The following is a 115,343-nucleotide window of genomic DNA, read 5'->3' as shown; positions in this document are numbered from 1 at the left end:
CCCTGGATGATCAATCTTGTAACCAACCAGACTTTAATATAATATGCAGCCGTGATAGTGATTAGCTAGACTATGCTTCTACTAGAAAAATATCATTTTCACTATTCTTTTATTGACAGATTCAATAAACCACTGATTCTTTTTCTGCACGGTTTTATGGGTAATATCAATGAATTTGATGAAGCCATAAAATTGTTATTTGACGAATTTTCTTATTTAACACTTGATCTTCCTGGACATGGCAAAACTCAAGTTTTGGGTGGAGATGAGTACTACACAATGGCAAACATTGCTCATGCTTTAATCAGTTTCTTAGATGAGTTAAAAATTTCCAAATGTTTTTTAGTTGGTTATTCAATGGGTGGGAGATTGGCTTTATACCTCACCCTTCATTTTCCAGAACGTTTTCATAAAGTGGTGCTAGAGTCAGTTTCTCCTGGTTTGTCAACAGAAGTAGAACGATTAGAACGCATTAAACTTGATACACAAATAGGCAGAAAGTTAACAAGAAGTGTTGAAAAAAGCGATTTGGCAACTTTTTTATCAAATTGGTATAATCAAGCAATTTTTGGTTATATAAAAAATCAGCCAGAATACGATCGCATGATAGAAAATCGCTTGCAGAATAATCCACATGAATTAGATAAATCGTTACGCTTCATGGGTACTGGATGTCAACCTTCTTTGTGGGAAAAACTAAAAGAGAATAAAATTCCTGTGCTCTTACTAGTTGGTGAATATGATGAAAAATTTATATCTATTAATACAGAAATGGCTAAACTATGTGAATTTGCCCAGCTAAAAATAATTAAGAACGCTGGACATAATATTCATTTTGAAAATTCCTTGATATTTGTGGAGAATATCAAAGATTTTTTATCCGCAGCAAGTTAAAAATTAGGATAACATTACTGCTTCTTTAGCAACTTCTTTACTGCATTGCTAGAAGGAGTTGGTGATAGTGACAAATTCGGGGCTGTTGGTTGATTAGCTGGGGTTAATTCCTCTTGCAACATTTTCTGATAAATTTTAGGTAAAGAGCTACTAACAGAATTAGTTTCTATACCATATCCTAGACTTGTCCAGGTGGGAGAAAGTCGCCGCAAAACATCATTTAACTTTCCCTGACGCAACAGTTGAGAAATATCAACTCCCCAAACTTTAGGATCATTTAACCATCGGTAAACTACTACATCTTGATATTCTGCTTCAAAACTATAACCAGTCCAAAACATCATCTGCATTGGATTTGGATGATAACGAGGGGCTAAACGATACCAAGTAATGTTGATAATTTGATATCTGCCAGCAGCGGTAGAACAATTACCTGTGTTGGGACCTGTGACAATTGTGACGCATATCTCAGGATGTCGGCTGAGGTCGTTGACTTGCTGTCCACCATACAACAGTGAATAAGGACGGTTCCCACTAGCCTCACTCGCCGAGATAGTTCGCATTAAAGCGCGGATATAGGGGTCGCCCTGTTTCATGACCAAAGGCGGCTGTTTAACTGCAAAGATGGGATCAGAAGGCGATCGCAAGTCTCCAATATACCATTGCAACAAATACACAAAGCCGAGAAGCGCGGCTATTGGACCAATAAGTTTTTCGACACCTTTGAATTCAAAGCCTTTCAGAGTCCGACTCCTTCAAATTTGCTCTCTTTGCTAACAACAATGATTGACGAACTCATTCTGGCAAAGTTCACTTCCATCCAATACAGTCTATTCGTAGGGACACAGCAATGCTATGCCCAAAGCGCATGTGTATCCAAGTAAGACACGCTATAAGAGTTTTAACCCCTAACTCGTCACTGGTTGATTAAGCGACGTTAGCAAATAATTCACCAAAAGTTTTGGAGGTAGCTTCAGGTTTGGCAACAATCTCGACAATTTTATTGCGTGCATCTACTTCAAACAGTGCCTCAACAGCAACTTGGGCGACTTTTTGCCTGGGTATGCTACCGTCGAAAAGTGTATCAGCACTTTGCATCACGATCGCGTCGGAATTATCTTCATTCTTCAACCCACCAGGGCGCACAATGGTATAGGTAAGACCACTTTTCTGGATGTACTCTTCAGCTTGCTTTTTCCACACTAAAATCAGCCAAAACAAGTTCAGTGGATGGAATAACTGCGAAGTACACAAAGAAGACACTAAGACAAAATGCTCAATTCCCTTTGCCTTGGCAGCATCTACTAAATTTTTAGTCCCTTCAAAATCCACTTTATAGGGGCCAGTAGGGTCAAAGCTAGGTTTTGCCCCAGTAGCAACTAACAAAACTGTGCTATCTCCCAACGCAGCATTTAAACTTTCTGGTTGTAACACGTCGCCTACTACCAATTCGGCTTCAGGAGACAGAATACCCCTAGCTTTCTCTATATTCCGCACCAAGGCTCGGACGGGAATATTCCGCGCTATCAACTCTTGCACAATCCGGCGACCTGTTTCACCCGTTGCCCCTGCTACAAATGCTTTCATGAGAAATGCTATCCTGGGAAACTATTGTGTGCTTGTTCAGTTCTTTATTTTAGTAATTCTATGGAGCTGATGGCAGATTAATGAGGTTTCAGTCAAAATAGGATCTTAGTGCGAAATGACCCAGGCATATGGGGAATCATTAATATAGACGAACGCCAAAGTATACATTAATGCATTTATGCTTTCAACAAACGGCGAATATAAATCCTGGGAAATAACAGAAGCAGTTTTACCTGTAGCCTCCAGCCAAGAAGAAGCTGAGGACACATTAATAGAAGCAAATGTAGCGACGCTCACAAAGTTTTCCGGTCGTTATCAAGATTTTATGGAAATGCCTGCCCCAGTAGAAAAGGTTGCTGAGTATCTTAATGCTCACGCCTCATGGTTTTCGCGTTGCGCTGAACCTATGAAGGTGCAACCATTGGGGGAAAATGGCTACGCTTTAGTAATTGGCCGTTTTGGTGCTTTTGGTTATGATGTAGAACCAAAAATTGGTTTGGAATTGTTGCCTCCAGAGGAGAGTATTTACCGCATCCGTACAATCCCCATTCCTGATTACCAACCGCCTGGTTATGACGTAGACTATCGGGCATCGCTACAGTTAATAGAAAACGATGCTTGCACTAGCGTTGGTGAGGTTACCAGGGTTGAATGGGAATTGGATTTAATGGTTTATTTGCACTTTCCCCGGTTTATTCAGCGATTACCCAAGTCTATAATTCAATCTACAGGCGATCGCTTACTTAACCAAATTGTCCGCCAAGTCTCCCGCCGCTTAACTCGCAAAGTTCAAGAAGATTTTCATAAATCTTTAGAAATACCCTTTCCAGGGAATTCCAAGCAAAAGCAGTGATTCAACAGTCATTTGTCATTTGTCAAAATTTCATGACAAATGACAAAGTACCCCTTACTATGCTTTAGTGAGAATTCTTTGGACAATTTGCACGCCGGTGACAGCCTGCCAAGCAAAAAGTCCCAAAAGGGTAAAATTCAACAGAATGTGAGTTGCACGCGCCCAATTTGCTCCTTTCTGCATATAAGGAGACAAAGCAGCAGAAAATGCAATCAGACCCGTCATACCGAGTCCTGCCAGCAGGTGAGGCCCGACAAATAACTTGCCATTATTGATGTAAGTGACACCCATCCCTCCAATTGCACCTACCACCATCAAAGCTAGGAGTATAGACCCGATTTGGTAGTGTCTGACGTTATATCTACCTTTAATCAGTTCTTTCTTTTCTTCCCCCTGAGCATTTCTGGTACGCTGTAGTTGCAGCCCCAAGTAGGCAGCATAAATTGAAAGTACTAATAGCGCCCACATGATCACCGGATGAAAGAAGTTCAGCCAATATTTCACCGACGCAGAAAGTTCCAGACTCATGGTGTTCTCGCCCAATTATTAAATCTTCATAAAAATTAGCATAACTCTATTTCCTGTGCTGCAAGTTGCACAAACTAAAAGAGGCTAAGAAAGAGAAGAGTGAAGCCTCCCTCGCTTTACTTTTCATCAAGCCAATAGCCAGAATGTTTGCCAAGACTGCTTTGATGAAATTTTAATATTTAATTTTGAATTTTGAATTGCATAACCCTCTTGCCAAAGTGGATAAACAATCTCAGACTAAATTTTGAGGGTAGACGAACAAAACCCCCTGTGTGGGATCTCATCCATGATTGAAAACAACGATACTTTGCTGCTAAAAGCTGCTAAAAGTGGCGATATTAAGCATCTGTGTGCGCTACTGGCTGCTGGTGCGAGGGTGGACGCGTGCGATCGCCAAGGCACGACGGCGTTAATGTTTGCTGCCAATCTAGGCTATACCGAAATTGTGCGATCGCTGTTGGATGCTGGGGCAAATATTAACTTGCCCAGAAAACTCTATGGTTTGACGGCTTTAATGTTGGCAGCTAGTGCCAAACAGCTTGACATTGTGCAGCTTTTACTATCCAAAGGTGCTGATGTAAATGCCACTAATGAAGATGGCAGCACAGCTTTAATGGCAGCTGTACTCAAAGGTCATATCGATGTAGTGCGAGTTTTATTGGCTGCTGGTGCGAAGGTGAATATCGCAGATAAAGATGATGATACTGCGTTGAAACTAGCAGTTAAGCAGGGAAAAATAGAAGTTTTACAAGCACTTCTCCAAAATGGTGTCGATATCAATATCCGAGATGAGGAGGGTGAGACACTCTTAACATTAGCGGCAGATTTGGGACATCTGGGTGTTGTGGAAGCACTGCTAGCGGCAGGAGCTGATGTGAATGTGAAAAACGCTGATGGTGGAACTGCGCTATCGGCAGCAGCGGCGGCTGGACACAGTGCGATCGCAGCAGTTTTACTGGATCGAGGAGCTGAAATTAATCTCCAAGACCAAGATGGTGAAACTGCTTTACACCTTGCCGTTGTGGAAGGCTACATTGATGTCGTACAACTGTTACTTAACAGGGGTGCAGATGTCCAAATTAGGAACCATCTGGGTGATACGCCACTGCTTGTAGCTGCATTGCAGGGACATAACCAAATTGTCGAGACACTACTACGTTCTGGGGCAGATATTACTGGGAAAAATCTTGGTGAAGCACCTTTGACGCTGGCTGTATCACAAGGACACACCCAAACAGTGAAAGTGCTGCTAGAGTACGGTGCTGATGCCAATACTCCGGGCGATGATGGCAAAACTGCTTTGATCAAGGCAACCGAACGCAAGTACATAGAGATAATACATTTGCTGCTAGCAAAGGGAGCAAATGTGAATTTTCAAGACTCGGCGAGGGCAACAGCATTGATGTGGGCTGCCTCAGCAGGTTACGGCGAAATTGTGCAGTTGTTACTGCAAGCTGGGGCAGATATGAATTTGAAAAACCGGGGTGGTTATACTGCTTTGATGATTGCAGAATTTAATGGTTATAAGAATGTGGTGCGGAGTCTGCAAAAAGCTGGGGCGCAAGAATAGCTATCTGAATTCTTAAAATATTTTCAGAAATATGTTGACAAATCATTAAATGAAGGTTATCTACTTAAATACTGAGGAGATTTAAAAAACCAAGTCTAGGCGTAAGAAATAAAGAAAGCAAAACTCCGTCGTAGCTGTTGTGAACTTACTACGGCGGAGAAAGAAAAAATTAAAACGACAAGAGGGAGCAGGCTAAATGCTTGCATCACAAGGATAGAAAGAAAGCAAAAATGAAGAAGTAAATTTACCTTTTACTTTTTACCTTGTACTTTTACCTTTTACCTAGTCTCCCCCTTGGCGTTTCCTACTGTGCTAGATGTGCAAAATATATAGTTTTTACTTTAACAGAAAAGTATTCTAACGATCATTTTTTATGTATCCTCCCTAAGGCTGAATAAAAATGAATCTGAAAAAAGGTTGATGTGCGAACATTTGAGCGATCGCTACGGCAAGCCAAGGAAAAAATAAATAAAAAATTAAATTTAGTATAATCACTATGGTGAATCCCCAGTCACCATCGGGTTAATCATGACTTGACCAAGAAAAAATGGTTAATGACTATAAAATTTGCAGAACAACTAGTGTCATATCATCAGTGTTTTGCTTATCAGCACCAATGAATTGCTCAACTTGGTCAAATAGGTAATCCACAATCTCCTCTGGCCCATTGCAGTACTTGCAAGCCGTATTGAAGCCAGCGACAAAGTTATCTTCATCGAAGCGATCGCCACCAGCAGCAGCGGCATCGGTCAAGCCATCTGTATAGTAAATAATTGTATCCCCAGGCTCTAACTGTGCCTGTGCATCTTCATATTGGCTGTTGGCATCCAAACCGATTAACATTCCTAGAGTATCTAAACGGCTGACAGTTTTCGTGGCTGCGTGCCACCACAAGGGAGGATTGTGTGCCGCATTGCTATAAGACAAAATTCGATTATGGGGATTATATTCTGAGTAAAATAGCGTTACAAAGCGGTGGGAATTTTCCAAATCCGCATACATAACTCTATTTAAGTTTTGCAGAATTCCGGCTGGGGAATTGCCATGTAGCACTTCTCCTCTTAGCATTCCTCGCATCATCGTCATAATCAGCCCTGCGGGAACACCCTTGCCCATGACATCTCCAATAACCAAGCCCCAGCGACCAGTTTCTGTGCTGCCTTTAGATTTGGACTGAATTTTATTGTGATTGGTAGCAATAAAGTCGTAGTAGTCTCCGCCGACGCGATTGGCAGGTTTACAGCGTGCCGCAAGGACTGCACCAGGGATTGTGGGGCATTGACGTGGTAGAAGTCGCCGTTGAATTTCTGCGCCAATTTCTAGTTCTTGGTCTAGGCGTTCTTTTTTTCTTAGTTCTACGGCTAGTTCATCGTTTTCGATTGCTACCGCTGTTTGGTCTGCTACTAACCTAACTAACTTTTGCCTAGTTTCTGTCCAACTATATTCTGGATCACGGCTCAAGACATAGAGCCATCCTCGTTCTGTATGCTTCACTAGAATTGCCGTACCAAAGATTTGCACATCAGGCCCCAGATAGCGATGCATCTGGTCATCCAAAATCCCCGTGGCATTCGCTAGAGGGGCATTATTGGGTAGAAGCGTGATTTGACTACTAGCTATTTCTAGCGCTTTACGGATATTCTTTCGCTGACCACTATCTTGCCAATGTAACTGCTCTAACCTGACTTGACCATTAGGTTTGTAGAGAAACAGAGCGCTGCCGTCTGCATCTGTCACTCTTGTTGCCATCAGCGGTATCAGTTCCAAAAACTGATTCAAATTATTGAAACTTCTCAGGGCAAAGCCTAAAGAACTTAGCAAATCTTGAATTTTGTTCTGTTCCCGGTGCAACCTTGCCACGAGTTCTTTGAGTGCCACGACTGGTGTGACATCTGTCGCGGCACTAGTATTGTTGTCAGTGGGTTGAGAGGGCAGTTGAGACACAGGCACAGGTACTATTGCACTTTATATTGGTAAATTTCAGATTACTTATAAATCTTTTGGCTTTGGCATTGCTAAACCATATTTAGACAAGACTTGTCACTTTAGCAAGAGTATAAAGACGTAACAGGCAAGTTTTATAAGTATTTTATTTGTTTTTTGTCTTTTTGATTGAATCTTAAAAATTTAAATTCATGTATTTTTATTCAAAACACAACCCGTAAAAATTACTAGCTTCGGTGATAGTTCAGAAAGGTTTTCATTTTTTCATAACCTAATTACCAAAGCATATCTCTAAAGTAATAAAAATACTTTATGAAAAGAATAATTCATAACGCTTTCAGAATAACTTTTTTGGCAGAGGCAACTAGGAGACTAGAAGTCTTTTAAGTGAAAAATTTTGTAGACGCTCACATCGTAGCTTAGTTTGGTAAAAAGCAGACTTATACCCATTACCCAACCTAAGAATATATAAATAAGTCTTCAAATACTTAATTTATATACCATAATTACCGGGATAATCACCAAGATTGAGGTTTTCCATTTTTAATTTATCGTTTTGCGAATTTTTAAGTTACTGAATATGCAAAATTTAAACCCCTTGAAACGGGATAAAAGTAAGACAACCTAATCTTTAGAGTCCGTGTCAAGAGATTTAAACCATTAGCCCGTCATTGATTTTAGGGCAATAAGCTTGGGTTAGGACTTAACTCTTTATCAAAGTCAATTTTTTATAACATAGACACAAAGAGGCTTTCCACAGGCTATAGCCTTTTTTCTACGGGACGCAAAGAAAAATAACGAAGAAATGCTTAACTGAACTGTATTGGATTTTAGGGGGGATTCATTTGGTAAGTGTAAGACTATGAATGGAAGAGATGACATTAAATCTAAAAAAATATCCTCCAATAACTTTAAGTCAAAAGCTAGAAAAAGTGTTGTTGTTTAAATATCAGACTTAAAACCTCTCAATTTACTACAGAAAATATTGTAGCTACTTCAGCAACTATGATATGAGAAAATGCCTGGGAGTGTTGAACCAGCTTACTTACACCAATTCATTTTTTGAGTCCACAGTGGACGATTTTCCGAAGTTATGATGATCGGAAGCTGTCCTTTTCCTGATGTCGCTGCTGGTAAAATAGCTGACGCTCATCCTCCTACTATTAAGTAAAATTACGTACATATCTCCCAACTGGGTACAAATCGCCATAGTCAACACTAAGAAACTGTGGAGGGAAACTCCTCCCCTAGTGCTGGACTCACCCGCGCTGGCTCCCCAACGCACTATTCACCGCTCAGACTGCTATCCATCCTACAGCTATAGTTATTTTTGTGGGGGTAGGTGTCTCGCTTGCCCTTTACATTACTGCAAGATGCAAGCTTCCTGGCTCTTGTGTGTCGCAACTAAATGCCATTTAGAGAGTAAAAAAAGGGCATTAGCTTGAAATTTTAGCAAAAGTCACTTATCTGTTGTGACAAACTCATGATTTTAGGACTTGATCTGTTTCTAGTATTTTGTTTCTAATTAGTTCAAGTGATAATAGCAGACCAGTCATCCCTAAACTTATCAGTAGTCAAGAAAAATTTATAACCCCAAATTTTTTCATTAGCTACTCAAGAGAGCTTCGACAAATTCATAGCTAGAAAAGGGGCGCAGGTCTTCAATTCCTTCGCCAGCACCAATAAAGCGAATAGGTAAACCTAGCTGTTGCACAACGGCAAGGGCAACACCGCCTTTGGCTGTGCCATCTAGCTTGGTTAAGACAACGCCACTCAGTTGGGCAGCTTGGGAAAAAACTTCGGCTTGCCGCAGTCCATTTTGTCCTAAAGTGGCATCTAGAACCAAAAGAGATTCTACTTTAGCATTTGGGGCTTTTTTGTCGATAATTCGCCGGATTTTGCTGAGTTCATCCATTAAATTTTTCTTGTTTTGCAGTCGTCCAGCTGTATCTACCAGAAGTAATTCTGTTTGCCGTGCTTGGGCGGCTGCGATCGCATCAAACACAACTGCTGCCGGATCTGTATTTTTTCCAGGATTGGCAATTACTTCTACACCACTTCTACTACCCCAAACCTTCACCTGTTCCACGGCGGCAGCGCGGAAGGTGTCTGCTGCCCCAATCAAGCATTTATAACCAGATTTTTGTCCCAAGTGGGCAATTTTGCCGATAGTGGTAGTTTTCCCGGCACCATTTACCCCAGTGATTAACCAAATATTCAAGGTTTCTTTTTCTGGGGTAAAGCTCATTTTGTGGGATGTTTTGCTCGGTGCATCCAGCATATCCCGAAGGATTTTTTTCAGGTAAGCGATCGCTTCTTCTGGTGCGGTGACTTCTTCTCGAAGTTTTGTCTGTAAGGCATTGATAATAAAGTCTGTCGCCTCTACACCCACATCAGCTTGCAGGAGCAATGCCTCAATTTCCGTTACAGCAGCTTGGTTAAGCGGTCCTTGACCAACGATCGCCTTTAGTTGGTTGAGAATACTACGGCGAGTTTTGTCTAACCCTTGCCGGAGCTTTTTCAGCCAAGTAATCTCCTCAATAGAAACGTCTTCTGGATTTCTACCTTGGGCTGCTAAAACTTTCGCTGACCAGACAAACCCATCATCAAATACCAGTCCGGGAATTTCCTCTCCTGCCTCTAAGGTTGTAGCTACTGGCTTTACTACCTCCGGTTCTGGGACATCAATAGCAGTGGCTATTAGTTGTTCTAGCTTGGCTTGCCGTTCTGCCGCCGCCCGTTCTAAGAAGGATAAGGTGGCTGGTGCTGTTGGCTGTGTTGCCTCTGGCGTAGCTATTGGTTCGGTGGGTGTTGGTTCAACTTCAATTCCCGTTAGTTCTGGGCTTTTTACATCTGGCTCTTCAGCAATTGCTGCCACTGAGGAATCTTCCATACTTTCTTCCTCAGTAGCTGCTTGAATAACTTCTTGCTGTGATGTTTCTACGGTCGTACTAGCAGGTTCCTCAGTTGTTTCTGGTTCGGTGATTTCCGCAATTGTTGTTTCTGCGGTTTCAGGTTGTGCTGATAGTGCTGAGGTATCAGCTACATCAGGTGGGGTTTCTACTACCTCGGCTTGTTGTTTTTGCTGAATATTTTTGTAAGCAGCTTTAGCAAACGCTAACAAGTCTGCCGTTGTGTCTGGTGCAGTTTCATCTATTGATGTTGGCGTTTCGGCTGGCTCTGCTTGGGGTTCTTGTGTAGGAGGAGTTTCTTCCTGTTTCTTATCAGAGGGAGTGTCAGAGGAATCGTTATATTGACGACGGAACCAATTAAAAACCATTGCAGCAGTTTTAGTTGTTATATGAGTTATGAGTTATAAGTTATGAGTTTAATTTAACTTTGCACTTTTTCCTGGAGTGAAAACTTCCGGGTTATCTTCACCTTTTCAACACCAGTTTGAAAAGAATCGGTACAACAGAAGCTTCCCTCCGTTCGCGCAGCGTCTCCCCTTCTCCCAAAAAGAGAGGCTAGCACCAAGGGAGAAATTCCGCTCGGAGAAAGCCGCAGAAGCGGCTACAGACTTTTCTCTACGGCAGTATAGGAATTACGAAGTGGTACTAAGTAAGTTGGCACAATAAAATCAAACTATGTGAAGAAAGAAAAATGAACAAGGGTTTTAACCCTTATAACTATTGCCTCTTGCCTTTTGCCTTATCCCAAGGACAATTATTTACGTCGACTTAATTATGCTGTTTTTTTCTGCTCAGTGACTCGGCGCAAAACACCGTTAATAAACCGATGACCGTCGTCTCCACTGTAGCGTTTGGCTAGCTCCACAGCTTCGTTGATGGCGATACTGTCTGGAACTCCTAAAAACTTCATTTCTGCCACAGCGATTTGCAAAATATCGCGGTCAATTTGGGCTAGGCGAGTTACTTGCCAATCTACTAAGGCAGTAGAAATGAGTTCATCTATAATGTGTCGATTTTCGTTAACGGTAATCACAAGCTCTTTAGCGTAATTCCGAACTCCCTTGTCCTGATTAGCTAACTGAATCAATACTGGGAAATCAACTGCGGTACCCAACTGATTAATTGCTGTCTGGGTGCAGGCGATCGCTTCTTGAAGCATTGTTCTGGCAGTATTGAGATCGGAGGCCCGAGTTTGGCTACTTAAGAGGCGATCATTGCTGCGTTGCAGTTCACCTGCGGCATTATCAAGGGTATCTTGCACTTCTGACGTCAGAGTGCGTACTGCTCCTAGCACCAACTTGGATACTAGTTGATCGTCTTCCAATTTATCTAATTTTTTTGGGTTGACTGGCAATTGGCTAAGGCTTAAAAGCGCCAATTCACGAGCAATTTGCTGGGGTTTACGAGGTTGCATAAAACTGAGGGGTGCTTGTGCGAGAACTGATTAACTAGGCGGGACAAACTTATAACTATATCAATTTTGGCACAGTCAAACAACAACATTACGCATTTGCTTGTGACTTTGCCAGATTGATTTTAACTAAAAACTATCCTCTGACTTTCTTTGCTTCTACAAGAGGATATGGAAGAAACGAACTCTTTTTCTGGTAGGATTATATATCTTGATCTTCAATGCCGTAAGCGAAAACCAAGCTAATAGGTACAGGTCGCAAGAGAAAGATTTGGGTCTTGGGAACCACTACTTCTGGTAAAAGGAGGGAATATAAGACCAATAAAACTACGGAGTTTTATTGCCTATTCCCGATGAATTGCGAGAGCTTACACCATACTTGGATAATTCACGTTTCTTCAACAGGAATAATCTGCTGCTTAATTTTGTCGTGTTTTACTTCTAGTGTGGATTCGGGGAAAAGCAAGGGCGTATTGGGGGCGACAATGCCACCTGATACAACTATTTTAAAGGCGTCTTCAATCGATATGGAGAGGTTCACCACCTCGTCTTCAGGAACTATTGCGTACCATCCGGTAGTCGGATTCGGGGTGGTAGGGATAAAAACACTTAGCACGGGGCGAGACATCTGGGCTTGGATATCACTGCTGATTGCACCAGTGACAAAGGCGATCGCCCAAATTCCTCGACGGGGATACTCTACCAAAATTACCCGGCGAAACTTGCCATTAGAATCCTTTAGTATGGTTTCTAAAAGCTGTTTGAGAGTTTTGTATACCTGTCCTGCTAAAGGAATTGCCTGTAATAACCGCTCACCAAAATCTAACAACCACCGCCCAGCAATATTGCGAGCCATCAAGCCCATTAACAAGATACTTAGTAGCGGCACAGCCAATCCTACTAATAAATTCAGCAAATTTACTAGAATTGGGTTTAAGCCATCAAAGGGATTCAGTTGTTTGGGTATTTGGGTGAGGAAGTTGATTACCCAATTAGCAATGGTAATTGTCAGCCAGATAGTGGTTGCTAGAGGAATTACTACCAACAAACCAGCAATCAGGTCGTTTTTTAAGTCCTGTTTTAGGCGATCGATTACCAAGCCCCGATTCTCCTGTTTTAAGCTAGAGGAACTTTTGTTATTGGTATCCATACCAGCAAATTCATCAAATAGCAAAGGCTTTACTTGAAGCAGCTTCTACCGCAAGTAACTTAACTGTCCAAGAAGCTAGCAGCTTGGCTGCTGCCGCAAAAACACGTACTTGTTGCTGGAAATCAGCTATTTTCCTACAAGCATACACATAGACATCAACCAATCCGATAGCGGCTGGTTATTTCCAGAAGATGTTACTTTTCTTTGTAAGACTTGTAAATGATTGTTGCAAGCCCTTAGGTATTACTAATCTACCGCGCTCAATCAAAAGCTGCTCATGATTGTGAAAGTACCAGCAGGTAAACTAAGGAATTATTTTATCTGTCAGTCACACACATTTGAGCAAGAGCGGCTTTTATGAAAATGTTCTGTTAAAAATATTAATTTATTATGCTGGTTCTCGTTTAGGTGGAAAACGCGATAAGGACGCATAGGTAGCTGTGCGTCCCTCTGAATTCTGATTTTGCGATCGCGTACCAGTCAGCAGTAACCAATCGCTGCTTCTAATCTCCAGTCGCCTTTACGCGATATCAACCTGTGTAGTTTCAGAATCCGCACACTGCAACTGTTGTGTACTCTCTTGCGCCAGAATTGCTGTTGCGTCTAAATTGGGTTTTGGTAGATACTTCATTTCCCAAACTTTGAGCAAAATCAGATATTCGTAGAATGCCTGCAATGTACACCAAGCAAGTCCAGCGTGTCCATCTAAACAGCCGCCTAAGATAAAATACATATATACAAACCGTAGCAACGGTCTGGCGGGTAAACGCAACGACAAATCTTTTAGGGCGCGGCGTTTTTCGACTTCCGATTTGCCAAAAAATAAATCTCGCCAGTTTACGTTCCCCTGTTCTAGTTGATACAGCGTTTCTTGAGCTTCATCTGTAGAATAACGGTTATGCTTGTCAATCCAGCGGCTCAAGCCTTTGCTACAAGTGTAGTGTGGGTATGTTTCTTTTATAAAGCTAGTTGCACCCTCACAAACTTCCCGTTCAGTATGACCGTAGTCTGTAAACCAGACTTTACCGTGGCGGAAGAGGCGCATTTGGTAACGGGGATACTGTGTGCTGTAACGAATCCAGCGATTCATAAACATGACACGTTCAGCCACATAGTAACCGATGTAGTCTGGATTCTGACTGGCCTTTTCGCATTCCGCGAACAGTTCTGGTGTCATGCGCTCGTCAGCTTCGAGAATGTAAACCCATTCATGCTTCCGGGGAATAGACTCTAACATCCAGGTGCGTTGGCGTCCGTGGCTTTCAAAAGCGTGTTGGACGACGCGAATGGGATAGCGACTGGCGATTTCCACAGTGCGATCGCTACTGCATGAATCCACAACAATGATGTCATCCGATAGCATCGCCGATTCGATACAAGCAGCAATATCTAACTCTTCGTTATATGTCAGTATGTAAATTGAGAACATTACCCAAGTTTTATAGCGATTTTAGTCAGTGATAATTGCCTTTTTATTGTTATTAGCTATTAGGCGTATGGCAGTATAAGCCGTCAATAATTATTGGATACGTCCTACTGCCATACCGATAGTGCATTAACGTGCGGTAGCTCTAGGTTTACCACCTTGTATAGCACCCCTACCTTTTAAGCCTGTCCAGCCGATGATAATGTAACCAATAGACAACAGCAAACTGCTAATCCCAATCCGCAGTCCAGATTTCCAAGCAGTATCTTTAGCTTGTTTCTCTGCTTCGTCTCTGCGCTGGCGAACTTGGCTCAGTTGTTGAGTTCGCAGCGTTTGAATATCTGTTTGTTGTTGGATAGCTTTGTCAAGTACTTGAGGATCTGTTTTAGCCTTCTTCAGTAACTCTTTTATATTTGCTGGAATTTGAGAGCTTTCAAGTGCTTGCTTATATCTCTGATCATCTTTGAGTATTTCACTAAACTGAGCTTTGGTTTGGTTTCGCAGTTGCTCTAATTGAGCTTTTCCTTGCTCAGTATTTAGTTGTGCTTGCAATTGCGATAACCGAGTATTCAGTTGAGTTTCTGCCTGATCTGCTTCTTGGGTAATTCGGTTGAGTGTTTGAGTCTTAGCTTGATTGACGTTATTGAGGTGCAGGGGAAAAATCAGCAAGAACATCAACCCTAAAATACTTGAGAGGATCACGGCGGGAAATCTTAAATCGATACCTTGGGGGCGATCGCTTCCTGCATCAGCACTATCAATCCAATAGGCAGCAAACAGCAGCCCCAAACCAACTAAAGGAACGATTCCTCGATCAACTAGCGCTGTTGCCAAGTTGATTTGCCATACCCGATCAGTCGGTTGAAAGGGTAACAATAGAATCAAAAAGTCAACAAGAAACGACAAAATGCAGATTATTCCAACTACCTTAAGTGTGAGGGCAGTACTTACGGAAGCAAAACGGTTGACCATAGTTTTTCAAACTGGCGGTGAATACGAGTGATTTTCATATTTCAAGCTACTTAAATATTGTGCCCATGACCGTAACTGTTGTGTACAAATATAAAGCAGATTCAATATTGGTAAAGGCTATCTGCCTCTAGGTTTTCAACTAGGCCACAGTAGCATTTGTTATGTACAGTGTCTTCAGGAAATTCCTAGTGTTTTAAAATACTGACCTAGTGCGGGGCTGTAGAAAAAGGCTTATTAAGTATCTCCAAATAAAAATACTCAACTACTTCTTGTGCGGTGGGCATCTTGCCATTCGTGTCAAATTAACCTAGACGTTAGGTTTAGCAAGCGTTCTACTGGAGTTTAGACTACATCTCGCTGATTATTCCATCTCCCCTGCAAAGGCTTGTTCCCAAATCGGCAGATCCTCCGGTCGGTCAACATCAGCTAGAGGCGACAAGTTCACATGTGATAAATTTAGTTTCTGGGAAATGTCCACGGTTTTTTGGAATACTTGAGCAGTTCCCCACTCGATGTTAACGAATAACTCCGGGATGAGTTGACGCAAACCAATTAAGTAATATCCACCATCGATCGCAGGGCCAAGTATGAGGTCAAAGGCGTGTAACCTCTCAAACGCTGTCGCTAGAATCTGGGCATTCACTCCAGGACAATCTGTACCGATGATAATTACTTTTTCTGCTCCAGATTCAAAAGCATCGAAAAGCGATCGCGCCATCCGCGAACCTAGATCCCCTTCACCTTGAGACTGGTAAACTAAATCCAACCCCAGCCAGTCTTGCATAAGTTGCAAATCGCCACCTGCAAACCGCACTTCCACAGATATGGCAATGGCTTTTTGCAATTCTTGAACCTGAAATATTGTATATTCAGTCATCTGGCGTTGAAGATTGGCAGCACCAACAGTTCCCAAAACAGGTATCAATCGGGTTTTTGTCTTACCTGGTTCTGGATAGCGGGTGAAAATAATCAAGTGCTGTTTTGGGTTTGCTGGTAAGTTCAGCACGCAATACCTTGTTTAATTAAACTACAAATATCTTAATAGCAATAATCACCCTCATTGTTTGCTGTAGAGTGCTCTTTTGCCATTCGCATTGCTCCTAAAATCGTAGAGACATAGACGCAACGCTTAACTTTACCACCATACTGACTGGAGATAGTTATACTTCGCGGTAGCGAAACAATATTACCTCTGTAATCAAATTTAATTTGCCTAACGCCATTTGAAATTTGTAAGGTAGTTTCCGCATCTAAACGCACATTGTTATCTAAGTTATTCCAGTTAGCGTTAGAGGGGTTTACTGTAGCAGGATGAACTGCCCATTGAAGGATGCCATTTTGCTCACGAAAACTAGTTTGCCAAGTCAATTTTTCCTTGGTGGCTTGCCTTTGGGCTTGGCGCATTGCATAGTAAACCTCGTTTTGTGCAGTGTTGAGGCGGCGAGTCTCCACAAAAGTGAGCCAGTTGGGTATTCCCAACTGGCTAATATACCAATTAATAGAACAACTATTAACAACTCTGGTAGAGAAAAACCACTGCTAGAGGGCTTATTCAAAAGATTTTTTGCATTAACTAGAGACTGTAAATGCACCCGGATATTCATTTTTGTCTTCTGGTGATTTTTCAGCTATCTAGCTGGTGAGCAATGTTTCAGTTTCTTGACTTCTGACTTTGCGCTCGTTAGTAATGCTATCAAGCAACGCAGGCATTAGCAGAATTATGATAATTTTCAATAATAGTTTGAAAGTGAAAGTTATACGCTTCAATCTTAAAGAGTCATTAAGGATATAATTCCACAAAAATTTAGCCGCAGCTAAACCCTTTTGTCTGTTAAATGGCTTTTGTAGGGATTTACAAGTCAGGTATTTATATAAATTTGTTAGACTTAAATTCCAAGTATGCTTTGCTAAAGGTCTTTCTTTATATGCTCTCTCAAGTACCTGCAAGCAAGCTTTTTCTTGTCTGACAAGATTGGAAGAAACTGAATTAGCACTTATACGGTATAAGATTTGTGCAGATGGTACACATATAAAATCAAATTTACAGGCTAATCGTAGCCACATATCCCAATCTTGAGCAGCACTTAGACATTCATCAAATCCGCTTAATTCGATTAAAGACTCTCTACGAATCAACGGATTGGAGCCATTCTCTAAAAAGTTTGTTACCAATAACTTTTCATAAACGTCTCCATTGGCGGTAAAGTGTGTACCAGAAAGGACAAATTCACTGTTTTCATCAATATAATTAGTCCAACTATAAGCAACTTTTGCAGTAACGTTTTCTTCCAGAGCCTTTAACTGAGACTGAAGCTTATCAGGTGTCCAAAGATCATCCGCATCTAAAAAACTAACAAATTCTCCAACAGCAAGGTTTAGCCCTCGGTTACGACTAATATTTCCGCCAGCATTAGGGTAAGAAAATACTTTTATTCGTGAGTCTTGAATTTCTGCAATAACATCTAAAGTGGAATCTTGTGAACCATCATTTATTATAATTAACTCCAAATTAGTAAAAGTTTGGTTTAAAACAGATTGAATTGTTTCTTTAATGGTTTTTTCGCTATTATAAGCTGGGATGATTACAGAAATCATTACTGTATTGAAATTTGAATTAATCATTTTGCATAGTTGTATTTTCTAAAATTTTGTCTAGCTTCCATTTTAAAGAATAAAAAGGACTCATCATACTAGCCCAATAAAAATTAATTTCAAAAAGTGCAATTAAATTACTTTTTAATTGCCCTCGATACTTAATAATATGTTGTAATACGCGATGTAAATTACCCAAGATAGTCTTAACCAAAACTATTGGTTTTTGCCAATTTTTAGCATTGATCAAGCGTAGCTGAAAAATACATAGACCACAACCACGTGCTAGTACTAGTAAGTAGTCTTTTTCTAGCCGCCAATGTGGAATTTGATGATCGATATGCATTGCAGGATTGTACCAAATTTCCCAACCTGCTTTGTGTAAGTATAAGAGAGCTTCTGTATCATCTCCGCTAACCATCAATTTACTAAGTCTCCCCTTAAAAACCAATTCTTCTGGAACACTTTCACACCAAGCTTGCTTACGGACTACTAACGCAGCACCCGGAGGAAGTCTTAAATTATCTGCATCAAATAAATATGGTTCTATTCCGTGTTCTCTAATAGCTAGAAATGCTTGAATTCTTGTAAAATCCTTTGGGGGACTTACTTCAAAATTACCGTGAATTTGACCACTCCAAGCACCAGCTTGAGGATGCTCTTTGCCGAAAGTATAAGACTGTAAAACCCAGTCATTTGCTGGTAGGTTATCATCATCTACAAATGCAATAAATTCGCCTCTAGCTTCATTTACTGCCCGCATTCTTGCAAAGGCAATTCCCTGTTGCTTTTCCAGAAAATATTTTAACAAGAAATTTCTATTACCTATTTTTTGATAAGCCTGGATTACCTCATATGTATTATCGTTACTATTATTATCAATAATAACTATTTCCCAATTTATATTTTTTAGCCCCGTTTGATTAAAGAGTAAATCTAAAACTTTAGGCAGCCGTTTTGCACCATTATATGTAGGAATAGCTACAGTAAAATCTATATTTTTAAATAGTTCATTCATATATTGATTTTTTAATTATATTTTTTAGTTAAATAGCCATTTTTCCACAGATAAAAAGGACTAATCAGGCTACTTACAAACAGTTGCATCTCACAAGCAGCGACTAAATCCGTTTTCAACATAGTCCGATATTTGAGCAAATGTAAAGCAATTTTACGCAAGTCATTTATCATATAAGCTAAAAGAGCAACTGGTCTATATACATGTTTGACATTTACCATTCTAGTTACATAACGGCTAAGTCCAATACCTCTAAAAAATGGAATTAAATAGTCTTTTTGTAAGCGGGAACTGGGTATTTTGTGATAAATTTCCATTTCTGGGTTATACCAAATTTTCCATCCTGCCTTTTGGATATAAGACAACATTTCTAAGTCTTCACTGGTGAGCATATTACCTTTAACTCTACCAGTTAAAATACACTGTTCTGGTACACTTTCTAACCAAGCTTGTCTACGGATAACAAGTCCAGCAGAAGGTGGCAGTATTTTTTTAGCTGCTTCATATAACAGCGGTAAATTACCCCGTTCTGTAATGGCTAAAAATGGAGCAATTCGCTGAAAGCTTTCTGGTGGTTCTACTTCCCAATCAGGGTGAATTTGGCTGCCATAAGCTCCCGCTTGAGGATATTTTTCACCAAAAGCATAAGCTGCGGATACCCAATTTGATAATGGGTAGTTGTCATCATCTAGAAAACCTATGAATCTACCTTTAGCTTCTGCAACTGCCCTTTTTCGAGCATAAGCTGCACCTTGTTTTGGTTCAAAGCAATATTTTAAAGGGTAAGGATATTGCCAATTTTTCTGATAGGTTTGAATAACTTTAGCTGTGTTGTCAGTGCTGTTATTGTCTACAACTATAATTTCCCAAGATAAGTTTTCGGTGTGAAGTTGGTTTTGTAGTCGCTCTAGTAGTTCAGGCAAACGACTTTCACCGTTGTAAGTTGGGATAGCTACAGTAAAGTCAAGGTTTTCAGTCATTTGTCAAAAGGTATATTTTGATTAGGATGCTTTTTATATATTAAGCCAATGGCTAATTTTTACTGGCATTAAAGAAATCTATCAAAACCATAAAACTGTGCCTGATGCTTCAATTTTGCTATCAATTTGCAGTTTTATGTTCAGTATTATTTCGTATTTCTATAAATTTACGCTATTAAAATTGCTTAATCACACTGGGAGTCTTTCGCTATGATAGTTGAGCCTAAAAGAGTTTTCACAATGACGCATCGCTTTACGCTACTCGCCAATGTAGAGTTTGCAGATATTGGTACAGCTACCACTATTTTTAAGCCAGGTGGCTCTGTCGATGGAGCTATAACTGTTCCAAAGTTTGCATTTGGTAAAGTCCCCATATAGTCAAAAGTAATTTTGGCTGATGCATTTAAAGGGTAGGATACAGGAGAATTAGTAGTAGTATTGCCAATACTACTACTAAGATTCCCGCCCAGCAGTAATTTATCAGCATTAACTCCGACATCCGCTCCTAAAGGTTTCCATATGCTGATTCCAACATCGGTACGATAAATAGCAACCTCTACATTTTGGGTTGTGGTATTTTTTTGAAAACTGACGCTGTAACTAAGTTTTTTGTTTTTAGCTTCGCGCTGTGCTTCTTGCAGTGCCGCGAAAACAGCGTCATTAGCCTTATTTAGCTGCTGTCGATTCACAAATGCAAGCCAACCAGGAGCTGCGATCGCTGCTAGAATTGCTACCATCAGCAGTACTACTGTTAATTCTATCAGGCTAAAACCAGCATCATGTCGATTGCAGCTATAGTGTCTATTTACTAAATATTGCTGCTTTTGTTTTGTTTTTTGGCTGTGTAACTGGAAATAATCGAATAATTTTAAACTAGGAATATTCAGCATACTATCCTGCTTTTAGTAATCTTTGTCAAAGATAGAAGCTATTTGCTAAATATAAAGCTGCTTCCTTGAACCTTAATGTTTGCACTCGGAAAATAACTAGATTTACTTTCGGCGTAACGTACTTTAGTTTCATCTTCTAATAAGCGAGCTTGTGCGTTACCTCTTAAATAAACTTCAACAGTACTTCTATTATTTGCGTCAACTGAAGCTACACAAGCATAAAAGCCTCTTCTCTCAATAGTTGCTGGAACTCTTCTAAAGACAAAGCTAGTAGGGGTAGGGCAAGTTACTGCTGCTGCTGTCATTGTTGGGGTTTCCTGTGCTATTGTTGTTTGATCTATAAAATCAACCAAAACCACAGGAACTTGATTGTAAGTCCCTCCTGCTCCTAAACTATTTGTCCAACTATTCATTTTTGCTTGTAATGTTATGCCTTTTTGTGACACGTCAAATGGTTTAAAACCTTTATCTGGACATGGAAGATATTTTTCGGTGGTAAATCCATCGCAAGCACCTTCTGTAGCAGCAGCATTTGGAACGCCATCCTTAATTTCCCATCTGGCGATGCGGGCAGCTTTAGACCAGTTAGTATTATTGTCTTTAATTAAATAGTAGGCAACTAATGAGTAAACAAAAGTATCATCTTTTTCAGTGCCTGTAATTGTAATTGCTTGATTAACTAATTCTCGTTTCCAAAAGACGAGCACAGGAACTCTATCTGTTGCACTAGGCAGTTGATTCCCAGTTGTACCTGCATTTGGGCAAGTACTAGTATCAACAGTACCGCTTAGACAACCAATTCCAGTAGCATCATATATATATAGTGCTTGTTGGAGATCACGAGCAATATAGTCAAGCGCTGCTTTAATTTCTTGCTCAGAGGTGGCTTTAGCTTGTTCCTGGCGGTCAGTGTTTAAAACACTGATCATAAAGCCTAGCAACGGCGTAATTACCAGGAATGCAATGATCATAGCCACTAATAATTCAATGAGCGTGAAGCCACTATTTTTGTTTTGCTTGTAAGGGAGTTTTAGCTGAGTACTTAACAGCCACCTCAATATATTCATTTTGCTACAGTTTCTCCTTGGTGACAAATACTGAGTCATCAAATCATTTATTTTTGCTGGGTTAATTATGGTTGACAACCACCAAGTCTTCCGCATAAAGCGCTATAAGAGCTTTGACCCCTGACAATTTCAGTTGTCATTTCTACTAGTGGTGCTTTGCGATCGCCTAATCCTCCTGTGAATGTTGCTGCTTTTTGTCCACTGCTACCCGCAGTTAAAGTACCAAATTCAGCATCTGAACGATATACCCGAACTCCCAAACGATAGCCTTGACCTTTATCAGCGTCGCTATCTGTGACAGCAACGCGAATAGCCTGAATGTAAAATAGATCGCTAGTACAGCTTGGACTAGCAAGGCTGCCATTTTTGTTAAAGCAATATAAACCAGTGCTAGCAGTAGGAACTAACGTACCATTCAGTAAATAGTCACTACTTGAACTAGATACATTTCTAGTTGTGCTAGCAGTCAATGTAACGGTGATTGTCGGGTCTGAGATTGTTTTAGACTTAATAGCATCAATGAAGGCTTTAGCCGCTCCTGTTGCCAATTCTATGCGTCTAGCTTGCACACGAGTTGCTGTTGACATGACTAGAACAGGTGCGATCGCTACCAGCAAAACGCTAACCACGAGGATTGCCACCAGCGACTCAATGATCGTAAAACCAGATTGGCTCGATTGGGAAGATGATTGTTGTAGTTGGTGTATGTTCATAGTTAGTCTTTCGATAGGGCTATGTTTTACAGCGATTGGTGATTAAGTGTAATACACTCGTAAGCTCTGTCCAAACCTCTCCCCTTTGTAAAAGAGAGGCTTGGAATTTCCTCCTTGCCTACTAGGAAAGAGGGCTAGAAATTAAGTCTCTTAACGTGGTTTATTCAATTAATAAGTGCTGTAAAAAAATTTCATTCAACACTTCAGGATGGTTGGAGTTTGCAGTCACTAGGACGTTCACTTGCAGGTAGTGCAAATTTGAAACCGCTGCCAAAGAAGGTGCTGTCCGCAGAAGGCATATCAAACCCATCTGCTGTCTGAGTTTGGACAGCACACAACAGAGTTTTCACCCAAAGGTCATCCCGACCTACTTCTCTGAAGTATTCATTTGGAGGATCAATAGCTGGAATTACAAAACGCTGGGCAAACAAGTCGGGATTTTGCGCCAGTAACGCCACATCAAAACCCCAGTTACGGTTAGGAGGCATATAATAAGGCGCTTCCCCAGCAGGACTATTACCTATAGAAGTACTATCTGATGTGTAACCAGGTCTATTAGAATTGAGAATTCTAATAAAGATACTGTTATTCTTTGCAAGGTTAGCAAGGGTAGTATCATTAGGGTTAGAAGAGGTTGCAGGAGCAGTTGTTGGTCCTGGTCTGACAAGAACTTGGAATGGTGCAGTAGCATAGATACTGCGTTTAAATTGGATGAATGAACCGTTGATATTGGCATTAACTCCATCCCAATTTTCTAAGAAGCGTACAAAGTTATGCAAACCCCCATTGATTTCGTAGCTAGTTGCACCCACACGAGCCGGAGTATCACCAGCTGCAATTACTAGATTAAAAGTTGTTTCACTTGCCTTAGACAACCATCTAGTATTTTTAACGACAGTGGATAATCCTCCTGCTAAACTGGCATAATCTTGATCTTGAGGCCCTGTAGTGGTTGTTACCTGTAATTGCAATACAGGTTCTAATAGCGGCTGGTACAACGCATTTCTGATGGGTGTAGTCGTGAATGGTGATGTGGCTCCGGGGAAATCCCTAGGCGAACCAGAAGCTGGTAGCTGAGGATACCTGTAGAATATACGATGAGTGTTATCGTATTTTATCTCACTAGTGTTGAACCCTGGTGCGGTAGTAGAAGTACTTGTTGTGGTTGCAAACCATAGCGCATTAGGCGCTATGTCAGGTATACTAGCCGGGTCTACTACACCAGATGTGATAACTAGCGGAAGTTCTTTTACTACACTTGATTTAATACCTAGCGGAATGGGAGTACCTTGATTAAAAGTAGTGAAAGCCACATTAGAAGCATCAACTAGCTTGGCAAAATTAAGAGCATAATTAGGATCGGTTGTGAGTATATCGTATTTACGTTTGAACGCAACCCTACGAGCAAATCGTTCAAAACCAGTCCTTGGCGATCGCGCAGTTGTACCAGCTAAGAGGTTGTTAGGATCTGCATCTATTACTTCACTAGACCTTTTGAAGATGTCTGCTATCTCCAAACCATTGGTTGGATCTTGATCATTGGTTTCATCATTATCATTATCTAAACCCACATGCCAGTCACCTGGTTCACATTGTGAAACTGGTATCTTGAAGCACATTTCCATTACATACTCTGGGAAATTTCCTCGGCGCTGAATGGGTGTGACAAAGTTGTTCAAATAAGAACTGTTATTGTCAGTACCAGTGGGAGTACCCTTGTAGTAGGCATCACCACCAGAATCAGTGAAGAATTTAGATGAAGTGACGAAGTTGTTATTCCAGAAACCCACCTTCAGGCGGCTGAGTACGATGTTAGGGTCACTTCCTTGGTTATTTCGCAAGTCGTAATCACCCTCATTGCGAAAACCTTCGCGGAAGTTACCAGAAAGCAAGGTAACAGCATCAGCAATCACTGATGCTGATCGCCAGGTTTCTCCAGTTGTGCAATTGGGAAGTCTAGAGTCTGCCGGCCGACAAGCAAAGTCAGGATCGCGATTTGCCGCAGCGCGAGTGTAAAATTTACTATCGTAAGTAGCATCACTGGGAGGAGGTAAAAGACCCGCATCTTTAAATTCTTGCTTGGTATGCAGATTAAAATTGCCTTTAACATAAGCTGGCAGGTCGGTTGCTAAAACTAAGCCTTTTTCTTCTGCTCTGTAATTGTTTTCGCGGCTCAAGTCACTGCCATTAATCAACATAATGGCGTTGGGTCGCCGCTCTGGATCAAGCCTGTAGTCAGTAGCACTGACATTTTCACTTGAGTTACTGGCATCTTTTTGAGCATCATCACGAGATGCATAGATAATGCCACTATTCGGTAACAGATATTCGTTAGACCAAGTACCAGCGATTGATTTTCTGCGAAGCTTATCTAAATCTATGACAGTGGCACGAATTTCTAAAGGTTGGCGCTGTTCAACTTCTAAATTGTAGTTTCCGGTTAACGTGCCACCTTTATCTATAGCTTTAATTTGTCTGGCATCAAGAAATGTAGTTTCCTTAATTGCATCATTAGGAACATAAGTTTCACTCGTTGAGAGAGTTCCATCGGCAATTTCTATTGCACAAATTGTGGAATCAATTGCTGATTGCTCAGATAAGGTCAGGTCTTTATCTGTTGCTTTGAGTAGTGCTTGCCGCAGTAGCGGATTTACAAAACGACCGTTGGGAAATGTCAAGTTGGCTTGATACTTTAAGCGATCTAGCAAAGCTACAGCAGTGTTCGTTACATCATCAGCATCCGCCGCAGTTGTAAACAACCCACTGGTTAACGTCTGTCCTCTAGTTATTTCATCAGATGTAGTATCGGAAATTTCGTAAACGACCCCATTATTAGAAGCTGCTGCTGTTGTTGAAACGAGAGGATCGTAGGTGTTTGTGGTTGCTGTTGTTTGATTAGTGGGATTGTAATAACTGCTGACACAGGCTATGGGTTCTTGATAATGATCTGGTGTAGTCGCATTAGGATCATACGAATTACGGTTGTAGTGATAAACTGCTGTGGCACGCATCACCAAATGCCCACGTGTTGGAGTACCGTCGATAGGATTAGCAGGATCAGGCACTAGCATGGGCATAGTGTCAGGCCAGACTACTAATGATGAAGTAGTAGGTAGTCCAGAACCTGTACTTCTATATATTCCTGCACCTGTAACTACTCGTAATCCACCAACTACATCAAGAGCATCAGCGCGGGGTGAAGCGGCTGCTATTTCCCAGAATCCGTCACGTCCAGTCACCCCTAAATCTGCCAATTGTTTGACGCTAGTAGTACGAGTACGATCTTTAGTAGTGCTACCTGTCCATTTCACACCAGTAATGGTTTCAGGTTCTTCCTCTCCGACAAAAATTCCTTTTGTGCTGTCCCATCTGAGTTCAGGTAAATTGTTACCTACTACAATGCGATCGCCTAACCGTGATTCTATGACAGGAGAAGTTTCTAAGGTTGCTGGGTCTGTAGCAGGTAACTCTGATGTAGTTAGCGTTAGTGTTGTATTGGTATTCGTGGGATATATCCAGCTATCTGGTGGACGTAGGGCATTACTTCTTGCTGAATCGTCATATCCTGCGAGAACATTTGCTGTAGTAAAACTACCAACGCCATCATTACCATAAGGTACTTCATTAAATGGTACGCGTCTGGTACGTTTTTTGAAGTAGATTTCCAGTTCTTCTCGACGTACCTTGTTAGAATCTAAACTTGGGTCGGCTGCAATCCGCTTGCTTTTATTATCTTCGACCTCTTGGGGGTCAGTAGTTGTAGCGTGAGCGAATTGTGCATTTACTAACAAGTCGATCCGTTGAGCATAAGCCTGACTGTTATAAGCAATTTGATTTGGGTTATTCGAGGTAGATTTATTTGTGCTTGCAAGTGATGTTTGTGTAGGGACATCATTTTCTCTAAATAAATCTACTTGAACTGCCCCAATATCTGAAGCACTTATCGGCCCATTACCTGCAACATTACCACCAACAACTATTCTGCCATTTTCTCGCTCGTAATAACAAGAATATCTACTGCTGACCTGGAATAGCGTAATATTTTGATTACTTTTACCAGTCAAAAAATTACTGTTGGTGAAAATACGCCCATTCAAACGAAATCTAGGACCAGGTGTAATATCTAAGTCATCTTCATAAACGACAGCATTATTAGTAATGGGAACTTGACTACGGTCTTGTTGCATTTCTAAAGCCGAGAAACCCTTGTTACCTTGATACTTCTCATATTTAGTTGTATCAAGAAGAGTAGCTTGAGTAATATCACTAATGGGAACCGTTGCTGTATATACGAAAAAGCTTTTTTTCAATTCACCAGTTGGTAACTTATACCAACCAGAAGCGCCTACCAAGCTGGCACTAGTCTCACCAGCTACATCACAAGCTCCACCTGCCTTAGCTGGTAGCATAGGAGGCGTTCTAGCATCCAGTGGACTTCTCTTTCTCTCTTGAGTTGTACCAGTTTGGGGGGGAGTGCGGAAGTAGATACCGTAGAGAATAAAGCTATCAAATTTACCGTTATTATCTGTATCGGCAGGAAATTTCCAGGCTGTTTGTAAGTTTTCTTTATTCTCTAAAATAATACTACTATCTGCTTCAATTGTAGTATCTTTGTCAAGATTATAAGCCAGGTTTATGGGAGTTTCATCACCAAATGTATAGACAGGAAGTTTATTGGTTAAGGTACTGTATAGTGTTACATTTGATGGAACAGAACGTGGCAGAGTCGGGTCGGCAAATAGTGCAGTTATTTTTGCTTTAGCTCTCTCCAAAGCAGGGGTGGCGGCTTGTATTGTCGCTTCATTCACCCGAACATTACTAGCATTTTTGGAGCGTTCAAAAGACCGAAATAAAATTGCAGTTGTTAACAGTACAACTACCAACGTTACCATCGCCACTGTTGGTAACACAAAGCCAGCATTCGCCGATCCGCGTCTTCTATTCGTGCCAAAAGAAGCTCGCAGAAGCCAAATAATTTGCTTGTTAATTGCAGATAAGAACTGCTTGCTAATTTGTTTGAAGGTTTTTTGAATTGCCTTGACTAGCTGACGTTTTCGAGACATAGCTGCTTCCCTGTCAAGTGACTTTTAGCGGTTTTTGTATTTTTTCGACATCTCTCATATTTAGCCTGCAAAGCTTTTTTACAGGCTAAATATGAGACTATATTTCTCTAACTAGTGCATCTGGTTTTAATAAGTTCCAAATGAAGTAACTACAACAAAAGACAATTTATTTAAAGTTATATCATTTATAAATTGTTTATTTATTCGGTAAACACTGATTTTTTCAGAATTATTTAATTCAAGTTGCATAAGGAATAAGAGCATAACTTCACAGTACAATTGCGGAAATGTATTTTATTTGAAGGCAAATTTATGAAGATGTTGTTAGCAAAGTAAACTTATAATACCCACCGTTAAAGGAAAGATATCAATTGGGTGAAAAATAATCAGATGTTCGACTCATATACCCGACTTTCTAAAGAAGTCGGGTATCTTGTTGTTCGACATCCCTTTCGTTAATTACTAATTATTTACTAGCTTGTATAGCAATTCTTGTTATCCTGTGGGGAACTGCTACGCATTTATGGATGCAGGGAGCAATGCTTGTGAAAACCATACATAAATCTACTTTCTAGACTTCAAGGTTTTTTGTAATGGCTTGCTACTAGCGCCTAACCCAGCACAACCATCGAATACTAGAATTTAAGTAAAGCGGTGCGTTAGCCAAAGGCTAACGCAGCCTACCAAAACTGCTGTATTCAGTGCAATTGGGAACCACCATAATTCCCCTCTTCCTAGAAGCGAGGAAGGGGGGATGGGGTTCTACGCGCTAAAGTATTTTGCTTGTGGATGGTAAGCAATAATCGCAGTGGTAGACTGTTCTGGATAAAGTTGTTCACTTTCATCCATATACAAGTTAATTCTGTCAGTCTGCAATAACTCTAGTTGCTTGTACTGATCCTGAATATTTGGGCAAGCAGGATAACCAAAACTATACCGTGAGCCACGATAGCGTTGTGCCAATATATCCCGAATGTTATCGGGTTCTTCAGCAGTAAAACCTAACTCTCGGCGAATTCTGGCGTGTGTCCACTCAGCTACAGCCTCTGCAACCTGCACCGCCATGCCGTGAAAATACAGATAATCTGTGTATTGATTATCTGCAAACAACTTTTGGGCGAACTCTGTTGCAATCTCCCCTACAGTCACCGCCTGCATCGGGAACACATCAATAATTCCTAACTCCTTCGGTGCAAAGAAATCTGCTATGCACAGCCGTCTTAAAGACTTTTGTCTGGGAAACTCGAAAGTTACAATCTGTTGTGATTGACTTTCTGAGTCATATATATGTAGAGAATTTCCCTCAGACTGACAAGGTAAATACCCATAAATCACCTGAGGATGCAACAGATTCTCCTCAAGAATCCGCTGTTTCCAACTTTCTAAAACTGGGTACACTTTCTCAGCTAAGAAAGCCTGATATTCTTCCTTAGATTGTTCCTTTGGTTTGCGGAATTGCCATTGTCCAGCAATTAAAGCTTGTAAATCTAAATGCCAGAATATTTCCTCAATGGGAATATCGCTAGGCTGCAACAATTGCGTTCCCCAGAAAGGCGGTGTAGGACGTTCAATATCTATCGCCACAGCATCAGAACGTCTCGTATCTACTACTTTTGGTTCAGCAGATGCTGTTTCCTCAGCAGTTGTAGTTACCAATTCTTTATGACCATTTGTCGAAACTTCAGCCGTTTCGACTTCGTTCAAAAATCCCTGCAAATCTTCCCAGTTACCAGCAGCCTTTGCTGGCATTAATTTATCCATGAAGTGCAAGTCAGAAAAGGCATCTTTGCCATAAACAACTTTACCTTTGTAGGTTTTTTGGCAATCTTCATGCACAAATTTGGGAGTCAGCGCCGCACCACCTAAAATCACGGGGACACTAATTCCCTTTTCGTTGAATACTTCCAAATTCTCTTTCATGAAGGCGGTGGATTTTACCAGCAAACCACTCATGGCTATACAATCAGCTTTATGCTGTTCGTAAGCGTTGATGATGTTTTCCACCGGCTGTTTAATTCCCAGGTTAATCACCTTGTAGCCGTTGTTAGATAAGATGATATCCACCAAGTTTTTACCAATGTCGTGGACATCGCCTTTGACTGTGGCAATGATAAAGGTTCCCTTGGCATTGTTGCCTGATTCTGATTTTTCCATGAACGGTTCTAGAAACGCTACCGCCGCTTTCATGGTTTCCGCAGATTGCAAAACGAAGGGTAACTGCATTTGTCCAGAACCGAATAATTCGCCGACAACTTTCATGCCATCTAGCAGGAAGGTGTTGATAATCTCCAAGGGGGGATGTTCTTCTAAGGCTTTTTTCAGATGTTCTTCTAAGCCAATGCGTTCGCCGTCGATGATGTGACGCTTGAGACGTTCTGGGATGGGGAGACTTTCATCTAAGGAGCGATCGCGTTTTGTCGTTACCCCAGCAAATACTGTGGTAAGCTCTCCCAAGGGATCGTAAACGCAAACATTACCTTCAAATTTTCGCTCATCATAAATCAACTGGCGACAGATTTCTTGATGGCGTGCCTCAATCTTAGAGAGCGGTAAAATTTTGTTAGCACTGACAATGGCTGCATCCATTCCCGCCGTTGTCGCTTCGTGTAAAAACACCGAGTTCAACACCATCCGCGAGGCTGGATTCAAACCAAAGGAAATATTGGAAACACCCAAAATTACATGACATCCAGGCAATTCTTCACGAATCCGCCGGATGGATTCAATGGTGGCTTTACCGTTTTCTCGGTCTTCTTCAATCCCAGTGGAAATGGGTAACGCGAGGGTATCAAAAAATATTTCTGTGGGTGGTATGCCGTATTCTACAGCTTGACGGTATGCGCGTTGTGCGATCGCAAACTTTTTGTCTGCTGTCCTCGCCATCCCATCTTCATCGATAGTACCAATGACTACACCAGCACCGTATTTTTTCGCTAAATCCAGCACTTTCAAAAAGCGGGGTTCTCCATCTTCGTAGTTGGTGGAGTTCAGCAAAGACTTACCACCGGCAACCTTTAAACCCGCCTCCATCTTTTCCCATTCGGTGGAGTCAAGCATTAAAGGTAATGTCACATTATTAACAATGCGCGAAACTAATTCGTGCATATCACGCACACCGTCACGTCCCACATAATCGACGTTGACATCGAGGATGTGTGCGCCTTCTTTTACTTGCGCCCTCGCCATTGAAACGAGTCCATCCCAATCTTCTGCATTTAGCAAATCGCGGCACTTCTTGGAACCACTGGCGTTGAGACGTTCACCAACAATCAAGAAAGAATTATCTTGGTCGTAGGGCTGAGTGGTGTAAATTGACGCTGCTGCTGGTTCTAAGCTAGGATGTCTAACTTTTGGCTTCAGACCTTTAGCTACTTCTGCCAATTGTTGAATGTGTTCTGGACGCGTCCCACAGCAACCCCCGATCACTTGGACACCCAAATCTTCAACAAAATGCATCAATGACATCCGTAATTCTAACGGTGTCAAGCGGTAGTGCGCTTGACCGCCAACGTTTTCAGGTAAACCCGCGTTGGGAATACAGGAAACGATGAAAGGTGAATGTTCTGCCAGATACTTGATATGTGGTTTCATCAAGTCTGGGCCAGTGGCACAGTTTAGACCGAGAATGTCAATTGGGTAAGGTTCCAGAATTGTCAGCACAGCACTGATTTCTGAACCAACCAACATTGTGCCCATGCTTTCCATTGTCACAGACACCATCAACGGTCTGCGATCGCCTTTTTTGGCAAATACTTCTTCAATACCATTCAGCGCCGCTTTAATTTGCAACACATCTTGGCAAGTTTCCACCAGGAATAAATCGACACCACCATCCCACAGCGCTTCTGCTTGTTCGGCAAAAGTAGCTTTCATGGTGTCAAAGTCAATATGTCCCAAAGTTGGTAGTTTCGTTGTGGGGCCAATAGAACCTGCCACAAACCGGGGTTTTTCTGGCGTGGAAAATTCCGCCGCGACACGCTTCGCCAATTCTGCGGCTGTCTTGCTGAGGTAATAAGCTTGGTCTGCCAAGTCATATTCTGCCAGCACCAGGGACGTACTGCCAAAGGTATCGGTTTCAATTACATCTGCACCAGCGGCGAGAAAGTCGCGGTGAACCTTAGCCACAGCTTCAGGTTTCGTGTGAACTAAGTATTCGTTACAACCTTCATACTGTGGGCCGCCGAAGTCTTCAGCCGTAAGGTTTTGGGTTTGGAGGTTGGTTCCCATCGCCCCGTCGAAGACGAGGACTGGTCTATCTGGACTACGCAGGCGTTCAAGGAAAGAATGAGTCATATTTTCCTAGAAGAAATGAGGAAATCAAGTGAGTCTTGTGATACTCGACTTACTTTATTATTTTCCAAAATTTTGGGAGTTTCGGCAGTATGTAATGGAAAAATTCTTATATACTGAAGCATTTGATGTGCTTATATTACCAATATGCATAGTGGACTAGTTTATACAGAGGTCGTTCTATGGAAAGAAGGAAAATTTTGATTGCGACTAAAATATACCCTTCAATTAGCACCAAATATCAAGAAACAGTCTGTCTCTACCAAATTCTTGAGATTGTCATCAATCAATCTGTTTAGCTGAAGAGGCGAGAAACATCAATGAAACCTCCATGAAGACTTACAATATTTGAAACTTCGGAATACATAGTTCCAACTTTACCCGATTGATTGGTAAATAAATTATGACAACCCACAATTATTAGTAGTTCCTGAGCGCGAGAAAATGCAACGTTAACCCGTTCTGGCTTCTTGGCAAATCCCACATCTCCTTTGCTATTGTTGCGAACCATACTAACAATTACAACAGGTCTTTCCATCCCTTGAAATCTGTCTACCGTACCAGTACGAATTTCTAGTGAAGGAAAAAGTTCAGATTGCAGACGTTCATCAATTTTTCTTAATTGAGCGCCATAAAACGTAATTACAGCAATTTCTTTTTTGGGTTCACCATTAGCAACTCTAGAAGCCCAAGTAGTCTCGAACTGGTGACACAAACTTTCAATCGCATCAATTTCTTGAGTATTAAAGTAAGAAGTTCCGTTCCGTTGCTCTAAAAACTGATTCTCTATGGGCGTTTTTACCCAAAGAAGATGATGAGATTGTTGGACAATTTCACCTGCTAAATTATGTGCACGTTTTGTATCTGGCTCCAAAATCCCAGATTCTAGTTTACCATCATAAAACTGATTGATTGCTCCCATAATAAATGGATGCATTCGATATTGTGTAGTTAGCATTTGTTTGATGCTGTCATCAGCAGACTCAAACTGACTTTTAAATAGAGATTCTTCTAAGAATTGTAGTTCGTCTCGTGTATTACCCATTGTTTGAGCAACTTCTTCTACAGTGCTAGTATCAAGCATGGGTGGTAATTGCCGATGATCGCCTACCATTACTAACTTTTTGCCTTTCAAAGCTGGGATTAGTAACTCTGGTGGAGTACACTTACTAACCTCATCAATAATAACAACATCGAAAGATTTGAATTCTTCAGAAAAACCTCTATTTGCAGCTTGAACACAAGTGATACCAACGACGTTGGCATTATCTAAATATATGCGCCTTAAATCATCGCGATCACCTTCAGTTGGCTGTCTTAATTTTCCTATCCAATCTTGTACAAAATTCTGATATTTATTGAGATAAATTTCATCTTTTTCTAGTTGCTGTTGCCAAGATTCAAAGCTAATATTTATGCTACGTAATAAGTCTATATTAAACAAGTCAGCAGCAGAATTTTCTGGCTTAAATTTATCCGGTATTTTTTGCCATTCTGTCAACCACCAATTCCTTTCTTCTATTAAATTGTCTGATGGCTGTGGTTGCGATTTCTGTTCTGTTTCGCGTAAATTAATTTGTAATTTTTGAAGCTGCTGTAGAGAAATTCCAGTTTCTTCTTGTAGCTTTGATAAATGTTCATGTAGAGAATTTTTAATTATCTCCAGCACAGCAAAAGGTTCTAATAATGAAATTAAGGTTTCAAGTTGACTGATACAAGTTACCCAAGAATTCACTTGATTTGAGAATTCTTGCGGCTGCTCCCAAATATTTGATTGTGTTGTAAGGTATTTTTCAATTAAAATGCGTAATTGAAAAGGTATATTTGGCTGTTGATTAAGTTCTTGTAAGATATTAATCACTCCTCCAAGTTGCAAATTAGCGTTTTGTTGTGCCTTTTCCGCCTCAGCTTGAGTAATGGATATTTGCTGTTGGCTAACTTCATTTTTCTGGAATTCATTTAATTGTCGTTGCAAATGCTGAAGCTGTTGCTCAGTTTCCGTTTTGACTTTTAAAACGCATTGACGCGCATTTGCAAGAATAATATCTAACAATTCTTGTGTAATGCGGGTGAGAGTAGAGTCAATGTTATTCCATTCCCATGATGCACCATAAGTCCGTTGCATTCTAATTAAAAAAACCTGGGTATTCTCAACCAGTAATTTTCGCTGTTTTGGGTTGAGTAGCTGATAATTGTTAAACTGTTGATAGGTTTCTTGCCATTGGGTGCGATCGCTCTTTGATAGCACCATTGGAATCTGACTAAAATTTTGTTGTAAAAAATAGCTAAAATTATGCTGTTTACCCCGCCTATCAGTAAAACCTCCGTCTATTTCATAAGCGATCGCCTTTGTCAATAGCTCCCATTCTGGTAGATTTATTTTATATATTTTTGGAACTATTGGTAATTTTAATGTATTCGCAAACATCAACAAACCTAGCGGCAAGTCCACTAAATTTTCTGTTAGTGGTAAACCTGATTGCTGACAATCTTTCAAAGTTTGATAAAGATGAGAAGGTGCTGTTGCTTTCCATTCTTTAACTGCTGAGATAATGTAATCGATTTCACGTTTACGGTTTTCCCATATCTGGATTGTTTGCTGTATATTTTGCAGTTTGGCAAGATATTTCTGATAATCTGGTTGTAACTGATTTAACGAGACAAAATTTTGTTTGACAACCTCTACTAATGCTGCAACTTCTAAGATGGCTTTACTTGCATCTTGAGCATAAATTAAAGCAGTTTTAAATTCAGAAATTTCTGTAACTACAGTTTCACGCAACCAAGCCGCTAAACCAAAAGCGCCAAGTGCCGGACGCACGAAACCAAGTTCATTAGTATATTTGATCGTTTGACGAACATTTGCTAAAAATTCTTCTACTAAACTGTTACCTTCTGTGTATGGCTTAAGAAGCGGCAAAAAATCTGTAACTTCTGGAGCTTCCCAGTTGATATTTGGTGCAGTATTTAGTATATTTTTAAGTCCTGCAATGAGTGATTCAACTTCATTCTGTTTCTCTACAGTTTCGTTATAAGATTTTTCTTGATTTTTAAAGTTTTCCTCTAGCTTTACCTTATTTTTAGTGAATTTAGTTTGTTGCTGATTAAATTCCTCCTCTGCTTCAAAGTAGGCTGTAAATCTTCGTGATGATGCCAGTAATTGGCTAAATATTTGGATATTTTCGAGCCTTTGAGTAAGATTATTTTCGCAGTCATTTGCTGTATTTTCCAGCCATCTACCAATCACTTGGTCTTCTAAAAATGGCTGTCCTTCTTCCCCAACTTTCTCGGCTCTCCCTTTGCGTACAGCCCGAATCACTGGGTTGTGGACTAATCGACTCAGGGCATTATCTACTGCTAAATTGGCTTGAGAAGCGATTAAGGTACGTCCACCGCGAAGGGCTATTTGATAGCAAATCTCGGCAATTACGGTAGTTTTACCTGTACCCGGTGGCCCTTGGATAAGAACAAGATCCTTCGCAGCAAGTACCTTTTCTACTGCTGCTTTCTGACCAGGATTAGCAGAAGATAACAATAAATCTTGTGGTTGAAGTTCAACAGTTGTTTTGATTTGTCTAGCCTGGAAAGCATCGAATAAAAAGTTACCTAAGTAAGGATTTTGAGTGTAACCATTATTCAAATCATCTAAAGCTTTTTTCTTGCGCTGAATCTGCTGAATATCACCAACTGCCTCAAAACACAAAAATCCTGTATCTGGCAACTTATAACGCTCTGCTGACATGAATTCAGCTAAGTCGCGTTCTAATCTGAGGCTGATAATACAACGGTTGGGGTCAACTTCCTCAACAGTCCCTAATTGACGACCGCTAATCCAATTTTTGCCGACGGGAGCAGTTTCAAAAAGTTTTAAATCTTCGCTTTTTGTGCGTCTTGCTCGTTCCCAGAAGTTTTCCATGTCGAGGGAATTTTGATAAAAGCCGTCAAGAGTGGCTGAAGCTACATCAATTTCAAAACTGATTCGCCTTTTGAAGTTATAGTTGTGACTTACATAACGCACACAAAACTGACGTGCTTTAGCGATTTTTTCCTCAATTTGCAAAAACGCTTTCCAAGCTTTAAGCTGATCTTCTGTAGGCACATGCTCACCACACATTGGCGCGGCTGCGATGCGTTTCAATGTTGCAGGTGGAATGTCGAGATGATGCTGATGATTAGGTAGCAAACGTAAGCGACAAGGTATAGCATAGCTATCGGCGTGTCCCCGTGAGGGTTGTAACAACTGAGCCGAAAGTATTTTTATACCATCGCGTCCATCTTTTGGTACAGCCGCTCTAAATCCTAATGTTTTTCTGAGCTTCTCAAGTCTTGCGGGTAATGGAAAATCGTCGGAGTCTGTTGCTATTGTCAAATCCCAAATTTCTTCCCTTGCTTCTTTCCCCGCACCTTTGCGACGCACATAAAATAGAGAAGGCTTTTTCCCGACACATTCCAACATTAACTGATTGGCGCGATCGCGCCTGTCCCTAAAATCGGGATATGATTTAAGGGAGGTTTCACCTTCAAGATGGCGGATAAAACTATCAATTGCTGAAGCTATAAACATATAGCCCCAATCTTCAGAGCTTGTTTTATTTTTCGAGGTTTTTGCTGTTAGTTTATTTACCGCTAGACGAATGCGTTCTGCGTCAGATTCTGAGATTGTACTCGTATGGCTTTTGACGACAATTTTGAGCTTTTCACAAATTATTAATAGCTTCTTGCTATCTAAATTTAATTCTTTTGCTAGTTCGTAAATTCTGAGTTTGCCGTTATTCATCCACTATTACCTTTGCCCGTATTAGCCCAATCTTCTTGAACGTTTTACAGATTTTAAAATACTTTTTGTAATCGTAAAAAGCATGATTATTCTGACACCGTAAAACAAGGCATCTAATAAAAATACATCAAGATTTATATTCTGAAAATCTTCAGCCCCAATTCTCTCCCAGCCATGTACAGGTGAGCCAGCATTATCATCATGCACTATTGGGAATGGAAATCCAGCCCTTAAGGAATTACCACCCATACATGCATTTGGAAGACATGGTTCACCGAAGCATAATCGCTCACAACCAGGAGGATTCTGATACCACAGCGATAATATAACGAACGGAATTCCTAAGAATGAACTCAATATTATTGCTGCTATTGCTTCTCTAAATTTGCTCATCTAAGGAACTTCAAAAGAATAAATTAATCAAAAAACTCAAGCGGCTGCATCAAAGTTTATACTGTCGGTAAACTTCACTAGCGGCACGATGCAGTAGCGAATGCCGCCAGACTAAAGATTTCATATCATCAGCATAACCGCCGCCAATAACGCAGGCGACAGGATAACCGCTACTCATACAGGTACTTAAAACCTGCATTTCTCGGCGAAAAATCCCAGCATCAGTTAGGGCTAATTTTCCCAAGCGATCGCCTATATGAGGGTCAACACCAGCATCATAAAATACTAAGTCTGGCTTGACTTTAGATAATAAATCTGCTAAATAACTCGCCAAAGTTTGTAAATAAGCGTCATCCTCCATTCCCACCGGTAAAGGAACATCCAAATTGCTGTTTTGTTTAGTACCGGGGAAATTGACTTCGCAGTGCATGGAGAAAGTAAAAACGCTGTCGTCGTCTTGGAAGATAAAAGCTGTGCCGTCTCCTTGATGGACATCTAAATCGACAATCAGGATTTTTTGGACGAGTCCGAGTTTTTGTAAAACGCGACAGGCGATCGCTAAATCATTGAAAATACAAAAACCAGATCCATAACTAGGAAAGGCATGATGAGTTCCACCAGCCGTATTACAAGCTAAACCCTGTCTTAGCGCCATTTTTGCAGTGAGTATCGTACCACCTACAGCTACACAGGTACGATTTGCTAATGCTGGACTCCAAGGCAAACCAATGCGTCGCTGTGCTTTGGGGTCTAGGGTTCCCTCACAGTAAGCTTTAACGTAGTTTGGAGTGTGGACTAATTCTATTAACTCTGGCGGGGGACGTTCGGGGGTGTAAAACTGTTCTTGATTAGCTACACCATCAGTTAACAGTAACTCGTAGAGTTGTCGGAACTTAGACATCGGGAAGCGATGTCCTTCAGGCAGGGGAGCAATGTAATCTGGGTGGTAAACAATTGGCAAGTCCATAATCCAGAAAATCTCAAACAGCTAATCCGACAACTAACAAGGTAAAATTTAGCCATAATCGCAGCAACTATGCTGTTATCCTAAATCTAAAATTACAAATTTAAAATTGATATGATGGAATGGATTACACCGATAGCATTTATTCTAGCTGGCTTACTGGCTGGATTAATTGGTGAAAAAGTTATCTTCAAAAAACTGGAAACATTCGTTAATAATAAACGAATTGCGGGGGGTAATATTATATTTCACTCTCTGCACCGCATGACTTTTATCTGGTTTGTCATTGGCGGTTTTTTTTGGGCAATTCTGAGTTCTCCCCTTAAGCCAGATATTGCGATCGTACTGCAAAAAGTTCTGACGATCGCACTACTGTATTCAGTAACCCTTTTCTTAGCCAGATTGACTGCTGGTTTTGTTAATTTATTTATTCGCAGAACAGAAGGAGTTCCCACATCACTAATTTCTAACCTTGCTAAGATTACTGTTTTAGTTTTGGGAACATTAATTATATTGCAAACAGTGGGTGTTCAAATTACACCGATAATCACAACTTTAGGGATTGGTGGTCTAGCAGTTGGTTTGGCACTTCAAGATACCTTAGCAAATTTGTTTTCTGGCTTTTATTTAATTATTTCTAAGCAAGTTAGAACCGGAGACTATGTAAAATTAGATGCTGGGCAAGAAGGATATGTCATAGATATTTCTTGGCGCAATACGACAATTAAAGAAATCTCAAATAATGTAGTAATTGTTCCCAATTCTAAATTGTCTTCTGCGATTTTCACAAACTATCATTTACCCGCAAAGGAAATTACTTTAACAATGGATGTGGGTGTCAGTTATGATAGCGATTTGGAACAAGTTGAAAAAGTAACTGTAGAAGTTGCCAAAGAAGTCATGCAAGAAATTGCACCTGAATTAAAAGAAAGTGAACCATATATCAGATTTCATACTTTTAATGATTTTAGTATAGATTTTACGCTTTATATGCGCGTAAGTGAATACTTTGATCAGCGTATTGGTAAACATTTATTCGTTAAAAAATTACACAAGCGCTATCAGCAAGCAGGAATTCAAATTCCTTTTCCGATTAGAGAAGTGTATAATATTCAAGATAATTCAGCTATGGAACAAAATTAGCCCTGGCGACTAGAAGTCGCACGCCAGTTGCTCATGGGGGAAACCCCCTTGGCGCTAGCCTCTCCCTTTGGGAGAAGACCGCACTGGCTTGGCTACATAGGCAAAACCCGCCTGCGCGGGTTGAAAACCTTGATTCTAATCGCTAGAGCTAGATGCAAGATGTGAGCTAACTTAGATTGCTAATGCTCGTTTTTCTAATGGTAATTCAAAACGATCGCCTGGTTTTGGCTCAAGCACTTGCGTCGAAAGATTGTTTTTCTCTAGTAACGAGCGAAATTCTTCAGCATTTCCTTTAGTCTGAATCAATTTCATCAGTAATCCCTCAAAGGACACATCCCCACCAGCCGCAGTAGGTAATATTACTTGAGGTTTTAACGACTTTACTACTTCTAAAGCACTATTTTTACCTTTAATAATCGGCCCAAGCAAAGGTAGGGTCATGTCAATAAACGGCGTAATCACTACATCAATAGGTGCAGCTTGCTGAAGTTGTGGAGAATGATACCCATGAGGCTCGTAGTATACAGTTAAACCACTCTCCAATTCTTTGAGGAGATAACTATTTTCGACCAGAGTGGGGCCAATAGGGGAGCCGGGGAAAGCCTTAATTTCAATTTGATTATTTAAAGTGAAAGTTTCACCATGAGCCAATACTGTTACCTGGGTGTAACCTAATTGCTGCACTACCTTGGCTGCATTGGGAGAAGCTACAACCTTGATGCTGTGATCCAGTAGCTTCAGCGTTGGTGGATGAGCGTGGTCTTCTAAACCTTGAGATAGCAGGATCAGATCAATGTTATCTGGTATTGGACGCTCTTGCGATCGCGAACCTTTAAATAACCATTCCAAATTACTAAAAATTAACGAGCCAACCAGCCAAGGGTCAATTAATATTCGTTTCCCGCCGATTTCCAGGAGCCAAGAATTACTGTCTAACCAAGTTAAAAACATAAATTTTGTGAAGATAACGCCTACCTTCATTATCAATCGTGTCAGCTTTCTTAGTAAGCACTAAGGCCAATACTTACATTTGTCCAGTCAAGTCTACACACGGAGTTTTTTTAATGTCTGATCTTGGTTTGACTCACATTGCACTTGCAGTCAGTGATGTTGATGCAAGTATCTCATTTTATGCAAAGTATGCTCAGATGACAGTTGTGCATCATCGCATTGATCAAGCGACTCAATCAGATGTTGCTTGGATTAGTGACCTGACTAGACCTTTTGTGATTGTCCTAATTAAAGTACCTAAAGTAGAAGGCGCACTTTTACCACAATCCCATCTTGGAGTAGCTTATCCGAATCATGAGGAAATTGATCGCCTATGCAATGAGGCACGCACTGAGGGAATACTGCTGGCTGGACCAAATGACTTGGGCCCTCCAGTTGGTTACTGGGCTTATCTTCGAGACCCAGATGGTCATACACTAGAAATTTCCTATGGTCAGGAAATTAGTTTTACAGTCGAGCAAGCTAGAGACGCGATTAATCGCGCCTCTTAAAAAAATAGTATTACCTGTTACCAGGAGTGCGTCCACCTTCATCGTTACTGCCACCGTGAGGACGGGAATTACCTGGGTCACAGCCCTCAGCACCATTACCAATTCCTTGGTTGCAATTGCGACGCGGTTTAACGCCCTCGGTCGAAGTTTCAGTCTGCTCCTCAACTGCAACTTGTTGTTGTCCAACTACGTACTGTGAGGAAATTTTTGCTACCTGTCCAGTGCTAGACAGGGCTTGGTATAGCAAAGCAGATACTTCAGACCTGGTTGCTACCCGTTCAACATTTAGCAAGTTCACATTGGGATAGTTGACGACTATACCGCGTTGTGTCAAAGCTGCAATCAGACTGCGATATTCACGACGAATAGTAGTTGCATCGCTGTAAACAGATAAGATTGTGTCCGTAGAACTGCTGCTTTGATAATTTAGTCCCCGCGCTAATGCTACCAAAATATCAAGGCGAGAAAGGCTTTGACTGGGGTTGAAATCTTTGCCAATAACAGCGTTTAAAAAGCCCATTTGATAAACTTCGCTGATGGCATTGTAAGCCCAATATTGAGTTGAGACATCTTTAAATGCGATCGCTTGGCGAATTTTCCCCTTGGCAAACGCTTTTCGCAACATTGCCGCAAATTGAGCGCGAGTTACTGGTGCATCAGGGCGGAAAGTCCCATCAGGAAAACCTTCGAGAATTTCCATTGAGGCCAATTCGGCAATAAAATCTTTAGCCCAATAGTCTGTGGAAACATCAGAAAACCCAACTTGGAGAGCGCGAGACATTCCAACTTGGCGATAATTCATCAGCATTTGGCTGATGTCGTAGCTAGAGTTATCGCTGACTTCAATCACCTGCACCAAGCTGCCAGGAGTAGCTTGTAAAGCCTCTGCCAAGTCGGAACTAAAGACACTAACGAACGACTGACGGACTAAAGCATACTCACCCTGAGTGAAAGAGACGGGATAAACGCTGGTTGCTGCAATTTTTGACAAGCCTTCTACTTGGAACTGACTACCTTGGAAGGTTTGGGAACTGCTCAGAAAACTAACACGTTGGTCGCTGACTTGGGTGAAGTAGTCGTAGGTAGTGGTACCTGCGTCAATAGTGCCGTTTTGGTCAGCATCAACACCGTAAACAGTGCGAACGACTTGATATTCTGTAGGCTTGGCTGACAAAACCAGGTTAACTGTAGTATTTGCCGATAAACATTCAAATTCGCTATAGCCAATAAAGCGGTTTTGAACATCATACAATCGCACGACGATGCGATCGCTAGCTTTTAACCCCTTAGCAAATTTTGCTTTTTGCTTAATCTTGTACTTGTAATCACCCAAAAACCGCTCTTTTAAATAGCCCTTGCCACCTTTACTCTTGACAGAAATGCGAGCAATCACCTCTGACAAGTTACCGGATGGTTCCCAAATAGCAAGGCTAAAACCTGTTTTTTTCCCTTTTGCAGAAACACTACTAGTGCGGCTTTCTGTGGTGATAGTTTGGCGCTCAATAGTAGTAGTACGACTCCTTGTTTCTACTTTTTTATCGGCTAAAAGTTGTTGATTTGTGGAATTATTAGATATTTGGGCGACGGTGGTAGAGAACCCTGAAGTTGCATAGGCAGAAGCTATTGGCGAAAATATTGCCACAGAGGTTGCAGCCAGAACAAACTTGCTCATTTGAGCAAAGTAATTTTGATTCATGTATTTCATCTCACACTACCATTCGTCTAAATAGTCACAGGGGTATTTGGTATCCCTTGACTTATTAATCCCTTGGGGTGGATGGAACTAACATCTAATCAGTGGGGAGAGACGCGATTAATCGCGTCTGTACGGAGTAGGGAGTTATGAGGTCAGAGAACATTACTATATTAAAGAAACACTTTATTAATCTTAATAATGACTGTAACGACACAGCAGCTTGCAACCCAAGACGCTTTTGAAAAATTCATTTGGACTTGGCAGGGTTACAAAATCCAGTACACTGTCATGGGTACAGGACGCCCTTTGGTACTGGTTCACGGCTTTGGTGCTTCTATTGGGCACTGGCGGAAAAATATCCCAGTTTTAGCTAATGCTGGCTACCAGGTATTTGCCATAGACCTTTTAGGTTTTGGTGGTTCCGATAAAGCGCCTATTGATTACAGCGTGGAAGTTTGGGTGGAACTGCTGAAAGATTTCTGCATAGCACATATACACGAACCTGCTGTATTTATTGGCAACTCCATCGGCGCACTTTTGAGCTTAATAGTACTGGTAGAACATCCAGAAATTTCTGCTGGTGGTATTTTAATTAACTCTGCGGGTGGGTTGAGTCATCGTCCCCACGAATTGAACCCGCCGCTACGTGTTGTCATGGCAGCTTTTAATCGGTTTGTGCGATCGCCAATTACAGGTAAATTTGTCTATAACCGCATCCGTCAAAAAGCCCAAATTCGCCGCACCCTCTACCAAGTTTACCGGAACCGTGAAGCCGTCACCGATGAATTAGTTGATTTGCTTTATACTCCCTCTTGCGACCCAGGAGCGCAAAAAGTCTTCGCCTCCATTCTCACAGCCCCTCCTGGTCCAAGTCCAGAGGAACTTTTGCCCAAAGTAGAACGTCCTCTATTAGTAATTTGGGGTGCTGATGATCCCTGGACACCAATTACTGGGGCCAAGATTTACGAAGAAGCGCGTGAGAATGGCAAAGACATCAAAATTGTTCCCATTCCCAATGCCGGTCATTGTCCCCACGATGAGGTTCCAGATGTAGTTAATGCTCAGATTGTCGATTGGCTAGCACAAAGTTAACAATTTTGCGCCAAGACGCAAATGCAAAGGAACTTTCTGCCGATGCGCCTTGGCCCATGCGGGGTAGGAATAGGGCTAACAATCTGGGTGAGTGGATCTTAATCTTTATAATTGCACCTTGACAGAATCAAACTCATGTGACGTGTAATGGAGCTTGATGTGCGTAATGGACATAAAGGGGCAATTCCCTTAAATCACCATCCAGATTTTTCCAAACAAGGCTATCAAGTTATCAGCGAACTAGGACGCAACCGAGAAGGGGGACGCATTACTTACTTAGCTAATGTCCTCAACTCTAAGCAACAGGTGGTGATTAAAGAGTTTTGTTTTGCTCGTGCGGATGCTGATTTGTCAGGTGTAAAAGCATATCAGCGCGAAATCGAAATTTTGCAGCAACTAAATCATTCTCGCATCCCCCGCTATATAGATTCTTTTGAAATGCCAGGGGCTTTTTATCTGGTGCAGGAATACAAAAATGCCCCATCTTTAGGCTTAACGAGCGGCTTTAATCCAGAAGAAATAAAGCAAATTGCTTTGTCAATTTTAGAGATTTTGGTTTATCTACAAAAGCAAATTCCGCCAATTATTCATCGGGATATCAAGCCAGAGAATATTTTGGTTGATGAGCAACTAAATGCTTATCTGGTTGATTTTGGTTTGGCTAGAATACAGGGTGCAAAAGTAGCTCTGAGCAGTTTTGTAGCAGGAACCCCAGGTTTTATGCCACCAGAGGAACAGTTTGGTCATTCCTTGACTGAGGCATCAGATTTATATAGTTTAGGAGCAACACTGATTTGCTTACTTACTAATACCCGTTCTGTTGAGATTGGGAAATTAATTGATGATAACTATCGCTTTAATTTCCAGCAATTAGTTCCTCAAATCAGTCCGCGTTTCCGGCGGTGGTTGATGAAAATGGTGGAACGCAACCGAAAACATCGCTATGCTAATGCAGCTATTGCTTTAAAAGCACTTGGGCCAATTGAAGTTGTTGGTAGTGCCACTGGGATAGATAATTTAATCAGGACAATCAAACCTAGAAAACGAGCTACTTTGTTGGGACTAGCTACTGTTGTTACACTGGCTACAATGGGGGCAACTTTGATGAGTTGTCACCCCGGTAATACGGTTAGGCAATTACTGGAAGCTACAGAATGTCAAAGTTTTGATTTAAACGCAAGTTGCCAAGAAAAAACCGGACATTAAGATTAATTAGGTTGTATCTGGCTAAGAATTACAGCGGTTTTCAATTGAATAAACTACACCTTTATCCCTCTTAGGAGAGGGATAGGGTCACAAAATATTGTGCCCCTAAAATTATGTGTATTTCACACTTGTGAAAAATGCTGACATTTTTATAACTATCAAAGATTCGCTAACAGAGTCAAAAAACTACACGCCTAATAGCCTATTTTGGTTAATAATTTAATTGTGATAAATTATTTCTTACTTTCTCCAGCATCTCTTTATATAGAGGATCTTGAAAACCACTTCCGAAAGACCCACTTAAATATTGTTGTAAAAGGTTTTCTGCTGCCTTGTAATCTGTCCTCGCACTTTCTTTATTCCCTAAATCCTTGTAAAGATTACCTCTTAATAAGTACTCGTCAACATTGGAACTACTATCACCAATTAATTGAGTCAAATCTAAAATCGCTTTCTGTTTTTCGCCTAATTTTTCATAAGCCCTAGCCCTATTCCAGTATGCAGGATTACTAAAACCAAGCCTACCTGTATTTTGCCTAATTACTTCGGTATAGTCTACTACTGCGGCTTTGTAATTTCCAAGTGCATGGTAAGCATTAGCACGATGATAGTAGGGTTCTTCAGCTTTAGGATTTAGCCTAATTGCTTGCGTGAAAGAAGAAACTGCGGCGAGTGAGTCTTTTTGGCAATCTTGTTGAAAGTGTCCCATGCCTATGAAGTCGTCTATTGTATTAAGATGTGGTGGCATAGGAGTTTGGCAGTCAGTAGAGGCATTAGAAGCTGGTATTTGTGCAAGTAATGGTAGCGAAAAAACTAGCAGCACAATAGGTGATGCATAAGCTAATAAAGAAGGTATAGAGAAAACAAATTTCATAATTTATATAATCCAGAAAGATTTTTAGTTAACGTAGAACTAGTGTTCACAGGTTGCACCTTTCTCTAGGGGAGCCGCATCATCTCAATAAAAACATTATATATATTGCCAAAAATAATTAAAGTAAGCTTATAAGATGCCTTATAGCCTTGGCTAACGCACCATCCCAATAAACAAGCCTAAAGCTTGGGCAATCTATTCTATAGGTAAGATGTCTGCGGCATGAATCTGAAACGATAACTAACTAAAACAGTACGATTGTTCTACTATAAACAGATTAAAGATAGTATTATTAAGGACTGTTTCATAAGAAACTCCTTCTTCGCCGCCCAATATGTCAGACCAACAGCTAGTAGCATCCTTGAATGGACATCTTCCGTACCCAAGCCACAACAGCCAGAATACCATTCGGATTCGGGGTGCTAGGCAGCATAATCTGAAAAATATTGACTTGGAATTGCCACGCGATCGCCTAATCGTATTCACTGGCGTTTCTGGTTCTGGTAAGTCTTCCCTAGCCTTTGACACCATTTTCGCTGAAGGGCAACGTCGCTACGTAGAATCCCTCAGCGCCTACGCACGACAATTTTTAGGACAACTGGATAAGCCGGATGTGGAAGCCATTGAAGGCTTAAGTCCAGCAATTTCCATTGACCAAAAGTCAACGTCTCATAACCCCCGTTCCACTGTGGGTACGGTGACGGAGATTTACGACTATTTGCGGCTGTTGTTTGGTCGGGCTGGTGAACCCCATTGTCCGATATGCGATCGCTGTATTGCACCCCAGACAATCGATGAGATGTGCGATCGCATCATGGAATTACCAGATCGCACCCGCTTCCAAATTCTCGCACCCGTTGTCAGGGGCAAAAAAGGCACACATCGTAAGCTTTTGTCAAGTCTGGCTTCTCAAGGTTTTGTCCGCGTGCGAATCAATGGCGAAATCCGCGAACTGTCAGATTCCATTGAATTGGATAAAAACTTTACCCACACCATCGAAGTGGTAATTGACCGCTTGGTAAAAAAGGCTGATATTCAGGAGCGTTTGGTTGATTCCCTGTCTACGTGTCTCAAGCAATCGGGTGGTATTGCAGCCATTCTGGTGAGTCTGCTTGGTGACGACGGACAAGAAAAAGAAGAAGAATTAGTATTTTCAGAAAACTTTGCCTGTCCAGAACATGGCGCGGTAATGGAGGAACTATCACCGCGATTGTTCTCCTTTAACTCGCCTTATGGTGCGTGTCCACACTGTCATGGAATCGGGACTTTAAGGAGATTTGCGCCAGATTTGATCGTACCCGACTGGGAAGCGCCAGTTTATGCTGCGATCGCGCCTTGGTCAGAAAAAGATAATTCTTATTATCTAGAATTACTCTATAGCGTCGGACAGATTTATGGGTTTGAGCTACAGACAAATTGGAAAAAGCTGACAGAAGAACAGCAGCAAATTATTCTCTATGGAGAGAAAGATGAACGAGCCGCAGAGGCACAAAGAAAGCAGAGTTTTAAAGGTGCTATTCCAATTTTGCAACGGCAGTATGAGGGTGGTTCGGAATTAATTAAACAAAAATTAGAACAGTATTTAATCGATCAACCGTGTGAAGTTTGTAAGGGAAAACGGTTAAAACCGGAAGCCTTGGCGGTGAAGTTAGGACAATATGGAATTTTAGAATTGACTACCGTATCAATTCGGGATTGTCGGGAGAGAATTGAGCAATTCCAGTTGAGCGATCGCCAGTTACAAATTGCTGATTTAGTCCTGCGAGAAATCAAAGCAAGATTGCAATTTTTGTTGGATGTAGGTTTAGATTATCTCACCCTTGACCGTCCAGCCATGACCCTTTCGGGTGGCGAAGCCCAACGAATTCGCCTAGCAACGCAAATTGGTTCTGGATTAACAGGAGTTCTCTACGTTTTAGATGAACCAAGTATTGGTTTGCATCAACGAGATAATGGCAGATTGCTGAAAACCTTAACTAAATTGCGTGATTTGGGTAATACATTAATTGTCGTTGAACACGATGAAGAAACAATTCGTGCAGCCAACCATATAGTTGATATTGGACCTGGTGCAGGAATCCACGGTGGAAATATTATCGCCCAAGGTGATTTTGAGGCGTTATTAGCAGCAGAAGATTCTTTGACAGGTGCATATTTATCAGGAAGGCGAGTAATTAACACACCAGCAGAACGCCGAGAAGGGAATGGGCGTAGTTTGGGAATTAAAAATGCCCATCGCAACAATTTACAAAATATAGATGTAGACATTCCATTAGGTAAACTCGTCTCCATCACTGGTGTGTCTGGTTCTGGCAAATCTACGCTGATTAACGAATTACTGTACCCATCTCTGCAACACCATTTAACTAAGAAAGTTCCCTTACCCAGACATTTAGATAAAATCCAGGGATTAAACGCGATTGATAAAGCGATCGTTATCGATCAATCCCCAATTGGACGCACACCACGTTCTAACCCTGCAACTTACACAGGAATTTTTGATGCCATTCGGGATGTCTTTTCCCAAACAGTAGAAGCCAAAGCTAGGGGTTACAAACCTGGACAATTTTCTTTTAACGTTAAAGGTGGACGTTGCGAAGCTTGTAGCGGACAGGGTGTGAATGTTATTGAAATGAACTTTCTCCCGGATGTTTACGTGCAATGCGAAATTTGTAAAGGTGCAAGATACAACCGCGAAACTTTGCAAGTGAAGTACAAAGATAAGTCAATTTCTGATGTTTTGAGAATGACAGTTGAGGAAAGTTTAGACTTTTTCCAGAATATTCCCAAAGCGATCGCGCGTTTGCAAACCTTATTTGATGTCGGGTTGGGTTATGTCCAACTAGGACAACCTGCGACTACCTTATCTGGTGGAGAAGCACAACGGGTAAAATTGGCAACAGAATTATCTCGACGCGCCACAGGAAAGACACTTTATTTAATAGATGAACCGACAACAGGGTTATCTTTTTACGATGTCCATAAATTATTGGATGTATTGCAAAGATTGGTGGATAAAGGCAATTCAATATTAGTAATTGAACACAACTTAGATGTAATTCGTTGTTCTGACTGGGTGATAGATTTGGGGCCAGAAGGTGGCGATAAAGGCGGAGAATTGATTGCTGTGGGTACACCGGAGGAAGTTGCAAAAAATCCCAGGTCTTATACTGGGCAATATTTGCAGCAAGTTTTGAAACAGTATCCAGCGATGAAGAAGTCGTAAGTAAGAATGCGTTAATTAAATCTAATAATTTTTGCATATATTACAGCATAATTCAGAATTCAAAAGTCAGAAGTAAAACAGGCTTTATACTTACCTTTGAGACTTATACCAATTTAATATGAAGCTGCATAGAAAAGGGCTTCTAAAATCAAGTTATTTGTATTGTTAATTACATTTTTAATTAACTTACTTCGTCTTTAAGTACAATGACAATTAACTATTTTGATTGATGTTTTCATATTAGATATATTCTTAACTAAAAATATGTGGGCTTTAGCGATCGCTAATGTAGCTTGTAGATAAGCAATGCACAGATACATCTATTAATCTGACTCATTAACACATAGCGTCTCCGACAGGAGAAGACATCGCTAACTCAAACGACAGAAACCGTCAGGACTGCGACTAACTCTATTCAAGTGTAACTCAACATTTAAAGGACATTTAAACATAGCTATTACTTCAGTTGAGCAGATCAACCCGCTCCACTGGTGTTGATATTGCATGGAGCAGGAGGTTATGTGGAGGGTGCGCTAAAAATCCTCTATCATCTGGCAATACACTTTGGGACTATTCTGTTGGCATTACTGATGCTCAAAACTGGCAATAAAAGAAAGCAAAAAAGCTACATTAGGAGTTAGAAAACCAACGAACGCATAATACCCTTTGGATTGTTCTTTTCTGATACAACAGTTATTAAATAAAAATTTTTATTGAGACAGTCATTAACAGTTATCAGTTGTGCTCCAGAGTTAAGTTACACAAAACAATTAGTGTAAAAATGGAAACATTATATTACGTAAAAGATGGTGGTGCTGGGACATGGTGAGAGTATTTGATAATTTCTTTGCTTCATCGCGTCTTATTTCAGGTTTTGTGCCTCACCCACTCTCCCAATCGACCTTTGCCAAATTGGTGTGAGATTATTGTATGTTTATTACTACAATTACTATTGATGCTAGATAATGGGAAAGCTTTGACATTTGCTTGCCAATCTAGCCCGGAAACAATAACTAAGACTTATGCGAACTCACTATTGCGGCGAACTCCGAAAAGAACATATTGGAGAAACTGTTACCTTTTACGGATGGATAGACCGTCGCCGCGATCATGGTGGTGTGATATTTTTAGATTTACGCGATCGCTCTGGAATTGTCCAAATCGTCAGCGATCCGCAACGCACCCCAGATTCTTACGAACATGCAAACGCCCTGCGAAATGAATATGTTGTCGAAATCACTGGTAGGGTAACACAACGTCCCGAAGAATCGTTGAATACCCGCATCCCAACAGGCGAGGTAGAAATCTACGCCGAAAAAATTAAACTCCTCAATGCTGTCCGTAAACAGTTACCTTTCCAAGTTTCCATAGCTGACACTGAGACAGTGCGGGAAGACTTGCGGCTGAAATATCGTTATTTGGATTTGCGACGCGAACGCATGGCGCAAAATTTGCAACTGCGTCATCAAATTGTCAAAGCTATGCGTCGTTATCTGGAAGATTTGGAAGGTTTTATCGAAGTCGAAACCCCAATACTTACCCGTTCTACCCCAGAAGGGGCGCGGGATTATGTTCTACCCAGTCGCGTCAATCCTGGTGAGTGGTATGCTTTGCCGCAATCACCCCAGCTATTTAAACAATTGCTGATGGTATCCGGCTTGGACAGATATTATCAGATTGCCCGTTGCTTTCGTGACGAAGACTTACGCGCCGACAGACAACCTGAATTCACCCAATTGGACATGGAAATGAGCTTCATGTCTCAAGAAGAAATTATCGAACTGAATGAAAATTTAGTTTGCCATATCTTTAAAACCGTTAAAGGCATTGAGTTACAGCGTCCTTTCCCCCGTCTTACTTACGCTGAGGGGATGGAACGCTACGGTAGTGATAAACCAGATACACGCTATGGTTTGGAATTAGTTGATGTCTCAGATATTGTCAAAGACTCTGGTTTCAAAGTCTTTCGGGACACTGTTACAAATGGTGGGATCGTCAAAATCTTACCCATTCCCAACGGTAACGATGTAATTTCTAATGTCCGTATTAAACCAGGCGGTGACTTATTTAAAGAAGCTAGCGAAGCCGGTGCTAAAGGTTTAGCTTATATCCGTGTTAGGGATGATGGCGAAATTGACACTATTGGCGCGATTAAAGACAACCTCAGCGAAGAACAAAAAGAAGAAATTTTACGCCGTACAGGTGCTAAAGCTGGACATCTGCTGTTGTTTGGGGCTAGTGATACTGCTACAGTTAATAAAACTTTAGATAGATTACGGCAAGCGATCGCTAAAGAGTTTGGTTTAATTGATCCAGAAAAAACCAACTTGCTGTGGATTACAGATTTCCCAATGTTCGAGTGGAATGCTGACGAAAAACGTCTAGAAGCACTACACCACCCATTTACAGCACCGCATCCTGATGATTTGAGCGACTTAAAAACTGCACGCGCCCAAGCTTACGACTTGGTACTTAACGGCGTGGAAGTTGGCGGCGGAAGTCTGCGGATTTATCAGCGAGAAATTCAACAGCAAGTGTTTGAAGCTATTGGTTTATCTCCTGAAGAAGCACAAAATAAATTTGGCTTTCTGTTAGAAGCATTTGAATATGGTACACCACCGCATGGTGGCATCGCCTACGGTTTAGATCGTTTGGTAATGTTGCTAGCTGGAGAAGAATCTATTCGAGATGTCATTGCTTTTCCGAAAACACAACAAGCGCGTTGTTTGTTAACAGATGCACCTTCGAGTGTAGATGCTAAACAGTTGAAAGAATTGCACGTTGCTTCAACTTATAAACCAAAGTCTTAACAAAGCGCAAGGGGAGCACAGAAAGTTAAAGTAAGTCTTTATAGCTCAGTTCCTCTCTAACTCTTCTGTTATGTTTATTATGCTCCCTTTGCTTTTCATCAATTGTTGAACTATATTCTAATAGAGGCTCTAAACACTCTAAATGTTCTTTTTCTCCATTTTCATAAATTATGATGTAATGATCATTGGTCATTCTATGGATAGCGTAATACTCAAGATACTCAGCATCATCTTTTATCCCAAAAATAAAATTTATCTTCCAACCAGCTTGAAAAATTGAACCTTTCTGACGCTTTTGTCTATTCTCTTCTGGCAAGGTAATTTTCCATTTAGAAAAATATTTATTAAATTCATTCGTAATTGCATCCATCTTTATATCCATTAGCCGAAGTCCTAGTGTAACTCCAGTACAAGTAGGGTGGGCAATGCTGATTAATTAATTGAATTGAGAAAGCAAATATTTTTCTTGGTTTCATCTACCATTTAGCTTAACAGAGCAGCATTGCATATAAATTATAAGGATAATCAATGGAAGTTTTTTTAGTTAATATTAATCATCTTGAAAGTGTTGCAGTACTATTTGATCGGTACCGTGTTTTTTACAATCAGGCATCAAACCTTGAAGCTGCCAAGGAGTTTCTTAAAGAACGTTTTAAAAATAATGACTCGGTAGTGTTTGCAGCCAGTGACAATGGGGAATTAGTTGGATTTACTCAGCTTTATCCCAGCTTTTCTTCAGTGTCGATGAAACGACTATGGATATTGAACGATTTGTATGTGGAAGAGTCGTATCGGCGAAAGGGAATTGCAAAGTTATTGATGAGTGTTGCAGAAGAATACGCAAAAGAGAGTGGAGCCATTCGAGTAATTTTAGCTACTCAAATTTCTAACATAACCGCGCAAAAACTCTATGAAGCGCGAGATTACATTAAGAATGAAGAGTTTAACCATTACGCTTTGCGCTTGCAATAATGGATGACATTAAATTGGGCGTGAGCAGAACGAGCTGAATAAGAGCAAAAAGTTAAAGAAGCTTCTCTGCAACGGGCTGAACGCTTGGCGACACAGTTACGAGCCTTGGGTGTTGAACCGGAAGTGTGAGGGTGTGGAATGGGGAGTAAGGAGTGGATTTCTTGATCTCCCGATTATTAGCCACGAAAGTTATCTCATTTCCCTCCTAAATCAAAACCAAATTATCCCGATGAATAACTGTTTCCGCACCGACATAGCCTAAAATCGTAGGAATTTCCCGTGAATGGCACCCACAAATTTTTTGCAGCTGATCGCTGTTGTAATTGACAAGTCCTCTGGCAATTTCGTTACCATTGGTGTCACACAATTGCACAGCGTCCTGTGTGTCAAACTCTCCTTCTACTGCCTGAATTCCAGCAGCTAATAACGATTTTCCCGCTAGAGAAATTGCTGCGATCGCACCTTCATCTAGATACAGTTTACCCGCAGGTACAAGTCCGTAAGCTATCCAACGTTTACGCGCTGAAGTTGGTTCAGGTTGCGGTTCAAAATGCGTCCCAATAAGTTCACCTTGGATAATTTTTTCTATATTTCTGGGAAATCGCCCTTGGGTAATTACGGTACGCACTCCAGCCGCAATGGCAATTCTCGCAGCCGAAATTTTTGTCACCATACCGCCAGTCCCCCACTGAGAACCTTGGGAACCTGTTTGTATTTGTAATTGAGCTAATTCCTTAATGCTACTCACTAAAGCGATCGGCCGAGCATCTGGCACGGAACGCGGATCGGCTGAGTACAGCCTATCGACATCGGTGAGCAAAAATAGCCAATCTGCTTCTACGAGACTGGCAACCAATGCCGAAAGGGTATCATTATCACCAAATTTTAGTTCGTCTATTGCTACGGTATCATTTTCATTGACTATGGGGATCACTCCCAGTCCCAACAGTTCCTGAAAAGTGTTGTAGGCGTTGAGATAGCGGCTGCGCTGTACCAAGTCACTGCGAGTCAGTAATACTTGAGCGATCGGCTGTTGTAACGTAGTAAATAAATCATCATACACACGTATTAGCCTGCCTTGTCCAACTGCTGCTACAGCCTGTTTTAGTGCGATCGCCTTGGGCCGTTCAGTTAAGCCCAACCGCGCACAGCCCACCCCCACAGCACCAGAAGAAACCAAAATCACCCGGTGTCCCTGGTGTCTTAAATGGCAGAGTGTTTCCGCCAAGGTAGCGATTGTAGAAAGTGCTAATTGTCCCGTTTCTGGTTGAGTTAGGCTAGAAGTGCCGATTTTGACAACAATTGTTAATGACATCTAAAAAGTGAGGAGTTAAGAGTGAGGAGTTAGGAGGTGAATTTAATTCATAACTCAAAACTTCTAACTCCTAACTAAATTTATAAAGCGCCAATCCCTCTATAGTGAAGGCTGACGCTTTACGGGCTTATATTTATTTTGTATGCTGTAGGGTCTTTTTTGGCTGACCCCATGTTATTAATACTTATGATCCCCGATTTTTGGATTCCAGTAAGATTTCTTAACCATTTCTTTAGATTTACTTTCCTGACGGTTTCTCAACTTTTGTGAATCTTGGTTTTCTTAGGGGTAATAGAGGCTCCCAGAATTTCAGATATCCAAACTTCAAAGTTGCGGATGGGATGAGAGCGGAGGGCCGCGTCGGCATGAACAATCGGTTCGACTAAAATGGTAAACATTCCCAGGCGATTACCTGCTAAAACATCGGTAAACAAGCGATCGCCTACCATCCCTACTTGATGCACTGGTAGATCCATTCCCCTAAGTGCTGCCTTAATTTTACGTCGGGAAGGCTTGGCTGCACCCAAATAGTAAGGTAGATTAAGCGATCGCGCAATTCCACCAATTCGCGCTTCACTCAGGTTGTTACTCACCAAGCACAATGCAGTACAGGTGCGAATTTGTTCCACCCAATGTTGTAGTTCTGGGGAAGCAAGCCCTACTCTAAAGGGTACTAAGGTTTCATCTACATCCAATACCAACCCCTTAAGACCGTATTTTTGGATAATATCTGGTGTTAGGTTCAACACTGAACCTTCTAAAATCAAGTCAGGCTGTAAAAGATTGTTCCAGGTCATAGTAAACAGTCAAATTTAAGTAGCTCTAGACAAATGAGCATAACCCAATATAGTTTAGTTAGTCGAACGTCATCCTGGAATATCTCCTTGAACATTTTGAGATAAAATTTATCAAATCTTATCTATCTCTTTGATGTAATAATTACTCAAATTAATAAATATATCGTTTTCTTCTAACTTCAAAAACTTCCAAATATCCCCGGTTGTTACCGCGCCATAAATTTTTTTAATTTCATTTCCTTCGTGTTGATTAAATAACTGTGCTGCCAACCTTGCCGCCGCACATTGACCTAATCCACCTCTAATATTTTCATTTTTGGCTTCAATAATAACCACTACAGGTATATTAATTGTTAATTACTCTTTAGAAAGACTGATGATCAAGTCACAAAAGCCATTCAGACCTTTTTCTAAATTTACATTAAAATCTGTTCCTAAAAATAAACTAATTGGATAATTAGCCCTGCGTCTTACCTCCAATAAGATCGGAGTAATAATCATTTCTGAACGAGCTTTCTCAGTATTAATTGGTAAAGCCAGTTCTATCGTTTCTTCTAAATAATTTGTGAGTTTCTCGCTTGGCTGTAAAGGTTCTATGTCGGCACATAAATCAGTTTCTTCATCAATGTGGATGCTGAATGACTTTTTAAATTTACTTAATGTAAAGTCACAATAAGCCATTTTCAGCACCTCATACCAATTTTGGATTTTAGATAATTGAATTGGAAATCAAGACCAAAATGCTTTTTCTAGAATCTTAAACAATACTAATTGTCCCAATTTAATGTCAATGTTTCATTGCTTCCACATTTAATGGGACATAGTAAAAAGTTTCGGTAGATTTTGATTACAATGAAAATTTTCAATTAAAAAATTCAAAATGTAACATTTTCATTTTGAATTTTTAATCTTATTCCACTTCATTAAAAAGATGTTCCTCTAACAGAGGTTGCACTTTGCGAAACTCTTCTGGAGAGAGTAATTCAGGTTCACCTGTTTTAGCTATTCGTGCAAAAAACAACAGGGGATCAAGGGGTGTATAAATTGCATACTCCTGATCTTCATCATAAAAGCTAGCAAGTAGCTGTAATTGTTCTGGCTCTAAATCTGCCTCTTCGTCTTCGATTTCTAAGGTGAAGAGTTCTGATTCTTCAACTGGCGGTAAATCACCTGCAACTGTTAGAGCATAGGCTGTATTTTTCAAGATCAGGTTCTGCTCAGATAGTACAGCTTGGGCAGTAGCAAAAATCTGCTCAATAATGGTGTCATCTTCTACCAGAACTGCTTCTTCTTCCTCACCGTCACCTTCCCAAGAAAAAATTTCTACAGGTGAGTCTACAGGAAGAAGTAAAACGTATTCTTGTCCATCTACTTCGAGGGAATGCTCTATGTAACATTCAAGCGATCGCCCTTTGTCATCGGTTAAAGTGATGGAACCCGCATGAGCGTTATCATTTTCTTCAGGAAATGGAGAGGAAAACATAGCCGAAATTTAGAAATTTAATAAATACCAGCAACTTTGAAAATCGCTTAACTATTTCATGACATATATATAATGTCAACTAAATAGCTTTATACGTAGATACAACTGCTGGCTAATCGTTTTCAGAATATCATGTTAAAAGGTATCAATATTCAATAGCCGCAACTGAACTGCGGGAACTAGCACGCTTAACATCCAGCCATTGTTGCAAAATCAAAGCGGCTGCTTTGCGGTCAATCAAACCTTTATGGCGTGACGGAGAGCGGTTCTCAGCTATCAGCAGTTGCTCTGCTTGAAATGAAGTTAATCGCTCATCCATATATTCCACAGGCAGTTTCAGTGCTCTAGCAAGTCTTGTAGTAAATTTCTGAACTTGACGCGCCTGAAATCCCAGTGAGCCATCCATTGAATAAGGTAAGCCCATAACTAGGATTTGCACCTCGCGTTCATTAACTATTTGCCGGATTTGCTCGACATCCTGCTCAAAAGATGTGCGCTCAATTGTGGTGATCCCCGTGGCTATTAAACCAGTGCGATCGCACCCTGCCACACCAATTCGCTTGCGACCAAAATCTAGCCCCAATGCTGAAATAAACGGTTTTGGTTGCTCCTGGGATATCACGCTAATTCTCCTGCTGTGCATCTGCTGATTCAGAAATCGGCGATGCTTCCCTGCTAGGATTTTTTCCCGAAAAGTTAATCGGTTCTGACTTGCTTGGCAGTGGTTTATCTGACGATGGCAACTTTCCTGGTTGTATCCATGACATCCCACCTGGTATTGGTTTACGAGCAGGTTGCAAACCTTGTAGCATATCAGTCCACTGAATTCCTTCTAAAGAGACGAATTTAGACTCCCGTAGCTTGTGCCACACAGAGCGAGACATAACTAATGTATGTTCTATGCGTTTTGCCCCGATTCGTTCCAAATACTCTTCTCGCTCTGCCTGATAGTCAGAGGAAGCTAGTTGCAACCCTTGCTGGGGAAAATCTTGGGCAATACGAGCCAGTTGAGATAGTAATTCTGGATACAGCCAGGTGTAAGCAGGATGAACTGTCAGTGTTGCAACGTGGGGAACTTCACCCTTACGGTCTAGTTGCACTTGAAAATAACCGATCGCAGCTTTGCGTTGGGGTTCAAATACGTAACCGCTGACTACTTCTGTTTTGGTCAGCCATTGCTTCACTGCATCAGTTAAAGCACCGAACAAGCTGGTTTTAAAGTCACGGGTATTACGGTCAAAAACCTGACGCACCAAAGGTGGCATCGATGCCGTATCTAATTGATATAGCAACTGGGCATCAGCATTACTCACTGGCAATAGATTGGGCAAGTCTGGCTCTGCTTGTGCTAATTCAGCCAGTAATTCTGGTTCAATTTCCCAGTATGTCATTTCTGCCAGACGCTGGAATCCATTTTGTCGATATAGTGCCAGCGCCTCAATGTCATTGATGTTAACTTCCAGTAGCCAAGTGCGAGCTTCCAAAATCGATTCAAAGCAATGACGCAAAAGTTGCGAACCAATTCCTTGTTTATCGACACCACGCTCTAACAACACTTGATCAATTCGCCAAGTGCTGCGTGTCCGGTTAAAGGGTGACACTTGAATCATCCCTAATAGCATCCGCCCTTGCTCTGCTACATAGGCACAAAGGCGATACTGAAGCGGGTTAGGAAACCAACTCAAAAATTTGAGTAATCCATACCAGCGACGCAGCCTTTGCATCTGGCTAATGGCAAAACCTGCTCGCTTGGGAGTGAGGGCTGCGAATGACTCTTGAGTTATGCGCTCAATGCCGTCCAAATCCCGGTATTGGACTGGTCGGATAACAACGCTGAGGTTTCTGGGAAGTAATGAAGTCATTTTTATTCGAGCCGCTATTTAGCCTTAACTAACTGCTCTTCAAAGGAACTGCTGCAATAATAATATTAACTACTTTCTGCCCCTTACTATTGCGCCAAAAGGGTGATTTTAGTAACTTAATACTTAAAAAAAGCAGAAAAAGCAGACCTTGTGAGAACACCATTGGCATTAACCCAACAACATCTGCCTTTATTTTATTTGAATTTTGATTAAAATTTGTATATATTTATAGCCCTTGTCGAGAAACTAGCTTTTCAAAGTGGGCTTGGGTTTGATGGAGTAATTGCTGGCGACTATCTACCAGCGTTTGTTTCAGGGTTGGAACAAGATTGCGAGCTTGCAGAGTCATGTGAAGTTGCAGATTGGCGACATATTCACTGAAATCTTGATTCATTTCATCTGCGCCCGCATCCGTTAATAAATTTGATTCCATTGCCACTGTGTTCTCCTGTGTTAATCCTGTGCTGTCTCTCTTCATGACCAAAAATTATCATGTTGTTTGGACTAACTTCTTGATTTGCAATGAAGTTTAACGCTTCTTAGGAATAGGATAGCGATCGCAGTAGTGTTTTCATCTGCCCATTAAAATCTCAAACCAACACCACCCTGCACAGAGATAGCTGTACCACTGCTATCACGGTAGGCATCAAAAGCAATGATGGCGTTGCCAAAAAGGACAGTATTGCTATTTGGGATCATATAATCAATGCCCGGTTGTAAAGCAAAACTGATTTTGTCGCCTACAGGAGAAGATCCACCACCACCAGCCAATACTAACCCAGCACCCAGGTAGGCATCAGCTTGCCAGTTAAGGGGGAAATCGTAGGAAACTGTTGGCACAACTGCCGTATTATTACCAATTAACACTTGGGCACGCAGTGAAATTGGTGCTTCTAGAAGCTTGTAGCGACCCGCTATAACCCCCCCCAATTGGATACCATCAGTAAAGCCAATAGTGGGGCCTATACCGATATAACTACCATAGGCCACTTGAGCTTGTGCTGGTTTCGTACTCGCCAGACTCAAGACCAAGCCAGCCGCCAAAACTGAAACCAAATATGGAATATGCTTCATAACCCAACTCCTCATACCAATTAGTCATTAGTCATGGGGTTATGGGGCATTGGTTATTTCCTGCCCCCCTGCTCCCCATCCCATTCTACGGGCAACGGGGATGAATGCCTCCTTGAGTACAAATGTAAGCTAATTGCTTGGCATCTAAATTTTTGGCTTGGGAAAAATCAACGCCTTGGACTACAGCAGATACTGAGCCTAAATCTGGAGTCTGGACAAATTGATCTGCTGGGTCTTGTTTGCTAGGAGCGAGAATTGCCCCTTTAAAATCTGCTCCGGCCACATTTGCCCCCCGTAAATCTGCAAGGCTCAGGTCGGCATTTTGCAAGTTAACGTTTTCCATCTGGGCAGAACGCAAAACAGCACCAGCTAGACGAGTGGCACTGAGGTTAGCATTGCTGAGATTAGCACGATCCAAATAGGCTCCTGATAAATCTGCTCCTTGCCAATCAGTGTTAGTTAAGTTGGCAAAGGATAATTGTGTTCCTATAGCAGTAACGCGACCTAAACGGGCAGCGTATAGATTGGCTTCGTTCAATTTGGCATCACCTAAATCAGCCCCAGTTAAGCTCGCTTTTTCCAAAACTGCGTTTCGCAAATCGGCTCCTACTAGTTGAGTGCTGTTGAGTTTAGCGTCAAATAGACGCGCGTTGGATAAATTGGCTCTGTTGAGAGTGGCGCGGCTCAAATCAATCCGGTTCATCAAAACACGACTGAGGTTAGCATCAGTAAGATTGGCTTGCTGCAACTGAGCTTGACTTAAATCAGCCATCACATCGTCGTAGGTATCCCAGCGTCCATCTTCACCCGCACCCCGAAAGCGGCTACCCTTAAAGCTGGCTTGGTTAAGATTTGCAGATTTAAACTTAACCCCTGATAAATCAAGGTTGTCTAGTACCAAGTTGAAGAAGGAACTTCCTGGAGTACCGCTTTGACCTAATTGGGTGCTGCTAAGGTCAACGCCCTGGATTTTACCGCTGTAAACAGAGAGAATCTTGTTGATCGTCCGCTGGTTTCTTTGTAGCCGCCCTTGCCGCAATTCTCGTTCTTGAGTTGCAGTGCTGCCTACAGACTCCAGTTCGCTAACCAGAAACTGATTCTTATTTTTTAATTCCGGGATGGCTTGGGGCCCGACAGTTGTCAAAGCTTGTTGAATCGTATCCAGGAGGCTGGGGTTGGTTTCAGTAACCAAGAGACCCGCCAGAAATTTAATGGACTGTGGATCATTAAGACCACCCATAGCCAGAATTGCACTTTGGCGTTGCTCATTAGTCGCCCCAGAGTTGGGAGTTAATTGTTTAACAAGTTCGAGGAACTGTTGGCTGTTGATTTGCTTGGTTGCTCGCTGGGATTGTTGAATTTGGATATAAACTTGAGTTCCTATTAAAGTTGCCAACACAGCAGTCATACTCGTCAGCCCTACCCCAAACAAAGTCAGATTAGGGTTTTGCTGTATCCGCCGCCACAGATTAGGCGACTGGTTGGTTTGGGCTGCCGCTAATTCTTCTCCCTCCTGCCATTCTTCTGCTTGATCATTACCGTCAGCAGACTGAGCTTGTCTATTGCTAGGTAAGAGCGCATCTATTGTATAAGTACCTGCAAGTTGATCGTGCAGTGCGCGACGGCCCCGGCGCGACGGTAAGCCTATCCCTTCACCCACAATCATTAACAAAGACAAAAATGTGAATAATCCTAAATTAGGAAAAGCAAAGCTGTAACGCCACAGCAGATAGGCAATGGAAATGGGTACAGTCCAACGCCCAACTCCTTCTCTAATCACAACTGCTCCCAAACCAGGAGGTCTCCCTTGCTCGTTGACAACCCGCACTTTTAACCAACGTTTAGGAATTGTGCTACCAGTCTTAGCTAGTAAATATAATTGCCACCACGAGAGAGTTACAGGCGCTAATAGGGCGATTGTCCACAAAATATTAGTCGGCCATGCTACGTTACGGATGCCATAACTCACAGGCAAAGCTAAGGGTCGAGCGATCGCTCTTTCTGTGACTACTAGCACGGGATTAAGCGGTACTCGATTCAGATCGCTTCTAGAATTGGCATAGACACCAATGCCGAAGGGAATCAAACCACTGGTAACCACTAGTGTGATTTCAGCCGCCCAAGCAGTAAAACGCCTGCTTGCTAGCAGCAGCGAACTGGCTCTTTCTGGTCGTTTTGACTGACCAGATTGATTACTTCTTCTGACAATTGGTGTCGTCATCGTCTAATTCCCTTTGACATTATTTCTACGGCGCGATCGGCACAATTAAAATAGACTAAGCTAATCGGTAAAAAGAAAAGCATGTTGAAATAGAATTTAGAATTCATAAGTCAGGAGCCTTTTGTATTCTGGCTCCTGGCTCTAGGCAGAGTGCAAAGTAAATGCATATCAGCTTGTTACTTACGTTGAAAGCTACTAGACACAAAAAATTTGTATCCAACATACACTAACACTGCCAAAAGTGCCAGACTGATTACAGATGCAACCAGTTTAAACACTGCTTGCAGCAATGCCAAGCCTACTAGCACCGTCACACCCGAAACTACTAGTTTTTTCACCCCAGATAAACTGTTAAACCAAATCTGAAATCGCTCCAGTTGCAAGTTAAACTTGGCAAAAACAGACTGAGGCATCTGTTTTTGCTCTTGTGGTTGGGGAACCACTTTAGGCGAAGAATTAATCTCTGCCTCTAGGTTATTGAGGCGACGCTGCAAGTCTTCTTCTCTGTGAGGATTCATCAATCTTTTCTACCTCAGCTATATCACTTATTCCACAACAGACCAACCAAATTCTATTTTTGGTGGTTGTCTTAGTGATTTTAGCTAATGTCTGTGTGTGCAATACCTTTCTGGCAGGTAAAAATTATGTTTTTTTCTTGTTATCTGCTAACACATATTTTTTATTCAATATTATTACTTATTGAATATGTAAAAAATACAACTTTATTAATGGAAGCTAATTATACTGGTGACATATTTTCCTAGAAAAGCGATCGCCACCAAACACCATAGATGAGGTAATTTGCATGACCGAGCTAAAAACATTACTTTGCAACGTCTCTACACACATCAAAATATTTACAAAAAATCCTTAACTCAATGGTATTAGGTTATACGCTAGCTTTTGGAACCAAGATAGATTGATGTCGTCAATTAAATCAGACTGTATAACAATATTGCTCTAAAAAAATCTGGAGCACTAATTAAAATGAAAACGCTTAGGCTACTTGTAATTGTTCCCACAGCTTTGGCGATGAGTTTGGTTTTCACCCAGGCCAATTGGGCACAGAGACCAACAATCCAAATTAATCGGAATTTCCAACCAGATCCACTGATTTTAAACGGAAATTCTGGGGGAACTGTCAAAAGTAACTGTGGCAATATTACTACAGAACCCAATCAAGTTATCCAGGTTACAGAGTCACTACCTTATTTGCGATTAACAGTAGAGAGTCAAGGGAAGCCAACACTGTTGATCGACGGGCCTGGAGGGCGCTTTTGTGTAATGGCAGATAGCTACTCTGGAGGCAAACCAGAACTTTCTGGTTATTGGCAAGAAGGAAAATACTCGCTGTATGTGGGCGAACTATCCAAACAAGAGTATCGCTACATCCTCTCGATCTCGCAAAAAAATAAATAGTCATTAATCATTTATTCTTTGCTAATGACTAATGACTAATGACTAATGACCAATGACCAATGACTAATCTTCCAATGATTGGGCTGTAACTTCGACAGCAGTGACATCAATTGTGCCTTCTGGTGTGAAGCGCTGAAAATGACTATTTTGTACTAACAGTGATTCGCCACAGTTAGGACACTGCAACTGACTGTTGTTTAAACCTGTAAATTCATGTCCACAGACGGGGCACTGGTCAGCAATCAAGTTGCGTTGCAGCCACCAACGAAAGCCAAAAAAAGCCACAATAGGTGCTAACAACAGCAACCCGAAAATAATTAGCAATGAATTAACCAACCAACCCAAGCCCAGTGATGCCAGTAACCAAATAACTGCCAGCAGGGTGAGCCAAGGGCGGAGATTTAAAAGATTCAATTGAAATGACTTAAAGCTCATTTTTTAAATGTCGTCCTGCTCTCCTTCTAGGATAGCTATTTTAGTCATTGGTCATTTGTCATTTGTCATTTGGACTTCATCACTGAGGATACAAGCATTTTTTGCAAGTGCTGTTGGAAGGCATCTATGCCAAACAGAGCGATCGCTTGTTCTCGTAGCCACCCTCCATCACAGCGCTGGTCATCCCCTTGAAGCATTTCTATACAAGCAGCTGCTACAGCATCAGGACTGCGGTGCGGTACTCGCCATCCCAGTTTACCATCTTGCAAGGGGTCAGCGGAGCCATCGTCGTCACCGGATAATACAGGTACTCCACAAGCCATTGCCTCTAGATAAACAATGCCAAAGCCTTCTTGCGAAGGCATAATATAGGCATCAGCAAGGCGGTAATGTTCCATTAATTCTTCTGTAGCAACGAAACCAGCAAACACAACGCGATCGCTTACACCTAAATCTTTTGTTAGCTGCACCAATCGCGGTTGGTCATCACCACGACCAATTACCAAATATTTCACTTCTGGCAAAACCTGAGCGATTTGTGGTAATGCCCGAATCGTTACATCTACACCTTTGTAAATATCTCCTGACCATAACCGCGCTACTGTCATTAACACCTTAGTGCCAGTTAAGCCATACTTCTGAACTAATTCTGGCTGCTTGGAACCAGGAGTAAATTTATCCCCATCAATTGCACAAGGCATCATCTGTACCATTTTCGGGTTTAGACCATTAGCAGCACAAGCGCGATCGCGGCTGTAGCGACTAATTGTCCAAATTCCAGCTGCTGATGTTAGGGCGCGGCGTTCTTGATTTTTCAGCGGCTCCCAGACTTCTTTACCGTAAGTTAGTACGGTGTAAGGAATCCCCAAGGGCTGGCAAAGAGTTTGTACTAATACTGCTAAGTTAATATGGCCACAGAAAACTTGCTGTGGACGGCTTTGCAACAGACATTTAAGCAAAGCTGCTGCCATTTGCAGTCTCCCTATTTGGGGAGACTGATTTTTAAAGTAATGAAATTTTAAGTTATCGTCTTCAAACGGATTTAAACTATCAGGACTGTCTCGCAGTAAAAAGACTTCTGCCTTATTGGTTTGGCTTAATCCCAGATAGGCGCGAAAAATATCTTTTATATATGATTGAATACCACCTTCGTGGGCAAAAATTTCTAAAAACACGAAGACATGCTTAGTTTTTTTGTTAATTTTATTACCTAACTTGAGGTTTTCTGTCACTGTAGTGATGTGCATGTTAGGTTATTTACACTCGCGGTAAGGGCGCGATGCCTGCGGCAAGGACTTCATCCAACGCACCATTTTGTAACCGCTCTAAATCTGTTTTTACCATTTTTTCCAAAAGTTCCTCAAAGCTCACTTGGGGTTCCCAGTCGAGGTTTCTTTTAGCTTTACTGGGGTTAGCTACTAGTTGAAAATGCTCATCTTGTCGCAATAAGCTAGTATCTATGACCACATACTGCGTCCAATTCAAGCCTACAGACTCAAAAGCTGTGGCAACTAAATCTCTTACACTGTGCAGTTTACCTGTGCCAATCACATATTCTTCTGGTTCGTCAACTTGCAACATTAGCCACATTGCTTCTACATAATCACCCGCAAAACCCCAATCGCGTTTTGCATCCAGATTACCCATTTTTAAGGTGTCAGTCAAACCCAATTTAATCGATGCAGCCGCTAAAGAAACTTTGCGTGTAACAAACTGAGGAGCGCGTAGAGGAGACTCGTGATTATATAAAATTCCACTACAGGCAAATAGTCCATAGCGCTGTCTGTGATGCACCATAGTCCAGTGGGCGTGCATCTTGGCCGCAGCATAGGGATTTTTAGGACGAAAAGGGGTTTCTTCATCTTGAGGCGAAATAAATACATCGCCAAACATTTCTGAACTACTGGCTTGATAGAATCTGGTAGACAAACCAACTTTTCGTACTGCTTCCAAAAGCCTGGTAGCCGTACCAGTTATTAGATCCAGGGTTCCCAATGGGTCGTTCCAAGAGTCGGGTACAAAACTAGGAGCCGCCAAATTGTAAATTTCTTGGGGACGCAGTTGTTCAACTGCGGTAAACAGTGCTGCATTATCCCTCAAGTCAACCGTAAAAATTTCTACTTGATTTGCCAGTGTTCCCAGTTTTGTCAAATTAGGTTGTCGATGCGGGGGGACTAATCCCACAACTCGGTAACCCCGGTTGAGCAGCAGATGGCTGAGATAGTAGCCATCTTGACCAGTTATTCCTGTAATTAGGGCTGTCTTAGCCATATTTTGTCCCCTACTCCCTCTATCTCTTTAAGCAAAAAATGGCACTTGTTGGAGAACAAAAAATAAGGCTCTCAACACTGCTGACAAATCTTAACAAGGGAGTTAGTGTAACTCGAATGCTATCTTTACTGGATTCACTAACTCTTTTTATACAACAATATTCTTTGGTGGTTTACAAAAAACTCATAAAAACTAAGCAATTTCACTTAAAAAAGATATTACCTCAATCCATATTTTATTGAAAAACGAGTATACTTTTATCAATCAAATAACTATATATCTAACTAGAGACTTCTTGTGCTCATGCTTCTGTTTTAAGATGAGTGGCTCAAAACTAGGGTGGAAGAAGCTATGCATTAGCGGAGTCTCTCGTAGAGAAGCATCTTTGATAGGAGAAGTTCTGTTTGTCTTACTCCTCAATGCTGCATTTACTAGAGAAGAAAAGCCTCGCACACTGCTGGTACTGCTTCCATAGGTTCTGCTTTTGCTTAAAACCCAAAATTGGCATCGGAAGTATTCTCAACTTTCTTCACCCTTGACTGCTTCACTTTTACTTTTGTGCTTCTACAGAGTATTTGACGATGAGAAGGCAATTTCTACCATCTGCACCACGTTCGTATACAACCCGATCAGCCAACCGCCGCAGGAGGAACCATCCATACCCGCCTACTTGCAGAGTACCTGGGGCTGGCTCTGCGATCGCATCAGGATTGAAAGGTTTTCCATAATCCCAAATTCTAATCTCTAGTCGGTCAATCCACAGAAAAACGTTAATCTCAATGGTTGTTTCTGGCGGTAAAGCATGATGAGCGTGACGAACAGCGTTGGTAAAACCTTCTGCTAATGCTAAATTCAGGCGATCAAGTTGGGTTTTTGACCAGCCAAGTTGAGACAAATGTTGCAGACAAAATTGCTCGAACCATTCTTGCACCTGGTTTAGGAGACTGAGTTCGCTCTTAACCGTCAGATGGTCTTGCTGCACTATGCTAAGCATTAACTGTGACTTAAATATAAGTAAACCCAAGTTGCTAGTTATTAAATTTTGCGAATACTGCAAAATTTCTCTGATAGAACAAAATCTAAATTGGTATATTCTGTGTACCAAAATACAAAACATGAGCGATTTTGGCATTTCGAGGGTTGTAACTAGCAACTTACGTTAAGTAAGTGAAAAATGTTTGTATTTGATGACTTTTGGTGATTTTAGATTTTTGGAATAGCTTTTCCATCCAAAACTTCAGATCCCAGATGCAATCTGAACTATTAAAATTGACGCCTGTTAATTTTTTTCAAAAGCAAATCTTACTTATGCTTTTGAAACTCACAGGCGTCAAAGCACTTTGTGGTGACTAATTTAGAATAGTCCCAAGGTCAAAGATTTATCCAATGGCAAGGCAGCACCAATACCCAGCCACACGGTGACAAGGGTACCGAAGAGGAATACTGTGGTTGCAACTGGACGGCGGAAGGGGTTTTGGAACTTGTTTACGTTCTCAATAAAGGGAACGAGGATTAGACCCACTGGTACAGAACCCATTGCTAACACTCCTAAAAGTTTGTTAGGAAGCGATCGCAAAATCTGGAAAACTGGATACAAGTACCACTCTGGTAGAATTTCCAATGGTGTCGCGAAAGGATTTGCTGGTTCACCTGTCATTGCGGGATCTAGCACAGCTAGAGCCACAATCGCAGCGAACGAACCCATGATCACGATTGGAAAGACATAAAGTAGGTCATTAGGCCAAGCGGGTTCACCATAGTAGTTGTGACCCATGCCTTTAGCGAGTTTGGCTCTTAACTGAGGATCGCTCAGGTCAGGTTTTTTTTGTGTTGCCATTTTGAAATGTGCTCTCCTGCTTAAGTTAAATTAAAGCATTTGTGAAAGCTATCAGCTACTAGGCAACCAACAGGGGGCAAACAGTATTTTTTATCTCCGGTTAGCCGCCTGGAGGTTCTCTACAACTTTAGGCTTCAGATACAAGTGTTTGTTTTTTGGAACTTATGTGCAATTAATTTCTTTTGTTTCATAAGTTTAGAACAAACGACTTGATCTGAAAACTGACAAATATTGCCTTTCGCTAATAGCTGAGATTACAAAGGACCGGAAATGCCTTGCTTGCGGATCATTAAGAAGTGAAACAGCATGAAGACTGCAATCAACCAAGGCAGCACAAATGTGTGTGCGCTATAGTAACGAGTTAGTGTCGCTTGACCAACACTCGAACCGCCGCGCAGCAGGTCGGATATCAGAACGCCAACTACGGGAATTGCTTCTGGTACACCGCTAACGATTTTCACAGCCCAGTAGCCAACTTGATCCCAAGGTAGGGAATAGCCGGTGACTCCAAAGGAAACTGTAATCACAGCTAGGATGACACCACTTACCCAGGTCAGTTCGCGGGGCTTTTTGAAACCACCTGTAAGATAAACCCGGAAGACGTGCAAAATCATCATCAATACCATCATGCTGGCAGACCAGCGATGGATGGAGCGAATTAGCCAACCGAAGTTTACTTCAGTCATGATGTACTGCACTGAGGAGAAAGCTTCAGTTACTGTTGGCCTGTAGTAGAACGTCATGGCAAATCCAGTAGCAAACTGGATGAGAAAGCAAACCAGGGTAATTCCACCCAGGCAGTAGAAGATGTTGACGTGGGGAGGGACGTACTTGCTAGTGACGTCTTCGGCAAGTGCCTGAATCTCCAGGCGTTCCTCAAACCAGTCGTAAACGTTGGCCATACAATCTCAAGTTCCTAAAAGTCGGTTGCGGTTGATAAATCCCGAAGTTCTAAATCGGCGACTAAAATTCTGATGGTTCCAAGCCTCGACATCCTGCGGGTTCGCCCAAGGGGTTACCGCAGGCTAGAGTAACAGCAGAATTGTCTACGGACTTCTCAGAAGCCGCCTCTCAGACTTCTCTCCCAATTAGCAATTTTGGGATTTTAGTAAAGGCGAGTTTTTTGGAAAGCTTGTCAGCTTTCAGCGTGCTAAGAGTCTTCAGAAACTTTACACTCTGTAAAGAAGGAATATATTGCGATCTCTTTACGCCCCTGCACAGAAAATGGTGGACACAAAGTAGATTTTATCCTTTGGTGAGTGGATACAACGCATCAGTTGACTGAACAACTTGATGAGAGAAATGCACCACTTCTATAAAAAAAGTAACATAATCGAGAGATAGATTTCATCAACAACAGGGGAAGTGGGCATTTCTAGGCAATTTGGGTTGAGGTGGAATTGATAATGGGGTTCATGAACAAACAAGTCTTTCAGGTTGGATTTTCGTTGTTAATGGCGTTTTGGTTGGGGTTTGGTACGCTTACCCAGCCAGCAATCGCTTTGACGGGCGAACAAAAGCTGGTTTCCGAAGTTTGGCGAATTGTTAATCGCACTTATCTAGATGAGACATTTAATCATCAAAACTGGGCGGCTGTGCGGCAAAAGGTTTTGGAGAAGCCGCTGTCGGACTCAAATGCCAGTTATGCGGCAATTGTGAAGATGCTCAAGAGCCTCGATGACCCTTTTACCCGTTTTTTAGACCCGGAACAGTACCGCAGCTTACAGGTCAATACTTCTGGGGAACTTACTGGTGTAGGATTGCAAATTGCCCTGAATCCTGAGACTGGGAAGTTGGAAGTCGTGGCTCCCATAGCAGGTTCGCCAGCAGATAAAGCAGGGATTAGACCACGCGATCGGATTCTCAAAATTGAAGGCATTTCCACAAAAAATCTTACCCTAGATGAAGCTGCGACTAAAATGCGCGGGCCGAGTGGTAGCGTTGTCACTCTCCTCATCGAACGGGATGGAGAGGCAGAAACCGAAATTAGACTGACACGCGATCGCATTGCCCTAAATCCTGTGGTCTCCGAATTGCGTGTTTCCACTGAGGGTACGCCCATAGGCTACCTTCGCCTCACTCAATTCAATGCCAACGCCTCAACGGAATTGGCGCATGCTATTTCTAGTCTAGAAAAAAAAGGCGCTGCTGCCTACATTCTGGATTTACGAAATAATCCTGGGGGACTATTGCAATCAGGAATTGAAATTGCCCGTCTATGGTTAGATTCCGGCACGATTGTCTACACTGTTAATCGACAAGGCATTCAAGGTAGTTTTGAAGCCTTTGGGCCAGCCCTAACGAACGATCCTCTCGTTATTTTAGTGAATCAAGGGACTGCTAGTGCTAGTGAAATTCTCGCCGGCGCACTCCAAGATAACGGTCGTGCCCAGTTAGTAGGTGAAACCACTTTTGGAAAGGGTCTAATTCAATCTTTATTTGAATTATCAGATGGTTCGGGTTTGGCAGTCACAATTGCTAAGTATGAAACTCCTCAACACCGGGATATTAACAAATTAGGTATTAAGCCGGATAAAGTGATTTCCCAAGCAGCCATCACCCGTGAACAGATTGGTACCGAAGCGGATCTGCAATATCAAGCAGCAATGGAAATTTTAGTTAAAAACTCCTTGGTGGCGGGAAAGACATAAAAAGTCTGGGGTTAGGTGTTAGATGGTAGCTGAATTACAAATTCAGTTCCTTCGCCAAGTTGAGAATTCACCTCGATCGCTCCGCTATGTTTTTCTACAATAATTTGGCGGGCGATCGCTAATCCTAATCCTGTTCCTTTGCCGACAGCTTTCGTAGTAAATAAATGGTCAAATATTTTTTGTTTTACCTCTTCAGTCATCCCCTTAGCATTATCGGCAATTGTAATTTTAACTAGATTATTTTCTACAGTAGTTGTAATTGTAATGCAGTTGTGATTTGCTTTAATTTCGTCAAAGCTTCGTCCAATATTCGATTCCTCTAAAGCATCAATGGCATTTGCTAAAATATTCATAAATACTTGATTTAATTGTCCAGGAAAGCACTCAACTTGAGGTAAATTGCTGTACTCAGTTATCACTTCAATTGCTGGACGTTGCTCATTAGCTTTGAGACGATGTTTCAAAATTAAAATCGTGCTGTCGATGCCTTGGTGAATATTAAAAGGTACTTTATAATCTTTGTCGGCACGCGAGAAAGTCCGTAAACTGGTGCTGATACTTTTCAGGCGATCGCACGCCATACTCATAGAATCAATCATCTTGGGCAAGTCTTCTAAGCTATAATCCAAGTCGATTTCTTCGGCGTGGTTAAGAATTTTATCACTGGTATTGGGCAGGTTTTCTCGATAGAGTTTTAAATGTTCAACAATATCAGCAATAGTAGGTTTAGCTTGTTTGAGACTGGCAGCAATAAAACCAAGGGGATTATTCATTTCGTGAGCTACCCCAGCAACTAAATTGCCTAATGCTGACATTTTTTCACTTTGAACAATTTGTAATTGGGCATTTTGCAGATCGGTTAGTGCTTGTTCTAAGTCTTGTGATTTTTGTTGCAAGGCAAGTTCAGCTTTTTTGCGCTCGCTAATATCTCGCATCACCACTACTGCACCGATTTTGTGGCCCGATGAATCGAAGATCGCTTGTCCGCTGGCTAATAAAATTCTTTTAGAACCATGCTTTGGTGCAATTACCATTTCGGCATTTTCGACGATTTCTCCTTGTAAGGCGCGAAACAGAGGAATTTCCGTTTTTGATAGGGGTGTTTGACCATCAGGTTGATAGAGATCGAAGTGTCCTGTCCATTGTTCTGGTGGTAATGATTCTATTGGTAAGCCATGAAATTCACGAGTTGCTTTGTTAAATAGAGTCAATTTGCCATTAGCATCACAAACAACAATCCCATCTGTAATATTGTGAATGATCGCATTCAAAAACTCTCGTTCTTTAGCTAGAGATGCTTCGGCCTGTTTGCGTAAGCGAAGCTCCTCGTAGACATCGCTAATATCAATCACCACCCCATCCCATAGGATTGAGCCATCGGCTTGTCGCTCTGGCCGAGCCGCAGATTGAATCCATTTCACGGTTCCTGAAGGCAGGATAATGCGCCATTCTTGCTCAAAGGGTGTCAGATTTTGGGCAGAGTAAGCGATCGCTTGGGCAATGGCTGGTTGATCCTCAGGATGATTCATGGTGTAAAGGCTATGGGTTCCTGCCATCACCAACTCTGGCTCTAATCCATACAAATCCAAACAGCCAGAGCTAACGTAGGGTGTTGAAGCTGAACCGTCGACTGCCAGACGGAATTGGTACACCATACCGGGAATATTATTCGCCAAATTTTGGAAGCGAATTTCACTAGCCTGCAATTTTGCTAGAGATTGTGTTAACTGTTGAGTATAGTTCTGGGAATTTCGATAAAGTCGAGCATTTTCCAGAGAAATTGCAGCTTGGGCGCAAAGTAAGTTCAGCAGTTCGACGCGATCGCTGGTAAATGCTGCGGTTGCCAAATTGTTTTCCAGATACAATATGCCCAGCAACTTACCCTGATGCAAAATCGGGCTGCACAAGATGCTTTTGGGCTGCTGTTGCTGAATATACGGGTCATTGATTAATTGAGGATGCGCCGTGGCATCAATAATCACTATTGGTTGTAAGCTGCGTTTGACAGTATTAATTAAGCCAACTGGCACATCCTGAGAGTCTTCAACAGGCTCTGGGTTGAGCAACATTGGATAAAAATCGATGTTGGCAGTCTGGTTCCGTACACTACTCAGGGAAAGCTGTGCTAACGCCTGAATTAGCAAACTATCTGACTCCAAAAGCATGAAAACACACTTATCAGCTCCCGCATTTTCGATGACGATATGCAGCAGTGCTGAGAGCAGCTCTTCGAGTTCGATTTCCCCAGAAATAGTTTGAGAAGCTTTGAGAATGGCAGCTAAATCTAAAGCAAAAGAGGCGCTACTACTGCTGAAAGTGGCAGAACTGGTGGAGGTGATACTCCCCAATGTGAAGATAGTTTCGTTCGTGGACAGGGGAGAACGGGTTTGCTCTAAGATGGGGGCGAGGAGTTTGGGATAGCGTTGTTCCAAGTCCGCAATTTTGGCTTTAGCGCCCCAACGAGCATAGCCGTAGTAGGCTTCGGTCATGTATTCCTGGGCAATGCGCTGTTTACCCCAATCGAGGTAAAATTTAGCTGCCAGTTCATTGGCCAACGCTTCTTCCTGGATGTAATCGTTTTCTTTGGCTCCAATGATGGCGCGATCGTACAAATCTATTGCCTCGGCTTTGTTACCCAAAGCCCTTTGTCGCTCGGCTTCCACCAAATCAAATTTGTGTCGGAAATTCATTGGCGCATGAGTTGCCCAGTATTTGAGTTTTTCTTGGTTGGCAGCAATACATTCCTTCATTTGCTGCTGTTCTGGTTTTGAAACTTGCTCAATCCATGCTAATTGAGCTAAAGACTCATAGAAATGAAAAATGGGTACATATAAAAAAGCAAGGACAGCATCCAAATACTGTCTTGCCTGTCTAGCCTCTTCTGTGGCTTGTTGAAACTCTGAAAACAAATAGGACACAACTAGTTTGTTAATCCACAGCAATGCTAATCCGGTGCGATCGCCTGCTGCTTCATGTAATGGAAGTTGATCCTGTTCATTGTAGACTGCACCGCTCAACACCACGACGTTATCTGCATCGCCGATTAAATTGAGCAGAATTTGTCGAATTAACTGGGAATAAGTCAGAGTTAGATTTTGCTTGAGGTGCTTGAGCGCTTCACAATATCCAGCAACTTCCGGCTCCAGCCGCGTTAAATTGTGTCCGGCAAAATAGGAGTAAAAACCGTAGTTATACGCAGAGTAGCCCGCGAAAGCCAAATCGCCCACATCTAAACAACTACAATAGGCCATCTGCAAGGGGTGTAATGTCTCACGCAGGTGCATTCTCCAATGTCTTGTGTACAAATAGACTAGTAATAAAGTTTTCCCCTTAAATTCAGAATTTTGATAACGTGATAGCAGGTCGAGGGCTAACTGACCGAATTCATAACCTAATTCAACGTTTCCGAACACACCACACATTAATATCCCATAAGAGACATAGCTAAAGGTTGAGGTTGACTCATTGCCATATACAACGGACAGATAAACCTTTTTTAAAATCACCAGTAAATACAGCAGTGGCTGAAACAGATAAGCGCAGGGTGCTACCGATGTCAAAATTCGAGCCGCCGCCAGGATGTTTGCATCCTTTGGTTCGCTGAGGTTGAGTAACTCGGCAGTTAACCGCTCTCCAATCGCATCTGAGACGGTATTAAAGGCAGCTGCCACGTCGTCCTGGGTAGGCGCTATGGGCAGTTCCACTCCCAATTGCTTTAAGATGGCAAGTGCCGCTGCGATCGCATGGGCAAACTGACCTTGGGCAGTGAATACCTCAATTTTCACCTCATAAACGCTGATTTGATCTAATGGGGTTTTGGCATGGTTGAGGACAAGATAGGCATTAGCTTCCATCTGCTCTAAATCACCGCTTAGATAGGCGGCTTCTGTGGCGACTTGATGGAGTGCTAAGGTCAACTCATACTGATGTTGCCAACTATTTTGGGCGAGTAACCCAATGCCTATCTGGGCATATTTGCAGGCAGCATTATAGGCAGTTGCCGCTTTTGCCTTGCGGCTTGCCATCAGGTTAAATTGTGCCAGTTCTTGACGTTCTGCGGATTGGGCAATCAATTCAGCCGCAACATTTAGTTGACTGACGATTTCAAAAATGCGTTCTTCCCAGTTGCTTTTGGGGGTGTTACTCAAGAGTAACTGTCCAATTTTCAGGTGAACGGGTTGTTTTTCATCGGCGGGAATTAGGGAGTATGCCGCTTGTTGCACCCGGTCATGTAAAAACTTATATGCAACAATCTCCGAATTATTTTGAGTAACTGGTTGATGTTCTTGCCTAACAAAAAACTTATAAACTTCATTTTGGGGTAGAATCAAACCTTCCTGCAAGGCTTTCCATAAACTTGCAGCAGCTTCGATTTGGGATTGTTCAGAAACGATCGCCAATGTTCCTAAATCAAACTGATTGCCAATACAGGCTGCCAGTTTCAAAATATCTTGAGTATTGGGTGGTAATTTCTGAAGCTGTTGTGTCATAAATTCCACCACATCATCAGTGAGAGCGATCGCTCTCACTTGCACCACATCACACTGCCAAAAACCTGCTTCCCAATCAAAGGTAATCAGCCCATCCTCATGTAATGCTTTCAGAAACTGAGTCGTGAAAAAGGGATTGCCTTTAGCTTTTTGATAAACCAACTCCGTTAACGGCAATGCTTGTTCAGTTGCACAACTGAGAGAGTCGGCGATTAAATGGTTCACATCTGCTTGACTCAAGGGAACTAGGGCCAGAGTATTTACAGGGGAAGATACCTTTTCAATTTCATCTAGCGTTAACATCAGTGGATGACCTGCAAACACCTCGTTATCGCGGTATGCACCAATAATGAATAGATAGCCACAATCACTCTGGGTCATCAACAGCTTCAGCAAATTGAGTGATGCCGAATCTGCCCACTGCAAGTCATCAAGAAAGATTACCAACGGATGCTCTCTTGTTGCGAATACCTGAATAAATTTTTGGAACAGCAGATTGAAACGGTTCTGTGCCGCACCGCCCGATAATTCAGCGATAGCAGGCTGTTTGCTGATCATCTGCTCTAGTTCAGGAATTACCTCGATCAGAACTTGCCCGTTCTTTCCAACTGCCGCTAAAATCTTGCTCTGCCATTGCTCTAATTGGGTATCGCTTTCACTAAGCAACTGTCTCATTAGATCACGAAAGGCTTGTACAAAGGCAGACAGAGGAATGTTGCGGTTGAACTGGTCATACTTGCCTTTGATGAAGTAGCCGTTCCACCGCACGATCGGCTTATGTACTTCATTGACGACTGCGGTTTTGCCAATGCCAGAGAAACCTGCCACCAGCATCAGTTGGGAGCTACCATTGGCAACATAACCAAATGCCTCCAGTAACGTTTGCACTTCTGATTCCCGTCCGTAGAGTTTTTCGGGTATGAGAAAGCGATCGCTAATATCGCACTGTCCCAAATCAAACCAGGTATGCTTGCCTGTTTCTTGCCACTGTTCTAGGCAGGTCACTAGGTCATGTTTAAGTCCTAGCGCACTTTGATAACGATCTTCGGCGTTCTTCGCCATCAATTTGCGGACCATCTCGCCCAGCATCAAGGGCAAATGGGGGTTGAAATCGCACAGGAAGGGTGGAAGTTTAGCAATGTGGCAATGCACCAACTCCATCGGGTTATGAGACTCAAAGGGCAGTTGTCCACTAAGTAGTTCAAAGAAAGTTACACCTAATGAATAGAAGTCACTGCGGTAGTCAATGCCCCTGTTCATCCGTCCGGTTTGCTCTGGCGACAAATACGCCAGTGTTCCCTCCAGTCCGTTGGGACTTTGGATTTCCTGGGTTTCTCGTGGTAAGAGCGAGGCAATACTGAAGTCAATCAGCTTGATTTGTTTAGTATCTGTATGGATGAGGATATTCGCTGGCTTGATGTCTTTGTGAATGACGCGCTGTTGATGTAAATGGTGTAGTGCGTCTATCAGTTGCAAGGCAATGGGAAGAAATTGCTCTAAGGTCAGTGGTTTTCCTTGAGTAAATTGCCGCAAGGAAATGCCACCAAAGTCTTCCATGACTAAGGCATAGCCATTTTGATAGGCTTCCAGACTGTAGGGTTTGATAATGCCGGGAATATCTAAATTTTTGGCGATCGCATATTGGTTGCGAAACTGTACTAATTCGCTAAAACTGGGGTATTCTCGTTTTAAGAGCTTGATGACAACTGGTTGGCGATCGCATTCTCGTACTGCCCGATACACTTGGGTGCGAGAACCAGAATAAAGTTGCTCTATAATTTCGTAGCCAGCGATCCTTACAGTTCCATCAATTTTTGCGCTCATAACTTTTTACTAGAATTCCTTGTCTAACGCTAGAATTCCCCAGACAATATCTTCCTTAACTTATATTTTGCACCAGTATCAAAAACCACCAATGTTAAATTAGGGGCTGTATCCGCAGCAAAGTTAGTAAATCCAGAGATGCAATGTGTTGATAACCCTGATCTATGACACGCTTGCCTCTAAGAAAACCTGTATTAGCTCCCGGACAAATGTATCTGAGAGTTTCTGGTGTAAAACGTTCTAATAATAACCGAAGACTGTTAATTTGTCGGGGCCAGTGAAAGGTTTTGGCTGTCCGTAATGGTACTGCTTTACCCTGCTGATTAGGAACTAAGTGGCGACCAGAAAACAATATACCTCCAAGTTCACTGTAGTATAGGCAAGATGAGCCGGGAGAATGACCTGGTGTCCAAATCACTTGTGTTGATGCATCAAGTGTAAAATCTTGACTAAAGGTAGTTAAGGTTAAGCCTGGTAATAAATAAGCTTCTTGCTCTTGAATCAAGATTTCGCAGCCAAACACTTGCTGAATTTCAGCAGTTTTGCCAATAGCGCCTCGATGGGTGAGAAACAACCAACGCACGCCTCCATGCGTTCCTAAAAAATCTTGATTTGTTTGGTCTAAAGCCGGGCAGTCTATGAGGATATTGCCTTCATTTCTTACAATAAGATAAGAGGTTCCTCCTAATGTGTCCCGATTGGGTGGAAAAGCAAAAATGCTCTCTTGTGCGAAGTCCGATTGCATAGAACCTCCGCTAGGAACTTCGTTAGGGAAGACAGCCCGTGGTGGCTTAGTTGTATGACTTGGCTGTTGAGGTAAAGGGCACATGATCAAAGAACTGAAACTGAGGAGTTGTGGACAATCTGGTTGCAGTGTGGAAATTCTAAAGAATTGAAACTTGAGCGTTAACCAGCACTGTTAACCGTTGTGAAAAAAATTAGGATTTGAGGTCTGCCTTGTAGTTAATGCTATGGTGCTGAGGCTACTGGTGGGGCGTTTTGTCAAAATTACTGAAGATAACATGGCATTTTGGTTTCTGTTTATCATCCTACTGGGGCTAGCTACTTATTTAATGGTGCAGCATAGCGTCGCTCAGATCACCCGGACACCAGTATGGTTGTTGTGGCTGGTTTTAATGACACCAGCATTTCTGTTGAGTGGATGGACGCTGATGTATGGAGCAAAACAACCTCCGCCGCCAGCGCTGATTATTTGGTCATTATTTGCCTCCACACTGTTGTACTGGATGTTATTTCAATGGGGACGGCGAGTGCCAAGAGATACACAGACCGAAACCCAAGCCCAAGGCTCAGAATCACAGCCGACTATCCAGCCTCCCGCAGAACCAATAGTGCGTCCCATTGAGCCTACGGAAGAAACTCAACTGCGAAATTGTTTTCCTTGGTCTGTATACTACGTTCAAAATATTGAGTATCGACCACAAGCTGTGATTTGCCGTGGTCAGTTGCGAACTCAAGCCAGCAACGCTTATCAGCAGATTAAGACTAATATTGAAGCACAATTTGGCGATCGCTTCCTGCTGATCTTTCAAGAAGGTTTAAATGAGAAACCTTTCTTTGTGCTGGTTCCCAACGTTCAAGCTGCTAAAGAGAGAAATACACCACGACGCGACCAAGAACGGTTAACTCGACCAGGATTAGCACTTCTACTACTAGTAACTACTTTGCTAACTACTACCTTAGTGGGGATAGAAATTGCTGGTGTTGCTCTTCCGCCTCTATGGGAAATTGGCTCTTTGCTGAAAGTTATATCTAACCCAGATGTCCTATTCAAGGGATTACCCTATGCCTTAGGATTGATGACTATTTTAGGCATTCACGAACTTGGGCATTATTTGACAGCTAAATTTTACAAGATTCGCTCAACGTTGCCTTACTTTATTCCTATCCCTTTCTTCTTGGGAACTTTTGGTGCATTTATTCAAATGCGTAGTCCTATTCCCAACCGCAAAGCTTTATTTGACATTAGTATTGCTGGTCCAATTGCTGGCTTTGTCGTGACTTTGCCATTACTAATATGGGGTTTAGCTCATTCTGACGTGGTTTCCATCACTGAAAAAACCCGGCTTTTAAATCCTGATGCCCTTAATCCCAAGTATTCCATTTTACTAGCGCTACTCTCGAAGTTAGCCTTGGGTAGTCAGTTGACAGCACAATCAGCCCTTGATTTGCATCCAGTTGCAGTAGCTGGTTTTTTAGGACTAATTGTTACAGCCTTAAATTTAATGCCTGTGGGACAACTAGATGGCGGTCACATTGTCCATGCGATGTTTGGACAACGAACTGCGATTGTAATTGGTCAAATTGCTCGCGTCCTCTTGCTATTACTTTCTTTAGTACGAGAAGAATTTTTGGTGTGGGCGATTATCTTATTATTTATGCCCTTGATTGATGAACCTGCACTGAATGATGTCACTGAATTGGATAACAAACGTGACATTTGGGGATTACTGGCAATGGCTTTGTTGATTGTAATTATTTTGCCATTACCGCAGGCGATCGCTAACTTTTTGCAAATTTAAAAAGTATCAACGCAAAGAGAAATATCTCTCAATTTTTCTCAACTATGTAATTAACCATAGCTTGGTAGTTTGTTATTTGAACTTATACAAGGGTGCGTTATGGACATTAGTCCTAACGCACTTAAAATCTAGTATGGTGTACAAGAGAGCGGCATGATACAACGCCACTTAGCTACCCTGCGGGAAAGCCGCGCAAGGCAGTGGCTCCTTTACATAAAACTAACTCGATACTGAATTAGCTGCCTCAGAAGCCTTCACAGCTGGGGGAAAGCCACCCATGCGAATCTCAGAAGTGAAGGAAGTGATACTAAATCCACCAAAATTCTTGAGGACATTTACCCGCATTCGCAAATTGGGGCTAGCAAACCACAGGCGCTCCTCTAACCACATGGTTTCATCCTCTATAGTTAGAATTAAGGCACCATCACTGTCAAATTTATAGTGTCCGGCAACTGGGGTTTTATCGGCATCAACTATTTCCCGCAGTAACTTACCTTCATCTGGATTATCTGCATCAGTTACCGAAACCAACACAGTTGAACCACTGTGTTTTACTTGATCCTTTTCCATTGTGCCGTTCCAGCTAATTTTGGCAGCACAAGAGGCGGAACTAGGATTAACTTTGTACTGTTGACATAGTTTGATCACTTCTGGATCATCTATTGCCAGAGTCTCAATAATGATGTCTGACTTGCTATGTTCAGATTGGTTAAAAGCCAAATGTTGACTAGTACGATGAGAAAACCATTTACCAGCACTTAACTCAAAAAACTCTTCAATATTCATGAATAAAATTACCCTGCATCAAAATGCTAAAATTCCCACTTAATTATTATTAAAAGGTAGCAGGAAACTTTAATCTTAAGCTTGATTGCCTATTTCCTCAAGCTTCTTGAGACCAATCCTGGCTGCCTCAGCAACGTTGAAATGATTGTCTTTTTCCAGGTATTTTAAAGCTGAGACACTCTTGGGAGTAGGAAGATTACCCAAAGCTTCTGCTAAACGCTGCCTTACTAACCAATCATCTGATTGGGCGAAGCGCAGAATCTGATCTACAGACTCAATGTCTTGAATTTCTCCCAGTGCAGAGATTGCAGCTTGTTGCAACACTACTTCTTTGCTATCCAATGCCTGAAGTAGAATTTGACGGGCACGGGGGTCTTTAATGTTACCTAGAGAAACGGCTGCACTAAAGCGTACTAGCCAATCAGTATCTTCATAAAATGCCCGTGAAAGCACTTCAAAGGCTCTGGCATCACCCAAATATCCTAAGGCACCAGCGGCATCAGCGCGTATCCCATAATCTGGGTCATTTTCGAGGATTCTGACCAAAATTGAATAACATTCAGCCGTCGGCTTGATTCCAAGAGCAAATATTGCCATTGATCGCAGTTGCAAAGATTCGTCATCCAGTACCTTTTTAATCAAAGGGACTGCATCCTCAGGGGCTACATGACGCAGATTGGCAAGGGCTACCATGCGATCGCGTAAATTCGGACTTTCTAACTGAGTAGAAATTTCTTGTAAGCTTAGAGCTGCCATTTAGTTCAAAGCGTTTTCTTTACTTATCTTAATTTACCCGATCCGTTCATCAGGCCGTCGCCATAGTGAAGTAGGAGTTTGGCGACTTTACAAAATGACTCAATTATGAGTGAAAAATAAACAAATGTTACTTCTTGCTAGATTGTGTATTGAATTTAGCAGTCAGATTTAACACTTAGCTGTGCCTGAGGTATGAAGAGAAGACTTGGTAGCAGACATAGGTTAGGGGTGTGGCTGTTAAATATAGCGTCAAATATGAAGGAGAATCACAATGGTTCAACTTAGCGAACGTCCCGGTACCAAAAAAATCACAAACTTGCAGGATAAGTTCATCTATGAACTTGGTGGTATGTACGATGCTGAACATCGCTTCTTGGAAGCACAGCAATTAATGTGGCAGTGTAGCCAACATAGCCAATTGAAGTCCTTGCTCGAAACCCATATTCGGGAAACCGAGCAGCAAATTAGGAATCTAGAGCAAGTATTCAGCGCCTTGGGACAACAACCACAGCGCGTCACTTGTGATGCGGCGGCTGGTTTGATTAGTGATACTCAAAAATTAACACTACTGTCTGCTGATAATCCCCAAATTGTGGATTTAGGGCTAGCAGGAGGACAGGCCAAGGTCGAACAACTGGAAATTGCCGCCTATCGTGGTTTGATTAAAGGTGCCGAGCAGATGGGGCAAAACGAAGTAGTGCAATTGCTACAGCAAAACTTGCAGCAGGAAGAACAGACATCTCAAAAAATTGAGCAGCATCTGCCACAGTTACTTCAAGAGGCAAAGTCAGCTAAAGGTGCAAGCGGTAATAGGTCTCGTTAATCTTGTGTAAACCACTGTTTTAGTTCACTAAAACAGAAGCGAGGTCACAAGTGCCTCGCTTGTTTTTTGGTTTGTACAATCCCTTTCCTGCGGAACGCTAACGTACTTTCAAAAAAATTTTAAGAATTTATTTGGCAATATCCTGATTTTTACTGAACCCGACTATTTGTAGAAGTATGGTTCAAACTATATATTTAGACTAGGTTTTAAAACGGAGAGGGGGGGATTCGAACCCCCGTTAAGTTTCCCTAAACAGACTTTCCAGGTCTGCGCCTTAAACCACTCGGCCACCTCTCCAGGCGCCACAAGTTACGATCATACTATAGAATCCCAGAAAATGCAAAGATAAAGAAAGATATTTAGATTGAATCTGAAAGTCCCAAACCCAAAACGCAAATCCAGATGTCCCGTACATACACAATTAGAGTTCGCGATCGCGCCACTGGCAAAACACACACCCTCCAAGTCCCAGAAGACCGCTACATCCTTCACGCTGGCGAAAAACAAGGGGTAGACCTACCGTTTTCCTGCCGCAACGGGGCTTGCACCACTTGTGCAGTGAGAGTTTTATCGGGAGAAATTTACCAACCAGAGGCGATCGGATTGTCGCCAGATTTACGTCGGCAAGGTTATGCCTTGTTGTGTGTGAGTTACCCCCGTTCTGACTTGGAGGTGGAGACGCAAGACGAAGATGAAGTCTACGAACTCCAGTTTGGCCGCTATTTTGCTAGGGGAAGAGTCAAAGCTGGTTTACCGTTAGATGAGGAATAAACAATTCAAAATCACCGATCGCGCAGCGGCGACCATAGGAGAAGTTCTGATGCTTGTGCGTCTTGGTGACTGGGTGCGAAAAATAGCCATTTTAGCTTGCTTATTGCTCTTGGTGAGTTGCCAAGGTAAAAACCAGCTGCCAAACAATGAGGCTCAAGTGAAAGTAGCGCGGGTAGTTAGTGGGCAAAGTTTGGAAGTGTTAGGCATGGCTGAACAACCAAATTTGATTTCTCAAGTGCGGTTAGTTGGGATTGATGCACCAGATTTGCGACAGCGGCCTTGGGGGGAAGCAGCAAAAGAACAGTTAGAGAATCTAATTGGTGGTGCAGAACAATCGGTAACGCTGGAGTTTGATTTAGAAGCAAAAGACAAAATTGGGCGAACTCTAGCTTATGTGTGGAAAAATAAGGTGTTGTTGAATGAAGAATTAGTGAAACAAGGGAATGCCATGTTTGTTGGGCGATCGCCTAACCACAAGTATGACCAGCGTTTAGAACGTGCCCAACAATGGGCTAGACTCATGGGCCAAGGAATCTGGAACCCAGAAAAATCCATGCGCCTGACTCCCGCCGAGTTTCGCCGCCAAAATCTTTGAGGAGTCGGGAGACAAAGGGGACAAGGGAGAATTATTGAACAAGTTTCTTCCTTGTCTCTTTCCAATGACTAATGACTAATGATTAATGACTAATGACTAATCTACAAATTTTTCTAGATATTGCTACAGAAGCGGCCTTAGCTGCTGGTGCCATTTTGCAAGGTTACTTAGGTAAATTAGAAGACGCAATTATTGAAAAAGGTCGCCCCGGTGATTTAGTCACCGCTGCTGATAAAGCTTCAGAAGAGTTGATTTTAGAAATTTTGCGCCGCCACTTTCCCCAGCATTCTATCCTCGCTGAAGAATCAGGAAAATTAGGTAATCAAGAGAATGAATACCTTTGGGCAATAGATCCTCTAGATGGTACAACCAACTACGCTCATCAATACCCATTTTTTGCCGTTTCTATCGGGCTGTTAATGAATGGTGTTCCGCAACTTGGTGTAATTTATGATCCATTTCACAATGAGCTATTCTGTGCTGCTGCTGGCTTGGGAGCAACGCGTAACCGGCACCCTATCAAGGTTTCGGTAACATCTGAACTAAGTAAAAGTCTATTAGTGACAGGATTCGCCTACGATCGCCGCGAAACCTCTGATAACAACTACGCAGAATTTAGTCACCTCACCCATCTTACCCAAGGAGTTAGACGTAGCGGTTCTGCATCGCTAGATTTAGCATATGTTGCCTGTGGACGTGTCGATGGTTACTGGGAACGAGGGCTTTCTCCTTGGGATATTGCTGCCGGGATAATTCTCTTACAAGAAGCTGGGGGCAAAGTCACCGCCTACGATGGCACTCCCGTCAAAATTGAGTCAGGTAGAATTCTCGCAACAAATGGTTATATTCACGACTCCCTCAGTAGCGAATTGTTACAAGTTCCACCGTTATCAGCATGGGTGTAGCAGATGGGGGCTTTACCCTCGACTTTGGGTAAACTAAAAAAAATCTAACTGCTCCTTTGGTGCAAATCCTCTATATGTCTTTCAAAATAGATCGTGGACTATTTAAATATGATTTCATAGATCATCACGCAATTTTGTGCGTTCCAGTGGATGCGGATGTCAAAGAAATTCGCAAACGTTATCTCAAAATCGCCCGCCGTCTACACCCGGATAGTAGTTTTACTGAAAGTGCTGAACAAAAACAGCTAGGGAACGAATTGTTATCAAAGCTGGTTAACCCAGCTTACGAAAAACTATGTGGCGATCGCACTCGCACGGAATATATTTTAATTTTGTCGCAAATTGGCAAGCGCTTGGTACAAGAATCTACTTCGGTGACTCTCAGCACCGACTTGGCTAGACAGTTAGTTGAGGCACCTAATCTTGATCATTTCTATAAAAGTGCGATCGCTAAAATTGGCGAAACTCAATATGATCCTTTAGAGCAAGCGCTGCAAGTCATTGCCCAAGTTAGTGAATTGAATTTAGTATATTTAATGCGGAGTGCGGGCAAATCATCTACACCGCTGCCATCTGCTCAACCCAAAGTTAACTCAAGCACACCTCAGCAAAATATACCAAAAAGTACACCACCACCACCAGCGCCACCAAAAGAAGACTCGGTTGTAGAACAGTATGTTCGTCGTGCTCAATCTTTGATTGATAAAAACCAATTTGCCCAAGCCAAAGTAGAGTTGCAGGATGCCCTGAAGCTAGAACCTAAAAATAGTCACTGCCATAGCTTAATTGCAATGGTGTATTTGAAGCAAAATCAGCTAAAAATGGCAAAAATCCACTTCGATAATGCTCTCAAATTAGACCCCAATGACGAAACGGCTCTGCAATGGAAACCAAAAATAGATAAAGCTCTAGGACAACAACCTAGTGATCATAAGGTGACTTCATCCGCCAATAATGGAGATAAGCAACCAGATAAATCTGGTAGTGGTGGTTTGTTCGGTGGTTTGTTTGGTGGGAAGAAAAAATAATGGTGTATCAACCAGCAGCAGGAGCCAGGGATTTATTGCCCTTGGATGTGGAGAAAAAACGCTGGATTGAAGATCGGTTACAGCAGGTGTTTGATCGTTGGGGATATCACAGGATTATCACCTCGACTTTAGAACGCATGGATACTCTGATGGCGGGGGAAGCAATCCAGCGCCAGATGGTGATTCAACTACAAAATGGCGAAGATGATGAATTAGGGCTACGTCCAGAATTAACAGCATCTATTGCTCGTACTGTTGTCACGCGAATGGCAAATGCAACTTATCCGCAACGGTTGTACTACAACGCTAATGTGTTTCGCCGCACTTGGGAAAGTAGACACAATCGCCAGCAAGAGTTTTATCAAGCTGGGGTGGAGTTGTTAGGTGCTGGCGGATTGCTGGCGAATGCGGAAGTATTGCTGTTAGTAGCTGATTGTTTGGCAGCACTGGGGTTGCGGGGATGGCATTTAATTTTAGGTGAAGCGGGAATTACCCGATCGCTCCTGAGTGCCTTTCCTGTTAATTTACAGGATCAAGTTCGTAGTGCGATCGCTCATCTTGACCGCATTACTATAGATACTTTACCCCTGAGTGACAAACTACGCGATCGCGCCCGAATCATCATGGATTTGCGCGGCCCTGGTGCAGACGTGTTACAAAAAGTCAGTAGTTTGGATCTAGATGAAGAACAGCGAGAGGCAGTAAATAACCTCAAATCCCTAGTAGAATTACTGGAATCAGAGAAAAATTTTCCGTTAATCCTAGACCTCAGCCTCATCCAGACCATAGATTACTACACTGGCATCGTCTTTGAAGTTGTCAACGATACCGAATCTCAAGCCAGAGTTTTAGGGCGGGGTGGTCGCTATGACCAGCTTTTGGGGTTATATCATCCCCAAGGAGAAAACATCCCCGGAATTGGTTTTGGACTCAATATCGAAGATTTATACCAAGTTTTGCTGTGTACCCAGCAATTACCGCAAGTAACCCCAGCTAGTAATTGGTTGGTAGTACCAGAGACAGCTAATGCTAACGCCGCCGCCTTTGCCTATGCGCAAAAACTCAGAGATTCCACTCATTTGGTAAGGGTAGAAATTGATTTGGGGGGAAGGGATGCAGACGCTATTCGCCAATATGCACGCGATCGCGGCATTGCCCAAATTGCTTGGATCAAAGCTGATGGCTCCCCAAAAATTGAACCATTGCGTTAATGGGTATTGGGCATGGGGCATTGGAAAGAGACAAGGAAGACAAGGGAGAGGGGGGAGACAAGGAATAAACTTGTTCAATAATTCCCCCTTGTCCCACATTCTTCACTCCCCACTCCCCCTGCTAGGCTAGAAATAGCCGATACAGAAGAAAGGGAATCGAGAACATGCCGCACACAATTGTTACTGAAGTCTGTGAAGGCGTCGCTGACTGCGTAGATGCCTGTCCCGTAGCTTGTATTCATGATGGCCCAGGCAAAAATGCCAAGGGAACCGATTGGTACTGGATTGACTTTGCCACTTGCATCGACTGTGGTATATGTCTCCAAGTTTGCCCAGTAGAAGGGGCAATTCTTGCAGAAGAACGACCGGAGTTGCAAAAAACTCCGTAATAGTCCATAGTCAACAGTCAATAGTTATTTTTGACTTGACTGTTGACCAATGACAAATGACAAATGACACATGACAAATGACTATTTACTAGATGTCCAAAATGTCCACGCTGGATATATCAAAGATGTAGATATCCTGCAAGGTGTGAATTTCCGGGTTGCACCAGGGGAATTGGTAACTGTGATTGGCCCCAACGGTGCTGGTAAATCTACTTTAGCAAAAGCAATTTTTGGGCTTTTGATCCCCCACACAGGCACAATTACCTTCAAAGGTGAAAATATCGTGGGGCTAAAGTCCAATGAAATTGTCCAACGAGGAATGTGCTACGTACCGCAAATCGCCAATGTTTTCCCCTCTCTCAGTGTTGAAGAGAACTTGGAGATGGGTGCTTTTGTGCTTAACGTTCCGTTGAAACCAATTAAAGATAAAATATTTACCATGTTCCCAAGACTAAGCGATCGCCGTCGTCAACGCGCTGGTACTCTCTCTGGAGGAGAACGCCAGATGTTAGCGATGGGTAAAGCTTTGATGTTGGAACCTAGTTTGCTGATTTTGGATGAACCATCTGCTGCTTTATCCCCGATCTTAGTGACACAAGTGTTTGAGCAGATTAAACAAATTAATCAGGCGGGTACTGCGATCGTATTAGTGGAACAAAATGCCCGTAAGGCTTTAGAAATGGCTAATCGCGGCTATGTTCTGGAGTCGGGACGCGATGCGATCTCTGGCCCTGGTGAAGAATTGTTGAATGACCCGAAAGTGGGTGAGCTATATCTTGGAGCAGGTAAAAGACATTAACCCTTTTTAATCACTCTTGCCCCATTCAACATAACACCAGCTTAATATGGGGGCTTCACTAGGCGATAGCGATGCCTACGGTGGGCTGCGCCTACGCTATCTATAACTAATACAAAAGCCATAATACTACCTGCCACTGCCGCGACCGTCGTTTTCGATGCTCAAAGAATTCTCCCCAATAATCCTTGCGTTTCTAATCACATCTACAGTGAGTAGAAAGGTAAAACAGGACATTCATTCAGGAAAAAGTAACTAAAACGCAAATTAACCGGATTTGCCAGAACCCTGAATGAATAGGAATACATACTAAACTTCCTATATATAAAGCAGTGCATCACTTTTTGATGCACTGCTAAGTAACAACAACTCCTGCAAAGTCGCTCCAGAGGAAACCTGGAGCGTTTTTGCATGGTATAAAAACGCCTATGTTTGTCCCAATCAAAATTGATTGAGTGCTTTTGGCAATTTGGCATCCAAAATTTTTCTGTTCCAGTTTTAATTGAGATATCAGCAGGGTTACTGGGACATTGAGAAAATTCTACAAGGGATCGACTCCCGTCTCAAAAATCCCACCCAATGGCCAGTTGTTGATGCCCGCTCTGTGGACTACCCTAAAAGGGTAGATGCAGTCAACAAGCAGAGCGAGCGTCACCGCTTCACTACAACTGGCTAGAAATCAAACAGAAAACACATAGTTAGCCAAAGCGATCGCCACCATTTACTTAGTCTGTAGCTGGCTTAGTTTATTATTTGCCGAAAGTAGTAATTCTTGAGCTTTCAGATAGGCTGTTGTGCCATTTTGCACTTTTTCTAATTGATTAATAATACTTTGCAATTGGCTCAACACCCGATTGCTTTTCATATCATGAGGATCAGCAGGAATTGAAGCCAACAAACTTTCGATTTTTCGTTGCGCCGTCTGCAAAGCCTCCACAGCATCTGCCTCAGCTTGCCGTCTTACCTTAATTTGACCTAAATTAGCCTCATAAATTGCTAATAACTTCTGTGCTTCGGTATAACCAGCCAAGTCTTTTGAAGGAATATCTTTGAGCCGCTCAATTGCCTCTATCCACAAATTTTCTATCTGTCGCCATTCAGTTACGGTGTGCGGCGGATTTTGACCAGCTTTGGCAGCTTGCCAGGAAAATTGCCGCGCTGCGGTGATTAAGGCACTGATGCGATCGTTCCCAGCAGCCAATCCAACAACTTCCTGAAACTCACGCTTATAATTATCTAGTTGATTTTGTACAGTTTTTCCTGCCAGGGTTTGACCAGGAATCTGCTCGAATTGATTAAGCGCCGTTTGCCAAGCTGCTGTTGCAGTCTGTTTATCAGTTACTGTTGTAGCTCGTTCATATTGCTGTTTTGCATTTAAGAAGGTCTGCATATTATCGGTAAGCAAAGACTGAGCATTCTTTTCCTGAAAAACCTGAGCTTCTAGCTGCCCAACTTTACTCCGAAATGCATTAAAACCGTAGATGCTAAAGCGCGAGTCATACCACCAATATCTGTATTGTGACCAATCGTTAACAAAGGAAGTTGGTAATTGATCTAGATGTTGTTGTGTTTCTTGTAGCTTCTGTTCTCCCAAAGCCAAATCAGCGGGACTAGTAGCTTTTTCAATCAACTGTTCAGCTTGCTCGACTGATACCAACGCCTGCCGATAGTGATTATCCATGCTGATGTAGCTGGGTAGCAACAAAAAAGGTGCATGGAGCATTACCGGACGGCGAATCACCGGATAAGGCTGGTTCGCAACCCAAATTACACCAACGGGAATGCCTATAAGTATTACTATCCAAATAAGTCTACTACCTATACCCCACTTGGCTTTGCTATGTAGTTGCTTAGGGGATGTTTTGAGAACTTGCCTTTGTAACTCGATTTCATGCTCTAATTCAGCCAGGTTTTTGGGGGTTGATGGTGTTGCAGATTTCTTCTGCACCACATATTGAAGGCTTGGAACAGACGGATCTATGCCAGAGCTATTTGGGGTATTTTTACGTAACAAATTCCAGTTCATTTTGTTTAAAAAAGTCATGTCTATAGCCAGTACTGAGTTAAGTATTCCCAAAAAACACAGTAAATACAAACAATAGATTTTTTTAGCTTTTGACACGAATTATACTCTTTCGTAATCAGAAGATTATGTATTGAAAAAACCGTCCTGGTTATGGCTAACCCTGGCTTTAAATTTTACAAATGATATCGAATTTACTTGATACACAGAATAGAGAATATTTACAGATATAAATTATAAATTACGATGAAATGTGAAGATTAAATGACTCTTAAACCGTGTAATAAAATACTCTTGTATCTTGCTTAAATCTGGTATCTTCCTAAGAACAGCTTTGTTGTTAGGTAAATTGATGAGTCGAATTAATGGATTTGTAGGGCGACGTGATTTCTTCAAATTTGCCAGTGTGGTAGGTATTGCGGCTACTGCTTTTGGTGATAGCTTTTGGAATCCAGAGCAAACTGCTGTTGCTGATATTCACCCAGTTAACCCTAATCCAATCAGTCCAAATGAAGCCGTCAGATGCTTGCTGGATGGTAATCAAAGATTTATTCATCAAAAACGCAAATATCCCGATCAATCATTAGAACGTCTACGATTAGTTGCTAAAGCTCAGTATCCTTTTGCCGCCATATTGGGCTGTGCAGATTCTAGAGTACCTGCGGAAATCGTCTTCGATCAAGGACTTGGAGATTTATTTGTAGTGCGAGTTGCTGGTAATGTCGTCAGTGACACGGTTATAGGTAGCCTCGAATATTCTACAGCAGTGTTGGGTTCGCAGTTGATTATGGTTTTGGGTCATAGAAGATGCGGTGCAGTCGCAGAAGCAATCAAAAATGAACCACTTCCTGGCAGAATTGGTTTGATTATTGAGGGCATCAAACCATCTGTAGAAAAGGTAAAATTAAGAACGGGTGATAATATGCAGAATGCAGTTATTGCCAATATTCAATATCAAGCTGAAAAATTGCAGGAAAGCTCAACAATTTTAGCTAAATTGCTCCGTGAAGGTAAACTAAAAATTGTTGGTGCTTGTTACGATATTGATACTGGTAAAGTCAACATTATTACTTAAAAATCTCACACCTTTTAGGCGTAGGATTATTGTTTTAATGATGTTGCAAAAAATATTAGTTATAAAATATTTTTTATTGATAATCTTGAAAATTAATCAAATTCATTGCTAAAATTCAAAAAATCTTCCTTCTACTATTTAACAAAATATCTGTTAAATATACATTGTTAGGGGTGGCGATGTCTGGCTTGGTCTACGCTAACGCAAACTTACAAAAATTTCGAAAAACTTGAAAGCAAGGCACAGTCCAAGCTTCTAACAAATAAACCCAGCAGGGGCCATATAACAAGGCCTCCTGCCAGGAAGGTATAGTATATTTTGGCCATGTTTGATTAGGTTAGCGCTTATTTATAAAAAATAATTGCGTATCCCTAGATACAATAACTAAATGCTTTGGAAAACACAGTTAAGAAAAGTTACTAAACAGGTTAATTTCCAATTAAAACTAACAATTTTCCGAATGGAGAGATAAGGGATAAGTAGGGCAGCAGGGACAAGAGAGAATTATTGAACAAGTTTTTTCTTTGTCTTCCTTGTCTCTTTGCAATGCCCAGTGCCCTGTTTGGCCAATACCCAATGCCCCATAATATAAGAAAGCGCTTCACACTTCTTAAATAATCAGCTTTATTAGAACAATGGCGAGAGACTTGCGGGGATTCATTAAAATTTTGGAAGACAAGGGACAATTACGGCGAATTTCAGCTTTAGTTGACCCAAATTTAGAAATTGCTGAGATTTCCAACCGGATGCTGCAAAAAGGTGGTCCAGGGTTGTTGTTTGAAAACGTCAAAGGCGCTTCCTTCCCGGTAGCGGTGAATTTGATGGGCACTGTGGAAAGGATTTGCTGGGCGATGAATATGCAGCATCCAGAGGAGTTGGAAACTCTGGGGAAAAAATTGAGTATGCTGCAACAGCCAAAACCGCCGAAGAAGATTTCCCAGGCGATAGATTTTGGGAAAGTGCTGTTTGATGTGGTGAAGGCGAAACCAGGACGGGATTTTTTCCCTGCTTGTCAGCAAGTTGTGCTGCAAGGCAATGATTTAGATTTAAATAAGTTGCCCTTGATACGTCCTTATAGTGGTGATGCTGGCAAGATTATCACGCTGGGACTGGTAATTACCAAAGATTGTGAGACGGGTACACCAAATGTAGGTGTGTATCGTTTGCAACTGCAATCTAAGAATACGATGACGGTTCACTGGTTATCGGTACGAGGTGGTGCGAGACATTTACGAAAAGCGGCCGAATGTGGGAAAAAATTAGAAGTTGCGATCGCACTTGGTGTAGATCCTCTAATTATCATGGCAGCTGCCACACCTATACCTGTAGATTTATCAGAATGGCTGTTTGCTGGACTGTACGGCGGTTCTGGTGTGCAGTTGGCAAAGTGTAAAACTGTAGATTTGGAAGTTCCCGCAGATTCAGAATTTGTCTTGGAAGGAACGATTACACCAGGAGAAGTTTTACCAGATGGGCCTTTTGGCGACCATATGGGTTATTACGGCGGTGTGGAAGATTCGCCGTTGGTACGCTTCGAGTGTATGACGCACCGGAAAAATCCGATTTACTTAACAACATTTAGCGGTCGTCCACCTAAAGAAGAAGCGATGATGGCGATCGCACTAAATCGTATTTATACGCCCATACTGCGACAACAAGTATCAGAAATTGTCGATTTCTTTCTACCAATGGAAGCTTTAAGTTACAAAGCGGCGATTATTTCCATTGATAAAGCATATCCAGGACAAGCGCGACGGGCGGCTTTAGCGTTTTGGAGTGCTTTACCACAATTTACATACACCAAATTTGTAATTGTTGTGGATAAAGACATAAATATTCGCGATCCGCGTCAAGTGGTCTGGGCGATTAGTTCCAAAGTAGACCCAGTGCGAGATGTCTTTATTCTGCCGAATACACCTTTTGATACGTTGGATTTTGCCAGTGAGAAAATTGGCTTAGGTGGACGCATGGGAATTGATGCGACTACAAAAATTCCGCCGGAAACAGACCATGAATGGGGTTCGCCTTTGGAGTCTGACCCAGATGTGGCGGCGATGGTAGAAAGACGATGGGCGGAGTATGGTTTAGCAGAGTTGCAGTTAGGAGAAGTAGACCCAAATTTGTTTGGCTATGATATGAGATAATACCATTTCACGAAATACTTGATAAAGATACATAGGTAGGGGCGTACAGCTAGCTGTACGCCCCTACATCTGATGCCATAAAATTGAAGAAATCATAACAAAAAAAGTGAAAAGTCCTCCATCAAAGTTAGTCATAGGATTAGCATTCAGTTGTATTAGTGCGATTTTCAATACTGGTATAGTTGACCAAATAGCTTTAGCCAAATCAACTAACCCAGAAAATTGCGATATTCTTGCCTACGTCATTGATACAGATCCGCAAGGTTTAAATGTGCGGAGTAATGCTAGTACCAAAAGCACAATTTTGGGGCAAATACCCATCAACGAAACAGTTCAGGTTGTTGCTGCTGCTGGAAATTGGGTGCAGATTACTAATGCTAGTGATGGTTTTGAAGGAACTGGATGGGTATTCGTGCCAAAGTTAGGCTTAACAACGCAGGGTTACGGTACTAATGGCGTGGATTTATATGCTAGTACCAGTGAACAAAGCCAAAAAGTGGGAAGAATTCCTGCTAATACGGCTGTCATATTGTTAGGCTGTCAGGGAGATTGGGCACAGGTGGAATATCAAGGTGTTAAGGGTTGGTTGGCAAGGGAAGACCAATGTGGTGCAGCCCTTACTAGTTGTTCTTAGAACTCCACCCCCAACAGGTAAGCCAGGAGGGGGCTATGAGAATTACTTCTAAAATTTTGGTTTTGGGATATTTGTTATGGCTTATCCATTTCCAGGAATGAACCCATATTTAGAAGATACTGAATTATGACCAAAAGTACATGGGAGACTAATAGTAGCGATCGCATAAGATAATTCTCTAAAGTGCATAGAGACTGACTCGGCTTGTCACCAGACATCGCTTACCTTTTTAGTACCCTAAGCATTTGCGCCCAGAATAGAAGAGTCATAATGCTCTAGCAAATCTTCTGGATCATTGTAAATTGCGATCGCTCCCGACAGTTGTTCATCGCTAAAACCACCGCAGCGCAAAGCAATTACAGCTACCCCTGCTTTGCCGGCAGACTCAATATCATAAGGCGAATCTCCTAGCATCACGACTTTTTCAGGAGTCATTTGCCCTTTGTTCAAGGCAGCTTCTACAATGTCAGGAGCAGGTTTAGATGCTTCGGCATCATCGGATGTAGTTACTTCCGATAGCAAATCATCTACTTGGGCAATTTTGAGCATGATCTCAAGTTCTTCAGAACTGGCTGAACTAGCGACAACCAGATGCAATCCCGATTTTTGCATCTTTAATATTAAGTTTCTGCTCCCATTGGCAGCAGTGATTTTCGGTATATATTTGTCAAATAATAGTTCTTTGCGTAGTTTAGCGATCGCTTTGCCAGTTCCTTTTTCACTATTTAATTCTGGCACTACTTTGGGAATCAGTTGATCTCCACCCATGCCTATGAGTGGGCTGACTTTTTCAAATGGCACTTCCAAGCCATAAGCTGCAAATGCCTCTACCCAGGAATTTGCATGAACATCATTACTTGTAACCAGTGTTCCATCAATAATTTAAAATCACCCCTTCTAATGCCATGAAAAACCTCAACTGACGTTTTGTTTTATTGCTGATGATGGCATGAGAAATAATTTACTTCATCGTCCTAACAGAAGAGAAGGGGGTTAGAGAAGAGATTGGTTCCAATACGGTTTGGTTAAGGTTTTTTGATGAAAATTATAGATCACAAGGACGAGATAAATCGCCCTCAAGAGGAAAGACTGATTATTGTAGAGACGGCGATTTATCGCGTCTCGAAAACCCAAAATCGTTGCCAGTAAGCCTTAACCCAACCGTATTGAGATTGGCTTTCACTTAATATCATCGCAGAGACGCTTGTCACTCTCACCCAAATTCGGGTTACTCTGCAAATAATCATGCAGCCAATTGCAACCCCGTACCAACAACCGATCTAAATTATCTACAGGCCACAACCGCGCTGTCCCGTCTTGTGATGCCGTGGCGATGGTTTTGCCATTCGGGCTGAAACTCACACTTAAGACACTGCCTTGATGCCCTTTGAATTCTTGTAGCAGTTGCCCATTGAGCATCCACAACCGCGCTGTCCCGTCTTGTGATGCCGTAGCGATGGTTTTGCCATCCGGGCTGAAACTCACACCCCAGACCCAGCCTTGATGCCCTTTGAATTCTTGCAGCAGTTGCCCTTGCAGGTTCCACAACCGCGCTGTCTTGTCAGATGATGCCGTAGCGATGGTTTTGCCGTCCGGGCTGAAACTCACACTTAAGACACTGCCTTGTTGATGCCCTTTGAATTCTTGCAGCAGTTGCCCTTGCAGGTTCCACAACCGTGCTGTCCCGTCTTGTGATGCCGTGGCGATGGTTTTGCCGTCCGGGCTGAAACTCACACTATAGACTGTGCCTTGATGCCCTTTGAATTCTTGCAGCAGTTGCCCGTTGAACATCCACAACCGCGCTGTGTTGTCAACTGATGCCGTGGCGATAGTTTTGCCGTCCGGACTAAAACTCACACCCCAGACAATGCCTTGATGACCTTTTAATTCTTGGAACAGTTGCCCGTTGATCGTCCACAACCGCGCTTTGTTGTCAGATGAGGCCGTGGCGATGGTTTTGCCGTCTGGGTTGAAACTCACACCCCAGACAATGCCTTGATGCCCTTTGAATTCTTCCAGCAGTTGCCCTTGCAGGTTCCACAACCGCGCTGTGCTGTCAGATGATGCCGTGGCGATGGTTTTGCCGTCCGGGCTGAAACTCACACCCCAGACAATGCCTTGATGCCCTTTTAATTCTTCCAGCAGTTGCCCGTTGAACGTCCACAACCGCGCTGTCTTGTCTTGTGATGCCGTGGCAATAGTTTTGCCGTCCGGGCTGAAACTTACACCCCAGACAATGTCTCGATGCCCTTTGAATTCTTGCAGCAGTTGCCCTTGCAGGTTCCACAACCGCGCTGTGTTGTCAGATGAGGCCGTGGCGATGGTTTTGCCGTCTGGGCTAAAACTCACACCGCAGACCCAGCCTTGATGCCCTTTGAATTCTTGCAGCAGTTGCCCTTGCAGGTTCCACAACCGCGCTGTGTTGTCATATGATGCCGTAGCGATGGTTTTGCCGTCCGGGCTGAAACTCACATTTAAGACACTGCCTTGATGCCCTTTGAATTCTTGCAGCAGTTGCCCTTGCAGGTTCCACAACCGCGCTGTGTTGTCATCTGATGCTGTGGCGATAGTTTGACCCTCAGGGCTAAAACTCACACTTAAGACACTGCCTTGATGCCCTTTGAATTCTTGGAGCAGTTTCCCGTTGAGCGTCCACAATCGCGCTGTGCTGTCATCTGATGCCGTGGTAATGGTTTGACCGTCGGGACTGAAACTCACACTTAAGACACTGCGTTTATGCCCTTTGAATTCTTGGCGCAGTTTCCCGTTGAGCGTCCACAACCGCGCTGTGTTGTCAGATGATGCCGTGGCAATGGTTTTGCCGTCTGGGCTGAAACTCACACCCCTGACAATGTCTTGATGCCCTTTTAATTCTTGCAGCAGTTGTCCATTGAGCGTCCACAACCGCGCTGTCCCGTCTTGTGATGCCGTGGCGATGGTTTTGCCGTCCGGGCTGAAACTCACACCCCTGACAATGTCTTGATGCCCTTGGAACTGATTACGTTCTTTAATTTTATTGAGAATAGTATCCAAAGCATAAATCGGGCTAATAGCTGGATATTTTTCTAAAGGGCGACCATCTTTTACCAAAGTTTTTAACTCTTTACCACTCTGCATTGCTACCAATAGCGATTCTAACTCGGCATATTCAAACTGTCTTAAAGCATTAACTCCAGCCCGTTCTAATTCTGTTCCCTTTTGTGCTTCTTTTTGTGCTGCTTCTGTTGCTTTCTGTGCTTGTGCAAGTTTTGCTTGCGCTTGGTCAAGAGTGGTTTGGGCTTTTTGAGCTTGAGATTCTGCTTGCTGTTGTTTTGTTGTTGCTTGTTGTAATTTTACCTCAGCAGTTTCTAATTGTTCGGTAGCTATTTTTATTCGCTCCTGTGCCTTGGCGTTTCTCTGTTGTAGCTTTTGTAGTCCACCTGCTTGTTTATTTATTTTATCTAAATCTGATTTAGCAGTACGCAGGTTTTCCTTTGCCTTTATAGTTTCTGCTTTTGCTGCTTGAAGTCTTTGCTCTGCATCTTTCTTTTTAGATTCTGATTCTTGCGCTTTCTTATGTATTTCTACCTGTTGTTTTTGCGTAGCTTGCAAACTTTGAGTTACTAACTTGTATTTAGCTTCAGCCGTTTTAACTTTATTTTCTGCCTCTTGCTTTTTATCATCAGCATCCTTAGCAAATTGAATTTGATTCAATGCATATAAAGATGATATACCTGCAAATAATAATAAACATACCGCCAAACCAGAACTCGCCCTCAACTGCATCCTTCCTTGGCGAATTTGTCGCTTGGCTTCTTGTTGAGCATCAACTAATATTTGCCTCGCATCTTGTTCACGCTTTAGTTTATCTTCTGCTTGCAAGCGCTGTTCTCGCTCTCTTGCTAGTTCTGCTAATATTTCATTGCCCTGTTGTTGGCGAATAAACGATACAAGATAATCATGCACCAGTTGATAACGGTCAGCAGGCGATTCTGGTAACAGCAATACTAACCTTGATGCCACAAAAATCTCTAATACCAAATCTAATTTATCGGCTTCTACTGCCAAATCTGCGACTAACTCAGCACGAGTCTTCAAGGGACGAGTACCATTTTCATCTGTGAGTAAATATAAAACCAGTCGAGCAACCTGTTCATTCTCCGCACCACAATCTTGGATGACTTCTTCCAAAAATCGCTCAACCAGTTTTTCTTTAGTGCCAAACTGACGATACTTATCTAAAGTTGTAATTTTCTCAGTTTGTAATTGCGTCCCCACAATTTGTAACTCAATCGGGCGTACCTCCCCCAACTCCCCTGCTAAATCTTGCACTAATTGATCAATGAGTGCAGGCTCAAGATAAAATTGAGAACGTTCTGTTAAACTCTGCACCACAGCCTTAGCATCCGCTGGCGAAAAGTTACCCAAGTAATAACGAATATTTTTATCGAGAATATTATTATTAATTGCAGTCAAATTAAACAGACGGTCTAATTCTAATAAATAATGTAAATAATCTTCCCGCAAAGACAAAATTACCTTGACAAAAGGAATATCTAGACAAACTCGCAAAAAATCATAAAATGCTCGTCGTTGACCTTGATCTGGATAAACAAAGAAAAACTCTTCAAACTGGTCAAACATTAAAACCGTCAACAAATTCCGGTCAGTATTTTTCCGTAATTGTTCCAAAATAGCTGCTGATGAATCAAGATTAGCAAATAATTGATTACCTCTGACTTCCTCAAAAGCTTTAGCCAAACTCTGCCCCAACATTCCTACCCAATCTGTATAAACTCGCAACAAAATAGGTAAAGAATCTCGCTCACCAATTGCTTGTTGTTGCAACGCTGGTATTAATCCACCTTGCAAAATTGAACTTTTACCCACTCCTGACTGACCATGAATTACAGTCAATTTATGCTCAGTCCCGCCAATTCTTTCTCGCAACCGCTTAACATCTTGTCCCCGACCAGAAGCGGCAATTTCTTGAGCAATTGTTTCAGGATTTTCTACCTGCAACTGTGCAGAATTAATTGCCTGTCGCTGAGGATTTAGATAAGATGCACCAACAAAAGCGCGGAAACCATACTGTTGTTCAATTTGTAATTGTTCTTGCTTAATATTAAAAGCTTTAAGATATTCACCTTGTTCAAAATAAAGTGAGCGTAAACTTTCTAATATGGATATATATAATTTGGGGTTATATTGATGATTACTTTCAGCTTTAGCAGCTTTTAAACTATTAATTGCTGCTTCAACTTGACCTAAACCCTGCTGAGATTTAGCTAAAATAAACCGATGCCAACTAAATTCATTTGATTGTAAATTAGGTATCTCAGCTAATATTTGTAATGCTTGCCCTGCGAGTTGATGAGCTTCATTCCAGCGTGACTGTTTTAAAGCTACTTCTGCTAAAAAACCATAATCTTTAGCCAACTGCAACGACGTGCCATAATTTTGATGTAGCGGCAGAGATTTGTCCACAAGGCTTTGCAACTCTGTCCATGCTTGTAAACGTTGTAGCACTTCACCCAGTTTAGTAATATGTTTTGCAACTAAATCTGAACGTTGTGCTTGTTCAAAAATTTCAATAGCTTGCTGAAAGCAAATTCTAGACTCTTGCCAATAGCGTTGATTTTCTGTCTGATTTTTTTCCGATTGGCGGTTATAAGCTGAAGCAATATTAACGAGTAATATACCTTTTCGTTCTAAATAATTACTTTGTTGCCAAAACCCCAAGCTTTTTTGATAATGTTCTAAAGCAGAATCTATCTCGTCATGTAGATAATTATTTAAACCAAGCACAAATTCTAAACTTGCTTGAAGTGCTGCTTCTAATACTTCTCCTCGATTTTGCAAATCTTGACGGGCAGTTTTTAGTTCCCGGCACATTTGGGGATTAGGCGTTATATCACCTCCAAAGATTTCATCAGTTTTTTGCTGAAGGAAGTTGACTAACTCATCGGTAGGGTTTTCAAATTCAGTGATAGTTGCCCAATTTTCTAAATCAGTTGCTAATCGAATAAATTTTTGCAGAACTGAATCATTAACCCACAACAATATCGGAAACGGGAAGTTCTTTCTAAACTCCTCTCGTACTTGGTTAGCTGAAGTCAGAACTGTATCAATATCTTTAACCGACTCCAAACCAAAAATCATCAATGTAAGTGGCTGTTCATCCCCCAGTTGTCCACGAATATTTGTGTAAAGCGTTTTGACTGATGCAGGTAAAGTAATTTCGTGAATATGTACAGGAGATAATTGATGCAGCCGTTCTACCATACGCTGACGTAAAGCAACATAATTACAGCGCAGTAAAATCAGCGAAAATGTTCCCTGAGAAAGGGTAATTGTTCGCACCAGAGTTTGCAATGAACGCTCATTGTCAAAGGCTAAATTTTCTGGCTCTTGCTGATTACTCATAACATAGATAATTTACCTTATATTAGCTGTTTGTATAATTACATCATCCAAGTACGGGGCAGTGGGCAGAAGGATGATTTTTGCTAGTTGTAAGCTGTAGTTGTGAAAATTACAGCTGAGACCGCTCCCGTGAAGACTAAGACCGCCCCCGTGAAGACTCAGACCGCTCCCATGAAGACAGAGACCGCTCCCATGAAGACAGAGACCGCTCCCATGAAGACAGAGACCGCTCCCGTGAAGACAGAGACCGCTCCCGTGAAGACAGAGACCGCTCCCGTGAAGACAGAGACCACTCCCGTGAAGACTGAGACCGCTCCTGTGAAGACTGAGACCACTCCCATGAAGACAGAGACCGCTCCCGTGAAGACTGAGATGCTTAACGTTAGGGAACTCCAAAAAATAAATTATTCCGTTTGAGGTCGTTGACTGTTGACTGTTGACTGTTGACTGTTGACTGTGAACCGTCAACGGTCAACAGTAGCAATGGAATATTTTTTTAGTTGGAAGTCCCTTATAGCATTTCACAAAATACCCGATTCATAACCTAAATTCCTTAGCTTCAGCCAAAATCGGATTGATATCAAACCAAGAACCATCCTCATTCCGGTATTCAAATACAAACATACTGCGGAGCAAAAGTTCATATCTTTCATGACCTCTCAAGCTTTTCTCTTGCGTCACCTCACGCAATAATTCCCATTCATCGGGTGTAATTGCCAAAGTTAGCTCATTGCGGCGTTGTTTAATGACCCTATTTACGCACTCTTGCGACAAAGGTGGGTCTTCTTGCTGAAGACAGCGAAATAACAGCATCAACAAGTTACGCAAATGACCACCGCTAACTTGGCAAAGTCGCTCTAAAGTATCAGGACTATCAAAAACCTCGGTAATTAAATTCTGACTTTGTTCCCAACTGACACCAGGAAAAGCCCTCGCCATAACCATCTGTTGCAGCAGCATGATTCCTTGTGAGAATTGCGAACCATCTTGTAATTGCACAGGAACCATCGGCAAAACCTTGGGGTCTACGCCAAAGCGATTTGTTAACCTTCCTAAAGCGTTGGAAAAAATCAACACTAACGGAATGGTATAAACAACATGACAATTTAATTGGTTTAACTGTTCACCCCGTTCCACAAAGAGATATTCTGGCTGGTAATGACCGGAAGGTTTCTGAGAATTATCCACTCTATCGAGATTATCTATAATTACCACCAGTCCTTTTTTACCCTGCTGCTTGAGTTTTTCGATCGCAGGCCTGAGCAATTCTTTGTTAATTGATTCTAAAATGCCATTGGTGCGCGGTTCTAAATATTGTCGTAACTGACCGCGAAGTTTGGGGCTATCTTTAGTTTTGGCAGTAATCTTGGCAATACCTACAGATAATTCAGCCTCAACCCCAATATCTAGCGGCGTTTGCAAAAACTCTGAAATTTCAGTAAATAGATTTTTAAAGTATCCTGGTTTGAGGTTAATTTTAATTGCTTCCAGGCTTTGACTCACTTCACGAGCTACTGCTAATAAAATATCTGTAACATCAATATCAGCCATATCGAGGCTTTGGCTAGACTCGAAATAAACCACATGAAATCCTTGCTGCTCTAACTCTGCCTTTAGCCGCAGTAACTCAGTGGATTTGCCACAGCCGATATGTCCGGTAAATAATTGACAAGTAGGTTCTTCAGGTGAAAGGCGGGTGATAGTTCGTCCTAATTCTTCAATAATCTTGGCACCACGCACTTTAGAGAAATCAATATAATATTGTCTATCTTCCGGTTTACTCACAACCAGAGTCTTACTGGGGTTGCAAGCCTGAAAAAATCTAACTAAATCTAGTTTCATCACAAATCACCCGAAATCAGCCTGACGCTCTTGCCCATTTCAGTGATTATACAGACGAGAAAGCGGCTATTTCGGAAAAAACTTGTTCAAATTGACTGATTAAGAACTTCCAAGTAAAAAATACCTAACTTTTTTTGGGGCGGACAAGATGTCCATCCCACAGCAAAGAAATGTCTACAATTTCAACTTTTCACCGCGAATCGAATAATCCAACAACTCCATCGGGTGAATAACTGAAATCTTCTTACCTTGCAACTGCAAATGCTTCGTAATTTGCAAAGTACACCCCGGATTAGCAGAAGCAATTAACTCAGCACCAGTATTCAACAAATTCTGCACTTTTTGCCGACCCAATTCCTCAGAAACTTCCGGTTGCAGCATATTATAAACCCCAGCGCTGCCACAACATAAAGCCGCGTCTATTGGTTCTCTCAACTTCACTCCTGGAATTTGTCGCAACACCTGACGCGGTTGCACGCTAATCTTTTGTCCATGCAATAAATGACAAGCATCTTGATAAACTAAATTCAAGGGTTTATCAGTCAGTGGCGAAAGTTTTGCTGTTAACCCAACAGTTGCCAAAAACTCTTGAGCATCTTTAACCTTAGTCGCAAAATTATTCGCTTTTTCCCGATATTCTGGGTCATCTTCTAAAATATGACCGTATTCCTTCAAAGTATGACCACAACCAGCAGCATTGATAATCACAAAATCTACATTAGTGTTAGCAAAACTATCAATCATCTGCCTTGCTAAAGCTTTCGCCTGTTCTGTTTGTCCTTGGTGTTCGGGAAGCGCTGCACAACAACCTTGAGATTTTGGAATCACAACTTCACAACCATTCGCTGTTAGAACCCTCACTGTTGCTTCATTCACAGGGGAGAAAAATAGCCGTTGCACGCATCCCAAAATTACCCCAACTCGGTAGCGCTTCTCACCTTGGGCGCGAATCACAGTAGGCAAATTATCTTGAAAGGATTTGAGTGTAATTTCTGGCAGAATAGATTCCATTGCTGCCAAACGGGGCGATATTTTATTGAGTAAACCCGTAGCGCGAAAAAATTTAGCAAACCCCAACTTTTGATAAACCAATAACGGAACTAGTAAAATCCGTAAAAGGTTGGGATAGGGAAACAGAGAAAATATCAGTTGACGAAAAAATTGATCTGGCAAACTGCGGGGATAATTTCGTTCAACTTGGTGACGAGTTGCAGAAATCAACTTATCATACTGCACACCAGACGGACAAGTACTTACACAAGCAAGACAGCCCAAACAAGAATCAAAATGTTCTACAGTTGCAGTATTTAGAGCAATTTCACCCTCATTAATTGCATCCATTAAATAGATGCGTCCTCTAGGTGAATCCATCTCCTTACCTAGCACCCGATAACTGGGACAAGTCGAAAGACAAAATCCACAATGTACACAACTATCAATCAACTTTGGGTCAGGCGGATGATTCTCATCAAACCCCTTCAAATTCTTTAAACTAGCCGTATTATTAACAGAATTTTCTGAAACTTGCATAATTTTTCCCCTCTCTATCTCAGCGTCCTCAGTGTCTCTGCGGTAGCCTGCGGCAAGCCTCTGCGAACCTACGTTAAAACTAAATACCACCCACAAACCTACCAGGACTTAAAATTCTCTTACTATCAAACTGTTCCTTAATACGGCGCATCAATGGCAAAGCATTCCCCGTGTAGCCCCAAACATCTATTTGTTCTTTAACCGCCACTGGTGCTTCCAGAATTGTTAAAAAACCTCTATTAGCTTGAGTGCGATTGCCTCCAGCGGAACATAACTCATCGCGTATTTTCAATACTTGATTTTTATCCTCTAATTGTAACAAGCCTAAACCACTACCAATATGAATTAAACCCAACTCCACCTGAGTCAAAATCTCCATAGCAGCAGTAGGTAACACTCCTATTTTGCAGGTAATTACAGATTCTGTAGCAGTAGTATGTATTCGTTCTTGCAATCTCTGCCATAGATTGGCTTCATCATCATCTGCAAAAAATGCCCCATTTAAACCTAACTTTTGCCCTACTTCCAAAACTCGGTTTGACTGTTCCTTAACACTCTCACTAATACTTTGAAAACGGGCAATTAACCCCATTCCTTGACCCAAACCTAAACTAGACACCAATTTAGTTGATAGCAAATCAGCTTGGACTGGTGTTAACGCCGAACCTCGAAGAATATCAGCCGCTTGAGATACAGCCTCAGCTTTACCAGTTAGTACCACCGTCCCCGATGCCTCTGGTAGCGGATAAACCCTAAAAGTTAGTTGACTAATAAAGCCTAATGTGCCGTAAGACCCAGTAAACAACTTCATCAAGTCATATCCAGCGACATTTTTGACTACTCTTCCGCCAGCTTTGGCGATTTGTCCATCAGCACGCACAAAGGTAATACCTAGTAACTGGTCGCGCACACTACCATAACGTTGCCGCAGAGAACCTGTATCACCTGTGGCGACAATACCGCCAATGGTTGCCGAATCTGTCGCTGTGGGATCAAGGGCGAGAAATTGCCGCGACTTTGCCAAAAGTGCTTGCAGATCAGAGAATTTCATCCCAGCTTCTACCGTGACAGTCAAATCACCAACAGCGTGTTCAATCAGTTGGTTAATGCGTTTTGTACTAACTACAACATCAATGCTCTCAGCTAAACCGCCCCAGCCGATTTTACTGCCACTACCACAGGGGAGGATGCGCCAGTTGTTTGTATGAGCGGTGGCGATGACTGCGGCTAGCTGTTCTTGGTTGCGAGGATAGACAATACAACTGGGTGAATTTCCAGAAGCTATAGCCTGTTGGATACGTTTTTGCTGACCAAGTTCGATATTTTCCCAAAGGCAAATAGCATTTTCTTCGCCGACGATAGATGCAAGATCAGAAGCGCAGACGCCTTGCGGCTTGTCGTTAGACATCGCTTTCATTAAGTTTATTTTTTTACGCCCTACATCTAATTTACTGGCTAACCTGACCAAAAAAGCGATTAATACACGGTGGCTTTAATATGGGGAGCGATACCTACGGCGGGCTGCGCCAACGCCAGCTTGTAATCAGCTGCCACAATCTCGCCAAATGGACTCAAGACATGTTGTTTCTCCACTGTCGGCAGATTCTCTAAGGGCAAATGGGGAAATAGAAGTTCTACGACTCGATAAGCTTCTTCTAGGTGGGGATAGACAGAGAGGATAAAGGACTCAATGCCTAAATCTGCATATTCCAATATCCTGTCCGCTACGGTTTGAGGATCACCTAGTTTGAGGATCACCTACTAAGGCTGTTCCCTTCCCGCACCACCCCGTACCAAACCGACTCCCGCCCACAGGTTCTGGCTTATCTCTAATGCCTCACGATTACCGTGGTTTAATTGAGTCATCCGGCATTGTCCAACTGAATCCATCCGAGCATAAGCTTTTTGGGCTTTAGCGATCGCTTCGTCATCTACATACTTAATCAATTGATTCGCCGCATCCCAAGCTTCACTCTAGGTTTCGCGCACAATCACATGTAGGCGAATGCCAAATCGCAAAGTCCGGCCTTCTGTTTCTGCAAGTCTCCAAACTGATGCAATCTTCTCGCCTATTTGCACCGGTTGTTCCCCCAAGTTAGATAGACATCTACAGCAATTTTTTGAGCGATGGGAGAGGAACTGCCAAACCACAAGGGCGGATATGTCTTCTGAACGGGTGGAAACAGCAGCTTACCATCCTGAATGTTGAGATAGTACCTTGGAGATTGGCTTGTTGACCACTAGCGTAGGCGTAGCCCGCCGTAGGCATCGCTCGCCTGTTCATCTTCCCTACGGGACGCTGTCCCGTAGGGAAGGGAGCCGAAGTGCTGCTTCCTTCTATCTCTAGGAGGAATACAGCAATGGCAGCTTTGTGTATATTAGTTTACTTATCCATAACCTTCTGTTAAATTAATCTTAATAATACGTCAAACCTATTGATTTGCTGTACTTAGGTTTAGGTTTTTGGCTACGAAGGTGGGTAACTATCCAGCCCACTGGCAATAAGTGCAAAATTCCGTTCGTCTTTAGGAGAAATAAGGCAATGGGGCCGATGTTTATTACTGCCAACGATTGGCCACATATAGCATTGAGATTATCTTTGGCACTCCTGGTTGGTTGCTTGATTGGATTTAACCGTCAGCAAGGGGGTAGACCAGCAGGGATGAGAACATTCATGCTTGTAAGTATGGGAGCAGCACTATTCGTGATGATTCCTTTACAGGCTGAGGGAGAGAGTGTTTATGATGCCACCAATGCACTGAGTCGTACAATTCAAGGTGTAGCTACCGGGATAGGATTTCTCGGAGCCGGATTGATTTTACAAGAGTCTCCTAGAAAATCTGCTGCGCCAAAAGTAAAAAATTTAACTACAGCTGCCTGTGTCTGGACAGCGGCCGGGTTGGGGGCTGCGATCGGTTGTGGTCTATGGCAAATGGGATTATTGGGAGGGCTACTGACCCTGATTACCTTAAGTGGTGTAAAGCGTCTCAATCGCGCATTTGTATTTTTGACGAATCGGGGTAAACAGGGGACTACTCAGAATCTGACAACCACTGATGAAGATGATGATTAAGCATCACTACACTAGATCCATGAGTTAGCCAACACTTCTGATCAGAACCTGATCATTCTGTAATCTATGCAGAATATCTAGATGTACCGTCCAACATTAGGTCAAGTTGATCTGAACATTGGATAATATTTTGTTGTTTATTAGCTAATTTTAATGAGTTTATCAGGGCTAATGCAGAGCGTAGACGCAAAGCGGCTTGTCGTCAGACATCGCTGATTATAGTTATTGATGTAGGGAATCCCGTACTGGAGTTGATTGGCCAGTAAACCAGAAAATAGAAAATAATAGATATATGGACAAACGGTATTTTTTACAGGCTAGTGCAGTAATAGTCGGCACAGCATTGTTATCAAGGTATATCAAATGGGGGCCAGAAGCGATGACAACTTCTAAGAGTGGATTTGAAATTACTAAACCTGAGGAAGAATGGCGCACGATTTTAACGCCAGAACAGTTTCGTGTATTGCGTAAACACGGAACTGAACGCCCTCACACCAGCCCATTGGATAAGGAATACAACAATGGTACTTATTATTGCGCTGCGTGTGAACAGCCACTGTTTACATCTGATACCAAATTTAACAGTGGTACTGGCTGGCCTAGCTTTTTTAACCCGATTGAAGGTGCGATCGCTATGACTGTAGATCGGTCGTTATTTATGACCAGAACTGAAGTGCATTGTAGTCGTTGTGGTGGTCATCTGGGTCACGTTTTTGATGACGGCCCTGCACCTACTGGCAAGCGCTATTGCATGAATGGGGTTTCGTTAAAGTTTACTCCTGCCTAATTTAGTTGCAATCGTACGTACTAACCTAAATTATCAAATTTTGAGGCTTGACCAAGGGTGAATAAATTTTTGACAATAATTTCTCCTATTCAATGCTACTGGACAAAGTATTGTCAATTTAAAGAAATGCAACTCTTGGTCTTCGCTAGAGCTATTTACCTAAATCGTCCTATTTGTTTGGGTCTTTTTTCTCCTTTTTGTCTTTGGGATCTTTTTTAGGTTTTTTAGCTTCTTTATTACTTTTTCTTTCCTTTGACATCAGCGTTCTCCAACTAGGTTAATCAGTGAAAGCTTCCATATTCTGCCATCAGGAAATCAAAAGATGACTTACCTGATATTTTTTAAGGCAAAAAAAGAAAGCATCAAACATAGATGCTACCAACTACCATGATACGGTGTTGTTTGATTCAATGTAGCTTGAATCTATATTGCTGGAGCCTGCCCAAATTCCATAAAAATTTAGATTACAGGGTAAAGAGGATAATTTTCTTTACTGTCACCTGTAACTTACCCCCTTCTTAACTCCTAACTCCCTTTTTTTATTGCTCCAACAATTTCATCCGCTGCCACCAACGATTTAGGGGATAATAGACTACAGGTGCCCACAGACTACTAAGAATGGCAGAAGCTAGGGCGACACGCTGGTAATATGTCCAAATATCTGTGACCTTGCGATCGCCTATCAAAGTTAATTGCAACCCAAAGATAGTTTCTGCCAAAACTGCCATACCAAAAACAATTACAGCAATCGAAATAAAATCTTCTTCGATAAAACGCTGCTTTTGGAGCAGACCAGTTAAAATTCCCACTATACCTAAACTGAGAGCATGAGTAGGATTAGGTGATGTCATTGAATCTTGAAGTAGCCCCAGAACTATACCTGCCAATGCTCCGGCAAACACCGTGCGCTTCACACTCCAAACTACCACCCAAATTAACAGCCAGTTAGGGCCAATTCCCAATAATTCCATACCTGGCAAACGGGTTGGCAATAATAGTAAACATAACAGTACAGAACTAGCCGTTACTATCCAACCCAACAATTGACGGACACCGGGATGCCAACGAGAAAGCGGCTGGATTTGGAATTTCGATTTTCGCTCTGACGATTTTGGCTTTTTCTGCCTGCTACTACCAAATGCAGGAATCTTCATTTTTCTATGGATTTTCTCAAAGAATTTACTTAGACTTTTGCGGCACTTGATTTGCCGACTTTTGAGTTTCCAACTCTTGGTTGTCTAGCTTTGGATAAACAGCTACCCAATCGAGAGACCGGATTGGCGGAAAAAGCTCAATTTTCGCCACTGATGCGGGAAGTTTCTTTAAATCCAGTGACTTGATTCGTCCTACTGCCAAGCCAGATGGAAATTTCTGACTATAAGTAGATGTGGAAACTAAATCTCCTACTTTGACATTTGGGACTTTTTCATAAAACTCCAGCACAGCTTCCGCAGAAGAATCTCCTCGCAAAACACCTTTAGCTGCTGTGCGGCTAACTGATACACCCACTTGACTCTTGAGGTCACTGATTAACAACACGCGGCTAGTATTGGGAGTTACACTTTCCACCAGACCCACCAATCCGCCATCTGCCTTGACTATAAAGCCTTCCTGAATACCTGCATTTGCACCGCGATTCAGAGTAACTTGTTGCCACCACTGGTCAGCACTACGTCCTACCACCCGTGCTGGAATTGGCCGTGATGCCAGTGGTTCTTTTTCCACATAGCCTAATAAATCTTGTAGCTTTGTCTTTTGACTTTCCAAATCTACTATACGGGTTTGCAATTCCAATATTCGGGCATCTCTGAGACGTTCTTCTGGTGTTGGCCCTGACTGCAACATCTCTAAAGGACGGGTAATTGCATGGTATGTTTCAAGCACTAGTTCACCTTGAGTCTGTCGCAATATCCAAGCACTACCAACGACTAGAGCTAACAACCCGATTTGCAACCCTTTCCGATCCCACCAACGCCGTATTGTTACCATATATACCTTTGCATACTTATATAAATTAAGTTCTACTTGGATTCTATTTATATAAAACCCAAATAGAACTCAAATAGAACTCAAGTCTGATATTTTTTTTGTTACATATTACGAGAGCTTTCCGTGACAACTCGTTCCAACTGTTTAAAGTTTTCTAACACACGACCTGTTCCCAGCACAACACAGCAGAGAGGATCAGCGGCAATGTGGGTGACAATCCCTGTTTCATGGCTAATTAAGGTATCTATGCCTTTGAGCAAAGCACCACCACCAGCTAACATAATACCTCTGTCAATGATGTCTGCTGCCAATTCTGGAGGTGTACGTTCCAGTGTCCGCTTCACAGCTTCTATAATTACTGATAGTGGTTCCAACATGCTTTCACGGATTTCCGGCCCTTTGATGGTTACAGTTCGCGGTAGACCAGAAAGCAGGTGTAAGCCTCGGACTTCCATCATGGCATCATTATCATCATTGGTAGGATAAGCAGAACCCATCCGAATCTTGATATCCTCGGCAGTTCGTTCACCAATGACTAAGTTATGAACTTTTTTAATATACTGAATGATCGATTCAGTTAGTTCATCTCCAGCAATGCGTACTGATTCGCTGATTACCGTACCCTGAAGACTCAGCACTGCAACTTCTGTTGTGCCACCACCAATATCGATGATCATGTTGCCAGTTGCTTCGGCAACAGGTAGTCCTGCACCGATGGCCGCAGCTACAGGTTCATCAATTAAGTAAACTTTTCTTGCTCCTGCTTGGTGAGCTGCATCCATTACAGCTCGCCTTTCTACTCCTGTGACACCACTGGGAATACCAATAACAATCCGGGGTAAAATTAAGGATTTACCTTCATTTACACGCTGAATAAAGCTTTTCAGCATCAGCTCGGCTATATCGAAATCAGCGATTACACCATCGCGCAAGGGGCGGAGGGCAATCACGTTTCCAGGTGTGCGACCGAGCATTTTTTTGGCTTCTTCTCCTACTGCTAGTGCTACCTTTTCGTTGACATCAATAGCAACTACAGAAGGCTCTTGCAGTACAATACCTTTACCAGATACATAAACCAGGGTGTTAGCAGTACCGAGGTCGATACCCATATCCCATGATGTGCGAAAGTTCCTAAAAATACCCACGCGTCTCTAAGCCCCCTATGTGCGATACTTCTTGACTACAACGGTAAGAGTTGATTCGATTAAGTTTGTATCCTGAGTTGAGTAAACTAGACTATATTTTTATATGATTCCCAGGAATATTTACTATGTCTCAGGCCTCTATTTTTTGATATTCTCTGGTTAGCTTAGTATATCCGTATACTTTTATGTGTTTCTCCAAGTAGTATGTATAAATTTTCAAGTCCACTATATTGTTAACTGTTTAACACATTATTTTCAAGTGTTTCACAATTCGCTATGATGAAAGTCTAAATTACTAAGTACGCATGTACTAAGGGGTAACGCATATGAGTATCAATATTGTCACCCTTGTTGGTCGTGTAGGCAGCGACCCTGATATAAAATATTTTGAATCTGGTAGCGTTAAGTGTAGATTGACACTAGCGGTGAAAAGACGATCGCGCAACAGCGATGAACCTGACTGGTTCACTCTGGAATTATGGGATAAGACGGCTGAGGTAGCAGGTAATTATGTGCGTAAGGGAAGCCTAATTGGCATAAAAGGTTCCTTGAAGTTTGACACATGGAGCGATCGCCAAACAGGAGCAAACCGTTCTACACCTATTATTAGAGTAGACCAACTAGATTTATTAGGCTCTAAGCGCGATGGAGAAGGCGGTACTGGAGATATGTCTTCAGAACATTTTTAATTGGTCATTGGTCATTAGTTCTTAGTAATGCTAATGACCAATGACTAATAACTAATGACTAATAACTAATTTGCAACGTCACCGATGCTTCTACTTCTTGTTCACCACCAACAACAGGGGTGGAAGCATCAGCTACCTTTGCAGCCTCAGCCCTTAAAAACATGGGTGGTGGGGGTGGAGTTGCATTATTAACTTGAATGCTCACCACTTCTTTGGGTTTGAAACCCAAGGCACTGAAAACAGCATCAGCTTGCTGCTGGGCGTCTTGAGTAGCTTCTTTTAATGCTTGTTTTTGCGCCCTTGCGATCGCTTCATCATTCGCAACAAAACTAATACCATTAATTTGTGTTGCACCCGCTTTCACTGCATCATCCAATAATGTACCAGCTTTCTCAGTAGGAATGCTAAAACTCACGGTGTTATTGGCCGCATAGCCTGTAATTCTCTGCACATTATTGGTGTAGCTGTAAACTGGATTAAGTCGAATACCAGTAGTTTGTAATTTTTCGACATTTTGGCTCTTGAGGAACGCAACTACAGCCGATGACCTCCGGGCGGCTTCTTGCTGTACCTCCTGTGCTGTTTTTCCCTGAATCTCCACTCCTAAAATGACTTGCGCCAGGGTTGTAGGAATTGTTTCTACTCCGCGACCACTGACACTAAGGGTTCGCCACAATTTCTCTTTTTCTTGTGCCAATGCAGGTAGTGTAAAATTTACACATAAAAGCATTGCCAAAGGCAGTATTTTCCACATATTTCCATTGGGAAACTGAGAACCTGTTAAAGCGGCTCTAGTCATAAAATTTGCACTCCTCAAAGTATCCACAGATGTTTTTAATAAACGTATGTAGCAATTTTCTGGTGGCTGTTGAGAGCCAACAGCTACCACAAGTTTTTCACAACTCAAGTGCGATCGCTAGATACGATTTGTATGTTCTTACTTTGACACTGCCATAGTCAAAAGCTGAAATGGTTACATTTTTTGAAACTAAAAAAATTCCACTAACCTTTTTGGAGATTACGAAGAATACACCAATCCATCACACGAGTTCAAATCAAACAGGACAATATAATTCACAGAATTTGAATTTCTAGGCTTCCTAGACTGTCTGTAGTCCCGGTTTGGGAAGTTTTCTGGCAGCGCTTGATTGAGTTGACAAATGGTACAAATTATTTTGACTAAGCTGCCAATAGCGTCTCCATAGATAGACGTTTTTCAGAAACGCGTCAAAATCAAAGAGAAGGATTTTCACAGAACCCATGCATTTGTTAGATCCAATCAACTTCTCTTTTCCTCTGCTGGCTACTGCAACAGAAGCCGTAGACAGTTCAATGGTAGTAGCAGCAGTGCTACTAAGCTTAGTAGTCATTTATCTCGCCAGCAAAGTTGGTGGAGAGTTATCAAACCAAGTAGGTTTACCGCCTGTCTTAGGCGAACTAGTCGGTGGTGTAGTAGTAGGTATCTCTGTTTTCCACCTTTTAGTGTTTCCCGAAGGCAGCACAGACAGTTCTAACTCTTTGATCATGTCCTTCCTTCAAATCACTGCTGGTTTAACTCCTGAAGCTACACCAGCTGTGTTTGCAGCCCAGTCTGAGGTAGTTTCTGTTTTGGCAGAATTGGGTGTGATCATCCTGCTGTTTGAAATCGGCTTGGAGTCGAACTTAAAAGATTTAATGGCAGTTGGTATTCAAGCCACAGTTGTCGCAATAGTCGGGGTAGTAGTACCCTTTGCCGCTGGTACTGTGGGACTAATGACTTTATTTGGAATTGGTGCTGTACCCGCAATTTTTGCAGGGGCGGCTTTGACTGCCACTAGTATTGGGATTACTTCCAAGGTGCTGTCAGAGTTGGGGCGACTCAATTCTAAAGAAGGGCAGATTATTTTGGGTGCTGCCGTAATTGACGATGTATTAGGAATCATCGTTTTAGCGGTAGTTGCTAGTCTAGCTAAAGATGGCGTGGTGGATGTAAGCAAAGTCATTTATTTGATTATCAGCGCCACTGGTTTTATTTTGGGAGCAATCTTACTAGGCAATGTTTTCAATAAGTCCTTTGTGGCGATCGCGGATCAACTCAAAACACGCGGTGGACTGGTAATACCAGCATTCATCTTCGCTTTTGCTATGGCATACCTTGCTGCCGTCATCCACTTAGAAGCAATTCTGGGAGCTTTTGCGGCGGGTTTAGTCTTGGAAGAGACAGATAAGCGTAAAGAACTGCAAAGGCAAGTCTGTCCCATTGCCGATATGTTAGTGCCAATTTTCTTTGTGACTGTTGGGGCAAAAACCGATTTGGGAGTTTTAAACCCAGCAATTCCCGACAATCGAGAAGGTCTAATTATGGCAACTTTCCTGATCATAGTAGCCATTCTCGGTAAAGTAATCACAGGCTTAAGCGTGTTTGGTCAACCGGGAATCAACCGTTTAGCGATTGGTGTGGGGATGATTCCCAGAGGGGAAGTTGGATTAGTGTTTGCTGGTGTCGGCGCTGCTAGTGGTGCTCTCTCAAAACCACTAGGGGCAGCAATCATCATGATGGTTATCTTGACAACCTTTTTAGCTCCTCCTTTGTTACGATTTGTATTTCCAGACCCAAAAACTGTGGATGCAGGCTCAGAGCAATTGGTTTTAGATGGTTCCTCTGGAACTTCGTTGGTAATTGAACCACCTCAGTTGAGGGTACCAGCATCAAATGACAGTGGCAATTTAGAAGTGACCCCAGAATCTAGCGATCGCTAATCAAAGTCTTGGGTAACTATTACTGAGTTCTGAGTAATTTTCGCTCAGAACTCAGGACTCTGAACTAAGTACTATCACTAAGCTTTGAAGATTTGACGATTGTGCAGTGGAAACTTCTCTCCCCAAATTTCCGTCCCGTGTGATTGTAGAATAATCGTTTGTTTATAATTTCTACCAGCATTCGGAATGTTACTTATTTCCAGTCTCCCTTGGCTTGTGGGCCTTTATCTGAATATTTTCTAGATAATTGGGGAGTAACACCCATAAATCTTGCTAGATCATCTGACAGTAATGGGAATTATTTATTTAGTGCATTGATGGCAAAAAACAAAAAACAGTTATCAGTGAACGGTTATCAGTTATTAGTTTTCTAGCTTCCTTATGAGTAAGAGTTCCTACCTCTAAAGGTGGAAGATTTCACATGGAGATTTAATCCCAATATGAAACCTGATAACTGATTTATACCAACTTAAAAAATCACAAAAGGCATCAAAGTTTAAGTTTATGTGGCGACAGTGTGATGATTTACCAATGAGTTGAGATATTGACGGCTCCCATGAACGTGAATTAGGAGAAAGGACTGTGAAATTACACTGGCTACTACCCAGCACTATTGGAACTATCTTCATGCTATCGTCGCCTGCAATGGCCGCGAGACTAGAATCTTGGCGCTTTGATGCCAATCAAAACAGGCTGGAAATTAATACATTAGGGAATGTTCAACCCCAGGCACAACTAATTTTTAACCCGACTCGGCTGGTGATTGATTTACCAGGAACCACGTTCGGGCGTCCACAAATAACCCAACAGGTGGGCGGTGGAATTCGCTCGATCCGTGTTGGGCAGTTTGATACAGAAACAACACGTATAGTTGTAGAACTGACACCTGGTTATAGTTTAGACCCCAAACGAGTGAAATTTGTTGGTACAACTGGCGATCGCTGGACGGTGCAATTACCTAGACCAGAAGTTGATAGAGTAGCCTCACCTCCCACCTCATCTCCCAGAAGTGCTTACACTGTTGTTACCCCAGACTCTGAGCCGCAACCTAGTATTTCAAGGGTTGCCACTACTACACGAGGGGCGACTCAAATTGAGAGCTTACAAGTAACAGGCGATGGGTTGTTCATCCGCACTAGTGGTAGCAATCCTCCGATTCAGGTAATTCGCAGCCGCGATCGCGCTACCATCTTCATGGATATCTCTAGCGCATCTTTATCACCACGTCTTGCGAATAATATACCTGTTAACAAACATGGTATTAGCCGCGTCGAATTCACCCGATTACAAACCCAACCTCCTGGTGTCCGCTTGACTTTACGGGTAGATAAAAATAGCCCAGACTGGCGAGCAACTAATAGTAACGGTGGTGGTTTGGTAGTTCTGCCCAGTCGCGTTGTCAGATTGCCTGGAAGTAATAATTTTGACAATCAGTCAGAACCTGTTTCCCTTCCCAGCAGAGCATCTGCGAACTCGCCAGCTACAATTGAGTCTGTGCAACTGGCTGACAATGGCACACAACTGCTAATTAGAGGAGACCAAACTTTATCTGCCACAGGAAGTTGGGATAGATCATCAGGTCTGTTCCGCGTCACAATTACCAATGCAAAGTTAGCTCCCAGAGTTACAGGTCCTACTTTTGCTCCCAATAGCCCCATTCTCCGGGTACGTCTTCAACCCCAAGAACCTAATACAGTCGTTGTTTTAGTTCAACCAGCAGCCGGAGTGCAACTTGGGCAACCCCAGCAAATCGGCGACCAGCTTTTGGCTTTACCAATACAAGGCTCTCGTCGAATTGTTGCAATCCCCCCCGGCAGACCCCCCTTTGCTTTACCTCCGCTACCACCACCAAACCGGGGTCCATTCCCAGACCCAAACAATCCCAATCCCCAGCCTCCAACACAACCACAGCGCCGAGTTACCAATGGGCGAGTGGTGGTTCTCATTGACCCCGGACATGGCGGTAAAGACCCTGGAGCAGTAGGTCTGGGAGGCTTACGAGAAAAGGATGTAATACTGCCTATTAGCAAAAGAATAGCTCAGGTCTTGCAGCAAAATGGCGTACAAGTAGTTATGACGCGGGATTCTGACTATTTCGTTACTCTTCCGGGACGCGTGCAATTAGCAGAGCGGGCGAATGCTGATGTCTTTGTTAGTATTCACGCTAATGCAGTTGGCCCAGGCCGTTCTGATGTCAGTGGCTTAGAAACATATTATTACGATAGTGGTTTGGGTCTAGCTCGCACTGTCCATAACAGTATTCTCCAAAATGTAAATGTCAGAGATAGGGGAGTGCGGCGAGCCAGATTTTTTGTTCTCAGAAAAAGTTCTATGCCTTCGATTCTCGTAGAAACAGGTTATTTGACCGGTCGAGATGATAACGCTAAACTCAGAAGCTCCGCTTACCAAAATCAAATGGCAGATGCGATCGCTCGTGGCATCCTTCAGTATCTAAAGAGAAGATAAGTAAT

84 protein-coding genes, 1 tRNA gene and 3 pseudogenes are annotated in these 115,343 nt (G+C 42.1%); 30 read left to right on the top strand and 58 right to left on the bottom strand.

Annotated elements, in window-relative coordinates; genetic code table 11:
• Positions 1–72: 72 nt before the first annotated feature.
• The gene (gene menH / locus ACEYW6_RS00685; RefSeq protein ID WP_412978242.1) at positions 73–894 is read left to right on the top strand and encodes a 2-succinyl-6-hydroxy-2,4-cyclohexadiene-1-carboxylate synthase; all 822 of its coding nucleotides are present in this window, start codon (positions 73–75) and stop codon (positions 892–894) included.
• A 14-nt stretch (positions 895–908) separates the two neighbouring features.
• Here menH and ACEYW6_RS00680 read toward each other — a convergent pair whose 3' ends face one another.
• Positions 909–1,571 carry a glycoside hydrolase gene (locus ACEYW6_RS00680; protein ID WP_412978241.1) on the bottom strand — a complete coding sequence of 221 codons (663 nt, stop codon included), beginning with the start codon at positions 1,569–1,571 and terminating at the stop codon, positions 909–911.
• A gap of 250 nt (positions 1,572–1,821) precedes the next feature.
• Positions 1,822–2,481, bottom strand: coding sequence for an NAD(P)H-binding protein (locus ACEYW6_RS00675; protein WP_190896812.1), 660 nt, complete (start codon positions 2,479–2,481; stop codon positions 1,822–1,824).
• A gap of 178 nt (positions 2,482–2,659) precedes the next feature.
• Between ACEYW6_RS00675 and ACEYW6_RS00670 the strand changes: the two genes are divergently transcribed.
• A complete protein-coding gene (locus ACEYW6_RS00670) occupies positions 2,660–3,334 on the top strand; it encodes a DUF1997 domain-containing protein (protein WP_190896810.1) in 675 nt (224 codons plus the stop codon).
• A 57-nt stretch (positions 3,335–3,391) separates the two neighbouring features.
• Here the strand turns inward: ACEYW6_RS00670 and ACEYW6_RS00665 are convergent, their stop codons facing one another.
• On the bottom strand, positions 3,392–3,862 hold the full coding sequence (locus ACEYW6_RS00665) for a DUF4079 domain-containing protein (RefSeq protein WP_196509552.1): 471 nt from the start codon (positions 3,860–3,862) through the stop codon (positions 3,392–3,394).
• A gap of 286 nt (positions 3,863–4,148) precedes the next feature.
• Between ACEYW6_RS00665 and ACEYW6_RS00660 the strand changes: the two genes are divergently transcribed.
• Positions 4,149–5,432: an ankyrin repeat domain-containing protein gene (locus ACEYW6_RS00660; RefSeq protein ID WP_412978240.1), complete on the top strand. Its 1,284-nt coding sequence runs from the start codon at positions 4,149–4,151 to the stop codon at positions 5,430–5,432.
• Positions 5,433–5,990: 558 nt separating this feature from the next.
• Here ACEYW6_RS00660 and ACEYW6_RS00655 read toward each other — a convergent pair.
• The 19 genes and pseudogenes from ACEYW6_RS00655 to ACEYW6_RS00565 form a co-directional block, all read right to left on the bottom strand.
• Positions 5,991–7,382 carry a PP2C family protein-serine/threonine phosphatase gene (locus tag ACEYW6_RS00655; RefSeq protein WP_412978239.1) on the bottom strand — a complete coding sequence of 464 codons (1,392 nt, stop codon included), beginning with the start codon at positions 7,380–7,382 and terminating at the stop codon, positions 5,991–5,993.
• Positions 7,383–8,982: 1,600 nt separating this feature from the next.
• Positions 8,983–10,656 carry a signal recognition particle-docking protein FtsY gene (gene ftsY, locus ACEYW6_RS00650; protein ID WP_412978238.1) on the bottom strand — a complete coding sequence of 558 codons (1,674 nt, stop codon included), beginning with the start codon at positions 10,654–10,656 and terminating at the stop codon, positions 8,983–8,985.
• Positions 10,657–11,060: 404 nt separating this feature from the next.
• Positions 11,061–11,702 (bottom strand): transcription antitermination factor NusB, encoded by a 642-nt coding sequence (gene nusB / locus ACEYW6_RS00645; protein ID WP_190896800.1) that lies wholly within the window; start codon positions 11,700–11,702, stop codon positions 11,061–11,063.
• Between the two features lie 385 nt (positions 11,703–12,087).
• Complete coding sequence (locus ACEYW6_RS00640; protein WP_412978237.1) at positions 12,088–12,849, bottom strand: DUF502 domain-containing protein; 762 nt, start codon at positions 12,847–12,849, stop codon at positions 12,088–12,090.
• 520 nt (positions 12,850–13,369) lie between these two features.
• On the bottom strand, positions 13,370–14,278 hold the full coding sequence (locus tag ACEYW6_RS00635) for a glycosyltransferase family 2 protein (RefSeq protein WP_412978236.1): 909 nt from the start codon (positions 14,276–14,278) through the stop codon (positions 13,370–13,372).
• A 126-nt stretch (positions 14,279–14,404) separates the two neighbouring features.
• Positions 14,405–15,247 (bottom strand): HpsJ family protein, encoded by an 843-nt coding sequence (locus ACEYW6_RS00630; protein WP_196509545.1) that lies wholly within the window; start codon positions 15,245–15,247, stop codon positions 14,405–14,407.
• Positions 15,248–15,608: 361 nt separating this feature from the next.
• Positions 15,609–16,253 (bottom strand): TIGR04282 family arsenosugar biosynthesis glycosyltransferase, encoded by a 645-nt coding sequence (locus ACEYW6_RS00625; protein WP_412978235.1) that lies wholly within the window; start codon positions 16,251–16,253, stop codon positions 15,609–15,611.
• 32 nt (positions 16,254–16,285) lie between these two features.
• Positions 16,286–16,851 (bottom strand): annotated as a pseudogene (locus tag ACEYW6_RS00620) (Tfp pilus assembly protein FimT/FimU).
• Positions 16,852–16,879: 28 nt separating this feature from the next.
• On the bottom strand, positions 16,880–17,869 hold the full coding sequence (locus ACEYW6_RS00615; RefSeq protein WP_412978234.1) for a glycosyltransferase: 990 nt from the start codon (positions 17,867–17,869) through the stop codon (positions 16,880–16,882).
• Positions 17,862–18,857, bottom strand: coding sequence for a hormogonium polysaccharide biosynthesis glycosyltransferase HpsE (gene hpsE, locus ACEYW6_RS00610; protein WP_412978233.1), 996 nt, complete (start codon positions 18,855–18,857; stop codon positions 17,862–17,864). Before hpsE (ACEYW6_RS00610) ends, ACEYW6_RS00615 begins: the two co-directional genes overlap by 8 nt.
• Positions 18,858–18,868: 11 nt before the next feature.
• Positions 18,869–19,837 (bottom strand): hormogonium polysaccharide biosynthesis glycosyltransferase HpsE, encoded by a 969-nt coding sequence (gene hpsE, locus ACEYW6_RS00605; protein ID WP_412978232.1) that lies wholly within the window; start codon positions 19,835–19,837, stop codon positions 18,869–18,871.
• 185 nt (positions 19,838–20,022) lie between these two features.
• On the bottom strand, positions 20,023–20,727 hold the full coding sequence (locus tag ACEYW6_RS00600; protein ID WP_412978231.1) for a Tfp pilus assembly protein FimT/FimU: 705 nt from the start codon (positions 20,725–20,727) through the stop codon (positions 20,023–20,025).
• 38 nt (positions 20,728–20,765) lie between these two features.
• On the bottom strand, positions 20,766–21,872 hold the full coding sequence (gene hpsC, locus ACEYW6_RS00595; RefSeq protein WP_412978230.1) for a hormogonium polysaccharide secretion pseudopilin HpsC: 1,107 nt from the start codon (positions 21,870–21,872) through the stop codon (positions 20,766–20,768).
• Positions 21,860–22,507, bottom strand: a complete 648-nt coding sequence (hpsB, locus tag ACEYW6_RS00590; protein WP_412978229.1) for a hormogonium polysaccharide secretion pseudopilin HpsB — start codon at positions 22,505–22,507, stop codon at positions 21,860–21,862. Before hpsB ends, hpsC begins: the two co-directional genes overlap by 13 nt.
• A 203-nt stretch (positions 22,508–22,710) precedes the next feature.
• The gene (hpsA, locus tag ACEYW6_RS00585; protein ID WP_412978228.1) at positions 22,711–27,570 is read right to left on the bottom strand and encodes a hormogonium polysaccharide biosynthesis protein HpsA; all 4,860 of its coding nucleotides are present in this window, start codon (positions 27,568–27,570) and stop codon (positions 22,711–22,713) included.
• A 762-nt stretch (positions 27,571–28,332) separates the two neighbouring features.
• Positions 28,333–31,863, bottom strand: a complete 3,531-nt coding sequence (metH, locus tag ACEYW6_RS00580) for a methionine synthase (RefSeq protein ID WP_412978227.1) — start codon at positions 31,861–31,863, stop codon at positions 28,333–28,335.
• A 292-nt stretch (positions 31,864–32,155) separates the two neighbouring features.
• Complete coding sequence (locus ACEYW6_RS00575; RefSeq protein WP_412978226.1) at positions 32,156–36,637, bottom strand: translation initiation factor IF-2 N-terminal domain-containing protein; 4,482 nt, start codon at positions 36,635–36,637, stop codon at positions 32,156–32,158.
• A 21-nt stretch (positions 36,638–36,658) separates the two neighbouring features.
• Complete coding sequence (locus tag ACEYW6_RS00570) at positions 36,659–37,030, bottom strand: hypothetical protein (protein WP_412978225.1); 372 nt, start codon at positions 37,028–37,030, stop codon at positions 36,659–36,661.
• 49 nt (positions 37,031–37,079) lie between these two features.
• Positions 37,080–37,997 carry a histone deacetylase gene (locus ACEYW6_RS00565; protein ID WP_412978224.1) on the bottom strand — a complete coding sequence of 306 codons (918 nt, stop codon included), beginning with the start codon at positions 37,995–37,997 and terminating at the stop codon, positions 37,080–37,082.
• 111 nt (positions 37,998–38,108) lie between these two features.
• Between ACEYW6_RS00565 and ACEYW6_RS00560 the strand changes: the two genes are divergently transcribed.
• Positions 38,109–39,137: a mechanosensitive ion channel family protein gene (locus tag ACEYW6_RS00560; RefSeq protein ID WP_196509049.1), complete on the top strand. Its 1,029-nt coding sequence runs from the start codon at positions 38,109–38,111 to the stop codon at positions 39,135–39,137.
• A gap of 171 nt (positions 39,138–39,308) precedes the next feature.
• On the opposite strand, the gene ACEYW6_RS00555 is transcribed toward ACEYW6_RS00560, so the two are convergent.
• On the bottom strand, positions 39,309–40,088 hold the full coding sequence (locus ACEYW6_RS00555; RefSeq protein ID WP_412978223.1) for an MBL fold metallo-hydrolase: 780 nt from the start codon (positions 40,086–40,088) through the stop codon (positions 39,309–39,311).
• Between the two features lie 113 nt (positions 40,089–40,201).
• Between ACEYW6_RS00555 and ACEYW6_RS00550 the strand changes: the two genes are divergently transcribed.
• The gene (locus ACEYW6_RS00550; RefSeq protein ID WP_412978222.1) at positions 40,202–40,639 is read left to right on the top strand and encodes a VOC family protein; all 438 of its coding nucleotides are present in this window, start codon (positions 40,202–40,204) and stop codon (positions 40,637–40,639) included.
• 10 nt (positions 40,640–40,649) lie between these two features.
• On the opposite strand, the gene ACEYW6_RS00545 is transcribed toward ACEYW6_RS00550, so the two are convergent.
• On the bottom strand, positions 40,650–42,335 hold the full coding sequence (locus ACEYW6_RS00545; protein ID WP_412978221.1) for an S-layer homology domain-containing protein: 1,686 nt from the start codon (positions 42,333–42,335) through the stop codon (positions 40,650–40,652).
• Positions 42,336–42,533: 198 nt separating this feature from the next.
• On the opposite strand from ACEYW6_RS00545, the gene ACEYW6_RS00540 reads away from it, so the two are divergent.
• A complete protein-coding gene (locus tag ACEYW6_RS00540) occupies positions 42,534–43,427 on the top strand; it encodes an alpha/beta fold hydrolase (RefSeq protein ID WP_412978220.1) in 894 nt (297 codons plus the stop codon).
• Between the two features lie 147 nt (positions 43,428–43,574).
• Complete coding sequence (locus ACEYW6_RS00535; protein WP_412978219.1) at positions 43,575–44,633, top strand: serine/threonine protein kinase; 1,059 nt, start codon at positions 43,575–43,577, stop codon at positions 44,631–44,633.
• A gap of 211 nt (positions 44,634–44,844) precedes the next feature.
• Here the strand turns inward: ACEYW6_RS00535 and ACEYW6_RS00530 are convergent, their stop codons facing one another.
• The gene (locus tag ACEYW6_RS00530; RefSeq protein ID WP_412978218.1) at positions 44,845–45,507 is read right to left on the bottom strand and encodes a tetratricopeptide repeat protein; all 663 of its coding nucleotides are present in this window, start codon (positions 45,505–45,507) and stop codon (positions 44,845–44,847) included.
• 334 nt (positions 45,508–45,841) lie between these two features.
• Here ACEYW6_RS00530 and uvrA point away from each other — a divergent pair, with 334 nt between their 5' ends.
• Positions 45,842–48,733: an excinuclease ABC subunit UvrA gene (gene uvrA / locus ACEYW6_RS00525; RefSeq protein WP_412978217.1), complete on the top strand. Its 2,892-nt coding sequence runs from the start codon at positions 45,842–45,844 to the stop codon at positions 48,731–48,733.
• Positions 48,734–49,755: 1,022 nt separating this feature from the next.
• Positions 49,756–51,543 carry an aspartate--tRNA ligase gene (gene aspS / locus ACEYW6_RS00520; RefSeq protein WP_412978216.1) on the top strand — a complete coding sequence of 596 codons (1,788 nt, stop codon included), beginning with the start codon at positions 49,756–49,758 and terminating at the stop codon, positions 51,541–51,543.
• Positions 51,544–51,568: 25 nt separating this feature from the next.
• Here aspS and ACEYW6_RS00515 read toward each other — a convergent pair whose 3' ends face one another.
• Positions 51,569–51,925, bottom strand: a complete 357-nt coding sequence (locus ACEYW6_RS00515) for a hypothetical protein (RefSeq protein ID WP_412978215.1) — start codon at positions 51,923–51,925, stop codon at positions 51,569–51,571.
• Between the two features lie 146 nt (positions 51,926–52,071).
• Here ACEYW6_RS00515 and ACEYW6_RS00510 point away from each other — a divergent pair, with 146 nt between their 5' ends.
• The gene (locus ACEYW6_RS00510) at positions 52,072–52,515 is read left to right on the top strand and encodes a GNAT family N-acetyltransferase (RefSeq protein ID WP_412978214.1); all 444 of its coding nucleotides are present in this window, start codon (positions 52,072–52,074) and stop codon (positions 52,513–52,515) included.
• Positions 52,516–52,720: 205 nt separating this feature from the next.
• Here the strand turns inward: ACEYW6_RS00510 and proB are convergent, their stop codons facing one another.
• The 10 genes and pseudogenes from proB to ACEYW6_RS00460 form a co-directional block, all read right to left on the bottom strand.
• Entirely contained in the window at positions 52,721–53,830 is a 1,110-nt protein-coding gene (proB, locus tag ACEYW6_RS00505) for a glutamate 5-kinase (RefSeq protein ID WP_412978213.1), read from the bottom strand.
• Positions 53,831–54,087: 257 nt separating this feature from the next.
• Complete coding sequence (locus ACEYW6_RS00500) at positions 54,088–54,627, bottom strand: YqeG family HAD IIIA-type phosphatase (RefSeq protein ID WP_412978212.1); 540 nt, start codon at positions 54,625–54,627, stop codon at positions 54,088–54,090.
• A 111-nt stretch (positions 54,628–54,738) separates the two neighbouring features.
• Positions 54,739–55,308: pseudogene (locus ACEYW6_RS00495) on the bottom strand (hypothetical protein).
• Between the two features lie 229 nt (positions 55,309–55,537).
• Positions 55,538–56,110, bottom strand: a complete 573-nt coding sequence (locus tag ACEYW6_RS00490) for a DUF3727 domain-containing protein (RefSeq protein ID WP_190896729.1) — start codon at positions 56,108–56,110, stop codon at positions 55,538–55,540.
• Between the two features lie 145 nt (positions 56,111–56,255).
• The gene (gene ruvX / locus ACEYW6_RS00485) at positions 56,256–56,753 is read right to left on the bottom strand and encodes a Holliday junction resolvase RuvX (protein ID WP_412978211.1); all 498 of its coding nucleotides are present in this window, start codon (positions 56,751–56,753) and stop codon (positions 56,256–56,258) included.
• A complete protein-coding gene (locus ACEYW6_RS00480) occupies positions 56,734–57,972 on the bottom strand; it encodes an N-acetyltransferase family protein (RefSeq protein ID WP_412978210.1) in 1,239 nt (412 codons plus the stop codon). Before ACEYW6_RS00480 ends, ruvX begins: the two co-directional genes overlap by 20 nt.
• A gap of 226 nt (positions 57,973–58,198) precedes the next feature.
• A complete protein-coding gene (locus ACEYW6_RS00475) occupies positions 58,199–58,405 on the bottom strand; it encodes a hypothetical protein (RefSeq protein WP_190896752.1) in 207 nt (68 codons plus the stop codon).
• A 149-nt stretch (positions 58,406–58,554) separates the two neighbouring features.
• The gene (locus ACEYW6_RS00470) at positions 58,555–59,046 is read right to left on the bottom strand and encodes a hypothetical protein (protein ID WP_190896722.1); all 492 of its coding nucleotides are present in this window, start codon (positions 59,044–59,046) and stop codon (positions 58,555–58,557) included.
• 85 nt (positions 59,047–59,131) lie between these two features.
• Positions 59,132–61,267 carry a pentapeptide repeat-containing protein gene (locus tag ACEYW6_RS00465; protein ID WP_412978209.1) on the bottom strand — a complete coding sequence of 712 codons (2,136 nt, stop codon included), beginning with the start codon at positions 61,265–61,267 and terminating at the stop codon, positions 59,132–59,134.
• A gap of 176 nt (positions 61,268–61,443) precedes the next feature.
• Positions 61,444–61,785: a hypothetical protein gene (locus ACEYW6_RS00460; protein WP_412978208.1), complete on the bottom strand. Its 342-nt coding sequence runs from the start codon at positions 61,783–61,785 to the stop codon at positions 61,444–61,446.
• Between the two features lie 469 nt (positions 61,786–62,254).
• On the opposite strand from ACEYW6_RS00460, the gene ACEYW6_RS00455 reads away from it, so the two are divergent.
• Positions 62,255–62,686, top strand: coding sequence for a hypothetical protein (locus tag ACEYW6_RS00455; protein WP_412978207.1), 432 nt, complete (start codon positions 62,255–62,257; stop codon positions 62,684–62,686).
• A 63-nt stretch (positions 62,687–62,749) separates the two neighbouring features.
• Here the strand turns inward: ACEYW6_RS00455 and ACEYW6_RS00450 are convergent, their stop codons facing one another.
• The 6 genes from ACEYW6_RS00450 to petB all read right to left on the bottom strand — a co-directional run bounded on the left by ACEYW6_RS00450 (position 62,750) and on the right by petB (position 68,131).
• On the bottom strand, positions 62,750–63,121 hold the full coding sequence (locus ACEYW6_RS00450; RefSeq protein WP_196510013.1) for a hypothetical protein: 372 nt from the start codon (positions 63,119–63,121) through the stop codon (positions 62,750–62,752).
• 65 nt (positions 63,122–63,186) lie between these two features.
• Positions 63,187–64,368, bottom strand: a complete 1,182-nt coding sequence (locus tag ACEYW6_RS00445; protein WP_412978206.1) for a glycosyltransferase family 4 protein — start codon at positions 64,366–64,368, stop codon at positions 63,187–63,189.
• Positions 64,369–64,378: 10 nt separating this feature from the next.
• Positions 64,379–65,392, bottom strand: a complete 1,014-nt coding sequence (locus ACEYW6_RS00440) for a GDP-mannose 4,6-dehydratase (RefSeq protein WP_412978205.1) — start codon at positions 65,390–65,392, stop codon at positions 64,379–64,381.
• A 550-nt stretch (positions 65,393–65,942) separates the two neighbouring features.
• Positions 65,943–66,386: an ATP-binding protein gene (locus ACEYW6_RS00435; protein ID WP_190896708.1), complete on the bottom strand. Its 444-nt coding sequence runs from the start codon at positions 66,384–66,386 to the stop codon at positions 65,943–65,945.
• A gap of 360 nt (positions 66,387–66,746) precedes the next feature.
• Positions 66,747–67,229, bottom strand: a complete 483-nt coding sequence (gene petD, locus ACEYW6_RS00430; RefSeq protein ID WP_174710778.1) for a cytochrome b6-f complex subunit IV — start codon at positions 67,227–67,229, stop codon at positions 66,747–66,749.
• Between the two features lie 254 nt (positions 67,230–67,483).
• Positions 67,484–68,131: a cytochrome b6 gene (gene petB / locus ACEYW6_RS00425; protein ID WP_179064867.1), complete on the bottom strand. Its 648-nt coding sequence runs from the start codon at positions 68,129–68,131 to the stop codon at positions 67,484–67,486.
• Positions 68,132–68,635: 504 nt separating this feature from the next.
• On the opposite strand from petB, the gene ctpA reads away from it, so the two are divergent.
• On the top strand, positions 68,636–69,880 hold the full coding sequence (gene ctpA, locus ACEYW6_RS00420; protein ID WP_412978204.1) for a carboxyl-terminal processing protease CtpA: 1,245 nt from the start codon (positions 68,636–68,638) through the stop codon (positions 69,878–69,880).
• Between the two features lie 11 nt (positions 69,881–69,891).
• Here ctpA and ACEYW6_RS00415 read toward each other — a convergent pair whose 3' ends face one another.
• Together ACEYW6_RS00415 and ACEYW6_RS00410 are read right to left on the bottom strand one after the other, a co-directional pair.
• A complete protein-coding gene (locus tag ACEYW6_RS00415) occupies positions 69,892–76,194 on the bottom strand; it encodes an AAA family ATPase (RefSeq protein ID WP_412978203.1) in 6,303 nt (2,100 codons plus the stop codon).
• A gap of 94 nt (positions 76,195–76,288) precedes the next feature.
• Positions 76,289–77,023: an MBL fold metallo-hydrolase gene (locus tag ACEYW6_RS00410; protein WP_412978202.1), complete on the bottom strand. Its 735-nt coding sequence runs from the start codon at positions 77,021–77,023 to the stop codon at positions 76,289–76,291.
• 193 nt (positions 77,024–77,216) lie between these two features.
• On the opposite strand from ACEYW6_RS00410, the gene ACEYW6_RS00405 reads away from it, so the two are divergent.
• Positions 77,217–78,737, top strand: coding sequence for a site-2 protease family protein (locus ACEYW6_RS00405; protein ID WP_412978432.1), 1,521 nt, complete (start codon positions 77,217–77,219; stop codon positions 78,735–78,737).
• A 219-nt stretch (positions 78,738–78,956) separates the two neighbouring features.
• On the opposite strand, the gene ACEYW6_RS00400 is transcribed toward ACEYW6_RS00405, so the two are convergent.
• Together ACEYW6_RS00400 and ACEYW6_RS00395 are read right to left on the bottom strand one after the other, a co-directional pair.
• Positions 78,957–79,523 carry a phycobiliprotein lyase gene (locus ACEYW6_RS00400; protein ID WP_412978201.1) on the bottom strand — a complete coding sequence of 189 codons (567 nt, stop codon included), beginning with the start codon at positions 79,521–79,523 and terminating at the stop codon, positions 78,957–78,959.
• Positions 79,524–79,598: 75 nt separating this feature from the next.
• Entirely contained in the window at positions 79,599–80,279 is a 681-nt protein-coding gene (locus ACEYW6_RS00395; protein ID WP_190896698.1) for a HEAT repeat domain-containing protein, read from the bottom strand.
• Between the two features lie 271 nt (positions 80,280–80,550).
• Here ACEYW6_RS00395 and ACEYW6_RS00390 point away from each other — a divergent pair, with 271 nt between their 5' ends.
• Positions 80,551–81,102 (top strand): ferritin-like domain-containing protein, encoded by a 552-nt coding sequence (locus ACEYW6_RS00390; protein ID WP_412978200.1) that lies wholly within the window; start codon positions 80,551–80,553, stop codon positions 81,100–81,102.
• A gap of 212 nt (positions 81,103–81,314) precedes the next feature.
• On the opposite strand, the gene ACEYW6_RS00385 is transcribed toward ACEYW6_RS00390, so the two are convergent.
• A tRNA-Ser gene (locus tag ACEYW6_RS00385) sits at positions 81,315–81,399 on the bottom strand.
• A gap of 105 nt (positions 81,400–81,504) precedes the next feature.
• Between ACEYW6_RS00385 and ACEYW6_RS00380 the strand changes: the two genes are divergently transcribed.
• From ACEYW6_RS00380 to ACEYW6_RS00350, 7 genes are all read left to right on the top strand, one after another.
• The gene (locus ACEYW6_RS00380) at positions 81,505–81,873 is read left to right on the top strand and encodes a 2Fe-2S iron-sulfur cluster-binding protein (protein WP_190896695.1); all 369 of its coding nucleotides are present in this window, start codon (positions 81,505–81,507) and stop codon (positions 81,871–81,873) included.
• 49 nt (positions 81,874–81,922) lie between these two features.
• The gene (locus ACEYW6_RS00375) at positions 81,923–82,468 is read left to right on the top strand and encodes a thermonuclease family protein (RefSeq protein ID WP_190896748.1); all 546 of its coding nucleotides are present in this window, start codon (positions 81,923–81,925) and stop codon (positions 82,466–82,468) included.
• Between the two features lie 92 nt (positions 82,469–82,560).
• A complete protein-coding gene (locus tag ACEYW6_RS00370) occupies positions 82,561–83,373 on the top strand; it encodes an inositol monophosphatase family protein (protein ID WP_190896693.1) in 813 nt (270 codons plus the stop codon).
• Positions 83,374–83,447: 74 nt separating this feature from the next.
• Positions 83,448–84,401, top strand: a complete 954-nt coding sequence (locus ACEYW6_RS00365; protein WP_412978199.1) for a J domain-containing protein — start codon at positions 83,448–83,450, stop codon at positions 84,399–84,401.
• A complete protein-coding gene (locus ACEYW6_RS00360; protein ID WP_412978198.1) occupies positions 84,401–85,612 on the top strand; it encodes an ATP phosphoribosyltransferase regulatory subunit in 1,212 nt (403 codons plus the stop codon). The genes ACEYW6_RS00365 and ACEYW6_RS00360 overlap by 1 nt, the downstream gene beginning before the upstream one ends.
• A gap of 164 nt (positions 85,613–85,776) precedes the next feature.
• The gene (locus tag ACEYW6_RS00355; RefSeq protein ID WP_012407913.1) at positions 85,777–86,001 is read left to right on the top strand and encodes an indolepyruvate ferredoxin oxidoreductase subunit alpha; all 225 of its coding nucleotides are present in this window, start codon (positions 85,777–85,779) and stop codon (positions 85,999–86,001) included.
• A 70-nt stretch (positions 86,002–86,071) separates the two neighbouring features.
• Complete coding sequence (locus ACEYW6_RS00350; protein ID WP_196509484.1) at positions 86,072–86,800, top strand: ABC transporter ATP-binding protein; 729 nt, start codon at positions 86,072–86,074, stop codon at positions 86,798–86,800.
• 718 nt (positions 86,801–87,518) lie between these two features.
• Here the strand turns inward: ACEYW6_RS00350 and ACEYW6_RS00345 are convergent.
• The gene (locus tag ACEYW6_RS00345; protein WP_412978197.1) at positions 87,519–88,841 is read right to left on the bottom strand and encodes a hypothetical protein; all 1,323 of its coding nucleotides are present in this window, start codon (positions 88,839–88,841) and stop codon (positions 87,519–87,521) included.
• A 331-nt stretch (positions 88,842–89,172) separates the two neighbouring features.
• Between ACEYW6_RS00345 and ACEYW6_RS00340 the strand changes: the two genes are divergently transcribed.
• From ACEYW6_RS00340 to ACEYW6_RS00330, 3 genes are all read left to right on the top strand, one after another.
• Complete coding sequence (locus tag ACEYW6_RS00340; RefSeq protein ID WP_412978196.1) at positions 89,173–89,895, top strand: carbonic anhydrase; 723 nt, start codon at positions 89,173–89,175, stop codon at positions 89,893–89,895.
• 635 nt (positions 89,896–90,530) lie between these two features.
• On the top strand, positions 90,531–92,039 hold the full coding sequence (locus ACEYW6_RS00335; RefSeq protein WP_412978195.1) for a UbiD family decarboxylase: 1,509 nt from the start codon (positions 90,531–90,533) through the stop codon (positions 92,037–92,039).
• Positions 92,040–92,145: 106 nt separating this feature from the next.
• A complete protein-coding gene (locus ACEYW6_RS00330) occupies positions 92,146–92,673 on the top strand; it encodes an SH3 domain-containing protein (RefSeq protein ID WP_412978194.1) in 528 nt (175 codons plus the stop codon).
• A gap of 237 nt (positions 92,674–92,910) precedes the next feature.
• Here the strand turns inward: ACEYW6_RS00330 and ACEYW6_RS00325 are convergent, their stop codons facing one another.
• Together ACEYW6_RS00325 and ACEYW6_RS00320 are read right to left on the bottom strand one after the other, a co-directional pair.
• Positions 92,911–93,540 (bottom strand): HAD family hydrolase, encoded by a 630-nt coding sequence (locus ACEYW6_RS00325; protein WP_412978431.1) that lies wholly within the window; start codon positions 93,538–93,540, stop codon positions 92,911–92,913.
• 312 nt (positions 93,541–93,852) lie between these two features.
• The gene (locus tag ACEYW6_RS00320; RefSeq protein WP_412978193.1) at positions 93,853–99,078 is read right to left on the bottom strand and encodes an eIF2A-related protein; all 5,226 of its coding nucleotides are present in this window, start codon (positions 99,076–99,078) and stop codon (positions 93,853–93,855) included.
• Between the two features lie 102 nt (positions 99,079–99,180).
• Between ACEYW6_RS00320 and ACEYW6_RS00315 the strand changes: the two genes are divergently transcribed.
• Positions 99,181–99,495 carry a hypothetical protein gene (locus tag ACEYW6_RS00315; RefSeq protein WP_412978192.1) on the top strand — a complete coding sequence of 105 codons (315 nt, stop codon included), beginning with the start codon at positions 99,181–99,183 and terminating at the stop codon, positions 99,493–99,495.
• A 120-nt stretch (positions 99,496–99,615) separates the two neighbouring features.
• Here ACEYW6_RS00315 and ACEYW6_RS00310 read toward each other — a convergent pair whose 3' ends face one another.
• The 4 genes and pseudogenes from ACEYW6_RS00310 to ACEYW6_RS00295 form a co-directional block, all read right to left on the bottom strand.
• Complete coding sequence (locus tag ACEYW6_RS00310) at positions 99,616–100,920, bottom strand: P-loop NTPase fold protein (protein ID WP_412978191.1); 1,305 nt, start codon at positions 100,918–100,920, stop codon at positions 99,616–99,618.
• 174 nt (positions 100,921–101,094) lie between these two features.
• Positions 101,095–102,450 carry a (Fe-S)-binding protein gene (locus ACEYW6_RS00305; RefSeq protein ID WP_412978190.1) on the bottom strand — a complete coding sequence of 452 codons (1,356 nt, stop codon included), beginning with the start codon at positions 102,448–102,450 and terminating at the stop codon, positions 101,095–101,097.
• Between the two features lie 79 nt (positions 102,451–102,529).
• Positions 102,530–103,867, bottom strand: coding sequence for an FAD-binding oxidoreductase (locus ACEYW6_RS00300; RefSeq protein ID WP_412978189.1), 1,338 nt, complete (start codon positions 103,865–103,867; stop codon positions 102,530–102,532).
• A 59-nt stretch (positions 103,868–103,926) separates the two neighbouring features.
• Positions 103,927–104,660: pseudogene (locus ACEYW6_RS00295) on the bottom strand (LLM class flavin-dependent oxidoreductase); the annotation flags it as partial.
• Between the two features lie 332 nt (positions 104,661–104,992).
• On the opposite strand from ACEYW6_RS00295, the gene ACEYW6_RS00290 reads away from it, so the two are divergent.
• Positions 104,993–105,523: an MgtC/SapB family protein gene (locus ACEYW6_RS00290; RefSeq protein ID WP_190896671.1), complete on the top strand. Its 531-nt coding sequence runs from the start codon at positions 104,993–104,995 to the stop codon at positions 105,521–105,523.
• A 292-nt stretch (positions 105,524–105,815) separates the two neighbouring features.
• Positions 105,816–106,310, top strand: a complete 495-nt coding sequence (gene msrB / locus ACEYW6_RS00285; RefSeq protein WP_190896668.1) for a peptide-methionine (R)-S-oxide reductase MsrB — start codon at positions 105,816–105,818, stop codon at positions 106,308–106,310.
• A gap of 539 nt (positions 106,311–106,849) precedes the next feature.
• Here msrB and mreD read toward each other — a convergent pair.
• From mreD to ACEYW6_RS00270, 3 genes are all read right to left on the bottom strand, one after another.
• On the bottom strand, positions 106,850–107,464 hold the full coding sequence (gene mreD, locus ACEYW6_RS00280) for a rod shape-determining protein MreD (protein ID WP_412978188.1): 615 nt from the start codon (positions 107,462–107,464) through the stop codon (positions 106,850–106,852).
• A gap of 25 nt (positions 107,465–107,489) precedes the next feature.
• On the bottom strand, positions 107,490–108,299 hold the full coding sequence (gene mreC, locus ACEYW6_RS00275; RefSeq protein ID WP_412978187.1) for a rod shape-determining protein MreC: 810 nt from the start codon (positions 108,297–108,299) through the stop codon (positions 107,490–107,492).
• A gap of 101 nt (positions 108,300–108,400) precedes the next feature.
• Positions 108,401–109,408, bottom strand: a complete 1,008-nt coding sequence (locus ACEYW6_RS00270; protein ID WP_190896662.1) for a rod shape-determining protein — start codon at positions 109,406–109,408, stop codon at positions 108,401–108,403.
• Positions 109,409–109,770: 362 nt separating this feature from the next.
• Here ACEYW6_RS00270 and ACEYW6_RS00265 point away from each other — a divergent pair, with 362 nt between their 5' ends.
• Positions 109,771–110,133 carry a single-stranded DNA-binding protein gene (locus tag ACEYW6_RS00265; RefSeq protein WP_100900435.1) on the top strand — a complete coding sequence of 121 codons (363 nt, stop codon included), beginning with the start codon at positions 109,771–109,773 and terminating at the stop codon, positions 110,131–110,133.
• Positions 110,134–110,191: 58 nt separating this feature from the next.
• Here the strand turns inward: ACEYW6_RS00265 and ACEYW6_RS00260 are convergent, their stop codons facing one another.
• A complete protein-coding gene (locus ACEYW6_RS00260) occupies positions 110,192–110,932 on the bottom strand; it encodes an SIMPL domain-containing protein (protein ID WP_412978186.1) in 741 nt (246 codons plus the stop codon).
• Positions 110,933–111,393: 461 nt separating this feature from the next.
• Between ACEYW6_RS00260 and ACEYW6_RS00255 the strand changes: the two genes are divergently transcribed.
• Positions 111,394–112,872: a cation:proton antiporter gene (locus ACEYW6_RS00255; protein WP_412978185.1), complete on the top strand. Its 1,479-nt coding sequence runs from the start codon at positions 111,394–111,396 to the stop codon at positions 112,870–112,872.
• 582 nt (positions 112,873–113,454) lie between these two features.
• The gene (locus ACEYW6_RS00250; protein WP_412978184.1) at positions 113,455–115,338 is read left to right on the top strand and encodes an N-acetylmuramoyl-L-alanine amidase; all 1,884 of its coding nucleotides are present in this window, start codon (positions 113,455–113,457) and stop codon (positions 115,336–115,338) included.
• Positions 115,339–115,343 lie beyond the last annotated feature (5 nt).

Source organism: Nostoc sp. UIC 10607 (assembly GCF_047228265.1).
Taxonomy (GTDB): domain Bacteria; phylum Cyanobacteriota; class Cyanobacteriia; order Cyanobacteriales; family Nostocaceae; genus Nostoc; species Nostoc foliaceum_A.
This window is presented reverse-complemented; position numbering and strand designations above follow the sequence as displayed.

What these genes read in the sequence shown, in the direction of transcription:
- ACEYW6_RS00500 (WP_412978212.1), bottom strand. Translation starts at nt 54,627, where the DNA reads ATGACCTGGAACAATCTTTTACAGCCTGACTTGATTTTAGAAGGTTCA.
- ACEYW6_RS00255 (WP_412978185.1), top strand. Translation starts at nt 111,394, where the DNA reads ATGCATTTGTTAGATCCAATCAACTTCTCTTTTCCTCTGCTGGCTACT.
- ruvX (WP_412978211.1), bottom strand. Translation starts at nt 56,753, where the DNA reads ATGCACAGCAGGAGAATTAGCGTGATATCCCAGGAGCAACCAAAACCG.
- ACEYW6_RS00345 (WP_412978197.1), bottom strand. Translation starts at nt 88,841, where the DNA reads ATGACTTTTTTAAACAAAATGAACTGGAATTTGTTACGTAAAAATACC.
- mreC (WP_412978187.1), bottom strand. Translation starts at nt 108,299, where the DNA reads ATGGTAACAATACGGCGTTGGTGGGATCGGAAAGGGTTGCAAATCGGG.
- nusB (WP_190896800.1), bottom strand. Translation starts at nt 11,702, where the DNA reads ATGCAACCTCGTAAACCCCAGCAAATTGCTCGTGAATTGGCGCTTTTA.
- ACEYW6_RS00670 (WP_190896810.1), top strand. Translation starts at nt 2,660, where the DNA reads ATGCTTTCAACAAACGGCGAATATAAATCCTGGGAAATAACAGAAGCA.
- hpsE (WP_412978232.1), bottom strand. Translation starts at nt 19,837, where the DNA reads ATGACTGAAAACCTTGACTTTACTGTAGCTATCCCAACTTACAACGGT.
- ACEYW6_RS00545 (WP_412978221.1), bottom strand. Translation starts at nt 42,335, where the DNA reads ATGAATCAAAATTACTTTGCTCAAATGAGCAAGTTTGTTCTGGCTGCA.
- ACEYW6_RS00340 (WP_412978196.1), top strand. Translation starts at nt 89,173, where the DNA reads ATGAGTCGAATTAATGGATTTGTAGGGCGACGTGATTTCTTCAAATTT.
- ACEYW6_RS00310 (WP_412978191.1), bottom strand. Translation starts at nt 100,920, where the DNA reads ATGAAACTAGATTTAGTTAGATTTTTTCAGGCTTGCAACCCCAGTAAG.
- ACEYW6_RS00305 (WP_412978190.1), bottom strand. Translation starts at nt 102,450, where the DNA reads ATGCAAGTTTCAGAAAATTCTGTTAATAATACGGCTAGTTTAAAGAAT.
- menH (WP_412978242.1), top strand. Translation starts at nt 73, where the DNA reads ATGCTTCTACTAGAAAAATATCATTTTCACTATTCTTTTATTGACAGA.
- ACEYW6_RS00450 (WP_196510013.1), bottom strand. Translation starts at nt 63,121, where the DNA reads ATGAGCTTTAAGTCATTTCAATTGAATCTTTTAAATCTCCGCCCTTGG.
- proB (WP_412978213.1), bottom strand. Translation starts at nt 53,830, where the DNA reads ATGTCATTAACAATTGTTGTCAAAATCGGCACTTCTAGCCTAACTCAA.
- ACEYW6_RS00675 (WP_190896812.1), bottom strand. Translation starts at nt 2,481, where the DNA reads ATGAAAGCATTTGTAGCAGGGGCAACGGGTGAAACAGGTCGCCGGATT.
- ACEYW6_RS00350 (WP_196509484.1), top strand. Translation starts at nt 86,072, where the DNA reads ATGACAAATGACTATTTACTAGATGTCCAAAATGTCCACGCTGGATAT.
- msrB (WP_190896668.1), top strand. Translation starts at nt 105,816, where the DNA reads ATGGACAAACGGTATTTTTTACAGGCTAGTGCAGTAATAGTCGGCACA.
- ACEYW6_RS00440 (WP_412978205.1), bottom strand. Translation starts at nt 65,392, where the DNA reads ATGGCTAAGACAGCCCTAATTACAGGAATAACTGGTCAAGATGGCTAC.
- ACEYW6_RS00260 (WP_412978186.1), bottom strand. Translation starts at nt 110,932, where the DNA reads ATGACTAGAGCCGCTTTAACAGGTTCTCAGTTTCCCAATGGAAATATG.
- ACEYW6_RS00460 (WP_412978208.1), bottom strand. Translation starts at nt 61,785, where the DNA reads ATGAATCCTCACAGAGAAGAAGACTTGCAGCGTCGCCTCAATAACCTA.
- ACEYW6_RS00415 (WP_412978203.1), bottom strand. Translation starts at nt 76,194, where the DNA reads ATGAGCGCAAAAATTGATGGAACTGTAAGGATCGCTGGCTACGAAATT.
- hpsA (WP_412978228.1), bottom strand. Translation starts at nt 27,570, where the DNA reads ATGTCTCGAAAACGTCAGCTAGTCAAGGCAATTCAAAAAACCTTCAAA.
- hpsB (WP_412978229.1), bottom strand. Translation starts at nt 22,507, where the DNA reads ATGAACATACACCAACTACAACAATCATCTTCCCAATCGAGCCAATCT.
- ACEYW6_RS00665 (WP_196509552.1), bottom strand. Translation starts at nt 3,862, where the DNA reads ATGAGTCTGGAACTTTCTGCGTCGGTGAAATATTGGCTGAACTTCTTT.
- petB (WP_179064867.1), bottom strand. Translation starts at nt 68,131, where the DNA reads ATGGCCAACGTTTACGACTGGTTTGAGGAACGCCTGGAGATTCAGGCA.
- ACEYW6_RS00265 (WP_100900435.1), top strand. Translation starts at nt 109,771, where the DNA reads ATGAGTATCAATATTGTCACCCTTGTTGGTCGTGTAGGCAGCGACCCT.
- ACEYW6_RS00375 (WP_190896748.1), top strand. Translation starts at nt 81,923, where the DNA reads ATGCTTGTGCGTCTTGGTGACTGGGTGCGAAAAATAGCCATTTTAGCT.
- ACEYW6_RS00465 (WP_412978209.1), bottom strand. Translation starts at nt 61,267, where the DNA reads ATGACGACACCAATTGTCAGAAGAAGTAATCAATCTGGTCAGTCAAAA.
- ACEYW6_RS00560 (WP_196509049.1), top strand. Translation starts at nt 38,109, where the DNA reads ATGATGGAATGGATTACACCGATAGCATTTATTCTAGCTGGCTTACTG.
- ACEYW6_RS00480 (WP_412978210.1), bottom strand. Translation starts at nt 57,972, where the DNA reads ATGACTTCATTACTTCCCAGAAACCTCAGCGTTGTTATCCGACCAGTC.
- uvrA (WP_412978217.1), top strand. Translation starts at nt 45,842, where the DNA reads ATGTCAGACCAACAGCTAGTAGCATCCTTGAATGGACATCTTCCGTAC.
- ACEYW6_RS00640 (WP_412978237.1), bottom strand. Translation starts at nt 12,849, where the DNA reads ATGGATACCAATAACAAAAGTTCCTCTAGCTTAAAACAGGAGAATCGG.
- ACEYW6_RS00445 (WP_412978206.1), bottom strand. Translation starts at nt 64,368, where the DNA reads ATGCACATCACTACAGTGACAGAAAACCTCAAGTTAGGTAATAAAATT.
- ACEYW6_RS00565 (WP_412978224.1), bottom strand. Translation starts at nt 37,997, where the DNA reads ATGGACTTGCCAATTGTTTACCACCCAGATTACATTGCTCCCCTGCCT.
- ACEYW6_RS00320 (WP_412978193.1), bottom strand. Translation starts at nt 99,078, where the DNA reads ATGAGTAATCAGCAAGAGCCAGAAAATTTAGCCTTTGACAATGAGCGT.
- ACEYW6_RS00510 (WP_412978214.1), top strand. Translation starts at nt 52,072, where the DNA reads ATGGAAGTTTTTTTAGTTAATATTAATCATCTTGAAAGTGTTGCAGTA.
- ACEYW6_RS00490 (WP_190896729.1), bottom strand. Translation starts at nt 56,110, where the DNA reads ATGTTTTCCTCTCCATTTCCTGAAGAAAATGATAACGCTCATGCGGGT.
- ACEYW6_RS00635 (WP_412978236.1), bottom strand. Translation starts at nt 14,278, where the DNA reads ATGTTCTCAATTTACATACTGACATATAACGAAGAGTTAGATATTGCT.
- ACEYW6_RS00455 (WP_412978207.1), top strand. Translation starts at nt 62,255, where the DNA reads ATGAAAACGCTTAGGCTACTTGTAATTGTTCCCACAGCTTTGGCGATG.
- ACEYW6_RS00470 (WP_190896722.1), bottom strand. Translation starts at nt 59,046, where the DNA reads ATGAAGCATATTCCATATTTGGTTTCAGTTTTGGCGGCTGGCTTGGTC.
- ACEYW6_RS00435 (WP_190896708.1), bottom strand. Translation starts at nt 66,386, where the DNA reads ATGCTTAGCATAGTGCAGCAAGACCATCTGACGGTTAAGAGCGAACTC.
- ACEYW6_RS00290 (WP_190896671.1), top strand. Translation starts at nt 104,993, where the DNA reads ATGGGGCCGATGTTTATTACTGCCAACGATTGGCCACATATAGCATTG.
- hpsE (WP_412978233.1), bottom strand. Translation starts at nt 18,857, where the DNA reads ATGAATGAACTATTTAAAAATATAGATTTTACTGTAGCTATTCCTACA.
- ACEYW6_RS00515 (WP_412978215.1), bottom strand. Translation starts at nt 51,925, where the DNA reads ATGGATATAAAGATGGATGCAATTACGAATGAATTTAATAAATATTTT.
- ACEYW6_RS00475 (WP_190896752.1), bottom strand. Translation starts at nt 58,405, where the DNA reads ATGGAATCAAATTTATTAACGGATGCGGGCGCAGATGAAATGAATCAA.
- ACEYW6_RS00660 (WP_412978240.1), top strand. Translation starts at nt 4,149, where the DNA reads ATGATTGAAAACAACGATACTTTGCTGCTAAAAGCTGCTAAAAGTGGC.
- ACEYW6_RS00535 (WP_412978219.1), top strand. Translation starts at nt 43,575, where the DNA reads ATGGAGCTTGATGTGCGTAATGGACATAAAGGGGCAATTCCCTTAAAT.
- ACEYW6_RS00540 (WP_412978220.1), top strand. Translation starts at nt 42,534, where the DNA reads ATGACTGTAACGACACAGCAGCTTGCAACCCAAGACGCTTTTGAAAAA.
- ACEYW6_RS00335 (WP_412978195.1), top strand. Translation starts at nt 90,531, where the DNA reads ATGGCGAGAGACTTGCGGGGATTCATTAAAATTTTGGAAGACAAGGGA.
- ACEYW6_RS00370 (WP_190896693.1), top strand. Translation starts at nt 82,561, where the DNA reads ATGACTAATCTACAAATTTTTCTAGATATTGCTACAGAAGCGGCCTTA.
- aspS (WP_412978216.1), top strand. Translation starts at nt 49,756, where the DNA reads ATGCGAACTCACTATTGCGGCGAACTCCGAAAAGAACATATTGGAGAA.
- ACEYW6_RS00355 (WP_012407913.1), top strand. Translation starts at nt 85,777, where the DNA reads ATGCCGCACACAATTGTTACTGAAGTCTGTGAAGGCGTCGCTGACTGC.
- ACEYW6_RS00555 (WP_412978223.1), bottom strand. Translation starts at nt 40,088, where the DNA reads ATGTTTTTAACTTGGTTAGACAGTAATTCTTGGCTCCTGGAAATCGGC.
- ACEYW6_RS00575 (WP_412978226.1), bottom strand. Translation starts at nt 36,637, where the DNA reads ATGAATAACGGCAAACTCAGAATTTACGAACTAGCAAAAGAATTAAAT.
- ACEYW6_RS00270 (WP_190896662.1), bottom strand. Translation starts at nt 109,408, where the DNA reads ATGGGTATCGACCTCGGTACTGCTAACACCCTGGTTTATGTATCTGGT.
- ACEYW6_RS00570 (WP_412978225.1), bottom strand. Translation starts at nt 37,030, where the DNA reads ATGAGCAAATTTAGAGAAGCAATAGCAGCAATAATATTGAGTTCATTC.
- ACEYW6_RS00400 (WP_412978201.1), bottom strand. Translation starts at nt 79,523, where the DNA reads ATGAATATTGAAGAGTTTTTTGAGTTAAGTGCTGGTAAATGGTTTTCT.
- ACEYW6_RS00410 (WP_412978202.1), bottom strand. Translation starts at nt 77,023, where the DNA reads ATGTGCCCTTTACCTCAACAGCCAAGTCATACAACTAAGCCACCACGG.
- ACEYW6_RS00300 (WP_412978189.1), bottom strand. Translation starts at nt 103,867, where the DNA reads ATGAAAGCGATGTCTAACGACAAGCCGCAAGGCGTCTGCGCTTCTGAT.
- ACEYW6_RS00600 (WP_412978231.1), bottom strand. Translation starts at nt 20,727, where the DNA reads ATGCTGAATATTCCTAGTTTAAAATTATTCGATTATTTCCAGTTACAC.
- ACEYW6_RS00530 (WP_412978218.1), bottom strand. Translation starts at nt 45,507, where the DNA reads ATGAAATTTGTTTTCTCTATACCTTCTTTATTAGCTTATGCATCACCT.
- ACEYW6_RS00550 (WP_412978222.1), top strand. Translation starts at nt 40,202, where the DNA reads ATGTCTGATCTTGGTTTGACTCACATTGCACTTGCAGTCAGTGATGTT.
- mreD (WP_412978188.1), bottom strand. Translation starts at nt 107,464, where the DNA reads ATGAAGATTCCTGCATTTGGTAGTAGCAGGCAGAAAAAGCCAAAATCG.
- ACEYW6_RS00360 (WP_412978198.1), top strand. Translation starts at nt 84,401, where the DNA reads ATGGTGTATCAACCAGCAGCAGGAGCCAGGGATTTATTGCCCTTGGAT.
- metH (WP_412978227.1), bottom strand. Translation starts at nt 31,863, where the DNA reads ATGACTCATTCTTTCCTTGAACGCCTGCGTAGTCCAGATAGACCAGTC.
- ACEYW6_RS00365 (WP_412978199.1), top strand. Translation starts at nt 83,448, where the DNA reads ATGTCTTTCAAAATAGATCGTGGACTATTTAAATATGATTTCATAGAT.
- ACEYW6_RS00405 (WP_412978432.1), top strand. Translation starts at nt 77,217, where the DNA reads ATGGCATTTTGGTTTCTGTTTATCATCCTACTGGGGCTAGCTACTTAT.
- ACEYW6_RS00615 (WP_412978234.1), bottom strand. Translation starts at nt 17,869, where the DNA reads ATGATTAATTCAAATTTCAATACAGTAATGATTTCTGTAATCATCCCA.
- ftsY (WP_412978238.1), bottom strand. Translation starts at nt 10,656, where the DNA reads ATGGTTTTTAATTGGTTCCGTCGTCAATATAACGATTCCTCTGACACT.
- ACEYW6_RS00630 (WP_196509545.1), bottom strand. Translation starts at nt 15,247, where the DNA reads ATGGTCAACCGTTTTGCTTCCGTAAGTACTGCCCTCACACTTAAGGTA.
- ACEYW6_RS00395 (WP_190896698.1), bottom strand. Translation starts at nt 80,279, where the DNA reads ATGGCAGCTCTAAGCTTACAAGAAATTTCTACTCAGTTAGAAAGTCCG.
- petD (WP_174710778.1), bottom strand. Translation starts at nt 67,229, where the DNA reads ATGGCAACACAAAAAAAACCTGACCTGAGCGATCCTCAGTTAAGAGCC.
- ACEYW6_RS00390 (WP_412978200.1), top strand. Translation starts at nt 80,551, where the DNA reads ATGGTTCAACTTAGCGAACGTCCCGGTACCAAAAAAATCACAAACTTG.
- ctpA (WP_412978204.1), top strand. Translation starts at nt 68,636, where the DNA reads ATGGGGTTCATGAACAAACAAGTCTTTCAGGTTGGATTTTCGTTGTTA.
- ACEYW6_RS00380 (WP_190896695.1), top strand. Translation starts at nt 81,505, where the DNA reads ATGTCCCGTACATACACAATTAGAGTTCGCGATCGCGCCACTGGCAAA.